This is a genomic window from Parapedobacter pyrenivorans, from assembly GCF_014636865.1.
GTDB lineage: Bacteria > Bacteroidota > Bacteroidia > Sphingobacteriales > Sphingobacteriaceae > Parapedobacter > Parapedobacter pyrenivorans.
The window spans coordinates 360,008-475,350 of sequence record NZ_BMER01000005.1; the positions used below are offsets into that span (position 1 = coordinate 360,008).

A 115,343-nucleotide genomic window follows, 5' to 3' on the forward strand; every position below is an offset into this window, starting at 1 on the left:
CCCGCCTGTGCTGCCGTCCAGCTGCCGCTAAACGGAACCCGGTTTAATGCGGGCTCATCTTGGGTTTCCAACCTGCTCAGCAGCCCGGCGAAGACGGCCTGTAACTCGATTGATAGGTTGTCCTTTTTCGTTGTACTCATCATACTACAAAATTAAGAACCGGCTGCCTGTTTCGTGATTGGCAAAACAGACAAAGTAAGGGGGTGAACACGACAAAAGATTAAAAAGATGGATGGGATGATTTGATTAGCTTTGCAGCCACTATGCAGCATGCCTCACAGTCGATTTATCGTTTGCCGTTTGTGCTTCTCTGTTTGAGCTCACTGCTCTTTTCGGCAAGTTTTAATATGCTGATCCCGGAGTTGCCGGCATACCTAAGTAGCATGGGTGGCGGAGAACATAAAGGCCTTATCATTGCGCTGTTTACGCTTACGGCGGGCATTTCAAGGCCGTTTAGCGGTAAGCTGACCGATACCGTAGGGCGGGTGCCGGTAATGGCCGTGGGCTCCTTTGTATGTTTTGTCTGCGGATTCCTCTACCCGGTACTTTCCAGTGTGGCGGGTTTCTTGTTTCTACGCCTTATCCATGGTTTTTCTACCGGCTTTAAGCCTACGGCAACGGCAGCGTATGTGGCTGATATCATACCGCGCGAGCGATGGGGCGAAGCGGCAGGTATGCATGGACTGAGCTTTAGCCTGGGAATGGCGATAGGCCCGGCAATAGGGAGTGCCATTAGCCAGGCCTACTCGATCGATGCGCTTTTTTATTGCTCTTCGGTATTCGCGCTGCTCTCTATCGTGATTTTGATGAACATGAAGGAGACACTGCCGGCAGCGCAGCGGCAACGGTTGCGGAGGGCTTCTTTTCGTATATCCCGCACCGACATTATCGACCCAAGGGCGATTCCGGCCGCAATTGTCACGCTGTTATCCTACGTGGCATATGGTGCAATCCTCACGCTCATTCCGGATTGGACAACACATCTGGGCATCGCTAACCGCGGCGTGTTTTTCGTGGCTTTCACGATTGCGTCGGTAGCCATCCGGTTTTTCTCGGGCAGGCTTTCGGATCAATACGGACGTGTACCGATAATCCGTTACGGGCTGGCTACGCTTATCTTATCGCTTGGTATCTTGGCATGGGGCAATAGCCCCGTTTGGCTGATTGTGGGTGCTGCGGTTTATGGTGTCGGTACGGGTATCCTCTCACCGGCCGTGAATGCATGGACCATAGACCTGAGCCATCCACAGCAACGTGGCAAGGCAATGGCTACGATGTACATCGCCCTGGAAGCAGGCATCGGACTGGGGGCTTTAATCACCGGGTGGGTGTACCACGATGCGATTGGCCGAATTCCGTACATCTTTTTAGGAACGATGGCAGTAGCCGCATTGGCTTGGGGCTACCTGTGGGCTTATAGGTCGGAAAGTGAAGGCAATGATGTGCCGGTGTAACGAGCGCGCTCCATCCGCTGAATAGAATAGCGAACATCTTCCAAGCCACACGGTAACGTTGTATTCGTAGACTGCATCTACGGCATTTTCGCCCTGCGTTTTACGATCCATCCAGCAGTTACTTTTTCCTTACTGGAATCCATACTTCGCTATACGCATGACCCATTTTTTGCCCGTCCATTTTCGTAAAAGAAAAAGAAGGGATATCAATCACCTCATAGTTGGACGAAGGCAGCCACTCGGCGTAAATGCTAGCCATGGTCTGCTGCAATGCCGTGGGAAACGGACCCTCGTTTGGAAACACAGCCCAGGAGCAGGCTTCAACGGATACCTTATTTAGTCGCTCGCTTACCTGGTTTTCAGTGGTCAACACGCCGATCATGTGGGTTAAGTCGCCCTCCTCCTTCAAAAACTTGGCATCGGCATCGTATGAAACGTTGACAATCTCATAGGGTGCGATGTTTTGAAGGGAGTGCATTTCTTTCTTTTGCTCATCTGTAATGCTTCGTGCAAGCTTGACAAGCTCGTTGTTGATTCCTTCAAATTGCATCGGTACGCGTTTACTTACGCCTACAAAGTGAAATGCGGATTTGTCTTCAATGCGAAATTCCATGGTAGTTCCTCCTGTGACAGTAATGATAAATGAGAGTTTGGGAAATGATTTGCTGACCTTTTTTTTGATGATGTCCGATGGCAACAGCCCGCTCCATTTTTTGAAAGCGCGGGTAAAACCGTCCATCGACTGATAGCCATATTTAAAGGCAACATCGGTGACCCGTTTTCCGGCCAGTAAATCCTTATTGGCTTCCGACAGTTTCCGGTTTTTGATGTATTCACTAAGCGTGAGCCCGGAAAGGTAAAAGAAGACCTTCCTGAAATGGAAGTCGCCAATTCCGGCGTATTCGGCAATCGATTCGAGTGATAACTCCTCGGTTATGTGATCTTCTATATATTCAATCACCCGGTTTAATTCGTGTAACATGCTGCTTTCCTTTGATGGAACAAAATTACCATTGCTTTTTTTGCGATGCTCGACTTCTGATTACAAAAAATATCGGATTGAGGGTGTTGTGCCGGGAAACTTGCAGTTACGGCGACTTGACTTCATAAACCAGCTGTTCGTAGCCAATCCGGCCATCATCCGTCATAGCTTCCACGATAACGACAGTTTGGCCGGCGACATCGGAGTGGTAAAATGAGGTGGAACACGTGCCTTGTTCGTCTGTGCCCAGGGAATCTACCCAATGGAGCAGCGTACGCAAGTCGGGCCGACGATCATCGTCGGCATCGGGTTTGTGGCTGACTGCCTGAAACGGGGTGACCGGCGAGTAAACGGGAACAGTGGCCTGCAACAGGCCAACCGGTTTGCGTGCCGCATACAGTCCTTTGCCCGCATGGGTGTAAATCGCCACGACACTCCCGGTCATGGGCGCAGACATCGGCGACGCTTCGGGGTAGGTCTCTAGGTATAACGTGCTGAATCCTCTGGCAAATTTGATTAACTCTACACTTTTGACTTCGCTAGGAGGGATGTTGGGGATGAGTTCATAGCTGTACCCCGGTACAGGTATGCCATCGATGACAACGAGCGTCGGTTCGTTGCCAACAACTTGTGCGCGTAGGTATCCGCCGTTACCGCCGACGCGCTGGATGCGGATTTCTTCTGGAAAATTGAACAACAGTACGCTATACAATCCGTAAGACCACTTTTCTTCTTTGTCTTGGATGGCTTTGCCAGCGATGACGACATCGGCTTCGCCATAACGGTCTTGCACCTGTTGCTGCTGCGGGCTTAAGGCTTTCCGGACAACCTCGACTTCTTCCAGGAGGATTTCACCGGATGCTAATTTGTATGACAACTCCCGTTGGGCACGCTCCTGCCGCTGCTTGGCCACATAGGCGACTACGCTGTCTACCTGGCTGATCAGCCGGTGTTGGTCAAACTCAACCTCTGGAGGTATGCGTTCATCCAGCGAAATCGTATAATTTTGGTTTTTGCCTTTTTTGTTGGTGCTTTGGAGTAGGATAGCCAAGGAATCGACATATTCTTCGCCCAAACCGAAGGCAAACCGGCCGAGGTTATCGGTATCCTGGGCATCCATGCCTTTGGTTTGACCGAAGGTTAATAACGTAATGCCGACGCCATCCCGCCCGCGTTTCGAAAACGCACCCGAGACGCGGCCGGTGATATAGGGTTGCGGCTCGTTGGCATAGTGAAACGTATCTTGTAGGGGTATAAGGTAACGATAGCGCGATGTGTGCGTAAGCAGGAGTGCATCGATATCGGCATACGGGGTTTCCCGCAGGAAATAGTAGCCCGGTTCATTCACACCGCCTTGCAACTCGGAATCCAATAAGATACGGCTCTGGAGCGTTTGCCGACCGGTAGGTAAGCGACCGAATTGGTCTTTGTTCATGACCCGGACAGTTAGGGCGGCCTTGACGGGTCGCCCGGCATCGTCTGACACGCGAACGGATAACAGGCCTTTTTCCCTTTTGTCGTAGCTTGGATTATCCATGGATGCCTGGACCTGCAGCCGGTTTTGGTTGGGACGATTGAAGAACAGACGCATGGCTACGGGCTGCAGCTGTTTATCCATTGCTTGGAACGCGATAATCCCCTCAGGCAAGCTGCTGTATGGAAGATCAGTGGCGAGCAAGCCGTTTTTGGCTACTCCCTTGATTTGATAATACGGTACGCCCCGGCTGCTGACTTCGACCTGTAGCGTGTCTGCCAGTGAACCATTGGTGCGCAATTCCAAATGGACGGCCGTATCGCGCGGTTCGACAGCCAATACCCAACCGGTGTCAGACACGGCAGGAAGTGGATAACGGTCTGTGCCCTTGCCCGCATTGCGGGGCGCTAGCACGGCGTTATAGGTAAGCCCGCGAAGTGGAGTCAACTTGACGCTGCCAATACCCAGGTGGTTTGTACGGAACGGTGCAACCGTATCGCCCCGACTATCCACAATGAACCCTGAGGTAGCGACGCCTTTTCCGGTAGCATTGCGAATGCGGATGCCTATGCGGCTTTGGATTCCGAGCACGAGTTGCCCGCTTTCAGCAAAAAACTGGACTTCGAGGCTGTCCGGTTTTGCCAAAACCGTCCGGGTATACCGGGCGCCGTTTTGTGTCTCAATCGTCAGCGTAGCCAGTGTGGCGTCAGCTGGCAACGGATAATCCAATAGGTAGTTGCCGCGCGCTCCTTTGACAACCAACGTATCCCGGTGCTGATCGACCGTCAAAAATGCGGTCAGGTCTTTTTTGTGCGTTTCATCAATCATCGTCGGGATCAACTGCGCGTATAGCCAAAAGTGATTTGGCTCTTTTTCACGGAGCTGGAAGGCGGTGATTGGTGTGCGTTCAATCTCGGCAGTACTCGGAAACAGGTTTACATAACACCGCGCGATAAAATCCGAGCCGAAATTTTTATTCCACTCCGTGTATGCCCGAATTTGGTATACGCCCTGGGGGTAGGTTTTTTCAAGCTGGAAGCTGCCTGCCCCCCTGCCTGCTGCCAATTGGATCCGTTTCCTTTGGATAACGCGCTCATCTGAAGCGATCAGTTCGACATGGAGCACTCCCGAAAGGATGCTGGGGTGAAGATCCTGGGAGGAGACGACGATTGCGGTAAACCAGATGGTCTGGTCGGCGGTATAGACTTCGGCATCGGTCTGTAAATAGATCTTTTCTGCATAGGCGGCTGCAGAGATAACCGGGATTTCCTGCGCATGGAGGTTTTTGGCTGACATCAAAACTGACACCAAGGAAAAAAGTAAGAGCCGGATAATATGCGCGTAGCCCATGTGATTTATAAGGTAAACGTTATACCAACAACGCCGCAGGATTTTCGGGTGCCTGTCCCTGCTCCAAACGCGAAAGGCTACTCAGCGTGGTACGGGCAATCTGTTCCAGCGCTTCTTCCGTGAAGAAGGCTTGATGGCCGGTGACCAATACGTTGGGAAAACTCATCAGCAGCTGGATGGTGTCGTCATTGAGTATCGTATGAGAGAGATCGCGGAAAAACAGCTTCTCTTCTTGTTCGTAAACATCGATACCCAGAGAACCGATGCGCTTGGTCCGTAAGCCTGCAATCACCGCCGGGGTGTCAATAAGGCCTCCGCGGCTGGTGTTGATGATCATCACCCCGGGTTTCATTTGTTGAAGTGATGCTTCATTGATCAGGTGCTTGGTGCTTTCCAGCAAAGGGCAGTGCAACGAAATGACGTCTGACTGTGCTAAGAGGTGTTGTAGCGGTACGTATCGGACACCAAGCGCCTTGAGCTCGTCGTTTTCGCGAATATCCGTAGCGAGCAACGTGCAGCCGAAGCCGCTCATGATGCGGGCGAAGGCCTGGCCGATGTTTCCCGTGCCTACGATGCCCACAGTTTTCCCATGTATGTTGAACCCCATAAGGCCGTTGAGCGCGAAATTTTGTTCGCGTACCCGGTTGTATGCCTTGTGGGTTTTGCGGTTGAGTGTAAGAATCATGGCTAGTGCGTGCTCGGCCACCGCCTCAGGCGAATAGGCGGGAACCCGGCATACCCGCATACCGTACTGTTTGGCTGCTTCCAGATCGAGGTTGTTAAACCCTGCGCATCGCAAAGCGATGTATTTTACCCCTTTTTCTGCCAGGACACGGAGCACGCCGGCATCTAGCTTGTCATTTACAAATGCACAGATGGCCGCCGAGTTTTCGACGGCATTGACAATATGCGGGCCGAGGTGGGTCTCGTAGTACATCAGCTCGAAGCCGACGTCCGCGTTAAGACGGTCAAAGAACTCCCTGTCGTACGGTTTGGCAGAAAAGAAAGTTACTCTCATGCCATAAAGATAGCAATATATCGATGTTGCGCTGTATTTTGCGCACCAGTTTATGTAACAAAAAAATAAGAGATAATTTGCAAATATGGAAATGACCCACTACCTTTAGTGTGAGTAATAAGTCCTAAAACTAACTAACATCTACCCCATGAAACATCTTTTTGTAGGCGCACAGGAATTCATTTTGATTTTCTTGCCATCGGTTCTTTTCTTATCCTTGATCGGGCTGTTTATCTATGTAGTTTATCGTATGGTAGACCGCTGGGTGGATAAGTCGGTCGCTGCACGCCATGAGCAGAATGTACTGCTGGCGAAATTGATTGAGCTGGTAGGCAAGAAACAGGACGGATAATAAAATGCCGCACACAATGTCTGGATACTGTAATTTAAATTGATATTTTTACGGCCGTATAATGAATACCATATGGCATCAGGTTTTTTTGCAGTTTTAGATGATATCGCGGCGTTGATGGATGACGTTGCGGTAACCAGTAAAATTGCGACTCGTAAAACAGCGGGAATATTGGGCGACGATTTGGCTGTCAACGCGGAAAAGGCAACAGGTTTCCTGGCTTCACGTGAATTGCCCGTACTATGGGCAATTACCAAAGGGTCGTTTCTTAATAAGCTGATCATTGTTCCTATTGCTTTGCTGCTGAATGTTTTTTTTCCGGTAGCCATAAAATTCATCTTGATTCTGGGCGGGCTTTATTTGGCCTATGAGGGCGTTGAAAAAATTGTAGAGTATCTTTTTCATCGTTCGAAAACGGGACATGAGGTCATTGAAGAAAAGGCAGTGGATGATGGGAGCCTGGAAAAAACTAAAATCCGATCCGCGATAACCACTGATTTCATCCTATCGGTAGAAATCGTAATCATTGCGCTGGGAACGGTGCTGACAGAGAGTTTGACTCTCCAGATCATAACGGTCTCGGTGGTGGCGTTGGTAGCAACAGTAGGCGTGTATGGCATTGTTGCCCTCATCGTCAGGATGGATGATACAGGCTATCGGCTGATCAAGTATTCGGAAGACAAAGGGTTGCTATCCAAATTGGGGCACTTACTGGTGAAGCTACTGCCGATTGTGATCAAGTCTTTGGGCGTAATCGGTACGGTTGCACTGATTTTGGTTGCTGGGGGTATTTTTGTACACAATATCGAATACCTGCACCATATTTTTCCGGAGCTACCGCCCATTGTGAAGGAAGTGGCCGCGGGGCTGATTGCTGGGTTGCTTGCAGTGGCAATCATAGCCGGGGGCAAGAAATTATTTAAACGCTAATCTGTTATCCATGAAGAAAACTTTTGGAATTTATCTGGCCATGTTGTTGCCAATCGTATACAGCTGTACCGGCAATCGATCGGCTGATGAGCAGCATGAGGAAACGACCATTGTAAATCCGGTATTGCCGGGCGACCACCCAGACCCGACGGTCATCAAAATCGGTGACACCTACTGGGCGTCCGCAACCTCGAATGAGTGGGCTCCCTTATTCCCGATCTATAAATCTACAGACCTCGAAAACTGGGAGCAGGTTTCCTACGCATTCGCCGATCTGCCTGAATGGGCAAGAAATAATTTTTGGGCTCCGGAATTGGCGTATGATGAACAACAGGGTAAGGTATACCTGTACTATACCGCCCGCGATAAGTCGACCGGACGCCTCGCTGTGGCGGTGGCCAGTGCTCCTTCACCCGAGGGTCCCTATACCGACCACGGGCCATTGGTAAGCCAGGAATTTGGTTCTATTGATGCGTATGAAGTGAAGGACGAAGACGGAAAAATTTACTTGATGTGGAAGGAAGATGGCAACAGCAAGGGCCAGCCTACTCCCATGTGGGCACAGGAAATAAATCCGGAAAGAACGGAACTGAAAGGGGAGATGCATCAGTTGTTTGTAAATGATAGCGAATGGGAGGGACAGCTGGTAGAAGGGATAAGTGTATTCAAACATAACGATTACTACTACGCTACCTATTCGGCGGGAGGATGCTGCGAAGTGACCTGTAATTACAAAACAGGCGTTGCGCGTGCCAAACACCTACTGGGACCCTGGGAGAAGTACGAAAACAATCCGGTATTGATAGACAATGACCACTGGAAGTGCGCCGGACATGGAACGGTGGTGAAGCGAGACGGCGACTTTTACTACCTTTATCATGCGTATAACCAGGCAGGTAGTGTGTATGTGGGTAGGGAAGGCGTGTTGGAGAAGATCAATTGGACTGCCGACGGTTGGCCGGTGTTTGCCAATGATGCGACGTATAACCGGGATCTGGCATCGGTGGATTATACCGATGATTTCAAAACGTTGAACCCTGTTTGGCGGTGGCGGGTAAACCAGCCTGCTAAATATACGGTGGGCGACAACGGGCTGTTCCTTACGGTATCGCAAGCGAATGATGGCATTGGCTCACTCCTGGTGCAGCCCATTACATCGATTGCTTATGAAGTATCTGCAGCTGTGGTGGCGAGCACAACGAGTGAGCAAGCAGGAGCGTCCGTAACAATGGTGGGAGGTGCCAACAATCGTTTCGGTGCACCGATTGCTGGTATCGGCATCGGCGTTTTCGGCAAGAAAGTGAAGGTGTGGCGAATTGCTAAGGATGATGTACAAAGCCTAAAAGAATTGGATATCGCTAGTACAGAAGAAACCGTAACGGTGAAAATGGCTGTCACTGAAGGCCATACCGTAAATTTTTCATGGAAGGAAGGCGATGCAGGCGAATGGAAAACGGCATTAGAAAACTACGATGCTGCACCGTTGGTGCCTTGGGGCATGGGATTCCGGGTTGGCGTCGCAGCCCAGGGAACAGGTGGAGAGCAACTCAATATCACCCAGTTTGAAATCAAGAACAGGTAAGGAAAATAACGGTCATTGTTTACGCGGTGTGTGAAGGCACCGCGCTAAACGGGCCAATCCATCTTGGAGCAAAGAACGGGGACAGGCGATATTGATGCGCAGGAATCCTTCACCGACTTCGCCATACATGGTGCCGGGGTTTAACCATAGTTTTTCCTGATGCTTCAGCTTGTCCGTGAAATCTGCCGTGGACGTTATCATGGAACGGCAATCTAACCAAACCAGATAAGTGGCCTGCAAGGGAATGACGGTAATCTGTGGGAGGTGCGTGGAACAGAAGTCGGTCAAATAAGCGAGATTGTCGACTAAATAATCTTTAAGGGCTTCTAACCAATCTTCCCCTTGACTGTAAGCGGCGACGAGTGCTTCGATAGCAAACGGGCTCAATAATACCGTATCCTGCGCATCTAGCACCTGCTGGATGCGCCTTCTAAAATCCGGATTTGCTGAAAATAGATAACCTACCTGCAACCCGGCAAGGTTGAAGGTTTTACTGGGTGAACTTACGGTAACGGATTGTAAGCTGATTTCTTCTCCCAACGAGGCAAATGGAATATGCTTATGGGGTTGATAAACGAGGTCGGAATGGATTTCGTCTGAGAGAATTATCACTTGATGCTTGGTGCATATGGCACCGATGCGGCGCAGCTCTTCATCGGTCCAGACTCGGCCCGCTGGATTGTGGGGATTGCATAACAGCATCAGTTTGACAGCGGGGTCCGCTGCCTTGGCCTCCAGATCTTCGAAATCGATGTGGTAATGTTTGCCGTCGAGACGCAGGTTGTTTTCAATGATCTGGCGGTCGCAATGTGCCGCGGCAATAAAAAAATGGTTATATACTGGGGGCTGGATTAAGATTTTATCCCCTTCGGCCGTCAGCGCACGAATCGTGGCGGATAAGGCGGGGATGACTCCTAATACCGGAAGTATCCAGTCGTTTTGCAACGCAAAGCCATGTCGTTTACTCCACCACTGTGCGATGGCATAGTAGAATCTGGGCGGCGTTTGCGTGTATCCGAAAATACCGTGTGCCACGCGTTCTTGCAACGCTTTCGTAATGGCGGGCGCCGCTTTGAAATCCATATCGGCAATCCACATGGGCAGCAGGTCTTGCTCGGAAGCGTTCCATTTTATGCAATCTGTATTTTTACGGTCAATCTGTTCGTCGAAATGATAGTCCATGTGCCTCGTTTTAGCTACGTCGACTAATATAGGATTTATCGCTTACTTCCAAAATATTCCTGTTGAATGCTGCGTTATGCTTTCCGCTATAAAAGTAATTTCCCGTCGGCAACCGAGCAGATCTTATAGTCCCTTTTATTTAACACGATTATAATTGCATACAAAAGCAACTTTATCTAAGTTTGAATGCAGTAACCAATAGAATAGACCGGCCGATTGAAAGCCGCAAACAGCTAAAAAGAGGATGAAGAACGTCAGCTTGTATAATAGGAGATCATTACTGAGAGGATGCGTTGCAACAATAGGTGTGTTTGCGATGGGTAACTTGGGGCTGCCAGTTATGTCAAGAAGTAAACGCGGGTACCGCATCGGCGCGTGCGACTGGTCGATCGGTAAGCAAAGTGATACAACGGCATTAGTGCTGGGCAAGACGCTCGGATTGGACGGCGTGCAGGTGAGCTTGGGTACGGTGGCTAACGATATGCATCTGCGCAATAAAACGGTGCAGGATACCTACCTGCGGATGGCTTCAACATACGGTATCCAGGTATCTAGCCTAGCCATCGGCGAGTTAAATAATGTCCCTTATAAATCGGAGCCAGAAACGGAGGAATGGGTCAGTGACAGCATCGATGTGGCCAAGGCAATGGGGTGCCGGGTTGTTTTACTTGCTTTTTTTGGCAAGGGTGATATCAAAGGAGATAAGGCGGGCATTGCAGAAGTGGTAAGTAGACTGAAGAAAATCGCACCAAAGGCGGAAAAAGAAGATATCATCTTGGGGATAGAATCTTGGCTTAGTGCCGATGAACTCTTGGCGATCATCGATGAAGTCGGGTCAAAACATGTGCAGGTGTATTATGATGTGGCAAACGCTAGCGACATGGGATACGATATTTATCAGGAAATGAGACGCCTTGGTAAGGAATATATCTGTGAGGTACATGCCAAGGAAAATGGCATGCTGCTTGGCCAGGGAAAGATCGATTTTGTAAAAGTGCAGAATACACTGGATGAGATCGGTTATGATGGATGGATTGTTTTGGAGGGAGGCGTGCCCGATGGGATGGATCTGACGGAAGCCTATATAGCCAATACACATTATATCCGGTCCGTATTCAGCTGAACGGTTAACCGCGGGTTCACCAATGGTTTTTTACAATCAAGAAAAACGTGTAACGATGATCAATAAGATTTTTTTTGGCTTGCTGTTGTTATCATTATTTGGGGTTTGGGCTGCTTGCCATTCGGAACAAGAAGCGCAAACCGGCGCCAAGTTGTTTGTTGCGAATGACCTCGAAGCTACCATATGGGCTGAGTCTCCGATGTTCTATAACCCTACGAATATTGATGTAGACATCAGGGGCCGGATTTGGGTAACCGAAGCGGTTAACTACCGGAACTTTAACAACGATTCGGCGAAACACCTATCGCATCCCGCTGGAGACCGTATCATCATCATGGAGGATACGGACGGAGATGGCGTAGCGGATAGCTCAAAGGTATTTGTTCAGGATAAGGATATGGTGTCTCCATTGGGTATATCGGTCATCGGCAACAAGGTGATCGTATCCTGCTCGCCTTCCGTCATTATCTATACCGATATCGACGGCGATGATAAGCCGGACAGCAAGGAAGTGTTTCTTACGGGATTTGGCGGTTTGGATCATGACCATGGTTTACACACGGGGATACCCGGTCCGGATGGAAAATGGTACTTCATCACCGGAAATGCCGGTTCCCATGTAGTTACTGATAAAAGCGGGTGGACACTTCGCTCAGGAAGCGTGTATAATGGCGGGTCGCCCTATAACACATCCAATACGCCCGCCCAGCAAAGTGATGATGGGAAGATATGGACCGGTGGGGTGGTATTCCGGATAAATCCGGATGGAACGGGGTTGGAGGTTTTGGGTCATAATTTTCGCAATTCATACGAAGTGGCGGTAGATTCTTATGGCAATATGTGGCAAAACGACAACGATGATGAAGTGGATGCCTGCCGGGTAAGCTGGATCATGGAAGGGGGAAATGCGGGCTTTTTCAGCGAAACCGGGACACGCACGTGGCGTGCTGATAGGAGGCCTGGGCAGTCTATACAGACGGCGCATTGGCATCAGGACGACCCCGGGGTCATGCCAGTCGGCAAAATCTACGGTGCCGGGGCTCCTACAGGTATGGTAGTGAACGAAAGCGATGCCCTTGGTGAGGCGTATCGGGGATTGCTGCTGAGTGCGGATGCTGGGAGAAACGCCATATTCGGCTTCCGCCCTAAACCGGATGGCGCAGGGTATGACTTGTCGGATGGTAGTCCGTTTATCGCATCGACACCCACGGACAATGAGTCCTACCGATGGAATGACGTCGTTGAAAATACGGAAAAATGGTTTCGGCCGAGCGATGTGGCCATAGGGACGGATGGAGCAATCTACGTAGCGGATTGGTACGATCCCATTGTAGGGGGCCACCAGATGATGGACTCCATTGGGTATGGCCGGATTTACAGAATCGCACCAAAAAGCAAGAAGCTTATTGCGCCAAAAATCGACCTGAGCCAGACTTCAGGTCAGCTTGACGCTTTTTTAAGCCCCGCGATCAATGTAAGAAACCAAGGATTTGAGCGATTGAAAACACAAGGGCCGGGAATCTTACCTTCGTTGACGAAGTTATTGGCATCAGAAAACCCGTATCACCGCGCCCGAACGGTTTGGCTAATGGCTCAACTGGGCGAAGAAGGGATTAATAAGACGGTCGATTTATTGCAAGATGATGATGCCGGGATCAGGCTGACCGCATTCAGAGCGTTGAGGCAGGCCGACCGGAGCCCCCTGATGGATTATGCCGGTAAAATGGCCGCCGATCCATCGCCGGCCGTAAGAAGGGAAGTAATCTTGGCACTTCGCGGTGTGCCCTTCGAACAAAGCAAAACCGTGATATTGAAACTAATCGACGGTTTCGATGGTGAGGATCCAGCCTACCTAAATGCATTGGGTATTGCATTGAAAGGGAAAGAACAGCAGGTCTATGCAGAATTGATACAACATGCTGGAAATCCCGAACCGGAAAACTGGTCCAAAGCGTTTGCGGCTATCGTGTGGGAATTGCATCCCGACCAAGCAGCGCCTGCATTGAAAAAAAGGGCGTTAGATGAAAAACTGGGCATTGCCGATAGGAAGAAGGCACTGGTAGCCTTGGGCTTTATCTCCACAAAAGAAGCTGCATTGTCCATGCTTGGGTTGTTGGCGTCAACTGATAAGGAAATTGGGGGTTCCGCGCAGTGGTGGTTGCAGTTCAGGAAAACCAACGATTGGAAGTCATACCTCAACAATTGGCAATCACCTACCGATAAGACCCTGGCGGCACAGCCTGAAGTGCTGAATTATTATGAACAATTCAAAGATGAGGATAATGGTTTGGATGCCAAAAGGCAGCTTGCAAAGCAACTTGCCGGAAGCAAAACGGGCAAACTTTACCTGATCGACCTCGCCGCCAGTGAATTGCTGCCCGAGGTTATGAAGGAGGAGCTGAAAGATCAGCTATTGACCGACGACGACCGGAATTTCAAGGCTTTGGCCGCTCATTATTTTGATGCAAATGATACCGTTTCTTACGATGTGGATGAAGTGGCTAAACTATCCACAGATGCAGACAAGGGAAAGACGTTGTTCATCGCGAATTGTGTGGTGTGCCACAAAATAGGTGCCGTAGGCCAAGAAATTGGACCTGATCTCACGCATATCCAAACCAAGTTTGACAAGAAAGCAATACTCGACGGGATTATCCACCCCGCCGCTGCGGTCGCATTCGGCTCCGAACCCTACCTCGTTTTGCTAAAGAACGGTGCTGCGATTTATGGATTGCTACTATCAGATGGGCCGGTTGTGACCGTGATGGATACGTATGGGAAGCAGTATGTTATGGACGCCTCCACCGTAGCTGGGAAGCGACATCTGAATACCAGTATCATGCCATCGCCCAGCCATATACCATTAACACCACAGGATGCAGCAGATATAAGCGCTTACTTATTATTGCATGACAAGGATCTGGGCAAGTAAGTTAAAATCTTCCGGTGGTTTGGGCTTTTTGAACGCGTGAGCTATTCCTCACAAAATATCCCTATATTCGCAACAGAGCCACTTGGAGGTAGCATTGCGGAAGAAGTCTAGCGGAAGGACCTACATGTTTTTTATTCCATTCATCACGCTGCTGGTGCTCTGCGTGGTACATGATAGTATTTGCTGTACTCAATTCGCTAAATTAACGGGTATTCGCAGTGGATTCAAACAGCAGGACACGGCAGTTGAAGACCTGCGATTGGATGTAGCAAGCCTGCTACGCCATAGCAATGTGAAAAAGGGGGATGTTCGGGCGCTGCAGCCCGGTTATGTCGTCTCTTGGATAACCGATTCCATTGATGGGGCCAGGAATTTTGCCTCATGGAGCTGGCCAAGGCACCCCATTTATGCCTTTCTTTTCAGGCTTACACCTTTCTGACAGCTCTTCTTTTCCAACCAACGATTCGTAAGACCCCAAGGCAGTATGCCTGTAGCGCATCAACCAATAGTTTTCTAAAACGACTTGGTGAGTTGAAGCGAATGGTTGTCATTAAAATTTCATTACCAGTAGTCAATATATTAGTGTTTATCTATTAAATAGAAGAAATCGATGAATTGTCCGAATTGCAATGTAACCTTGTTAATGACCGTTAGGAGTAATGTAGAAATAGACTATTGCCCCCAATGCCGGGGCATCTGGCTCGACAAAGGCGAGCTGGATAAACTATTGGAACAGGATGACAAAAGAGGGCAAAGTTCCCCCCAGCGTCAGGAATATCGCGGCCATGATGATGACTATCGTGATCGCGACTATCGGGGAGACCCCAGGTATCATAAGAAAAAGAAATCTTTTCTTGGCGATATCTTTGACTTCTGATCAAAGAAGGTCTTGATTTGCTACCAGGTTATTCGCCTATCGCGAATAACCTGGTAGTGATTGCAGTTGACCGTATAAAAGCATTTGTTTATTAGCGGTGGTTTGGGTAGGTTTGTATAGATGAAATATTCCTTAACCTTCATGTTTTTGTCAGTCGCCCTAGCGTCGAGCATCCCTGGGTTTTCCCAATCGGAAAGCTTGTTTAATGGTAAAGACTTAAGCGGCTGGCACATTGATGTGCCAGCAATGGATAATGGGGCTGATGTAACCAGCCCTTTTTTGGTGCGAAATGGTTTGCTGGTGAGCATGGGCGATCCGAATGGTCACCTCATCACCGACCGCTCATATAAGGATTATCGTTTGGAAGTCGAATACCGTTTTGCTGGTAAACCCGGCAACTGCGGGGTGCTGGTGCATGCTTCTACGCCGCGTATCCTGTACGATATGTTCCCGAAGTCTGTTGAAGTACAGATGATGCATGAAAATGCAGGCGATTTTTGGTGCATCCGGGAGGATATTCAAGTGCCTGATATGGAAGCACGTCGCGGACCGAAAGCCGACTGGGGGACTTCCGAAGGTAAAGAACGCCGGATCAAGAACCTTACCGATGGCTCCGAGGCTCCACTTGGCGAATGGAATCGCATGAAAATCGAGGTATTGGATAGGAGCATCCGCGTGTGGGTGAATGGTGATCTGGTAAACGACGGCTTTGACTGTACGGCCAATCGAGGACAAATCGCCCTGCAGGCCGAAGGTGCTGAGGTAGAATTCAGAAAAGTGATATTAACACCCATTGACCGTCTTTCCCCATAAATTTATTGATCGCGTATCATGGCTCAAGAAGTAGAGGATTTAAAATTTGCGGTGTTGATCGACGCGGATAACGTTTCGAGTTCCAAGATTGAAAGCATTTTGGATGAAGTGAAACGATACGGTATCCCATCCATCAAACGGATTTATGCGGATTGGACCAAATCACACGTGACGGGCTGGAAGGAACCGTTGCTAACCCATGCGATCACCCCCATACAGCAATATAGCTATACGGTTGGTAAGAATTCGTCCGATTCCGCACTGATCATCGACGCGATGGACATCCTGCACAGCCAGCAGGTGGATGGGTTTACGATCGTATCGAGCGATAGCGACTTTACCCGGCTGGCCATCCGTCTGAGAGAGTCTGGAAAAATGGTAATCGGCGTGGGCGAGAAGAAAACACCCAAGCCATTTATTGCTGCCTGCGATAAATTTATATACATTGAGATTTTAGATAAGGAAACAGCCACTAAACCTTTGCCGAAGGAAAAGATTCCTGTTGAAACAGTAGATACGATTGGTGGTAAACCAATCAAACCGGCGGGACAAGCCATGCAGGAATACGAACCGATCGGCCGGGAAATGATAGATTTACTCAAGGCTTCGGTAAATGATGTGGCGGATGAAGGTGGATGGGCCCCGCTGGCAGCCATTGGAGGCCTGCTGAATAAACGAAAGCCCGATTTCGACCCCCGTGTTTATGGCTTTTCCAAACTTACTCCCTTGTTTAAATCATTGGATCAGCATTTTGATGTAGAAGAAAAGAGCACGGAGAAGACCAAAATAAAACACGTGTATATCAAAATTAAAGAGAAACCGAAAGCGAGCAGAAAAAAGCCTAAGAACGCGAACATGCTGCACTGAGGTAAAAACACCTTCCAAAACCTTGCATGCGATTTTTTGTTATATGCCTAACGAATGTACATGAACCGATAGACGATGAACAAATTATTCAGAGCACTGCTAGCAGGGTGGGTGCCAAAAAGCTTGGCTTCGGGTGCTTCGGCACAATAGTCGTTTTTATTATCCTTTATTACCTGTTGGGATACGTCTTTAGATAAGCACAGCAATATCACGGGTTGCTTCTTTTTGTCCGGTTACGGACAGTCGAATGTTCGCTATCGAACAGTAACGAATCAGGGTTGTAATTTTATATGATTGAAAAACAGCGTTTTGTGTTTTTGGTATAGAAATGTAATGCATTGGTATCAACAACGGCAACAAGCCGATCTGGGGACGCCCAGTAGGGGATACGCCAATGTGTTACAAATTGAAGGAAAAGTATCAAGAAATTAAGAAATCATGAAAACGCTAGTATTAAGTGCCCTTTTCGCAGTAACAACCACTGCAAGTACCCTTGCAAACGTCAACACGGAAGCCCGCGTAGACCATGTAATGGGAAATGAGTTAACCGATCATGCAAAACGCATCGAGGCCTTCAAGTCACAGGTAGCCTTCCATCAACGTAATGTGGAAGTGTTGTGGTACCAATATGCCCAAGCGGCTGAACGCATCCGTAATGGGAGAGGAAACCATGGTGAATTGGAGCGTGACAAGGCCTATTTTATCAGTGTATACCAGGCGGATATCGATAAAAACCTTCGGGTTGAAGATAGCAAACGTGCTATTGCTGAAATCGAAGCGAGGTATGAGCAAGCCCATGCAGACAGGGAAGCTTATGAACTAAAGCAACTGACGGTATTGCAAGCGCAGTTGAAAACCGAACTGAATAAGGAAGCAAAGGGGTTTGAACGGGCCAAGCGGAAAAACGCGAAGCTGATAAATGCTGAAACGCAGCCGTTGTTACAAGAAGTGGAGCAGTATTTTGCACAGTCTATCGAACGGGCGGAAAATTTGGCAGTGACCATTAACCAACACACGATTGCGGCTTATTAATCAGCGGTTGCGGAAAACTAAAACAGAAGGGCGCTCCAATCAAGAGCGCCCTTCGCTATTGATTAGGGGGTCCGTAAATAGACATTTTTGTAAGTGGATTTGAGAATGAGGTCGATGCCGCCACCATTGATCGTGCCCTCGATGCTTTCCTGCTCACCGCTACGGTAGCTAAAGCCGGTAACCGTAATAGCCTCCAGCCCACCAAGGGATACTGCAGCCGGAGCCGATGGAGCCGAAGGTATGACCATGGCGGTACGGCCTTCGCCTACACTTATCGAGCGTGGCGGGGCTGCCTCAACGGCCGATGCTTCATCGCTTTTTTCTTCTACTTTTGGCGTCATGGCGATATTAAAATCCTCGGCGGCGTAGAGTTTCCCGTAGCTCGTGCCCAATGTCAGATTCGCTTTGGTCGCTTCCGGCAGCGCAACGTCTACGTGGCCATATACGGAAATGATGGATATCGGCCCTTTAACGTTATTTTCAAAAGTCGCCTCCACATCACGATAGACCGTCTTAATGTTCATCGGGCCACTATTGGTTTCCAAAACGACATTATTGTAGGAAGTGGATACCTCAATTTCACCCTGCATGTTTTTGATATGGAGCGTATCTGTAAATATGGATTTGTTGTTGTTGAAAACCAGGGCTACCTGCTTGGGTACGCGGATACGCAAAGCCTCGCCACGCTTATTGTTGCCTATCAGGTTTACTTCCACATCTTGCCCTTTTTCGGTAACGCTGATACCCATCCCGGTGTTGTCTATAAAGCCGGAGCTGCTGAGTGCCTGTAGCCCTTTAGCTCGTTCGTCTTCTTCTTCGGGTGCACGTTGGCTTGTAAAGATGATTTCATTGCCGTCATAGCCTTCGATGAGCGCCCCGTGAAGGTTGAGGATCAGCTTGCCCGCCGGTTTCATGATTTTGTATTCCTTTTGCGCCCATGCGGATAAGCATAGGGAAAGGAAGAGTGCGAGGGTGATGGTCTGCTTTTTCATGTTCATTTATTTTTTTGATGCATTAATTGACTGTTATAATTTTTCTTGATGCAGTAGGATGGCGTAGGCTTCGTCTTTGACCGCTGTGAACGTATAGGGATTGCGCGCGACGGCAAAAAGAGCCTCTTCGATGCCTACGTGATTGAGCTGAGCCGCTATTTTAACAATGCCGAGCTGCACTAAAGGGTCATCTTGACTGGTGAGGGACTCGGCCAGTAGGTCGGCCACTTGTGGATCTTGCAAGTGGCGACTGAGTACGTCCAATGCGGCTAGACGTACGTTGGTATTGTTGTCATGATTCATCGTTTTCGACAGCATCAATCGGAGTCGATCGTCCATCCGGCCTGACTGTTCGATTTCCAGGATAGCAGCCAATCGGATGCTTGCCGAGGTGCTATCGGCCAGTCGTGTGGCCAAGGGCTTAGGTTCGGCTTGCGGTTTCACATGGCGAGTCCTTTCCTGCGGCTCTTCAATCTTAGGTGCCAGCTGTGTTGCTACGGGTTTCTCGATAGGAACAATCTCGGTAATAGGCACTTTGGAAATTGGTCGTTGAGCCAGGTCTAGTTTTTCGAGATGCGGCGCATCATAGCGATGATTAAGCAGGACATATGTACAAGCCACACCGGCCAACAACGCGGCTGCGATCAACCAAGTCGTACGTGGGTATCGCTGAAAGATGTTTTTCTTTACCGGGCGAACGGGCGTAAGCTGGGTTTTCAGCCGTTGCAGTACTTCGGTGGGTGGTTCGAGGTGGTCGAACGCATCGCGATTTCGCTTTATATATTTCTTTATGGGATCATTCATGATGTCTTATTCTTTAATGATAGCATTACTTTTTTCTTGGCGCGATGGTACTGTGTGCGTACCGTACTGTGTGAGATACCAAGCATTTTTCCGATTTCTTCTTGAGGAATGTCTTCGAAGAGGTACAGGTTCAGGATCGTTTTGTACCCTTGCGGTAGCTGCTCGATGGCATTCCGCACATCGTCTACTTTGCAATCGAACAATTGATCCTCATCCTCGTCATAATCTTCGTCATCGGCAACATCGAACTCGTAGGTGGTGGTAAAGACGACTTTCTTTTTCCGCAAATAGGTGATGGAGCGATTGAGAGCAATCCGGTTTACCCAAGCCCCAAAACTGGTTGCGTTCTGCAGGTTGTTGATACCAGCAAAAGCGTGGTAAAACGACTCCTGCAAGATGTCTTCCGCTTCGGCCGTGTGCGAAATGATGCGGCAGATGGAGTTGTATACCGGTCTGGCGTATTTATTGTACAACTCCGTGAAGCCGATGTCATGCCCTTGCCGACATAAGGCAATCAAGTCAGTTTCGTCTTTTTTCACTGTAGGCTGCAAGTGATCTATCTTATGTGATTCATTGTTATGTCGTGAACTGCTCACAAATGTTGCATGGGAAACTGTTGTCAAGGTAAAAAATATTAGGAACGTTATGCCTATCTTAGCTCTCGTAATCGATTAGTATGCTGCACCGCATGAAATTACCATCCCTTGGAAACCTGTATAAGAATGCAATAATTGTATTCAAGCGCTTTCCGACGCTGTTTGTTACTGTCGTGTTTGCTACGGCATTGTGTTGTTTCCTATTGGATGAGCCCGCCATTGGTAATGCCACGAAAAACAAGCTTTGGCAATTACTAGCTACCTGTAATCTGCTGTTTACGCTAGGTCTTTCGGTGGATCTTTTTGCGGAATCGAAAACATATACGCCTATCCGCAAGTGGGTGCTGAGGGTAGCAGCTATGGTGCTCTGTTTATTATTGTATACCGTGTTGGACCCGTCTGAATACCATACGGACGTTGTCCGGTTTGGATTGTTTGCTTTTGCCTTTCACCAATTGGTGGCTTTTGCTCCATTTATTACGCACAACGGGAGCAATAACTTTTGGCATTTCAACAAAAGCATCTTCTTGCGCTTCCTCACCGCCGCCCTCTATTCATTGACGCTGTTTGTGGGGTTGGCCATTGCCATTTTTGCTGTGGAGGAGCTTTTTAACCTCGACCTGCCTTCAAAAATCTATAGCCAACTTTTTGCGGTGATTGCCATCGGCTTCAACACGCTGTTTTTCTTGGCGGGTGTACCGACGGCATTTGATAGGGAAACGCTAGGAGCGCAATATCCAAAAGGGCTGAAGATATTCACGCAATATGTGCTTATCCCGCTGATGACCATTTATCTGGGGATTTTATTGATATATGAGATCAAGATTCTGGCTGATTGGGAGCTGCCAAAAGGTATCGTGGCTACCCTGATCATGGGCTATGCCGTATTCGGTATCCTCTCGCTGCTACTGGTATGGCCCATCAAAAGCGATGCGGGGAATCGCTGGGTACGGTTATTTTCGCAGTTTTTTTACCTTACCTTAATTCCACTCCTTGCCTTATTGGCATTTGCCATCTATAAACGAGTTGCCAATTACGGGTTTACGGAAGAACGTCATATCCTTTTGGTATTGGGATTGTGGTTAGCAGGCATTAGTGGCTATTCGCTGCTCTTTCGAAAAGACAACATCAAGCTGATTCCGATGAGTTTGTTTGCAGTTGCGCTATTGAGTACATTCGGCCCACAGAGCGCCGCCAACATATCGCGCCAGTCCCAGCAGACGCGCTTAGCTGAAATGCAACGCGTTGAAACCACTGAAGACACCGACCAAGCAGCGAATATCGTTTCCTACCTGGTGGATACCCATGGGCTGCAATCGCTACAGGATTTTACGGAAACAGACCTTGGAGTCCTCGATAAGGAAATTACGGAGAAACATGCGGAGCTGTCCCGTTATAGCATCAATAGCCTGAAGCGTGATACCATCTTCACGTTGTTAAACATATCTCCAGGAGGAGCAGGGATGGGGCGTTATCTCTACATCACCCGTGATGACCACGGATTAATGCCCATCAGTGGGTACAATTATGGTTATAGAGTCGAATCGTATCAAGCCGCCTCAGCGGAAGTAAGGATCGGAAGTCATCGGTGTGAAGTTGTACTGGATCAAGAAACCAGGGAGGTAACGATAGAAATGGATAACGATAGTACGATCGTATTTAGTTTGGTGCCGTTGATCGATGAGATTTATCAGGCGTATAAAGACGGGAGATTGACAAAAAGGGCTGACGGTGGAGATCAGTTTTCCTACCCTTCAGACCGCATGCGTTTGCAAAAAGAGAACAGCCAATTTGCCGTGGCATTGATGCTGGAGCAGCTGAATGGGAACTTTCGCACAAACCGCAGCAGATCTGATTACGGTTTTAGTTTCAGTGGCTATTTGCTATTTAAGGAAAAATGATGGCATCCAAGTAACCATCTGGTATAGCATGCGGTCTTGAGCTGCTGTATTACTACTATTCCGCAAACGCTGCTAAACACCGCGCTGTGATGGGATGAAAATACCTATTTTTAGGTATTGATTTTAAACAAGTTACCACCGACCTTCATCTTGGTTTTTCAATCGGAATAAATTGATTCAATCGGGATGAGATTTGCCTGATATTTCTTTTTGAAAGTGGTAGTTCAAGCAGGTTTCATCACTAGTAGAAAGTATTGTTGGTTTGCGAGGCCCTCAGGGCTATTCCTACTGGTCGGTAAATGTACCGGCCAGTTTTTTTCAAAATGGCCTTAAAATACGATTACTGATGAGCACAAATAGACGCTATAACTTCTTGCTGAAACTTTATAGCACGGTCAAACTTAATATCTTTTACATCCTATTGTCGTTACTGGTTCCTGTGATTTTATGGAAAGTGCAGGTGGGCCGAGATATTGTTGTAAGCTTAGTCGAAAAAGGAACACCTAATTACCTAAACATTCCCTTACTTATTGCATCGTTTTCGCTATTGGCGTTGAGCAATTGGGTGATTCCGGTATTGGCTATCGATATCTGGAAGTTCGTTTTACGACGGAACGCCAAGTCACAGTTGTTATATGGCGGGCTAATTGGGCTCTACAATGGAGATCATGTAGCCGGAAAAGGGCAATTCCCGATACGGTATTTCGCAAGCTTGCCCTGGGTGATTTTTTTATACGTTGCCGTATATTCGCTTTTTCCCAACAGGCCTATAATCGCGATAATTACTATCATCACATTGGTAGCACTTGTGATCTTGCTGGATTGGGCGTATCGGGGGAAGCGCGTACCCGCCATATTTCAGGGTTTGTGGGACAATGTAGCCGAAACCAAAACGGGCAACCGGACGAAGGCGCTCCGGTATGTGATAGTCATGGGTATGGTATTCTTACTTTTCCTTGTGGCAATCGGTGTATTAGGAGCTTGGTTGCGCGACAGTACAGATGGGCTCTCCGTGCTGGTGATCGGAGCAAATTTTGTGGGTATCTTGGCGAATTATGCCTATATGAAATTCGCCGAAAATGTGGACGTGCGTGTTGTTAGCATATCGTATTTCGTAAGCAAGTACACCCATGTGCTGTCTTTGTCGTTTATGATTATCGTGGCAATACTGTTGCAAACCAGTAATGGACGTGCTTGGCCAGTGGAAATCGGGTTTTTCTCGCCCATTTTTGTGTTGATCATTGCCATCTCGCTTTACCTTTTTCTAGCCGATGTGTTGGTGACGGCGCAGTTGAATATCACGCGAATTTACAACGGAGATCCAGCAAAGTACGATCCGGTAAGCGATGGACATCCGGTGAAGGCAGCATGGATCTGGTATCGGCCTTTGATACGTTTTATTGCATTGGGTTTTGTGTTTCTGTTTTTTTTCAATTCCATTAATTCGCATCGGATCCGCAAGGATGCCGTGCAATCCGACAAAACCAATACAGCCACGATGAGACCCACGTTGACCGCCTATTTCGATAAATGGGCCGAAAGTCGTAAACCAGAAAGAGGTGATACACTGAATGTGTACCTGGTGTCTGGGCAGGGAGGTGGCTCGCGGGCTGCAGTTTGGTTCTTTATGGCGATGAACTATCTGGATAGTTTAGAAAGCACCCCGTCCACTCGATTCTCGGATCGGGTGTTCTCCATATCCACAGTATCGGGGTCTACCTCCGGAGCGGCCATGTATCTTGCAGACCGGTACCTGAAGGTAACTCCGCAAGCGGATGCGGTGGTACCTCGCATGAAGACGATTTATGCCAAAAACTATCTCAGCAGCTCGTTTTGGGGAGCATTGATAGGTGATGGTTTCGAAGGGTTCAGGCACGAAGTATTTGGCCGCCTGCTTGACTCCAGGCCGGCCTTTCCGAAGGACAGGAACTTTTACTTTCAACAAGAGGAGGTAAAAGGGTATACCGACGCTACCCCGATGCGGGAGGCCAACGAAATTGACGCGTTTTTCAAAGGGGATTACCTGGAACCCTATGTGGCCGAAGAGCTGGGGACTATCGGTACGGGAATGCCTCTTTTCTTTATCAATAGTGCAGTAGTGGAAACGGGAGAACGCGGTGTGTTTGCTCCTGTGGATTTGCCGAGTTTCAGTTTGGGCACTGATCTCTATGGGTTGTTTAAGCGGCATAATACAACCTACGGTATCCCATTGATTACCTGCGTAAACCAAAGCCAGGCTTTCCCCGTTATCAATGCATATAACTACCTGGATGGTGCAGGCCGATTGATCGATGGCGGTATCTATGAGAATTCAGGCACGGCTACCACGTTGGAAATCTATGAAACGTTGCGGCGGCATGTCGAAGCCAAACAGGATACATCCTATGCAGTTAGGTTTATATGCATCAATATCGTAAATACGAATATGGATGCGGCTAAAGATGCAATCCGCTATCGGCCAGCTTCGGTGCTCAATACGTTAACAGCGGCTTTTCAAAGCCCATTTGGCGGTCACGAGCAATTCAGCTATCGGAATATCCTGAGAAGGGTGCTGGCCCCGGATACAGCCTATTCGTTTCCCTTGAATAGGCCTGTGCCGCTGACGCGCATGCTACAGCCTGCGGCCATTGATACGATGTATGTAGCCCTACGTAGTATGGGTCACTAAAAGTAACATTTAATCCGGTCGAGCGGTCTTCCCAATGTAACGCCCAATGTCATTTCATGTGAGCCGTTTTGCAACCCATTTAGGCGGCTTAACATATAATCATACGAATATCCGATACGGAGCCGGTCGGTCGCGAAAATCTGCATGACGAAAGAAACCGCGTTCATGCCACTCAGTCGATCACCCGTAAAGCGCCGGTAGTCCCTGCGGAATGCGGAAACTCCGGTGCGGATTCCTCCCCCCAACCACAATCGATCGCTGAAGATGGCCATTACATTGATGTCTAGGCTGGAGGGGCCGAGGAAATCATCTTTGTATAATAAGCTGGGGCGTAGTTTCAGCGACTCGTTGACATCTACCAACATTCCGCCGATAAGATATAAGTGCCGTTTACGCCTGATGCGATCCACGGTGGTTTGGTCCCATCGGAAAAGATTGTCGGCGCTAGTTCCTGAGAGCAGATCCATGATGGAAGCGCCGGCATACCACCTGGCGTTGTGGTAATAGATTCCGAAACGGATATCCGGCACGAAATTACTGATCTTGCCTGTGGGAAGCACGTTGTCACCATCGTCGAGCACGGTAATCATTGTGCCATCCAAGCTATATTGTGTCAATCCAGCACCTACACCAAAGCTAAGCCGTTGGGTGTCCTCGCGGTCCAGACGGAGTCGGTAAGCATAGTTGAGGTAGGCTGAAGTGGCGGTCTGTGGGCCGAGTTGATCGGCCATAATCTGCACACCGCCGCCATGCCGCCGTGCACCATATAGGTCGAGCAACCCATCTATTGAAAGCAACCCCGTTTGAGGGGCACCCTCCAAATCCACCCATTGGCTCCGGAGGCCAAGCTGGGCAAACAACTCTTCCTTGTAGCCTGCATATGCGGGATTTACGCTCATCGAGTTAAATACATATTGCGTAAACTGGACGTTTTGCTGGGCCCGTGCACCACTCATCATACCCAAACAGAGCAACAGTACCAAGCTTTTGAATATTCTTTTCATGGTAGTCGTGTCTTTTTATTGGCGCTTTACCAGCACCCAGCCCTTACGGATGGTTTCCATCCCATCCTTTTTCAACAACAGTCTATAGTAGTACGTCCCATCACTTACCCCGGCACCGTCCCAATTTTGCTGGTAACTGCGGCTACGGTATACTTCATTGCCCCAGCGGTTGAAGATAGTCAGATCAGCATTATCATAATTTTCTAATCCCTGGATGACGAACAAGTCGTTTTTGCCGTCACTATTGGGTGTAACGGCATTCGGGATGAGCAGTTCGGCCAATCGCACAACCATGCGAACGGTAGCGAAATCTTTCGATCCATTTTCATCGATGATTTCATACACAAACGTATCGTCGCCAACGAATCCCGGGGTGGACCTGTAGGTGATGCTGCCGTCGCTATTGACGAAGACTGATCCATTTTTCGGTTGCACCACCACACGCACACGGCCCACAATAATCGGACTCTTGCCCGGCAAGTCATTTTCGAGTACCATTACGGTAAGCCGTCGACCGGACGGGCCCTCACCTTCATCATCTGTTGCCTGCGGTCCGCGACTGCCTGATATCAATTTCGTCAGCCAGCTGTCATTGGCGGATGCCGTAGCCGCCGTCACCCAATCCCGGGCATGTACACCTTGGGCAATTCGTTCTGTATTACCCCCCATCCAATTGCCGCTGCCCGCATATTGGACGATTTGCGCACGCTCGTCGACATAGGCGCTGCCATTGGTTACACTATTGTGTTGTAGGGTATAGGCCGTATACACGGCTTCATCCGCATAGATATGCCACATGCGATCCACGCCAGCTTCGGCCTCTCGCTCGGTGATCAGCGTATCGGATGCCACGTAATCCTGCACCCCTACGTAGAGCGTAACAGTGTTGGCCGGAGACAAGGTGGCCGGTGTATAATCGCCCTCGGCGATGCCGACCGGAAACGTAAAAGGAAGTGCGGTAGTGTAGGTTTTCGCAATATGGGCTGTTGTGCTATTGCCCGTCACCACCATGCGGTCGCGGCTGTAGCCGAGCAGACTTCCTTCGGGGCCGATATATAGATCATGGCCGTTGAGCAACAAATCACCGCTGTCTATGGCAAACTTAAATTCCCCGTTGAGGTGTAAGGCCGCTGCTTTTGGGGCGTGTGCAGGTAATTCGCTGTCATAACCTGGATCGACGAGATCGGCTAGTAAGAGGTTACCGGGGTTTCGTAATTCAATGGCGACACCAATGGGCTGGCCATTGTTGCCATCGATTTGCGTAGGACCTGATGGCGCATTTTCGTAAAACGGGTTAGTACCCGGATTGTGGATAATGATTTTGCCCGTACCCGTAAAAGTGGCCGTGGGCGCGATCCAGATGTTTCGGCTCCAGATTTCGAGCGTGCCGTTAATCTCCCAATGCGCATTCGGGCCGAAATAGCTGGTTTCGGCAAAGCGGAGTTCTACGGTTTCAGGCGCAATAATAACAGTTGAATTATCGGCAGTGGAGCTGCCGGCGCCGGTTTGGGCGTATAACATATCTTTTGTGAGGAAAGTCACCAAACAGCAAACGATATATCGATAGGCACGGCTCATTTTAGTATTCGGTTGCTACTGCGATTTTGTTGGCTGCTTCACTTTTGAAGGTAGCATGGGATTAGTTGTTGCAGGACCTAGTATATAAATGAAATGATCCTCCACTTCGCCGCCGGAAGCAACTGTTGTTGGGGATAGGATTTCATCTTCGTTGACGGCATAACGTAGCCGTACATAAGTGCTTTTTGCAATGCGGTCTTCGGGAATTATCCATGTGAGGGTTGCAGAGTTGGTGCCAGCTGACGCGACTGCTTTGGCGCGCTCGCTTTCCTCAAATTCCCCGTTCCAATTGAAATCGATCCATCCAACGATGTGCGCATCTGCTAAACCATTGTAAGGGATGTCGATGCTTAACATTTTTCCCGGTTTGTACGTGGCGTTATATGACCAACGTTTGTGCTCTACTGGCCAAGCGTCCTCCTCGGTTGATGGTCCGTCCGGATTATTGTCGTCGCCGAGTGCATCTTCGCTAAATTGGGGGCCATTGTCTGCATCGGGTCCCGTGGTGCCAAGGAAGTTGGATGGGGATTGTATCAAAGCACCTTCCTCATAATCTTCGGTGTTTAGATCGATAATGTCATCTACGTCAATCCCATCGTCAGTAAGAATTGTGCCCTCAAAAAGGTGTAAAGGCGCGCCATAACTTTCCGGGGCATCACCGCTATCTGCATTTATGGTTATCAGACCTAGCACAAGGGCAGTTATACCAGTGCCTTTTAATGTGACGTCGAAAGATACTTCGTAATTATCCGAAAATGTACCATAGGCTGTTCCGTCAAAAGTTAAGAATGATACTGCGGCTGTGTTTCTGTCGTTTCCTTTGACAAAGCGGATATTTTGTTTGATAATCCCGGCTTCATTAACGTTAGATTTGAGGATTTGGTAAGGTCCCTCATCTATATTTTTCTGTAATTCTACGATTGTCCATTTACCGTCAGCGGTCACATGAAAATATTCGCCATCGCCATCCAAGGATTCACCATCACCAAGAACCAAACCAGCAAGTCTTACCGGTTGACCATCTAATGTCGCCTCGCAAGTGACCTTAAAACTCACTGTTCCCCCGTAAACTCCGTTTTGGATTCCATTGACAAGCTGATTGTCGGTTCCTGTTCCACCAATATTGTACATGTCGTCCATTGAGTCGCCGCTGTAATTGCCTGGTGCGTAGCTGCTTATCGAACCCGATAAGTTGCTTATCATAGCTTGAATACATAAATATTTTCCCCCGCCAATATCGATTGAAGCATATGAAGCGTCCCCATTTTCCAATGGTATGTTATGTCGTCCGTATGGATAGTCGACATCGTTATTAGAGCCCCAGGTCAACCAAAGCACTTGATCTTTATAGGAACTTGTGCCCCCTTGGGCATAAGCAGCCGTGGTAATTTTTCCAGGGAAGCACGGTTGCGCCTTCAACCCCGGCAAGACGGTTAAAAAGCAGCAGAATCCGATGGAAATTCTAAGGTATAAATGCCACATTAATTTTTAAGGTTTTACAGCAAACACAATATTCATGAATGAACCAATGGTAACGTCGGCATTGGTTTTAACCGCATATGTCAATATACCAAGATCGCTTACGTTTACATTCTCAAAAACATTTTCGTCAAACCAAGTAACATGATAATCTAACTCGACGCGTGGTAGTACAGGAAGAGGTATTGTTGCTCCCGGATTCGAAACCCTAGGGGTGCCAAATTGACCTTGATACTGCTCATACAAATCTATCGTGCCAAAAGTTGCCGGATTTTCTAGTTGGTCCGGCGCTGTTGGGATAATGATGGAAGGCATGTAGAAGAATTTCGGCATCGTGGCCTTTAATGCTTTGAGCTCGCCGGTTGTGGCATCGGCCACGACGATTTTGTCGTCTGATGCTCTTGAATATTCCAAGCCGGTGATGGCGAGGGTATTTGTGAAATCAGTTTGAATGGCGGTAGGCTCGGTGAGTGTTCCGCCAAGTTTTACGTGTCCTTCTGTAGCTGGGTTTACTGTTTCAATATGTAATCCGTTTGAAGCTTCGGTCAGGTATGCGCTCAGGTCGACGCTCTGGGTGCCCCCGTCCTCCAGGGTGAGGGTCAGGGTGTTGCCGGTGATGGAGAAGTCTGTGACCTGCTGGTCGTCGGTGTTGTCAAGGTATGGACTCAGGTCGACCGTTCCGCCGTCTTCCAGGGTCAGGGTATTGCCAGCGAGGGATATCGCCTGGTCATCGGTATCGTCAAGGTATGCGCTCAGGTCGACGCTCTGGGTGCCCCCGTCCTCCAGGGTGAGGGTCAGGGTGTTGCCGGTGATGGAGAAGTCTGTGACCTGCTGGTCGTCGGTGTTGTCAAGGTATGGACTCAGGTCGACCGTTCCGCCGTCTTCCAGGGTCAGGGTATTGCCAGCGAGGGATATCGCCTGGTCATCGGTATCGTCAAGGTATGCGCTCAGGTCGACGCTCTGGGTGCCCCCGTCCTCGTCCTGGTAAGTGAGCAGGTGGGTAGTGACGTTGTAATCCATGACGGTCAGGGTCTCCTCCTCGGCCACGATGGCCGCAAGGTCAATCCGTTCCTCAAGTCCGAGGGTGTTTGTGTAGACCAGCTGGCTGTTGTCGGTGTCGTATTCCAGCCCCGTGTTGTTCAGTGGCAGGGGACTCGGTGTTCCCTCCTCGTCGGTGTAATTGAGCGTATTCGTCGCGTTATCGTATGCCAGCCGCCCAACATCAAGGTTGAAAGCGTGCGTAGCACTATTTTCATCGATATAAGTAAGTACGTGCGTATCGGAATTGTAGGACAGTGCGGTTACCGTCTCTAACTGATCGACAACATCTGAGAGATTGAATTCTTGAAGCTGACCTAATGTGTTGACGTATCTCAATATGCCTAGCGAAGGGTCGTACGAAAGTGAAGTATTATTCAGTGGGATATTCGTGGTAGTACCGTCCTCATTGGTGTAAGCAAGCACATTAGTTTGGTCATCAAAAGCTAAAGTTCCGACATTCAAATCCAAAACGTGCGTTAAACCACTCTCGTCTTGGTAGGTCAGCTGATGGCCAGACGCATCGTAACCCAGCACCGTCACTGTCTCCACCGCTTGCACTACTTCTTCCAAATTGATGACCTGTGTGTCGCCTTTTACGTCTATATAAGTCAGCTCATACGTATCTGGATTGTAGTTAATCGGTGTGACGCTTCCTCCGGCAACCAGTATCCAGCGGTTACCATTGTTGTAGTAGATGCCGGGCACCACATCGTTACCAGTGGCCGTATTGTATACCATCATGCCGGCACGATGCTGCGACAACGGAGCAGCATCATCCGTGCGGATTAATTGCACACGGGCATGCAGCAATCCTTTGTTTGTACTTTCCAACTCCAGCAATGCGTCTTTAGTGGGTAATACCGCGCCGCGGGATGTATGGTCTTTTATCTTCTGCTGGGCAAGGGCAGGAGTAAAATAGATGGAAATAAATACGGGTAATAGTAGTAATAGTTTGTTTTTCATAGGCAACGTTGACTCAGTTTTTGGGAGTAGATTTAGCCTTAGAGCAACCATATCCTTACCTCAAAAGGCGGATATTAGTATCTGTGTTGTAATCGTTAGGAATGTCGATGCTTCGTTAAGCTTCTGTGGTAGCTATTCTATGTTTCATAAGCAAATGGTAGATAAGTTGATAAAGATGCAAAGTTTTTAGAAATATGGCAATAAACAAAATGTTAATTTTTTTGGCCTCTGGTAAAACTTCGACCTCTTCACAGGAATCGATACCTGGATAGTGTTGGTTTCTCAAAATTTATCAAATGGGAAAGTTACATTGCCTACGTCCGAAAGTTTGGTTAACTTCGCAGGGGAATGCTGTATTACTGGTAAGGACATATACCTTGGTATAATTCAGTATCTTTTATCCAATGGTATACGCTTGAAGACAACGATAGCAAAATTCATCTCCACAATTGGTCATCCGTTTCTGACCGTTCCGCTGTTTGTTGTTTTTTTACTCTTTAGCGTTGAATCGACACAACAGGCCATTTACCTCTCCTTATTGATTATCGGTGGCATTTTCCTGCCGATCGGCGTGAGAACGATCTGGGGGGTGCGCAATGGTAAGTATACTAACCTGGATGTTTCTGACCAAGCCCAGCGGCAGAAATGGTTTGTCGCTACGACGATATTGCTGTTTGTAGTTACCATCATTATCTGGGCAACCAATCAAGATAGGACATTAAGACTTGCGGTTTTGTGTGCCTTGTTGTTGCTGTTGACAGCCCAGGTGGTAAATCGGCGAATAAAGGCGTCAATGCACCTCGCTTTTCATGCATTCCTGGGCTTTTTGATCCTCTATTTCAATTGGATGGGCGGGGTCCTTTTCTTGTTGTTTTCACCCTTATTAGCGTGGTCAAGGATACACCTCAAACGTCATGTATGGAAAGAGGTCGTGGTAGGCATGGTATTAGGCACAGTGCTGGGGCTGGCGTTTTGGCTGTTAAGCTACTATCCGTAACGCCGGTACCAACTCCCTTCGAACCTAAACTAGTCTGACTACCTCCGTATCTGGCGTAAGTGCTAATCCCTGGGTGTGCGTCAACAAGTTTAGCCCGGGAGACTTGCCTGTTTCAAGCGATCCATACTTATCGGCGATGCCAAGGAAACGTGCTCCATTGATGGTAGCCCATTTGATGGTTTCGGTAAGGGAGAGGTCCGGGAAATGCTGATGAACGGTTTTGAGTTCGGATAAAATACACAGTCGATCATTGGAGGCCAGGCTGTCCGTTCCCAAGGTGATGTCGTGACGATAATGAATAAAGTTTTTTAGTTTTGGCAGGATGCCCTCGATGTACAGGTTGGCGTTAGGGCAGAAGCACCAAGTGACATTTCTGCCTTGGCGCTCGATGAAGAAAATATCCTTGGACGATGTATAGGTATTATGCACAAGCAACACAGGGGTGTCAAGCGATAAGTAGGGCATGAACGTTTGCAGGGAATTTCTTGCCTGTGCTTTGAAATCGGTGATGTCCTTGCCTAAAGCCTTGTAAAAATCGAGGAATTGACCGGTCTTGTATCGGAACAATTGGTTTTCGGCTTCGCTTTCTTGATTATGTATGCTGAGTGGCTTTTTCCGCTGAAAGGATTCTTCGTTTAGTAGTTTAAAAAGCTCTTTTGAGACGGAATAAGGTGCATGTGCAGTGATGGACGGAGATTCGTTGCCAAATTCGTTAGCGATGCCGATGGCGGCAGTTAACTTTTGGCTGGCCAACTCAGGTTCGAATCCCAGAACCTCTACAAAAGTATGATAGTATATCTTGCTTGCTGCTTTCACGGCCGCTGATACGCTGGTGTTCGCATGGTCCCCTACCGCCACAATACCATTATCATAAAGCTGTTTGTCTGCTGCTTTCATGGCGTTTGTGATTTGCAGCTCGTCGGTAGTCCGCAGTGACATAACCTGTTGCAGAAACGGGATCAATCCTGTGTGTTTAGGAATGACACCTTTCATATGGGAAAGCTCAAGGTGGCAATGTGCGTTTACAAATCCGGGTGTGATAATGCCGTGATGTTTGGCGATGGCTTTGCCGGAAACCATCGGGTTATCGGGGGTGTAGATACCGCGAATGATGCCATCCTCTGAAATCTCAACAATTCCATCCTTGATGGCTTTTCCAGTACTCGGCAATACATAATCTGCCGAAAAAAAAGTATTCATAATCGTATTGGTTTCATGTTTGGTTGTTAATTAAAGGGAAGTATTGCTGTTCATAAGCAGCGCGACACATGGACGTAACGTTGATACCGGTAAATACATATAGCGTCATTCAGGCTAGGTTTAATTAGAAGAACACACAATTGCAAATATGTGTTTTTTTTGGTGTTTAACCAAATACTTAAGGAAAATACCTTTGAAAAAAAGGTGTATCTTTGTGGCGTGTTTGCAGTTAAGTCGAAAATTGACATTCGGAAGCTGACGCTTGAACAACTACGTGATCATATGGTCGCAATGGGTCAACAAGCGTTTCGGGCTAAGCAAATCTATGAGTGGATTTGGCAAAAATCGTGCACGGATTTTGATGAAATGAGTAATCTCAGCAAGCCTTTGCGGGATGCCCTTAAGCAAACTTTTGTCATCAATGCCGTGAAGGTGCGGCGGGCACAGCGTAGCGCGGATAACACCATAAAAAGCAGTTTTGTGCTCCATGATGATAACATCATTGAGGGGGTACTGATCCCGGCGCCCGATCGCATGACCGCTTGCGTGAGTTCGCAGGTGGGCTGCAGCCTTACCTGCAAGTTTTGCGCCACGGGTTATATGGATCGCAAACGGAACCTGCAGGCCGATGAGATATATGATCAGGTAGTGCTCATTGGAAAACAAGCTCAGGAAAATTATGGCGTGCCCCTTACGAATATCGTTTACATGGGAATGGGGGAACCGCTGCTTAATTATGCCAATGTATTGGCCTCGATAGCGCGTATTACGGCCGCCGATGGATTGAATATGGCATCTAAACGCATCACAGTGTCCACGGCAGGCATAGCCAAGATGATCAAAAAACTGGGCGATGATCAAGTCCGGTTTAACCTGGCATTGTCATTGCACGCGGCCAATGACCGCAAACGCAATGAAATCATGCCCATCAACGAGCAAAATTCACTGCGCGCGCTGGCTGATGCACTGAAATATTACTATGCAAAAACCAAAAACGCGGTTACCTATGAATACATCGTGTTCAATGGATTCAATGATGAGCTTACCGATGCGCAGGAGCTGGTCGCATTTTGCAAACATCTGCCCTGCAAGGTAAATATCATTGAGTACAACCCCATCGCTTTTGCTGATTTTGAGAACGCCCAGGAAGATAAAATTGAACAATTCGCCGATTTCCTCCGGCAAAAGGGAATCATTACCAATATCCGCAGAAGCCGGGGAAAAGATATTGATGCGGCATGCGGGCAGTTGGCCATTAAGGAAACAGTAGAATCGGCAACTTGATCCACTATGCTCGTCAAACGGTATCTAAACGATTTGGCCGCACTTTTTTTCCCGCAGACCTGTGTGGGGTGTGATACACCGCTGGTGTACGGCGAGCGACTAATCTGTACAACCTGTTGGTACCACTTGCCCTATACGCACGCGCACGAAGATGCACGGAACAGTGGTGCCAAGCACCTTTGGGGGCGGATTCACCTGGAAGCTGTTGCTTCTTACTGGTATTTTCGGGATTCTTCTCGCGTAAAACAGATTATCCATCATTTTAAGTATAAGGGACGGCCTGAAATAGGCGTGCTCATCGGCTCGAGGTATGGTGAGCTGCTCCGGAAGACAGCACCGTTCAATCAGGCAGCTGTTATTGTACCGGTTCCGCTTCATCCGAAAAGGCTACGGGAACGGGGTTACAACCAAAGCATTTTTTTTGCCGAGGGACTCTCTCATTCAATGGGATGCCCGGTAGCAGACCGGTGTATGGTGCGTACCAAAGCCACGGAAAGTCAAACGCATAAGAACCGCTATGAGCGGTATGAAAATATGCGGGAAACATTGGAAGTGCGGAATGCTGATGCCGTGGCTGGTAAACACGTTCTATTGGTGGATGATGTATTGACAACGGGCGCTACACTGGAAGCCTGTGCCAACGCATTAATGGTGGGCGGAGCGGCGAAGGTGAGTGCCGTCACCATTGCCAAAGCCTTGTAGTGCCGGACTATAGATCGGCGCTTTGGCGCTGCGATGGACTGGCGGGCATTTGCATCCCTTGCGGAAAATCCCGCAAGCGGATAGCGAAACGACAAGTACCAGGCTCATGATAAGCTGGATAATTCGATAGCTGATACCCTTCATTTTCTGATATGCTCGTTGGTGTTGGCATTGACACCGTAAGTGTTGTGCAAAAGAAGGTATGCAAACACGCCCATACCCGTGCCGACAGCGTCTGCGAAGAGATCCCATGCTTCGGCTGATCGGTAGGTGAATATTTTCCATTGCAAGTATTCGGTAAATAGCGCGAACAAAGAGGAAAACACGATGACTTTAATCGATATACCCCACGAAGGGGCTGATGTGCCAGACCTCCTGATTGCGCCATAGTAAAGCAATACCGTGAATACAAAGAAGAAACCAGCGTGTACCAGTTTATCAATCCCCGGAAATTTCGGGACGCTATCGGTAGCTGCTGAAGGCAGGCTGCATAGCACAAGTATGACTGCCGCCCATAGTAAAGCCCAAATGTAATGCTTCATAGTTCTTTGCTCGCTATTGAGCTATGCACCTACCTGTGCCTCGTAATCCGTTGCAGAAAGTAATCCTTCTACGTCTGCAGCGTTATTCAGTTTTACCCGCACTAACCATCCCTCGCCATACGGGTCTTGATTAACCAATTCCGGAGAGCTGTCTATTTTTTCGTTTACAGACAATACGGTGGCTGTTATAGGCATAAACAAGTCGGATACGGTTTTTACCGCTTCTACCGTGCCAAATACGTCGTCCTGCGAGACCTCGTCGCCGACAGTATTGATATCGATGAATACAATATCACCCAGCTCGCGCTGCGCAAAATCCGTGATGCCGATAATTGCTTCTTCGCCTTCTACACGGATCCATTCGTGATCTTTCGTGTACTTTAAATCTGCAGGGAATGTCATTTAAATCCGATTTACGTTACCTAATTCATTCATGTATACTTACCTGCCGGCATCCCATAACCAAACGCCATTGCAGGCCTGAAATTCTCCCCAAAAATAGGATTATAACCCGAAACGGCAAAATGCATATCTTTAGGGCATTATGAATGAATACGTTGAAAAACTGTATACCATTGCACGGCAGGATCATCGGTTGATTGTCGGTTTGATGTCCGGCACATCCTTAGACGGATTGGATATCGCACTCTGCCGCCTCGCGGGTAGTGGCCGCAATACGGTATTGGAGATGCTCCGGTTTGAAACGAGGGCCTATTCCCACACGTTCCGAAACAAAATCCGGAGTGTTTTCTCCAAGCGAACCATTGATCAGCAGCTACTTTGTGGGCTCCATGCACTGATTGGACAGGTTCATGGTACACTGGTCAATGAGACATTGGTTCAGTGGGGCGTATCCAATGCTGAAATTGACCTAATCGCCAGTCATGGGCAAACGGTTTTCCATGCTCCGCAATCACTGACGGGAAATTACGATTATCCGAATAGTACACTACAGATAGGCGATGGTGATCACCTGGCTGTTGCAACAGGCATTATCACCATCTCCGATTTCCGGCAAAAACACATTGCCGCAGGGGGGGAGGGTGCGCCATTGGCGGCTTATGGCGACTACTTGCTGTTTGCTAGTGAACAGGAAACGCGTGTACTGCTCAATATCGGTGGTATCGCCAACTTTACCTTCCTTCCGGCCATCGATAGTGGCCGTCCCTGTTTTGCAACGGATGTTGGACCAGGAAATACGCTGATGGACCAATACATGCAGGCAAAACTGGGGATGGAAATGGATCGCGATGCCCGTGTAGCGGCAACAGGCACGATTAGCGAGGTATTACTACGGGCGTTGCTTAACCATGATTTTTTTGCCTTACCTTTTCCCAAGACTACAGGACCGGAGCTGTTCAACCTGCAATACCTCGCTGATGCCCAGCAGGCTACCGGGACGGAAGGCTTAGCTGAAAATGATGTGATGGCTACGTTAAGTGCGTTTTCCGCATCGGCTATTGTTGCATCAATCCAGCGTGCTACGGGGCAATACGAAAACCTACAGGTTTATGTAAGCGGTGGCGGATTGCATAATCCCTTGCTGCTGGACAGGATAAGAGATGGCTTGGCCGGTGTCCGGGTATCTTCTTTTGATGAACTGGGTCTCTTACCCGATGCGAAGGAAGCAGCGCTCTTCGCGTTGTTGGCCAATGAAACCGTAGCTGGAAAAGCGGCCGATGCTTCGGCCGTTATGAATGCGCCAGCGGTATGCATGGGAAAAATTAGCTTTCCGAAATAGGGTTCAGTCCCCGCCAAGGGCTTCGTGTAGGAATAATTTAAAGCCGTACATCCTACGGAATGCATCGAGAACACGGTCTAATCCATCTGCATTCGACAGTTCGGCGTCTGACAACGGCTTAAAGACGGTGAAGCTTTTTAGTTTGAGCAATTCAATATAAGGATTGTCTTCGGTAAAGCCCGAAGAGGGCCTTTTCAACTTATCCTGCGTATCCAATTGACAATGTCCGCTGAATGCAGGATCATCCAAAAGTTCCAATAGACGGCCCCCGTTGTAGTCGATTTCTTGTCGGATGGCTGCCAGGTGTTCTTTTTCGGGGCGCCAATAGCCACCGGCTGCGAAGCTATTGCCCGGTTGGATATGTATGTAGTATTCCGGACCATTCAGCTTACGGCCGGCGGTGGAGATTCCGGCGCCCAGCCATGTTTTGTAGGGTGTTTTGTCTTTGCTGAAACGCGTATCCCGGTAGATTCGGAAAACACATTTTGATACCGGAATATCTTCGGAAATGTATCGATCGGATTGGGCAAGGCCCTTGATCAATCCTTCGGTAAAGTCTTTGATGTTTTGCCAGGCGCGGTCATATGCTTCCCGGTGTTCCTGAAACCAGTCTCTATCATTATTTTCCTTGATTGCTGTAAGGAAGCCAAAGGTGTCGGGATGTATGTTCAGCTGCATAGTTTGTGTTTGATAGTCAGTTAGAGTACGATTTTGAGAAAAGCCAGTACCGCCGGAGCGGCAAGTAATAACCCATCGAAGCGATCGAGCAACCCTCCATGGCCGGGTAATACCGCACCGGAATCCTTTACCTGCTGACTGCGCTTGAGCATGGATTCGACCAGGTCACCATACGTACCGAATATAGAGACAACTAATGCTACGCCGGCCCATTGCCAGTTGGTCAATACCGGGAAGTAGTGGGCTAATACCTGGGCCGTAATTACGGCAAGTAGCACGCCGCCTATCAGGCCTTCCCATGTTTTTTTTGGCGAAATACGCTCAAACAAGCGTCGCTTGCCAAAAAACCTCCCTATGAGGTAAGCACCCGTATCATTACCCCATAAGATGAGCATGAAGCCCAATGGGAAGCGGTAATCGTAAGTACCCGTTGTAAAGGATAATGCAAAAAAAGATACAAACGGTAAAATCACATACACGATGCCAAGCAAGGTATATGCAATACTGATAAATGGTTTGTTTTGTTTTTGGTAAAGTGGTGCTATAAATACCGCAGCTATGAAGGGTGTGGTAAACAGTAGATAATCTGAGGTGAGCAGCCCCAAGCTGTGCCCCACGAACAATCCGAACGCCAGAATCCCGAGTAGGAGTCCTAGAAGTCGGCTTGGCTGACCCGTCTCATCGGCGATGATCCGATAAAACTCGCTAAGACAAAAAGCGCTCAATAGGATAAAAAAAGCGGAAAATACGTAGACCCCCAATAACATGGAAGCTACCACAATAATGACAAAAAAGAGGGCTGTGATGGCTCGTACTCTCATGGTCGGCTAAGCTTCTTCATCACCGGTTTCCATTTCCGTTATCAAGCCTCGGGCAAAAACTGCCTCCGATTCATGGACATACAATTCCAGCTGCCCAAACCGGTAGGATGAATCTTGCTTATTGATGATTACCGAAACAACGCCGTGTTCTTCAAGCATTTGTTTACTGAGTTCCGCTTGTACAGGGTTGGCGGTGCTGAATATTTTAACCCAATGTTTTTCCATGGTGTCGTCTGTTTTCTGTCGCGGCTATCTTGTGGAACTGGTATAATAACATTGCCGTGAGCGCAAAACTAAGAAAATAAAGATAAGGAGGGATTTGATCCCCGAAGTCCATCTCATCCAACGATTTCCCCTGTCGTTGAAGATAGAAAGCGGATAGGGTAGCAGCGGCATTATTGACAAAGTGTGCCAATACGGGCAGCCAGATACTTTTGCCCCATAACAGGAGATAGCCGAATAGCGCGCCAAGCAACATGCGGGGTAAGAAGCCGTAAAATTGCAGGTGGATTGCACTGAAAATAAAAGCCGTGAGCCAAATGGCCACATGTGGATTTTTTAGCCAGCGGACTAAAATACCCTGCAGACAGCCCCGGAAAAGAAACTCCTCACCAATGGCGGGTATGACTGCAATCACCAGCAGGTTAACAAATAACCCCCAATAAGTAGCATCGGAAAGCAGTAAATTAGTCAATCTTTCGAGCTCTGCTTCCTTGGTTTTCATCCAAGCCTCCAAATTCGAAAGCGCTTCGGGGAGTACCAATTTTTCGTTGAGCTTGATGGCCTGTTCAAAAATAGGGGCTGCAAAAAACATGATGGCTACAACCATGAACCAGAGCAAAGGCGACGCGGGGGTACTGAAATCGAGATACGTATAACGCCGCTTTTCGATAATACCCAAAAGCAGGGCAGGCAAGACAAACATGCCGATGCTCGACCCCGCCTGAACGATTTTTATGAAATCGGTACTGGATGATGCGTTCCCCGCCAGCAGGCTTTCCAGGGCTCCGGTCTCTGAGAGATCTCCCGTCGCAACCAATCCAATGAATACGGAAATCATTCCGAACAAAATGGATCCAGCAAATACCAGAGCCAGCAAAAGGATTAAAGATGTAGCCGGATGGTTTGCCCCATGGCGTTGGAGGCCCTCCGGAAACGCATTGTGCTCGGTCATTGAATGCTTATTATTTCGGGGATGAAGATACGGATTGCCGCCGACACTCGGAAACGCACTCGGCGCTCATAGATGCAAAGTGGCCGGTTTTTTTAAGACGGCTCGTGTATCCAACAGAATAACCGTATATTTGATTAACACTAATTTAAAGGCGCTACCATGAAGGCCTTACCAATTATAATCGTGTTATCGGTGGCCGGCTTATTTTCGGCACAGCATGCAAATGCTCAGGAAGAGTATATTTCGCCTCCGTCCCAAACCCTTACCGTGGTACCCTTTTCACTTGCCGCAGAAAGCGTGGTACTCATAAAGGGTCTGCTTCTAGGCCATGCCGATACGCTCACGTTTATCTTGGATACTGGAAGTAGTGGCATTTCATTGGATTCAACTACTGCTAGCTTATTAAACCTAGAACCGGAAGAATCGGAAATTAATATCCGTGGGATCGCAGGTGTGCGGAAAGCCGAATTTCTATACAATAAAAAGTTAAAGCTGAACGAACTCGTCGTAGATAGCCTCAACTTTCACATCAATGATTATGAGTTTTTATCTTATGTCTATGGAACCCGGATTGATGGTGTGATTGGCTATTCACTGTTAAGTCGTTACATCCTGAAAGTAGATTATGATATAAATGAAATTGAGATTTGTTCGCAAGGACCCATCAAATACCCCCGGGGCGGGCACCTGCTTAGGCCGTTTATCCGCACGCTACCGGTGCACTCGGCAAGGATAAAAGACCATCGTAAGGTTACTTCCCGATTTCTTGTTGATATCGGAGCGGGGTTGTCACTGGTATTGTCGGAAGACTTTGAGCAAGATAGCTCGGTCGTGCGCAAGAAGCGTAAGCGATTTCCCGTAGAGGCCCACGGTGTGGGTGGAAAATTGAACATGGAAATGACATTGGTAAAGGATTTCCGATTGGGGCCCTACCGTTTCCGAAAGGTGCCGACGATGGTATTTGAGGATGAATTCAATGTGACCTCCTATCCCTATTTAGGGGGGATTATCGGCAATCAAATCCTGAAACGGTTCAACCTGATCATCAATTATGGAAGAAGAGAGATTTATATGAAGCCGAATTCGCTTTTTAGGGAACCGTTTGAATATTCGTATTCGGGGATGGAATTATATCACATTGACGGGTTGATTGTTATCGGTTCCGTCGTCGATGGGTCGCCTGCGGATACTGCTGGTCTCACGGCGGGCGATGTAGTGATTGCCATCGATAACAACGCCGGCCAGGATTTTACGCAGTATAAGAAAGCGTTGACATCTGCAAGGAAGCAGGTGAAGTTGATCATCCGGCGCGATGACGAATTGCTGGAAATCCGCCTGAAGCTGTTGAGCCTGTTATAGTGGAGCATTGCATGTCCGGATTATTGCTATCTTAGCCTTTGAAAAGCGCTTTTTGTGAAAAAACTAGACATTAGCAGGCAGGATAAAGAGGCATTGGATGACGCGATCAGTCATTGGCAGGAACAGGGCATGATCGACGAAGCGCTGGCCACGCGATTGGGCGAATCTTATGAGGTGAAGGGATTCGATTGGAAGCGGTTGGCACAATATGCATTCTGGATAGCACTTTCCTGTGTAATACTGGCGTTCCTTTCACTGTTTGCAGATGACATGGTACTTCGCTGGATTAAGCGGCTATACGACACGCCTGATACGGTGATCTGTATTTTTTGCCTGGTATTGGCCATCGTGTTTTATAGTTGGGGATTCCGGAACAAGCGCAATCATCCCGAAAAGACCTTCAGCAACGAAGCATTGATGACCTTGGGTGTTTTTGCGACAGCTGCGTTCATCGGTTACCTCGGCAAGATCATTGATAAGGGATCGGGGCACTTTTCGCTGCTGTTTCTTGCTTCCGTATTGATATACGGTATCTTGTCCGTGAAACTATCATCAAAGCTTATCTGGGTGTTCACGTTGGTTAGTTTTGGAATATGGTTCGCCACGGAGACGGCATATCACAGCAACTGGGGATTTCGTTTCTGGGGTATGAATTACCCATTACGGTTTACACTTTTCGGTGCGTTACTCACCGCCTTCGCACTGTTTTGGCAACATCACATTAAGCCAATCTCGCATTTCCGACAGCTCAGTTACCTGATCGGGCTCACTTACCTAATGGTTGCTTTGTGGCTGTTGTCCATTTTTGGCAATTACAGTGATATGGACAAATGGGCGCAGGTGCGCCAATGGCACATTTTCTATTGGGGATTATTATCCACTGCCGTGTCATTGGGATTTGCCTGGTATGGGCTAAAAAAGCATGACAATATAGCGAGGGAGTTCGGTATTGTCTTTTTGGTCATCAATATTTATACGCGATTTTTTGAATACCTGTGGGACAACGTCAATAGGGCCATTTTCTTCCTGTTACTGGCCGTGTCCTTTTGGTACATTGGTCGTTGGGCCGAACGGGTATGGCGTAAAAAGGATAAAATTAGGGGGTAATAACCCCCGTCAATTATTGTTTTACGAACTGAACGCTTGCCTGTAACTTCACGTCGTCGCTCACCACTACTGCCCCTGCTTCGGTAACCGCGCTCCACGTAAGGCCAAATTCCTTACGGCTTATTTTGCCTGTTACTTCGAAACCAGCTTTGAAATTGCCATAAGGGTCCGTAACCGTGCCGCCAAATTCCACATTAAACTTTACGGGTTTTGTGGTTTCGCCAATGGTCAAATCGCCAATTAATAGGAATTCATCATCTCCTTTTTCTTCAATGGATGTTGACTTAAACACGATTTGGGGATGTTGGGCGGCATTGAAGAAATCAGCCGATTTGAGGTGTTCATCGCGTTGCGACTGGTTGGTGTCGATGCTGGATGTATCAATGGTGAAATCGATTTTGCCGGTGCTGAAGTCATCTTCATTTTCCGTCACAACCGTTCCATCGAAGGAGCGAAAGTAACCGGTAACCGTAGTGATGACTAAATGTTTTACCTTGAATGCTACCTCTGAATGGGTAGGATCTAATTTCCATGTCGTTGCCATAATTTCTTTTCTATTTTGTTTGATGCAAAGATAGACACCGTTGTTTAAACACGCATTGAACTAGATTAAGTTCGTTACTTGGTAGAACAACTGAATGAAAGTCTGGTTTTATATGACGTCAGATTCCTTAATGATCTGGAAATATCAGCGGATCTGGATGTCGTAAGTGATGTCAATGCCCCCTGCGGCCAGCATGTCATGCACGGAGCAGTATTTCTTTACGGCAAGTTCCGCTGCCTTCTCGGCTTTCACCTGGTCTATAGCACCGCTGAGGGAGAACGAAATATGAATGGCCGTGAAAACCTGGGGAATATCCTCCCGTCGCTGGCCTTCCACATCGATTTTAATGTCATCGATTTGCTGGCGTTGTTTTTTGAGAATACTCACCAAGTCCAACGCACTGCACGAACCGAGCGCCATCAGTACCAATTCCATGGGGCGGGTACCCAGGCCCTCACCGCCGATGTTGGGGGAGCCATCAATGTGCACTTTTACATCCGTGGTATTGCTGGACCCTTCAAAATGGACGGCGTCGTTAACTCTGTTTAATGTTATTTTCATAATCTACCTAGCTGTTCGTTAATGCCTGTTCGAGGTCGCCGATGATATCGGTGATATCTTCGAGCCCTACGGATATCCTGATGCTACCTGGGCGTATACCCAGCTGTAGGCGTTCTTCCTCCGTCAGCTTGGAGTGGGTGGTGGAGGTAGGGTGTGTAGCGATACTACGGGAATCACCGAGGTTGGACGTAATACACATCATCTTCAGCGCATCGAGGAATCGCTTGGCTCGGTCATACCCCCCTTTAACGACAAACGTAACGACGCCGCCGCCTGCCTTCATCTGCTTTTTTGCAAGTGCGTATTGTGGATGCGAAGGAAGGAATGGATAGCGTACTTCCTCCACTTCTGGATGACGCTCCAGCACTTTAGCTACAGCCAATGCATTGCTGCAATGGCGATCCATCCTCAAACCCAGCGTTTCGAGGCTTTTGGAAAGTATCCATGCATTGAAGGGCGACAATGAAGGCCCCGTATGGCGGATAAAGAACATCAACTCGTCAATCAGCGCCTTCTTGCCCACAACGATTCCCCCCAGTACACGTCCTTGGCCATCCATGTACTTCGTTGCTGAGTGGCTGACGAGGTCAAACCCATATTCGATAGGCTTCTGCAGGTAGGGGGTTGCAAAACAATTATCAACATTGAGAATGATCTCGGGGTATTTTTCCTTGAATTTTCCCAACCATTCCAAATCCACCAATTCCAATCCGGGATTGGAGGGGGTTTCCAGAAAAATCATCCGTGTATTGGGTTGTATAGCACGTTCCCAGTCTTCAGGCTTGGAAGCGTCGACATAGGTGGTGGTGATGCCCCAGCGCGGCAACAACTTGGTGAAGAGCTGGTGGGTAGAGCCAAATACCGCTCGGCAAGAGACAATATGGTCTCCACTTTTGAGCAACGCCGCGAACGACGCAAAGACCGCTGCCATGCCTGAGGAAAAAGCTAATCCAGCCTCGGCGCCTTCCATGGCACAAACCTTATTGATGAATTCCGTGGTATTCGGATTAGAATATCGCGAGTACACATTTCCCTGCTCTTCTTCGGCAAATATGGCCCGGCTTTGTTCGGCATTGTCAAAAATAAAGCTGGATGTAAGGTAGAGGGGAGCCGCATGTTCCCGGTAGGAAGAGCGGTCGGCCTGTTCGCGGATGGCCTTTGTTTGTTCGTTCATGTCCAAAATAAGTCGAGCAAATTTAGCCAAAGTTGCGGGGAAATGCAAATGGGGAATGCCTTGTTTAGCCTTTCCTCGTGCGTAGCTGGTGATCCAGTGAATACGGCCCCGACCCCACAATAAAGAAAACCAGGAGCAAAATAAGCACCACAATGGATATCCATAACTCCGAATTGAGGACGGTAAGCCCCCGTGTGATGTTTACGAAAAAGACGGCGCCGAATAAAATGGGCAGTTGGAAGGCAACCGCCACACGGGTAACCAGGCCGATGGCAATGAGGATGCCGCCTACCAGATGAGAAAACGCAACATAGTGCACAGCCCCCCAAGTATAGATCCGGAGGTTACTTACTTCAATCAGCTGCCTCAGCGATTCCGTATCTGCGAGGAAGGTTCCTCCCTTGAGGAAAATGACAATACCTAAAACGATGCGAAGGAAATCTAACCAACGGGGATGGTGTGTGTCGCCCCAATACTCTATTTTTTCGATGAGATTCATAGAATTAACCTCCTTTCAGTTTACATTAGCAAACTTTACTAAGTCCGGAACAAATTCATAAACAAATAAGCCCACCCTTTGTTTGAAAGGCGGGCTTATTTGTTTATGAAAATTAACTATTTTGCCTGACTATTTCTTGACGTACATCACTTCCTTTACCGCTTTAACCACCCGTTCGACATTGGGTAACGCCACATTCAGGAGGGTAGGCGCATAGGGTAGGGGTACATCGGCGGCTGTGATGCGAACAACCGGTGCGTCTAGGTAATCAAAAGCGTCGCGTTGTACCTTATACGCAATCTCGGAAGAAATGGATGCCAATGGCCACGCTTCTTCCACGATTACTAACCGGTTTGTCTTTTTGACCGATTCGACAATCGCGTTGTAGTCGATCGGGCGTACCGTGCGTAGATTAATCAGTTCTACATCAATTCCTTCCTTAGTCAGTTCTTCCACAGCAGGCTGCACAACGCGGGGCAGCATTTTGCCGAATGTCACCACGGTAACATCGTTGCCCGTTTTCACGGTATGGGCCTTGCCCAGTTCGAGGTAATATTCTTCTTCGGGCACTTCGCCCTTATCGCCGTACATGACTTCAGACTCCATGAAAATCACCGGGTCCGGATCGATGATGGACTGCTTCAACAGGCCCTTCGCGTCATAAGGGTTGGCAGGAACCACCACCTTTAGCCCCGGTGTATTGGCATACCAATTCTCGAAGTTCTGGGAGTGCTGGGCGCCGAGCTGTCCCGCATTACCCGTAGGACCACGGAATACGATGGGGATGGGGAACTGACCGCCACTCATCGAATACATTTTGGCCGCGGAGTTAATAACCTGGTCGATGGCCACCAATGAAAAATTGAATGTCATGAACTCGATGATGGGTTTCAGCCCATTCATTGCAGCACCGATGCCAATACCGGCAAAACCAAGTTCGGCGATTGGGGTGTCAATGACCCGCTTTGGACCAAACTCATCCAGCATGCCCTGACTTACCTTGTATGCACCATTATACTCAGCAACTTCTTCACCCATCAAAAAGATCTTTTCGTCTTTGCGCATTTCCTCGCTAAGGGCTTCACGAAGCGCCTCTCTGAATTGTATTTCTCTCATCAGTTGTAAATCGTATCAAAAAATATTGCTCGCAAACCTACTATAAATAATTGATATTCTTGAGCTCGTGTCTGTCAAATTTTTGTGTTTTAACCATGTAAGGGCTATTCATTCAGGTGTAAAAGCCGCAAGCCAACGGTTCAGATTATCGATAGCCAATGGAAGTTGCCAATTTGCCTTGTTGCGTCGCTCCACATAATTCGAAATCGCACGCACTTGTATAACAGGTATCCCGAAATGATGGCCGGCATAGAAAACGGCCGCGCCTTCCATACTTTCCGTGTCGGGGTTCAGCCGTTTGACGACCTCATTAATGGTATCTTCATTGCCATGCACCGTGTTGACGGTAATCCCGCTACACTTGCGTAGACTATGAAGCATCGTATGCCGTTGATCACTGATGAAGGTACATTGGGCCAATCCCAATAGTTCGCTATTAACAAACTGATCTCCGTCTTCGACCCCCAGCTCCGAAAACGTGTCTTGAACCACACACACCACTTCACCCAGCGCGATTGATTTATCGAAGCTGCCGGCAATACCCACATTGAGCAGCAGGTCATAGCGAGCGGACGCCAGCCGTTGTCCTATCGCGAGGGCGGTCGCCACCATCCCTACGCCGGTAACCAGCGTGTCAATTCCTTGTCGCTGCTGCGGGGATAATCCAAGGAACGGTAGGATTTCTGCCTCGGTGGCTGCTACGACCAATATATCCATTTGCTTTTGGTGACGAATGTACGCAAAATGAATTACTTTTGCTGGGCATGGCTTACTTGAGGTTGCTGTTATTGCCGTTTTCGCTGGTATACGGTTTAGTTATATGGGTTCGTAATCGACTTTACGATTGGGGTTGGTTGCGGTCTACGGCATTTAACAAAGCGGTAATCGTCGTTGGCAACCTAGCGGTGGGCGGTACCGGAAAAAGCCCGATGACCGAATACCTTGTCCGGCTGCTTTCCGGGCATTATCAAGTGGCTACCTTGAGTCGTGGTTATGGGAGGAAGACACGGGGATTTTTGGTGGTAGGAAGCGATGATACAGCGGCCAAATGTGGTGACGAGCCGCTTCAGTTCAAACGCAAGTTTCCACAGATCACTGTGACGGTGGATGAAAACAGGGTTGAAGGCGTGGAGCGGCTGATTCAAGGTGGCCATGAGGCGATCGTGCTGGACGATGCCTACCAACATCGGGCGCTGCGTCCGGGATTTTCCATCCTGTTGTTTGACTTCAGTGCGATGAGTCGCCCAAAATGGCTGCTTCCGGCAGGCGATTACCGCGACGGCTTCGGTGAGCGTCGACGCGCCGACGTGATGGTGGTCACCAAAACGCCACATACGGCAACAGAAGCAGAAAAAGACGGTATCCGTCGAGCACTTTCCGTGGTGCATGGTGTGCCCATCTTTTTTTCGAGTATTGGTTATGGCTCGCTTGCACCCCTGCTGCAGCATGGCGGCACAGGTACGGCTTTGCTCGATAAGAGGTACTCCGTTTTGCTTTTGACGGGTATCGCCAATCCTAAACCGTTATATGATTATCTCCGTGCGCAAGTAGGTGAAGTCGTGCCACTTCGTTATGCCGACCACCATGCATATACCGTCGCTGATATTCGAAAAGTCATTAGCCGATTCAGCGAAATGAATAGTACCCATAAACTTATCGTCACTACCGAAAAAGACGCCCAGCGTTTATTGGCTCCAGCGCTTACGGAACTGTTGGTAGACCTACCGGTTTATATGTTGCCGATTCAAGCCGAATTTGATAGCCACGATGACGCTGCTTTGCGTGAGCTGATATTAAATTATTGTACCGGAGTTTTGGGGCATTAGTGTAAATGGTCATCCAGAGCATCAGGGTATGACGGATAAAAGTTATCTTTGCCAATATGATTAACAATGAAAAGCCGCGTCTGGCAATCGATATGGACGAGGTGCTGACAGATACCCTCCGCAAGTTTCTGACACTTTATAACCGCGACTATGGTATCGCTATGGATATTCATCAAGCCCCGGGCAAAGAGCTGCATGAGAACTTGCCAGAGGGAGTGAACGGACAATGGAAAATCTATGCAAACGAGAAGGGGTTCTTCAGGGATATCCCGCCGATGCCGGATGCCATCGAAACCGTAAAGGCGCTAAGCGCGCACTATAATGTCTATATTGTCTCCGCAGCCATGGAATTCAGGAACTCACTGGAGGATAAGTTCGATTGGTTGGGCGAGCATTTCCCTTTTATTCCTTGGACGAACATCCTGTTTACTGGCGATAAAATCATATCGGCGGACATCCTTATTGACGATCGGGTGAGAAACCTGGTACACTTCAATGGCCGGAAGCTGCTATTCACTTCACCCCATAATTTACTTGTCAATGAATACGAACGGGTAAACAACTGGAAGGAAGTAGCCGGATTGTTACTTTAAAAGACGTTAAACCCAAGCTGCTTTCTTTGGTCTTATTTGCGTATTGACTTAATTTTTAAGACCATGAAAAAAAACGTTTTAATGATGGCGGCGCTATTGCTAACAGTAGGGTTGTCTTTTGCACAGCAGCGGGGCCGGGGTTTCAGTAACCCGGAAGAAAATGCCAAACGGACGAGTGAACGATTGGAGAAGGAACTGGGGCTTTCCACAGCGCAAAAGGATTCGGTTTATGCCTATTCACTTGAGCAAAGCAAGGCGATGCGGCAGGTGTTTCAAGACAACGAGCATGGAGACCGGCAGCAGGTAATGGGCGAAATGCGCAAGCTCCGCGAGCAGACCGATCAAAAAATCCGATCGGTGCTGGATGATGGCCAAAAAGAGGCTTACGAAAAGTTGGTTGAAGAGCGGGCAAACCGCATGCGCCAAGGAGGTGGCCGCCGTGGCGGCGGTAGTGGCGGACAATAATGGGTTATCTCAGAACTAAAAAAGGCGGGACCATTTGTATAATGGTCCGCCTTTTTTAGTTCATATTGCTCTTGGCCTTAGCTTGCCTTTAGTTTTTTCTGTATATCTTGTACGTAGGCCTTAAATTTCTTGTCTGTTTCGATGAGATCCTCCACGGTTTGGCAGGCGTAAATAACCGTTGAGTGGTCTCTGCCACCAAAAAAAGCCCCAATGGATTTTAATGACGTTTTGGTGTGGTTCTTGGCCAGGTACATCGAAATCTGCCGGGCCTGCACGATTTCACGTTTTCTTAATTTCGATTTGACCATCTCCACCGGGACTTCGAAATAATCGCACACCAATTTCTGGATGTAATCCATGGAAATCTCCTTGTGTGTATTCTTGATGAAGTTCTTCAGCATGGACTTGGCCAGGTTGAGGTCGATTTCCTTTTTGTTGAGCGTAGCTTGTGCCAGCAAGGAAACCATTGCCCCTTCCAATTCGCGCACACTGTTATCTATTTGGTTGGCAACGTATTCGATGACATTATCCGGCAACTCGATGCCATCAGAATACATTTTCTTTTTGAGGATGGCCATGCGCGTCTCCAGATCAGGCACTTGCATATCTGCCGAAAGGCCCCATTTAAACCGGCTTAACAAACGTTCTTCCAATCCGGCCAAATCCTTGGGCGGTTTGTCTGAGGTGAGGATGATTTGCTTGCTGGATTGGTGCAGGTGATTGAAAATATGGAAAAAGATATCTTGTGTCCGTTCCTTCCCCGCAAAATTATGCACATCATCCATGATGATGACATCCATCGCCTGATAGAAATTGACAAAGTCGTTGATGGTGTTGTTTTTCAGGGAGTCCACAAATTGTTGGCAGAATTTCTCGCACGATACATAGATAACCAGTTTGTCTGGCAGGTTACGTTTGATTTCATTGCCTATCGCTTGCGCGAGGTGTGTTTTGCCAAGCCCAACACCGCCATAGATCATCAATGGATTGAACGAAGTGCCCCCGGGTTTGCTGGCAACCGCAAAGCCAGCCGAGCGTGCCAAACGATTACACTCCCCTTCGATGAAGTTATCAAATGTGTAATGCTGATTGAGCTGGGGGTCTACCTGCAATTTTTTAAGGCCGGGAATGACAAATGGGTTTTTGATGTCTTTATTCAACGCGACGGGAATGGGGATTGATTGTCTTTTTGCCTCCGCACCATTGCCGCTTGAAGGAATATTGGTCGTATATGGGTTACTCGTGGAAGATTTTTCGACGACGATATTGTATTCCAATCTACCGTTTTCTCCCAAGTGCTTTTTTATCGTTTTGCGCAGCAAGCCGACATAGTGTTCTTCCAGCCACTCGTAAAAAAACAAACTGGGTACCTGAATGGTCAAAACGTTACCTTCCAATCGTACGGCTTTAACGGGCTCGAACCAGGTCTTATAACTTTGTGCGGGAATATTATCTTTAATGATTTGCAGACAACTATTCCAGACACTCGTGCTCGTTTTTTCCATTCGTTAATTCTTAATAAGTTGATATCCAATAAATGACCGCGAAAATGTTGGTAACTTCTCCGTGAAACGAAGATGGCAAAAAAATATCAGCTAAAAAATTAAAAATCAAAATATCGAATACTCAGCTAATGGTCAATAACTTAAGTGAGTTTTCGTTTAAAATAAACCAGGTAGATATTGGGTCTCAAAAATTCTTAACATTGCGGCTCCTCACCGATTGATACCCCGCTTACGCCGCACCGCTACAAACCAGTCGACGGCCAATGCCGTAATCAATATCAACAGGCCTAACACCTCGCGGGTTTCCTCAATCCAGGGTTTGTCGGCTTTCATGGATTTTACCAGGTCTTTCGCTTCATGGTGAAGCGCCCAATCGAGCACGTTATGTTTGAAGACAAGGTAGTACACCACGAAGCCGAGGTAAACCACAATGCCCGATACATAGGCCCAAATGAGGTATCGACCGCGTGCGGCCATCAAACACGCCCAAGCGCCGTAGCCATACAATACGATCCAGAGAAGGGGGTCTACATCATTATATTGCAATGCGGCACTAATTACAAATAGGATAAAGAATACGATGTTAAATACTTTCATGGATGGTGGTATATAATAGGAGTCAAACTTAGATAAATTTGCTTTTATATGCAATATAACCACGTTGAATATAAAAGCGGATTTATCGATCTCTTCTCTGCCACTGAGAGGTAACTTTTATAGAGGAAATATATCATTTTTTTAAAACCATTCTTTGCCGCTGTTGTTTTTACTACTAAAGATGTGCCGGGAGTGCTTGAGTCTATCAGGCTGAGATTACATCCCCGAACCTGATCTGGATAATTCCAGCGAAGGAAAAGCACGATGTACGACGATGAGTTGTACAGTCCCCATTCCAGCTATGGCCGGAATGGGGTTTTTTCTGCAATGGCCTGCCGATTAGGCCTCTATTTCTTCATACGCACTTAGCGGCGGACATGCACAGATGAGTGTGCGGTCCCCTTGGGAATCATTAACCCGACCCACTGCCGGCCAGAATTTGTGGCTACGGACAAAAGGCAAGGGAAATGCGGCTTGGGACCGTGTGTAAGGTTTTTCCCATGTATCAGCGCTTACCATGGCTACGGTATGTGGTGCAGTTTTCAACAGATTGTCTGCCCGATCGGATAGCCCCTGTTCAATAGCGGCGATCTCTTCGCGAATAGCGATCATCGCGTCGCAAAAGCGATCCAATTCCGCTTTTGATTCCGATTCCGTAGGTTCTACCATCAAGGTGCCTGCTACCGGAAACGAAACGGTAGGCGCATGAAAACCATAATCCATAAGCCGTTTGGCGATGTCGCTTACTTCGATGCCAACAGATTTGAACGTGCGGCAATCCAAAATCAGCTCATGCGCACAGCGGCCATTCGCGCCAGCATACAATATAGGGTAATGGTTTTCCAGCCGTGTTTTGATGTAGTTGGCGTTCAGAATGGCGTATTTTGTAGCATTGGTAAGCCCTTCGGCACCCATCATGGCAATGTAGGCATGTGATATCAACAGGATCGACGCCGATCCCCAGGGAGCGGCCGACACAGCGTTGATCCCCTGCGGGCCGCTTACACTCACGATTTGATGGTTAGGTAGGAAAGGTACCAAATGCTTAGCAACACCAATCGGACCCATGCCTGGTCCTCCTCCGCCATGCGGGATACAGAATGTCTTATGGAGGTTGAGGTGACATACATCCGCGCCGATAAGTCCCGGACTGGTAAGGCCTACCTGTGCATTCATATTGGCCCCGTCCATATAAACCTGCCCACCATATTGATGGATGGTGCGACATATGTCAACGATGGGCTCTTCAAAGACACCGTGAGTAGACGGGTAGGTGACCATCAGCGCGGAAAGGTTCGCTGCATGGGTTTCTGCTTTTTCGTGGAGATCTGCCACATCGATATTGCCGCGTTCATCACATTTCACGACCACCACTTTCATGCCCGCCATACTGGCGGATGCCGGGTTGGTGCCGTGTGCGGACGCCGGTATAAGCACCACATCCCGATGCGTATCGCCCCGGCTTTCGTGGTAAGCGCGGATAACCATCAGCCCCGCATATTCGCCCTGCGCACCCGAATTGGGTTGGAAACTTACTTTGGTAAATCCCGTAATCTCACTCAACCAGCTGTCCAGTTCATTGATGACCTGCATATAACCACCCACCTGATCAATTGGCGCGAACGGATGCAGCCCCCCAAATTCGGGCCACGTCACCGGAATCATTTCCGTCGTTGCATTAAGTTTCATCGTACACGAACCCAGTGGAATCATGGAATGGCACAAAGAAAGGTCTTTGGCTTCCAACGATTTGATATACCGGAGCATTTCATGCTCGGAATGGTGGCTGTTGAATACCGGATGGGTTAGATAGGCCGATGTGCGCTGCAGGGCTTGTGGTACACAGGTAGCTATGGTGTCTGCAAGGGCTGCTAAATCCACATCATTGACCGTTTTGGCTTTAAGTTTCGCAAAGATACGAACTAGGGTCTCGATATCCTGGTAAGTGGTCGTTTCATCTATCGCGATAGCAGCGATCGTACCCTGATAATAAAGGTTCACATCGTTATTGAGCGCTTCGGCATGTAGTGGGCCAGCCAGTTCACCAAGCTCTACCCGCAGCGTATCGAAGTAGGTATCGTTGAGCTGGGCATAACCCAGTTGTTGTAATGCACGGTCCAGCAGCACAGTTAGGCCATGTATGCGCTCGCCGATTTGCCGTAAGCCCTTCGGTCCATGATATGCGGCATAAAACCCGGCCATGATGGCGAGGAGTGCCTGTGCAGTACAGATATTGGAAGAAGCCTTGTCACGGCGGATGTGCTGTTCGCGCGTCTGCAAGGCCATGCGTAGCGCATAGTCGCCATTTGAATCAATGGTGACGCCAATAATTCGGCCGGGGATGTTGCGTTTGTAGGCATCCTTAGTGGCAAAATACGCTGCGTGGGGGCCACCGAATCCCATGGGGACGCCAAAGCGTTGCGTGCTACCGACCACTACGTCAGCACCCCATTCGCCCGGAGCAGATAGCATAACCAAGCTCAATAAGTCGGCTACCGCACATACGGAGATATCGCGGGCATGTAGCTGCTCCACTAAGCTTTTATAATCAGCTATCGTACCATCTCCAGCGGGGTATTGCACCAATACGCCAAAAATGTCATCCGTGCTCGGGATATCGTGCAGGTCACCGATCAACAACTCGATACCATAAGACTGGGCCCTGGTGTGCAATACGTCCAACGTCTGCGGAAAAACGTTATCCGATACGAAATAGGTGTTGGCGGCTTTGTTCTTACGGAGCCCATATTGCATAAACATGGCTTCGGCGGCGGCTGTGGCTTCATCCAGCAGCGAGGCATTGGCGATTTCCATGCCGGTAAGGTCTATAACCATCGTCTGGAAGTTCAGCAATGCCTGCAATCGCCCTTGGGCGATCTCTGCCTGATAAGGCGTATATTGGGTATACCAGCCCGGATTTTCAAAAACATTGCGCTGGATAACGCCGGGAAGGATGACGTCGTAATACCCTTGTCCGATATACGATTTGAAGACCCGGTTTTTGTCGGCCACGGCTCGCATCCGTCGCAGATAAGCAGTTTCTCCCAAGGCTTGGGGCAGGCGCAAAGTACCCGCTGTCCTGATTTGTGCAGGCACTGTTTCATCGATCAACTGATCTAGGTTTTGGACACCGAGGGCGTCCAGCATTTCAGCAGCTTCATCCGCGCTTGGGCCGATGTGTCGCTCCTCGAATTTTTCTTGGAAATGTATTGTATTCATTCGGATATCTTACTACCGTGGTGCAGCCATGCTGCTTTGCAAGCAGCCGGTAAATTTTTCGGTGCAAAGGTACGGATTTTAACGTGCGAAATAAAGTGTGCAATACTTTTTGGAAACCGGTGATAAGTAGGGGTTTTGAAGCAAAATATTGATTATCTTTCTGCCCAATTGCGGCCACTACGGTTGCCGATTGTGATAACTGCTATAAACGATAATGAAATGAAACCTACATGTTGCCTTTTACTGCTGTTAGCGGCGCTTTCGATGCCGGGCTATGGGCAGGAACCCCTATCGGCTTATCTTTTTGACGACTACCACGACGCCGTCGTATATTTTAGGGATGGACGAAAATCGGCTGAAAAAGTAAACTATAACCTGGTAGAAAGCGCACTTTATTTCATTGACAAGCGAGATGGACAGGTAAAGGTGGTATCCAACTATCAGGCCATCGACTCGCTCGTCATCGCCAGGCGGATATTTCTTTTAGACGGAAACACTGCGTTGGAAAAAGTCTCGCCTGCACCTATCGTATACATCCGATTCAATGCAAGCAGTAAGTACAAACCACAAACGATAGGTTATGGACTCTCCAGCGAGCTTGCCTCAGTCGATGCCTATTCATCGGCTTCCTTTCAGGGTATGCGGACAGATCTACAAGGCAAGGAACGCGAGGTATCCAAGATTTCACACGACTATATCATCGAGAAAGCCGGAAAGCGGAGCAGGTTTTCCAATTTCAAACAGTTGTACCGGATATACCCGGCGCATCGAGCAACATTGGAGCAATTCGTGGCCCAGCACGAGCTGGATTTCAATGACGTGGCTGGCATGATTGCACTGTGCCGTTATGCTGAAAGCTTGTGACGCACTAAGCGCCTAGCAAGCGTTGCCTTGCTGATAATGACCTTCCTAATTATTATTTCCATCGCGACTTTTTGGTGTCGGCCCGATTGTCAATGAAGGTAATCAGCTCGATGACTTTTTTACGCGGCTTAACGCGGTATACGACAGAGACTTGCTTCACGATCAGTCCAATGTTCCTGCAAATAGTCAATGTTTTTCTGGAATGTCCTGAGTGCTGTGGGGGTCCAGACTATTTCATGCCCCATTTACCGAAACGTTTGACAACATCTTTATGCGGAATAGTTTCGCCTCGGTCAGCCTCAGCAATTCCTTCCAATACGTCCTCTTGTTGAGATGGCAACAATTGATCAAACCAATCCGCTTCCCGGCTCTTCAGGAACTGCTGAAGTTCGGTCAGTAGACCGGCATCCGTACTGTTCACGATGGCCTGCACAATATCCAGCTTAATTGCTTCGACGTTCATAATCTTGTAATATACAGCAAATTTAAGGAAAAAGATTCCTAAAAGCAATGAATTTTAATCCCTAATTCGGCAACGTACCGTCCTGCCTGCTCCACATACAACCAGTCGAATTAAGATAATTAATTTTGTTTTAGGTTATTTGTAGCTGTCGCTAAATCGGTTGAAAAATGCGCCGAAGTCACTTTTCAAAGTCTCCGAAGTGGATTTTAAAACGACTACGGTCACTTCAAAGACCCTCCGAAGTCGGTTTTAGAAGCGACCAAGCGTCACTTTTGGCGATTTTAAACAAAAAAAACCGCCCCGAAATACATCGGGGCGGCGGAACAATGGGGTAATGAAGACCGGTTTTACCGGATTTTCTCAAAAGTTAAACCGTCGATGGCGGTCTTGACGTACTTGCCCGGATGGAACAGCAAGCGTTTGCGGAAGATGTTGGCCGCCGTTACGTCCTCTTCGGTGTCGCCACCAGTGCTGTTGCTGCCCAGGCGGAACGCACCGAGGTTACCCAGGCGCACGATGTATCCACGCGAAATGTTGCGCGGAATCTCGCGCACCAGGCTCTGCAGTACGGCGTATACGTCAGACTCAGTGAGGGAAGATGCGTGGGAGATATCCGCCGAGAGGTCTTCCAGGGTGATTTCGCCGGTGTGAACCGGCCGTGCGTAAAATTTCTTCGGCGCAGTCAGGTCTCCCGGTTTGCCGATTTCTAAAACATTGAATTTAATTGCCATGTTACTTCTTTTTAAAACGTTAAACAAAAAATAGTGCTCCGTGCCGCGGGTGGTACCTATCCCTTGGCATTACAAAGTTGCGTAACATGTCAAGAAGGCTTGTCGGATTTGGCGGCTTTGGCGATTTTGTCGGAATTGTCGGACGGGGTGAGTATAAAAAAACCGCGGTAGCTAGTCGCCACCGCGGTTATCCCATAAAATCTTTTTGCTGCTCCGGCAAACCCTTTGCCGGTTGTTTGGGTCAGGATCGGCGCATGAAATGGGAAATTTCCGCTACCGGAATGCCCAGATAATCTGAGGCCTGATAAACCGTCACATGCTGGTGCTTATCCAGCCCAAACACATCCCGGATCTTGTTGAGGAGCCGCTGGCAGGTACGTTCGCTCTGGCCAGTGATCCGTTGCAGATCCGCAGGATAAACAGCTAATCTTGGTAAAAATGTTTCCATGTCTGCCAAATAGCATACGCAAAATTACGAAATACGCAAAACTTGCAGAAATATTTCGTTGATTTTCTGCTATTTAGGAGTGATTTTTATGATTTTTATAATTGTCATTGCATGGCGATTTCTATATTTTCAACGCTGGTAGAACGAGGATTATGAAAATGGCAATTCACTAATTACCAGATTTGCTTATCATCGCTATACTCCCCTTGAGTCCTCGCCAAACAATTCAATTTCATGCACAATTCGCTTATTTTTGGAATAAAATCTATAATAGCGATACTTGTGGAAAGTGTTTACGTAGATAATACAACTATTCACGAATCAAATCGTTAACTTTAACAAAGATGAAGTAATAAAGGCCTCAATTATTGATCACGAACTGATTACTGTGTTTTCAATATTGTATAAGTTGGACAAAGAGATTGTTGCATTTGATGTCGATTGGGATGGACGAGTATTATAAGGGATATCACATAACGGGGATGAGAACCTAATTAAGTTTAATTTTTAACGTTTTGTACGATTCCTCCTCCTGCTTTTTTGTTATCAAATTTAGATAGAATGGCGAGATACCTACTGTGTTTGATAATGTTAGCTTTGGCAGCATGCAGGCAACAGGATAAGGCTTTCACTGTCATACGCGGCGAAAATATCCATGTACCGGACGATAAGGTCTATTTAACGACGGGCGAGCGAAATGCGCTGGTGCTGGATTCGGCAAAAGTAGTACGGGGCACATTCCGCATTGTTATTCCCCTTGAAGCTTTGCATTTCAGGGCCTGTCTCGCTTATCGGGATGATGTTGGCAAGTTTGATGTTTTTCGCTTTCTTGATTCTGACTCGGCAGATTCCGCACGTCACGACCGGTATCATTCTGACTATCTCGCGATAGAGGCTGGCGTGATTTCCATAGCGGGATTGACTGACTTCGGAGGTGGCCAACGGTATGCCTTTCTAAAAGGGCATCAGGAAAATTCATTGTTATTCAATCCTGGTTTTCGCATTTTTAACGTACTTGAGGATAGTCTAGCTGAAGACTACGACAAAACAGTCCAGAAAATGGATGTGTTAATGCGCACTGATCTGTTCTCAAGGTCCATGTTGGTTTTGGAGCGCATCTGGGCTTGCCGGTACCTATTTTCAAAGCGTGATTTACAAGCTATTGTTTCCAGTATTGACCCCAAGCTAAATTTGTCGATTTATACCGAGTATCTCGGTCGATACCTCGCTCAGCTTCCGGATAATTTTGATCCGAATGAAACAATTTTACTCGATAATGGAAAAGGGGGCAAGGTAAACATCTACGATCGAAGAAAGGCACTTAATATGCTGATTTTTAGTGCTACTTGGTCTCATCCCTCTGCACTTTTACTTCATTACTTGAAAGGCGAGCAACAAGCCTTTTCTCATCCGGATCTATACTGCGTAGACATCGGTTTGGATGAAGATAAATCTTGGTGGGAATCAAAATTGATTAATGGTCACGAAAAGAACTGGGATCAATTGCACGTGCCGAGGGCGCATAGATCGGATATATTGTTTAAATATCGGATTTTCGGTTATCCGGTTATCATTTTCACAAATCAAGTAGGGCGGGAACTATATCGAATAGAAAAATACGACGAACAAACAATAGTCCGCAGCCGAGCGTTCGTTGAGCAATTTTTTGCAGGCAGGGAATCTGAAAGCATATTATAAATATAGTGGGTATAGAGAAAATCCGTACAATATGGGGGTAATTTCGCTACGGGCACAAAGACCTAGCATACACACAATAAAAAGGACAACTGGTTTTCTCATCACGGGCTTCGGTCATTGCAGCGCCTCTAACAACTCCTGTACAGCCCGCTCCAATTGCGGGTCTTTACCTTCCAGTCGATCCATGAAGGTGTTTTTCACGTAGATATCGGGCGACACGCCGGTCAGTTCCAAGTCGTCACCATCCAGTGTATAGCACCCCCAAGCGGGCACGCGGTACATCGATCCGTCTACCAGGCTTTTCGCCGAGGTGAAAATAATCCAGCGGTAAGTTTCGGTACCGATGATCTTTCCCAGCTTCAGTGCCTTGAAGCCGGCGGCGGTCATCTCGGCATCACTGAGGGACTGCTCGTTTACAAGCAATACGATAGGCTTCCCCGATGGGGCGAAATTACTTTGGGGTGACCGCTTGCCACCGCGGTATTGCCATTGGAGGTAAGGACGCTGGGAGAGGAATCGCAGCACCTCATCGTGTACGTTGCCCCCGGTGTTATACCGAAGGTCGAGGATGATGGCGTCTTTATGCGCCTCCTGTTCTACCATGTCCAACAGGAAGCGCTCCAATTCACCCCCGCCCATGTTTTTCATATAGGTGTAGGCAACGCGGTTGTGGCCCAAAGAATCCACCTTTTGGCGATTAGCGGTTATCCACTCGTCATACCGTTGATCGCGAAGGGCACCGCTGCTTTGTGGGCGTACCTTAGCCGTCACTTCCGTGTTTCCACGGCGGAAGGTGAGGACCATCTCGTCGGCAATCGAAGGCCGGGTGAAATAACGGTCGCGGTCCAATAGCGTGTCTACACGCTGCCCGTCTACGGCTACCAGCACATCGCCGGACCGGATATCGACGCCCTTGCGCGCAGCATGGCTCCTATCCACGATGCGATGTACACGGTAGGGATGTTCGTTGTCGAAAGTAATGCCGGTTTCATTGGTTACAAATGAAAAATCCTTACGCTCCTCATCGCCACCCGAGCTGAAGCCTAGGTGTGAAGAGTTGAGCTCGCCCAGCATATCGTTGAGCAGTACGCGGAGGTCCGCCCTGCTATTGAGGTGGGGCAGGTATGCCGCGTATCGGTTTTTCACCGTTGCCCAATCGATTCCGTGGAAATCGCCATCATAGAAGTTTTCTTCGATACCCGCCCAGGTTTCGTAGAATAGCTGGTTGAACTCATCCTGCAGGTTGCGCCGGAATGCGAAGGAAATATCCACTTTTTCTACTTTATTGCCCTCGATGTTATATTGCTGCACGGCTCCTTTTGATAGCGCGTAAAATTTTCCGTCCACTTCGACAATATTTCCCAAATTGCCGTCTGAAACCTTTTCGGTTTTGTCATCTTCAAACGGTTGGAATACGGTACGGAACAAGGCACCTCGCCCGCCTTCGTGATTTGAGAAATAGAAGACATAGGTCTTTTCGCCTTTCTTGAATGCCTTGGGGTTGCTTTGCGTGCCGAATGCCGGGCTTATCCGTGTAATTCGGTCAAGTAGCTCCTGTGTATTGATGACGATCGGCTCGATGGGTTGTTTCTCTTTGGATGTACTGTCGGTTTTGGCGTCTTTATCCTTGCTCTCCTTCTTGCTGTCGTCATTGCCCTTGTCATCTTTCTTTTTATCCTCAAAAAGTTCATCGAACTTATCGATGCGGTACGGCTCGTCGAAGTCATCCAACGCCAGTCGGTAAATGCTGGCATCGCGCATGCCGGTGGGGTATGAGGGCTTGGTACGGTTACTTGCAAAGTAAATGGATTTGCCATCGGGTGACCATGCAGGCGAGGTTTCCGATACGCCGGTATTGGTGAGGTTGATGGTCTGCTTTCTAGCGATGTGGTGCACGAAGATATCCTGTTCAAAATTGCGGTACGCCGTGAAAAGGATGTATTCACCATTGGGCGAAAAGGAGGGCTCGGAATTTTGGAAAGCCCATATTTCATCCGTCACCACGGCCGTGCTTTTTAGGCTTTTGAGATCGAGCAACCGGACCTCATCGCGGCCGCTGAGGTACACGGCTTGCGTACGTTCTGCGTTGAAGGTGATATCGCGGTTGCTGCGCAGATCGGACGTATGCTGCTTGGCATTGCCCTTGCCATCGGCGGCTATCGTATACCAATTGGGATATCCGGCGTAGGTTTGGTTGAACAGCAGCGTTTTATTGTCCGCTAGCCATTTGACTTCCATCGCCCGCTCGCCGGAGCTGGGCATCTGGCGGATGAATTTGCCTTCGATATCACTCACGAATACCTCCCCACGTGAGATGAACGCCAGTTTCTTGCCATCAGGCGATACATCGAAATAGGTGATGTGGTCCTTCACGTCATGCTCCTGATGTGCAGCTAGAATGGCGTTTCGGCTGACCGAAATATCGGGTTTTGACGTTTTTTTGGTGGTTACATCATAGATATAAAGCTGATAATCCTTTTCGAAGACGACCTTCTCGCCATTGGCCGAGACGGATGGCCGCTTAATGGACGTCTCGAAGCGCGTGAGGGCTGTTTTTTTTCCGTCGGCAAATGTGTAAAGGTTGTACTCGCCGTTGGCTTCGTCAGACGCAAAGAAGACGTTGCCCTGCCGGTCCACGCTGGTCCAGAAGTCTTTACCCGCATAGTCGGTATATTGGGTGAAGCTACGGGTAACGGGGTGATAACCGAGTATATCGGGATTGAACTCCCCCTTATAGCGTTTGCGGTTTGCCGCGAAGTAGCTCTCCCAGGTATTATTGAAAAGCAGCTCGCCGTCGGGCTTTTCCACCACGCCGTGTATGGTATTGAAATAATGGGGGAAGAGGCGATTTGCGGTACCACCATCGGCACTTACGGAATAGCTGGTAAAGCGGTTGTAACGCCCGGATGTGAAATAGATGCGCTGGCTATCCCAACTCCAACTATCCACCTCATCGGAAGCATCGTGATGGGTGAGCTGCCGGATGTCGCCCCCAGCCAAAGGCATGATATAAACGTCGAAATTGCCGAATTGGTTGGCTGAAAATGCCAACCAATTGCCATCGGGCGAAATCCGCGGCGCGATTTCTTCGCCGCGCATCGCAGTGAGGCGGAGTGCCTGACCACCTGCTACCGGTGCTTTCCACAGGTCGCCGGCATAGCTGAATACGACCAGCTGCCCATCGGGGCTCAGGGTGGGGTGCGAAATAAAAGTCGGTGAGGCGAGCTGAGCATGCGCAACAGGCGATGTAAAAGCCAAGGTTGCCGTCAATAGGCAAATGCTGATGGTATTCATGTTATAAAGATGATGTGCTACCGGCAATATTACGTAAAATTTAGTAACATATTTTAACAACAACATACGATAACCTTTGCTAAGTTTGGGCATGTTTATGCGGAGATTGTCCCTAACGCTTGTCTTCATAGGTATCGTCACGACGCTTACCTATGCCCAATCCCATCAGTTAACCGGCCGGGTAATCGATGAAAAAGGTGATCCGGTGCCGTTTGCCAGCATATACGGTAGGAAAGCGGGCGGCGGGGGTACCTCGGCCAACAACGAGGGGATATTCAAAATGCAATTGCCCGTGGGTGAACACGAGCTGCTGATCCGGTCCGTTGGTTATAAGCAAGCTACCAAACGGGTGACCATGGATGCGGATAGGGATATCCAGGTTATTCTCCTCGCTGAATCCTACCTGTTGGATGAAGTGGTGATCGGAAACGGGGAAGACCCCGCTTATGCCATTATCCGGCGCGCTATCCGGCAACGTAAGGCTCACCTCCTTGAGGCTGCTCCTTACACCGCAAAAGTTTACATCAAAGGCGTGCAACGGCTCTTGCAGGCTCCCAAAAAATTCTTGGGCGTTGATATCGACGAAATTGGGCGCGAAATCGGCTTGGACGCTAACAGGACTGGTATCGTGTATCTTTCCGAATCAGAATCCCGCATTACGGTACGACCTCCTGATGACTTCCACGAGGAAATGATCAGTTCCAAGTTTTCAGGAAACAACCGCGCATTTAGTTTTAACCGCGCCGCTGATCTGAAGCTCAACTTCTATGAAAATCACCAGCCCATCTTTGATGGGCTAAGCGCCCGGCCGTTCGTTTCGCCTATCGCGGACAATGCATTGGCCTATTATCGGTACCGCCTGTTGGGTACTACGGAGGAAAATGGCCTCACGATCAATAAAATCGAGGTAATTCCTCGTCGTAAGGGCGAACCTCTTTACGAGGGTGATATCTACATCGTGGATGATACTTGGCGGATATATGGGGTAAACCTGCAACTCACCAAGGCATCCAGCATCAACGTACTGGATACCCTCGATGTACAGCAGGAGTTTATCCCACTGGAAAATGGTCAATGGCAACCGTCGAGCATCCGGTTTGATTTCGTTGGCGGGTTGTTGGGATTCCGTGTCGGTGGTTATTTTGCTGCAGTATACAGCGAGTACGCGGCCAATCCCGAAATTAAGAAGGGCGCGTTCAATGAAGTGCTACGCATTGCGGAAGGAATCAATGAACGCGATTCGGCCTATTGGGCGGAAAACCGGCCCCTATTGCTTACGGACGAGGAACAGCGGGATTATGTCCGCAAAGACAGTCTGCAGCGAAGACGAGAGACCAAGGAATACCGGGATTCATTAGACCGGGTAACCAACCGGTTCAAGCCATTGGGCATACTAACCACCGGCTATACACACCGCAACCGTGCAAACCGCTCTTTCTTTGCTTTCGATGGGCTTGCTACTTCACTGCTTTTCAACAGTGTGGAAGGCTTGGCGCTTAATTATGGAATTCGGTATACCAAGCAAATCGATACCTTACGCAATCGCAACTTTACGGTTTACGGCAATGCACGTTATGGTTTTGCAAATAAGCGGTTTAATGGATATTTGGGAACTTATCTTCCGATTGGAAAAAGCACGTTGCACCTCTACGGGGGAAGCAACGTGCAAGATCTCAACAATAGGGGGGCGCTGCAACCGCTCTTCAATACCATCAGCACAACCCTGTTTGGCCGTAATTACCTCAAATTGTATGAACGGACGTTTGGCGGGCTGGAATGGCGATATACCCTGCCCGCCAATGTGACTGCAACGGCATCCGCTGTTTGGGAAAACCGACTTTGGCTTCCCAATAGTACCGACTATACGTTTTGGGAAAGAAATAAACAACACCTTACCTCCAACAACCCCTTGGTGCCGGGGGAGGACATCCCTTTGTTTGCGGAAAATCAGGCGTTCAAAATCACGATGGGGCTTAGCTACGACTTCGGTACTCGATACGAGACTTACCCGCATCGGCGGGTGTACCTGCCGTCGAAATGGCCGACACTCGCTGTAACCTATACCAAAGGCCTTCCCCGTATTTTCGGTAGCGACGTGGACTACGATTTGCTAATGGCGCGACTGTATAAAACGGGGATTGGGTTAGGGCTGTACGGACAGGTATCATTCGATGTACGGGCGGGTACATTTTTGAACGATAGGCAGCTTCGCTATACCGACTACCAGCATTTCAAAGGTACGAAGACACTGATCAGCGACCAGCAACTGACGACGTTTTTGTTGCTGGATTACTACCGATACAGCACGGCTGGCAATTTTGTGGAGGCACATGGCGAGTATAATCTTTCCACATTGCTCACCAGCAAAGTACCATTACTCCGCCGGCTCAAACTTCAGGAAATCATCGGATTTCATTATATGCATACCGGTGAACTGGGGCACTATGGGGAGTGGCACGTCGGATTGGAGTGGCAACGGCTGCGGGTGATCTATGCACGGTCGCTGGGGTCAGCGGCGGATTTGCGCGGACAGCAAGCCATAAGGATCGGGGTACGATTGTTCTAACGCACTCTTTAGCTCAATGATGCGGTAATAAGCCTTAGAAACTCATTGCGGGTGCGCTCATGGGCAAACTCGCCGGTAAATGCAGAAGTGGTTGTCACGGAGTTTTGCTTTTGTACGCCGCGCATGCACATGCAAAGGTGTTTGCACTCGATTACCACGGCTACACCAATCGGATTCAAGGTCTCTTGTATGCAATCCCGGATTTCATTGGTCATCCGTTCTTGTACCTGAAGACGACGGGCGAAAATATCGACGACCCGGGGAATCTTGCTCAACCCTACAATATGGCCATTGGGGATATAAGCAACATGAGCTTTACCGAAAAAGGGGAGCATGTGATGTTCACACAGCGAATAGACTTCGATGTCTTTGACGACCACCATTTGGCTGTACTCTTCCTCAAACATGGCACCGCGCAGGATATCGGCTGCATTCAGATCATAACCATGGGTAAGGTATTGCAGGGCCTTGGCTACCCGCTCGGGTGTTTTCAGCAAGCCCTGGCGGGTTGGGTCTTCACCCAATAGTTCAAGGATGTCGGCATAGTGCGCCGCTATACGGGCTACCTTTTCAGGATTGTAACGATCTATTTTCACGTACCCGTCTATTTCTTCCTCATTGAGCGGAAAATCATTGTCCATAGTTGCAGTTATTAATTTCCGGCATGATCATCGCCGAAATATTCCACGGAATTGTTTTCGGTTTCAACCAATTTTACCGAATGCAGCATGGCTTGGTGTGCCTCGATATGGCTTTTCAACTGATTGAAGATTTCGATTGCCAGCACCTCAGTAGAAGCTATTTTGCCTTGCATGAAATCTACATCAAGGTTAATATTGCGGTGATCCAGTTTGTTAACGACATGGGCCTTGATGATGTTTTTCAGTTCTTTCAAATCGATTACAAATCCCGTCTGCGGATTCACTTCACCTTTCACGGTGACAAAAAGTTCGTAGTTATGGCCATGCCAATTCGGGTTGGAACACTTGCCGAATACGGCTTCATTTTCTTCCTGACTCCACTCCTCGCGGAATAATTTATGCGCCGCGTTAAACCGTTCGCGCCGTGTAAGGTATATCATAGCGTGCAAAGATAAGTTAATTTGCTGATTTGCTGAAAGACAAAATCCATACCTTTGTGCCTGTGGAACAAACATGCAGTCGGTATTTCATTGAAATGGCCTTCGTAGGCAGCGCCTATCACGGTTGGCAAATCCAGCCGAATGCGGTGACCGTACAAGAACTGCTTGATAAGGCATTGAGTACCTTATTGCGCCGACCCGTGGCAACGGTGGGGTGTGGGCGCACGGATACCGGTGTGCACGCCAAACAATTATTCGCCCATTTCGATCTGGAAATCGGTATGTTTCCGATAGGCGAGGACGATTTTCTGTATAAATTAAATGCGTTGCTACCCGTTGATATTGCTGCGAAAAGGCTGCTTCCGGTGGCATCAAATGCCCATGCGCGGTTTGACGCCGTGAGCCGCTCCTATGAATATCATATCCATTTGGGGAAAAACCCGTTTCTGCACGGTCGCTCCTGGCAGGTGCGCGACATGCCCGATGTATTGGCGATGAATGAAGCTGCCACTATTTTGCAACAGTATGAAGATTTTTCCTGCTTTAGCAAATCGAATACCCAAGTGTATACCAATATCTGCAATATCACGCGGGCAGAATGGCATTGGACAAATGACAGGCAGTTGGTTTTCCGTATATCGGCTAACCGTTTTTTGCGTAACATGGTGCGGGCGATTGTCGGCACGCTGATTGAAATCGGACGCAGCGAGCGAACTCCCGAATATATGCACACCGTGATCCGAAGCAAGGACCGTTCCGTTGCGGGCACCTCGGTTCCAGCATGCGGCTTATACCTCACTAGCGTGGAATATCCGTATATCTAACGGCTCTTTGACAAATCAATGAACCAAGATATTCCACAAAGTTGTACTTTTGCACCTACCCATGAGCGAACCCCAGGTATCCGGAAAAACATACGATGCACAGCTGCTCCGCAGAATGATGCGTTATGTAAGGCCCTATCGGGGTATCTTTGTCATTTCCGTATTGCTTACGATTATCATGGCAGGTGTGGCTCCGGCACTGCCGATGGTTGTGGAATATACGCTTGACCGGTTTATTCTCCACAACGATATCGATGGCCTTCAGCTGATGTTGCTCTTGATGTTGGGGCTTTTACTCCTGCAAACGGTCATCCGTTATTTCCATACGCTGATGACCAATACGTTGGGCCAATCGGTCATCCGGGATCTCCGCATCAATGTGTTTAACCACATAACGAGCCTTCGTCTCAAATATTTTGATCATACGCCGATAGGCAGGCTCATTACCCGTACCATTTCGGACCTGGAAACCATTGCCAACATTTTTTCGGAAGGGCTTATCCAGATTATTGGGGATATTCTCCAGCTGGTGGTGATACTGGTGGTGATGTTTTATACCGATTGGAAGCTAACGCTTATCGTGTTGATTCCGATGCCTTTTATGGTTGGAGCAACCTATGTCTTTAAGGAGGCGATGAAATCCGCCTTCCAGGATGTGCGTAAATGGGTGTCTAATCTGAATACGTTTTTGCAGGAACACATTTCGGGCATCAGCATCATTCAGTACTTTGCTCGCGAGGACCAGGAGATGCGCAAATTTAAAACGGCCAATGCGGAGCACCGGAATGCCCACATCCGGGCGAACTGGTATTTTTCGATTTTTTTTCCGGTATTGGAAATTATCATGGCCATTTCGCTGGGTTTACTGGTTTGGTATGGTTCCAAGCAGGTGCTCGCCGATGAGCTGTCGCCCGGCGTGATCGTGGCCTTCATCATGTACATCAATATGATCTTCCGGCCCATCCGGGAGTTGGTGGATAAGTTCAATACGCTGCAAATGGGCATGGTGAGTGCCGAACGGATTTTTGCGGTGCTGGACACCGACGAGCGGACACCCAATGAAGGCATCAAGCAACCTCCACACATCCGTGGGGAGATTGTTTTTGATCGGGTATGGTTTGCTTACGATGAGGAGAAATGGGTGTTAAAGGATATCGACTTCAAGGTCGAGCCCGGAGAAACGCTGGCTTTGGTAGGTGCGACGGGGGCGGGAAAGTCTTCCACAATCAATATTCTCAGCCGCTTTTATGAGGTCAATAAGGGATCTATATTGTTGGATGGTGTAGCTATCCGGGAATATGAACTCAATTACCTGCGCCGTACGATTGCTACCGTGCTACAGGATGTCTTCCTGTTTTCAGATTCGGTGGCCGGCAACATCAGCCTAAACGATCCTTCCATCACCCGTGAGCAGATTGTGGCGGCCGCCAAACAGGTGGGCGCTCATGAGTTTATTATGCGTTTACCGGGAGGCTATGATTATAAGGTGCAGGAACGTGGGGCCACACTTTCTTCGGGGCAAGCGCAGTTGATTTCATTCATCCGTGCGCTGGTGCATGATCCGAGAATATTGGTGCTGGATGAGGCGACTTCTTCTGTCGATACCGAAACGGAGGAACTTATCCAGCAAGCCATTGATAAACTGATGGAAGGCCGCACATCCATCGTGATTGCCCATCGCCTTTCTACCATCCAAAAGGCAGATAAGATCATTGTGCTGGATAAGGGCGAGATGAAAGAAATGGGCTCACACCAGGAGCTGTTACGAATGGATGGGTATTACAAGCGCCTGTATGATCTGCAGTTTCATTCGGCTGGGATATGATATAAAAGTGCCCGTCCGTAATCCCTACAGACGGGCAATCTATCTGGGTATTCGACTTGCTTAATCCAGGCCTCTTTTCTTCATTAAATAGATCGGGTTGGGGTCCGCTCCGCGGAATTTCCGGTACAGTTCTGCCGGTTTTACGGTGCCGCCTTTTTCTAAGACGTTTTTTCGGAACGCACTGGCAGTGGCCTGGTCGTAAAGGCTGGTTTCCTTGAATGCGGCGAAAGCATCAGCATCAAGCACCTCCGCCCAAATGTAGCTGTAGTAACCAGCGGAGTAGCCACCAGAAAAGATATGCTGGAAATAGGTGCTGCTGTGACGTGGAATGATTTCGTCGATCAGCCCGGCTTTTGCCATGGAGGTTTTCTCGAATTCCTGGGCACTTACGGTGATGGGGCTGGTGATGGTGTGGTAGTCGAAATCCAATATGGAAGATGCCAAATACTCCACGGTGGCAAAACCTTGCCCGAATGTGCCGGCGCTTTCCAGTTTGGCAATAAGCTCATCGGGAATTGCGGCACCTGTTTGATAATGCTTAGCATAGGCCTTCAGCACGGTGGGATCCTCGGCCCAATTTTCCATCACCTGTGACGGCAGCTCCACGAAATCCCGCGATACTGAGGTGCCAGAGAGGCCGCTATAGGTAACGTTGGATAGGAGGCCGTGAAGTGCGTGGCCAAACTCGTGAAACAAGGTATTGGCTTCATCAAAGGTAAGTAATGCCGGCTGGTCACCCACGGGCTTGGTAAAGTTGCAGACGTTGACAATCACCGGGGCCTTGCGGTCGCCATTTTCCGTGTACTGTCTGCGGAATGAGCTCATCCAGGCACCGGGACGCTTGGACTCACGAGGGAAGTAATCCACATAAAATATGCCGATGTGGCTGCCATCCGCCTCCAGCACTTCGTAGACCTCTACCTCTGGATGGTAGGTGGGTATGCTGTCCAGCTTTTTGAACGTGATGCCATATAATTTGTTGGCTACATCAAAAGCCCCCTGCCTAACACCCGCTAAGCTGAAATAAGGCTTCAGCTCTTCCTCGCTCAACGAAAAGCGCTTTTGCCGAATCTTTTCCGAATAATACCGCCAATCATAAGGTGCCGCCTGAAAATTTTTGCCCGATGCTTCGATTTCCTTTTGGATGTCATACGCCTCCGCTTTTGCCTTTGCAATAGCGGGTTTCCACAGGTCGTCCAGCAATTTCTTAACGTTGGCGGGGTTTTCGGCCATTGCTTCTTCCAACACATAATGTGCATGGGTAGGATATCCCAACAGGTTGGCTTTCTGCAACCGAAGGTTGGCGATCTCAACAAGCACCTCGCTGTTATCCTGGGCATTGCCGTTACCGGCTCGGCTTCTGTAGGCATCCCAAAGCTGTTTGCGCAACTCGCGGTTAGCTGCATATTGCAAAAACGGCATCACACTGGAGTTGGAAAGCGTGAATACCCACTTGCCGTCATGGCCCTTGGCTTTGGCGGTTTCCGCGGCAGCCGCTTTCAGATCGTCCGAAAGGCCGGCAAGGCTGTCATCGCTAGCTACGATGAGTTCAAACGCATTGGTTTCGGTTAATACATTCTGGCCAAATTGCGTGGTCAACGCTGCCAGTTGGGCATTGATATCGCGCAAGGTTGCCTGATCAGCGTCGCTCAGATTAGCCCCGTTGCGCACAAAGCTCTTGTAACTACGTTCGAGCAGCATCAGCTGTTCGCTGGATAACCCTAAACTTTCGCGTTTGTCCCATATCCTGTTGACGCGGCTGAAAAGCTGCGCATTCAGTGAAATGTTATCGCGATGAGCGGCGAGCTTGGGCGCTAGCTCTTTGTCCAAAGCTTGAATCGCCGGGTTGGTTGTCGATGAATTGAGATTGGAAAACACATAGGATACGCGGGTAAGCAGACTGCCCGCATTTTCGAGCGCCAGGATGGTATTCTCAAAGGTAGGGTCTTCCGTTATCCCTGCAATCGAATCAACTTCGGCGGTATGTTGCCGAAGGGCCTCTTCGTATGCGGGCTTAAAGTGTTCGTCTTTAATCTGGTCAAACGGCGGCACACCGAAAGGCGTATCATACGTCGTTAAAAATGGATTTTGGATAGCCTGCTTGGTCTCGTCGCAGGACACGATGAATGCAGTTGAAATCATCAATACAGGTAAAATTTGTTTGTTATTCATGTTGTGCGTATGGATTAGTGCTGCGGCCAAAGTTACACATAAGTTTCGTTTTGGCGATAATCCTGCCGTCGACTCAACTGATAGCCTTTCCAAAGGGAGTGAAGGCCAGCCCCATCAACTTAAAGTGCTGCATGCCGAAAGGAATGCCCACGATGGTGATGCAAAGCAATACGCCAAAGAAAAAATGGGTGAGCGCCACCCATATTCCACCAAATATAATCCAGAGTATATTCATGAGGGTATACAGGCATCCTGTACTGGTTGGCGTAGGGATAACCTTGGTTCCAAAGGGGACCAAGGACGCTACGGCCAGCTTGAATAATTGTAAGCCGAAGGGTATGCCGACAATCGTCAGGCACAGGACCAATCCGCCGAAGAGGTACTGCAGAAAGATGAAAAATCCACCGAAAATAATCCAGATCACATTACCGATGAAACTCATGCATTAGGGGCTAAAAAGGAGAGTACTTCTGTTTCACCGAGCATCCGTTGTTCGCCGGTCAGCATGTCTTTTAGTGAAAACAGGCCACTTGCTATTTCTTCTTCACCGATGAGGATCACATAGGGGATTTTTTTTGCGTCGGCATATGAGAGTTGCTTTTTCAGCTTGGCAGTGGCCGGATAGAGTTCGGAAGCTACACCTGCAGCTCGTAATTTTCGTAGCAACGGCAGTGCATACAGCTCGGCTAGTTTATCAAAGTTGCTGATCAATACCTGGGTAGTTAATACCGCTGTGTTGGGAAAAAGACCCAGTTCTTCCAATACATCGTATATTCGATCGGCACCGAATGAAATTCCTACACCGGTGAGTCCGTTCAAGCCGAACATCCCGGTAAGATCATCATAGCGGCCGCCGCCGCCGATGCTTCCCATTGTCGCCTCATTGGTTTTTACCTCAAAAATACAACCCGTATAGTAATTGAGGCCCCGCGCCAGTGTGATGTCCAATTCGACAAAACGGTTAACCACAGCGGTGTCACCGACAAGTTTTTCAACATATCCCAATACGGTTTCGATCTCGTCGATACCCTTTAATCCGATTGGCGAAGATGCCAGTACTTGCCTCAACTGTTCGGCCTTTTCGGTGTTGGTACCCTGTAATTGAATGATGGGTTGCAGCTTTTCCAAATCACCAGCAGTGAAGCCGCGGTTTAGCAGTTCGTTATTTACCCCTTCCAGTCCAATTTTATCCAGCTTATCAATGGCTACAGTCATATCAACAATCAGCTCCGGCTTGCCCAATACTTCAGCAATACCCGTCAATATTTTACGATTGTTGAGCTTAATGGTAAAATCGCGCAGGCCCAATCCGGACAATGCTTCATGATAGATGAGTACAAACTCGGCTTCGTTGAGTAGGCTGTCGGAGCCGACGACATCCACATCGCATTGGTAAAACTCCCGATAGCGCCCGCGCTGAGGTCTATCGGCACGCCATACCGGCTGGATCTGGAACCGCTTGAAGGGCAGGGTCAACTCATGCTGATGCATCACCACGTAGCGTGCAAAAGGAACCGTAAGGTCGTATCGCAAGGCTTTTTCGGCGATATGTGGAGCGAGCTGCGCGGAGGCCTTTTCTTCCATCAGGTTGCCGGGCGCCTTGGCTAGGTAATCGCCCGAGTTGAGTATCTTGAAAATCAATTTATCACCCTCATCGCCGTATTTACCTGTCAGTGTCTGTAGGTTTTCAAAGGTGGGGGTCTGAATCTCACGATATCCATATTTCGCGAAGACCGCCTTAATTATATCGAAAATATAATTGCGTTTCTCCATTTCTGTGGGCGAAAAATCGCGCGTGCCCTTTGCCAATGAGGGTTTGATTGCTGCCATGCGGCAAAGGTAAGAGATAGAATTGAGATATGCTAAAGCACGTTCAGTACTTCGCAGGCTTTTTCGGCGGCAATTTTCTCGGCACTTTTCTTATTGTAATCTCGGCCGGTGCCGCATACTTCGCCATCGACCACGGCGTCTATCGTGAAAATCTTGATGCTATCGCCCTCGGCATTTTCAGCTTGGACAAAACTTATTTCCTTACCGGCTTGCTGACACCACTCGATAAGCCTGCTTTTGAAATTGGTTTCGGTTTGCTCCAGTGTTTGGATATCGACGTGAGGTTTGATGATCCGGCTTATCAGGAAATTTTTGGCGAATACGTATCCTTTATCCAGGTAGATGGCGCCTATCAACGCTTCAAAAGCATCACCCAGCAACGAGCCCTGTTTATTGGGATAATTAATCATGCGGGCATCGTATTGGATAAGTTCATTGAGGCCCAGTTTTTTGGATAGTTGATTAAGGTGGGCGCGGCTTACGATTTTTGAGCGCATTTCGGTGAGGAATCCCTCGCCTTTGTACGGATATTTCTTAAAAAGAAGCTCTGCTACTACTGAGCCCAATACCGCATCGCCAAGAAACTCCAGCCGTTCATTGCTATTCTTGGTGCCATCTTTTATGGGTACGGCTACAGACTTGTGGCGGAAAGCCAGCTGATAGAGGTGTAGGTTTCCCGGAACAAAGCCCAGCATGTTCTTCAACGCCCTTACATAGCCGCGATTGGATGATAAGTACAGTTTGTAAATCTTTGAAATAGGCATCTAATTACTAACTGAATAACAAGCATGCAGCGGGGAAATCACCTGTTGCAAAAAAATGCCTCCAAAATTAGGCTTCGAACTTCTTGAAAATAACGGTGGCGTTGTGCCCGCCAAAACCAAAGGTATTGCTCATCGCTGCACTTACCGTCCGTTTCTGCGCTTTATTGAAAGTGAAGTTCAGTTCCGGATCAAGGTTTGGATCGTCCGTGAAATGATTGATGGTTGGAGGCACCACATCATTTTTCACCGCAAGAATGGATGCGATGGATTCCACGGCTCCGGCGGCACCCAATAGATGGCCGGTCATTGATTTCGTAGAGCTGATATTGAGCTTGTACGCATGCTGTCCAAACAATTCGAGGATGGCCATAATTTCACTGGGATCACCTACGGGTGTGGACGTGCCATGTACATTGATGTAATCGATATCGTTTTGGGTGAGCCGGGCATCCGTTAGCGCGTTTGTCATAGCCAGCCGTGCTCCCAGGCCCTCGGGGTGCGATGCAGTAATGTGATAGGCGTCGGCACTCATTCCTGCCCCGATGAGTTCGGCATAGATCTTGGCACCGCGCGCTTGAGCATGTTCCAGGCTTTCAAGCACGATAGCTCCCGCGCCTTCGCCGGCCACAAAGCCATCCCGGTCCTTATCAAATGGTCTGGAGGCCGTTTGCGGGTCGTCATTACGTGTAGACAGTGCGTGCATGGCATTAAACCCACCGATACCCGCTTCATTGATAATTGCTTCTGAACCACCGCTGATGATGATATCAGCCTGTCCCGTACGAATATAGTTAAGCGAATCAATGAGCGCGTGTGTGGATGATGCGCAAGCAGAAACAGTAGAAAAGTTGGGTCCGTGTAGTCCGTAGCGCATGGATATATGTCCAGGCGCAATGTCCAAAATCATCTTCGGGATAAAGAAAGGGTTGAAGCGGGGCGTTCCATCGCCTGCATAAAAATTGCTTACTTCATCCAAAAATGTCTTCAGGCCACCAATACCAGACCCCCATATCACACCGATACGATTGGTATTTAGATTGTCGAACTTAAGCGAGGCATCCGCCACCGCTTCGTCCGTAGCTGCCAATGCGTAGTGTACAAATGGATCTAATTTTCGGGCTTCCTTACGCTCCATAAAGTCTTCAGCGTTGAATCCCTTCACTTCACAAGCAAAACGGGTTTTGAATTTCGATGCGTCAAACTTAGTGATAGGAGCAGCGCCGCTTACTCCTTTAATCAGGTTGTCCCAAAATTCTGGAACAGTATTCCCGATAGGAGTAAGCGCACCTAACCCTGTTACTACTACTCTTTTAAGCTCCATTTATTACGATTGGCCTAATGAATTTAGCTAGTTAACGTTTTTTTCTAAATAAGCGATTGCTTGTCCTACCGTGCTGATGGTTTCAGCTTGGTCATCGGGGATAGCGACGTTGAATTCTTTTTCGAATTCCATAATCAACTCCACGGTGTCGAGTGAGTCGGCGCCCAAATCGTTGGTGAATGAAGCTTCTGGGGTAACTTCATTTTCGTCTACACCTAGCTTTTCAACGATGATTGCTTTAACTCTTGATGCGATATCAGACATGATTTTATAGTTTAATTGTTTAATAAATCTGTGCAAAGAAAAATAAATTTCGGCAAATAGTAAAACATATTTGATTTTAGAACATTATTCAAGTTCTGTTAGCAAACCAAATTACGGTTTTTATATCAATGATTTAGCGTCAAATTTTCTAAAGTCTGTTTAATTGATCAGTTATGAAATGCAGGTTATCCTTTTTTCCGCCATCGTAATTATATTAATGCCAAATCAGTCATTTTGTTTTTGTAATTTTTGCTGTATTATATATTTTACTGGCAGCAAAGAAACCGATCAATTTGCTTTGATGCAAGCAAATTTATCTAAGTTTGCGCTGAATATAGATAAATACTTTGAATAAAGTCACATTAAAATACGAATTAGACCTGGATTTTGTCCTAATAGCCATCACGTCTTCGCTCAAAGACTATCGATTGTGTTATTTTGTCAACAAGGTTACCGGTTTGAAGCTGCATAAAGTTGACGACTATGAGATTTGGATGCCTGCTCCAATAGGTCGGACACATTTCAGTCGGTACGCCGATTTTTCGACAACGACCGACACGGAATATTACCTGTTGGCAAACAAAGGGATCGATGGTGGCTTTTTGATTCCCGAGATGCGCCATTCCGATTTCTTTTTGCTGATCAGAAACTTTATCGATGAGGAGGATCTTACGACCATGCAGGAGCGCATTGCTGACATCCCAGAAGTGGTCGTTGCCAGCGAAATCTCCCCACAAAAATTGAAATCCAAAGAAAATCTAATATTTTAGTGCCGAGATCGATAAGTTGCTTTTCAATCCTATATCTATATTATAGATTTGTATATCGAAGCAACTTTATCTAAGTTTGCCAAAGTGTATCAATCACACCAATAGTTTAGGGATATAAGAACAAACCGGCTTCATGCCCAGGTAGAACAAAGCGACAGACAAAACAACGTTAACAAATACTATTCAATGGAAAAGGTTCAAAAGCGAACTAAAATCGTGGCCACCTTAGGGCCAGCATCAGCAAAGAAAGAAATACTAACCAGTATGATTTCCAAAGGCGTGGACGTATGCCGCCTAAATTTTTCGCATGGCAGCCAGGAAGATCACCTCGAAGTTATCAACGTTATACGGGAAATCAACAAGGAGTACAACACGAATATCAGTATTTTGGCCGACCTGCAAGGTCCCAAGATCCGGATTGGTAAGATGAAAGAAGGGGGGGCGGTGCTGCTCAATGGCGCGCAAGTTGAAATCACTACGCATGAGCTTATCGGCGATGAGGCCCGGATCTACATTACTTACCCGGATTTTCCAAAGGATGTAAAGGAAGATGAGATCATCCTGCTCGACGACGGAAAAATACAACTGCGGGTGATCCGTACGAATCTTGCGGATACGGTATTGTGCGAAGTCGTACACGGTGGTGTGCTTACCTCACGAAAGGGCGTAAATCTGCCAAACACCAAGGTTTCTATCCCCAGTCTTACAGAAGAAGACCTCGATAACCTGAATTTCGTCCTTCAATACGATGTTGAATGGATCGGGATGTCATTTGTGAGAAAGGCAGAAGATATCGTGAAATTGAAGAAGGTCATTGCAGAAAAGGGCAAATCTTCCAGAGTTATTGCCAAAATCGAGAAGCCTGAGGCCATCGATAATATTGATGCCATCATTGCCGAAACAGACGGAATTATGGTAGCCCGGGGTGACCTGGGTGTGGAGATGCCGATGGAAGATGTTCCGGTACTCCAAAAGATGATCGTCAAGAAATGCCGCGATGCGGCTAAGCCGGTGATCATTGCCACGCAGATGTTGGAAAGTATGATTACTACGCCCCGCCCGACGCGTGCGGAGGTAAATGACGTAGCCAATTCGGTGTTGGACGGAGCTGACGCCGTGATGCTTAGCGGTGAAACATCAGTAGGAGAGTTTCCCGAAATTGTCATCGAGACCATGAGTAAGATCATCGTGCATGTGGAGCGGACTTCCTATCCTTATTATATTTCTAAAAAGACACAGCATGATGCGGATTCGGTTATCCCTGATGCCATCTGCGGTTCGTCTGTCTATTTAGCCGAGACAACCAATGCATCCGCTATTGTGGCGATGACGTATTCGGGCTATACCGCTTTCGAAATATCGAGCTACCGCCCCAATGCTGATATCTACATCTTCACCGGAAACAAAACACTGCTCAATACGCTAACCCTATTATGGGGGGTAAAAACGTTCTATTACGATAAGTTCGAAAGTACCGATGGCAGTATCCACGATGTAAACTCGCTGCTGAAAGCGAAGAATTTGGTTCAACCGGGACAGATTGTCATCAATACGGCATCTACCCCCCTTCATAAAAAAGGAAAAACCAATACCATTAAGGTAACAGAGATGGAGTGATGATGCGGATGTACGAGGTTAAGGACCGTCTGGTTACCAGTGCCCTGTTTTGGTGGTATCGCATCACCAACAGGGAAGAAGCTGCTATACTGCAAATCAAGACGGATCAGTTGACCTACTTAGCAACTCCTGATTTGCTCAATCTTTATCGTGCTGCTAAACAGGTTGAACAAGCGCAGGTTGCAGGAATGTTTATCGAAGCGGGTTGTGCACTCGGTGGGTCTGCTATTGCCATTGGCAAGGCAAAGGCAAAACAACGAGCATTCCGCATCTACGATGCATTTGGGATGATCCCGGCACCCTCTGATAAGGATGAAGCGGATGTGCACGCTCGATACGATGAAATCAAAGCGGGCAAATCGAAAGGGTTGGGGGGCAATACCTATTACGGATATACCGAAAACCTTCAGGATGTTGTGACCTCCAATTTGGCGAAGTACGGCATACCGATCCAAGACAATAATATCAGGCTTATTAAGGGGTATTTCGAAGATACCCTTTACATTACCGAACCTGTTGCCTTGGCGCACATCGACTGTGATTGGTATGCTTCGGTGATGAGTTGCTTGATTCAAATTGAGCCGAACCTATCACCGGGGGGCAAAATCATTTTTGATGATTATGTCGAATGGTCGGGATGCCGCAACGCGGTGGATGAGTACTTCAGCGATAAGGACGGCTATGTCTTTACTCGCGTTGGTCGCAAGCTACATGTCAGTAAAACGCTTCGTTAGGGTCATTCAGCCTTTGGGCGCTGCTCAAGCTCATCCATCCGTACGCTATCGGGTGTGCTAATGTTGGCGCTGTCTGCTTTAATAATAAAGCGGGTGGGTTTCCCTCGGTAAAGGTTCGGCATGGGCACACAGTTATCACCGCGGTATGCATTCGGCATCGCTACGGCGTAATCCCTACGGTATAAATTAGGCATCGGATAGGTGTCGAACACTTGGTCATTGGTGCGCTTCAGCTTCGGCCCTGACAAGACGGAATCGATAATAATCCGGTTTTCGGGCTTGATTGCACGTAAGCCATTCTTGTCACCGTCGTCTTGGGCAATCCCAAACACAGGCGAACAAACGGCAGCGATTAAAGAAACATAGAGCCTATTCATAATCAAGGCGAGTTGGTGTATTCAAAAATAAATAAAAATAGTGGCACGCGATGCGATAGCCGGTGTTAAAATTTGTTAAAAGCTGTATTTTGCTTCAAAGCTTATGTATTTTTGTAAGGGATGAAGCACAAAAGCATAGCATTAATTATCGGGTTGATGACAGTGGCCCTGTTGGGCGTAGTGGCTATGCAGTATTTCTTTATCAGGCAATCCTATGTCCTGAAAGCACAGCTCTTTGACGAATCGGTGAAGGCCGCGCTGAACGCTGTGGCCGCCAAGGCCGAAAAGCGGGAGGTGATGGAGCTGGCTAATGCTCAACGTAAAAACAAGGAGAAATTAGAGCGCGAGCAACGCAAATTGGAAGAGCAGCTACGCATAAAAACGGAAGTTGAGCAACTTCGTGAGAAACAGGCCAAATTATTTCTCGCATTCAAACGACAGGAAGATGAGCTGATGGCTCAGTATCCATTTGTATTGCCGATCGAAAATAATCAGTTTTACGAGACCTACTTCAACGATCCCCGATATCAGTCGCTGGTGCGAATCGACTTCCAGTCAAATGATATTGTTGACGGGGGATTTCGCCGCAATGACAACTCCATAGGGCTCTACGCTGTTCAGCAAGTGCCTTTACTTAGGGCGAAAGACGACAGTATACGCTACTTCATCCCGCTGGGACCTATCGCCTTCGGCTCCACCGCGCTAAAATATCTGAACTATACGATACGGGCACTGCCTCCGCGGGAAAATCCAAGGTTGCGTAACGAAATTGCCCGTAAGGAGCGGCAGTTACAGTTGCTGCAAGCTAATACATTGATGGATACCGTAGCCATACTGAGTGGTAAAAACCCACAGCTTGTTCAGGATTTTGAGGCGGAGATGGAGTTATACAAGCGACCATTCAGCGAACGTATCAATGTCTCCTACATTAAGGCTGAGTTAGACAAGGAACTATTGAGTAGGGATATCAATTCCCCGTTTAATCTGGAGATAAGAGACCGGAATACCATCCTATATACGTTTGCCAACTTTTCGGAAGCGAAGCCCAGCTCGCAAAACCTCTATTCTACTGATTTATTTCGGGCAGACAATGAGAGCACCTCGGGCCGGCTCTCGGTATATTTCCCCAATAAAGGCTATATCCTGATGGGTAATATGACCGTGATGTTGTTTTCTTCTGTGGCGCTTCTATTGGTGTTGATCGGCAGTTTTGCCTATACGATCTTTACCATGCTCCGGCAGAAGAAAATATCGGAGATGAAGACGGATTTCATCAATAATATGACCCACGAGTTCAAAACGCCGGTGGCGACAATCATGATTGCCAGCGAATCGTTGAAAGACGCGGAAATAGCGGCCGACCAGCAACGTGCCGCCCGTTTGGCCAATATCATCTACGATGAAAACGTGCGTTTGGGCAACCACATCGAACGGGTGCTCAATATCGCTCGCCTGGAGAAAGATAATTTGAATCTGGAACACCGATCTGTAGACGTGAATGACCTGGTACAGGCCGTGGTAGATAGCATGGAATTGCAACTGCTTAAACATGGTGCCAATGTAGGCATGCACCTTGATGCTACCGATGCCGTGGTATCGGGCGATGAGCTGCACTTATCCAACGTATTGTTCAATCTGTTGGATAATGCGATAAAATACAGCAATGAAAATCCAGACATTACCATCAAAACGAAAAGCGGAGGCAAGCAAATCCACATCACAGTGGCCGATAGGGGTATCGGGATGAGCCGCGATCAGCTGTCGAAGATTTTCGACCAATTTTATCGCATTCCTACCGGAAATCGCCACGATGTGAAAGGCTTTGGCCTCGGGCTTAGCTACGTAAATGACATCGTGAAACGGCTGGGTGGGAAAGTGCATGTACGAAGCGAGAAGGATAAAGGAACGACATTTGAAATCATACTACCGCTCAAACGATAGGGAGACCATTATGCAAAAAATTCTGTTGGCAGAAGACGACCCCAATTTGGGCGATATCTTGAAAGATTATTTGGAACTAAAGGGTAAATTTGATGTCACACTCTGCAAAGACGGTGACGAGGCACTGCGTCAATTCGGTAAGGAACGGTTTGACCTTTGCATACTCGACGTGATGATGCCGCGTAAAGACGGTTTTACCCTTGGCAAGGAGATCCGGAAGGTTAACTCGGAGGTTCCGATTATTTTCGCTACCGCCAAGGGGATGATGGAAGATAAGACTGAAGCGTTTGAGCTCGGCGGCGATGATTACATTACCAAGCCCTTTCGCGTAGAAGAATTGCTGTTGCGTATCCACGCTCTGCTTAAAAGGGCTTCACGTGAAAAGCCAGGGGAAGAAGAATATCCCGAAAAGTTTGAGATCGGGGAATACCATTTCGACTATGTTGCCCAACAGATTAGTTACGATGGCGAACAGCAGAAGCTGTCGACCAAGGAGGCCGAATTGCTGAGACTGCTTTGCATCAAGAAGAACGATGTGCTGACACGTGAAGAGGCGTTGTTGAAAATCTGGCATGATGACAACTATTTTAATGGTCGTAGCATGGACGTATTCCTGAGCAAGCTGCGCAAGTACCTGCGCGACGATCCGAAGGTAGAAATTGTGAATGTACATGGCAAGGGGTATAAACTCCTAGTGAGTTAGTAGGCAATTCACAAAAATATTTGCAGTTTACATAATTTATATCGACCTTAGCAGCCGCTTATGGAGAAAGGCAGAGGGAATGGACCCTGTGAAGCCTTAGCAACCTGTCGGCAGACAAGGTGCTAAATTCTACTCCCGCCCGTGGTGGGGGAAAAATAAGCAGACACAGCTTAGCCTTGTGCCCTCTCCCCAAAGCATCCAGAAAAGACTTCTCATTTCCCTCGTGGATGGGCGTCGATGTGTTGTACTTTAATTTATTCACAATATTATGTTAAAAACCAACAATTTGGGCTACCCGCGTATCGGTGCCCTTCGGGAGCTAAAAAAAGCTAACGAAGCCTACTGGGCAAAAAAGATCAGCCAGCAAGAGCTCTTGGAGGCCGCTCGCACGATTCGCGAAGGAAATTGGAAAACCCAACAGGAGGCTGGCATAGCGCTGATCCCCTCCAACGATTTTTCCTTCTATGACCAGGTGCTGGACCTCACCCTTACGGTAGGTGCTATCCCGGCGCGCTACCAAGGGTTTGCATTGGAGCGTGCATCTTCTTATAACCTCGAGTTGTATTTTGCAATGGCCCGTGGTTTTCAACAGGATGGACATGATGTAACCGCCATGGAAATGACGAAATGGTTCGATACAAACTATCACTACATCGTTCCTGAGTTTGTCAAAAATCAGCAGTTCAAACTTACATCGGAGAAAGTAATCAATGAATTCAACGAGGCGAAGCAGTTGGGGATTGATACGAAGCCGGTATTGATTGGCCCCATCACATACCTGTTGTTGGGTAAGGAAAAAGAAGCCGGTTTCGATCGGTTAGACCTGATCGACGGCCTGTTGCCCGTTTACGAAGCAATCTTGGGCAAGCTCGCAGAAGCCGGTGCCGAGTGGGTACAGTTTGACGAGCCTTTCCTGGCGTTGGATATCGACGACAAGACCCGTACGCTTTACCAAACGGTTTATACCCGTCTTGCGGCTGCCGCAAAGGGCACCAACATTGTTGTTGCGACGTACTTTGAGTCACTGCGCGAAAATGCACAGATTGCGCTGAGCTTACCCATACAGGCATTGCACATCGATTTGGTGCGTGGTGAAAACCAGCTCGACGAACTGCTGGGCAGCATACCTGCCGGCCTCACACTTTCGCTTGGGGTAGTGGATGGCCGCAATATCTGGAAAAACGATTATGAAGCATCCCTCAACAAGATAAAACGGGCCGTTGACGCATTGGGTGCCGACCGTGTGTGGGTAGCTCCGTCGAGCTCGCTCCTACATGTTCCGTTCGACCTTGATCTGGAAGACAACGAACAGTCGCTACCCGCTGAGATTAAAAACTGGCTTGCTTTCGCCAAGCAAAAGCTCACGGAAGTAACCGATTTGGCCACATTGGCTACAGGCGATGCCGACAGCACGATCACAGCCCGGTTCGAGGCCAACCAAGCCGCGCAGCAAAGCCGTCGTACCTCTTCACTCATCCACCGTGACGACGTGAAAACCCGTGTAAAGAACATTACGGATGCCGACGCCAAGCGTACTAGTCAGTTTACCGATCGTAAAACTAAGCAGCAAGCTAAATTTAATTTGCCAGCATTTGCCACGACGACCATCGGCTCTTTTCCACAGACCAGGGATGTGCGCAAATGGCGTGCGGACCTCAAGAAGGGTGCGATTACACAGGAGGAATACGACAAGCTTATCGCTGAGGAAACAGAGCGGACGATCCGCCTGCAGGAAGAGCTAGATATCGACGTGTTGGTGCACGGTGAGTTTGAACGTAACGACATGGTGGAATATTTCGGTGAACAGCTTTCCGGCTACGCATTTACCAAAAACGGTTGGGTGCAGTCTTACGGCTCACGCTGTGTAAAACCGCCGGTCATTTACGGTGATGTTTCTCGGCCGAATGATATGACCGTCTATTGGTCAGCTTATGCACAAACGTTAACGGATCGCCCCGTAAAAGGGATGCTTACCGGTCCGGTTACCATTTTGCAATGGTCATTCGTTCGCAATGACCAGCCACGTTCGGAAACCACCTATCAAATCGCATTGGCCATCCTCGATGAGGTGCAGGCATTGGAAAAAGCCGGTATCAAAATCATTCAGATCGACGAGCCGGCCATCCGCGAGGGGCTTCCACTGCGTAAGGCAGATCATAAAGCCTATTTGGATTGGGCGGTGCGGGCATTCCGTGTGTCTTCATCCAATGTGGAAGATGATACACAGATCCATACGCACATGTGCTACTCCGAGTTCAATGATATCATCGAACACATTGCTGCGATGGATGCGGACGTTATCACTATCGAAACTTCGCGTTCGCAGATGGAATTGCTGGATGCCTTTGCAAACTTCAACTATCCAAATGACATCGGGCCTGGTGTGTACGATATCCATTCACCACGCGTGCCCAGTAAGGATGAGATGGTGAAATTGCTTGAAAAGGCAAAAGCCGTAATCCCCGCCGGGCAGCTGTGGGTCAATCCCGACTGCGGTTTGAAAACCCGTGCATGGCCGGAAACGAAGGCTGCGCTAGAGGCGATGGTCGAAGCCGCTAAGACACTGCGTGGTGTAACAGCAGCTGTATAGCCGCAAGGTAACTTCATTTTAAGCCCCGTTGCCGTCAGGTGATGGGGCTTTTTGTGCTCACAAAATCCTATCTTTGTGCCATGCGGTTTGACATCATTACGGTATTACCAGGTTTGTTGGAGAGTCCTTTTGCGCATTCCATCCTGCAACGCGCCCAAAAAAAGAGGGTGTGCGAAATCGTGGTACATAACCTGCGCGATTATACGCATAACAAACATCGGAGCGTTGATGACTATCCCTACGGGGGTGGCAGCGGAATGGTGATGCAAGTCGAGCCATTTGCTGCCTGTATCGAAAAGCTGCAAGCGGAACGGGTATACGACGAAATCATCTTTATGACTCCCGATGGTGAAACACTCAACCAATCCATTGCGAACCACCTTTCAACCAAGGGAAATATCATCGTACTTTGCGGGCATTACAAGGGTATCGATCAACGCATCCGCGATATCTACGTAACCCGCGAGCTTTCCATCGGTGACTATGTGCTTTCGGGCGGGGAGTTGCCCGCTGCGGTATTGGTGGATGCGGTGGTGCGCCTGATACCCGGGGTACTTTCTGACGAAACTTCGGCACTCTCCGATTCGTTTCAGGGTGGACTGCTGGATGCGCCCATATATACACGCCCCGCGGAATGGCGTGGCTATAAAGTGCCGGAGGTGCTGCTAAATGGTAATGAGGCAGCAATCAACCAATGGCGGGATGAGCAAGCCTTTGCAAGGACCAAAGCCCGGCGACCGGACTTACTGGATGACTGATCCATTTTTATCCATTTTCGCAATTAAAAATTTGTTTCGTTAAATTTTTTCATACTTTTGTGTCGTATGGCGATAAAAAGGTTCCACATCGGATTATGGTGGTGGCTCGACAGCGATAACGTCGGGTCAGTAGGAACAAGTATATATTCCTAATCAACCAAGGCTTTGGAATATTTGGCCCGACGTTTTTGAAAAATCCGTCGGGTTTTTTGTGTGATTTAGTTTAACGAAACATGGTGTATAAATTTAAAACCATTTATAAGCAGCTACTGGCAGATACGACAACGCCGGTGAGCACATACCTGAGGCTCCGCGATGTGTTTCCAAACAGTCTGCTGCTGGAAAGCTCGGATTATCATAGCCGCGAAAACAACATGAGCTACATTTGCTGCCAACCGGTTGCAGGTATACGACTCGATAAGGACACCCTTGAAATCCAGTATCCGGGGTGCGCGGCCGAACGGAAACCAGCCGCGGAGATAAACCTTCGTGAAGAAGTATCTGCATTCAGGGGGGCATTCAGCGAAGACGGTGCATCCGGCTTTAACTTTATTTCCAATGGCCTGTTTGGTTTTTTTACGTTCGACACAGTAGCCCATTTCGAGGATATCCGGCTTGAGAGCTCACCGGATCCCCAACGGGACATCCCATACATGCAATATCATGTTTACCGGTATGTGATCGCCATTGATCATTTCCGTAATCAGCTGTATATTTTCGAACACCAGTTGGAGGGCGACGAAACTCCTTCGGGATTGGAGAAAATCCAGTACCTGATCCAGAATAAAAATTTTCCCGAGTATAATTTTTCCCTGAATGGTGAAGAGACTTCAAACATGGCCGATGAAGGATTCAAGGCGTTGGTGGAGAAAATGAAGACTCATATTTTCCGCGGCGATGTTTTCCAGATCGTGCCATCGCGGGCCTTCTCCCGACCTTTCCTCGGTGATGAGTTCAATGTATACCGTACCCTGCGCTCGGTAAACCCGTCTCCTTATCTATTTTACTTCGATTACGGTGATTTCAAGCTTTTTGGCTCCTCACCCGAGGCACAATTGACCATCCGAAACAAGGAAGCCACGATTTATCCGATAGCGGGGACGTTCAAGCGAAGCGGTAACCAGGAGCAGGATGAGAAGATCGCCGAAGCACTCAAAGAGGATCCCAAGGAAAGTGCCGAACACGTGATGCTGGTGGATCTGGCCCGCAATGACCTGAGCCGGCATTGTGAACAGGTGCACGTAAAATCCTATAAAGAAGCACAGTATTATTCACACATCATCCACTTAGTATCCAAAGTATGCGGTACATTAAAAGCGGGGGTAAACTTTTTCGACGTAGTGGGCGATACGTTTCCGGCGGGCACACTGAGTGGTGCGCCTAAACACATGGCTATGCAGCTTATAGACCGGTACGAGGGCCAACAACGGAGTTTCTACAGTGGTGCTATAGGTTATATGGGTTTCAACGGTGATTTCAACCATGCCATCATGATCCGCTCATTTTTGAGTCGGAACAACACCTTGCATTATCAAGCGGGCGCCGGTATCGTGGCTGACTCCGACCCCGAAAAGGAACTTCAGGAAGTAAACAACAAAATTGCTGCATTGCGCAAGGCACTGGAATTGGCACAAGATATTTGAAATAGAAAAATGAGTAGTTTGCAACAACAATCACCACGGATATTGGTGATAGACAATTACGATTCCTTCACGTTTAATCTGGTGCATCTCCTGCATGAATGCGGGCATCATGCTACGGTATGGCGAAATGATAAGTTTGCGTTGGAAGACGTGGCCCATTTTGACAAAATCCTGCTGTCACCAGGCCCCGGTATCCCCAACGAGGCGGGCCTGCTGCTGGATGTCATCCGGAAATATGGGTCTTCAAAAAGTATTCTGGGTATCTGCCTAGGGCAACAGGCCATTGCTGAGGTATACGGCGGAGTGCTGTATAACCTGAGTAAACCGGTACACGGTACGGCAACGCCATTGTTCATTACGGTTCCTGAAGAGCCAATTTTCAACGGCCTGCCGCAGTCATTTCCTGTAGGGCGTTATCACTCTTGGGCGGTGGCCCGCGAGGGTTTTCCGGACGTACTCCGCATCACCGCCGAAGATGAACATGGGGTAATCATGGCGCTTTCACATCGAACATTGGACGTAAAAGGACTGCAATTCCATCCGGAATCGGTGCTTACGGAGTACGGTAAGGAAATGATTGCGAATTGGTTGGGAATGACATCAATCACCGACCGCCCATCACTGATCACTGACCACCAATCAATGACTACAGAAAAATGACCATTCTGGATAAAATCATCACCAAAAAGCGATTGGAAGTTGAACAGGCAAAGGCATTGGTTGCCGTTGCTGATTTAGAAAGCACCCCCCTGTTTGAAAGGGCGTGTTTCTCATTGAGTGACTCCGTACGCAACCAAGGGAAAAATGGCATTATTGCCGAATTCAAAAGGGCTTCGCCTTCCAAGGGCATCATCAATAATCACTCATCCGTGGCCGAAGTCGTGACCGGCTATCAGGAAGCGGGTGTTTCGGCTGTTTCGGTCCTTACGGACCCGGATTTTTTCAAAGGAAGCTTGGCCGACTTGGTCGCCGCCCGTGAGGCACTGCAAATACCACTGCTCCGTAAAGAGTTTATCATTGACGAATACCAGATCGTGGAGGCAAAAGCCCATGGTGCAGATATCATCCTGCTGATTGCAGCGGTGCTCGATCCCGCTGAGGTAAAGGCGCTTTCGGAATTTGCCAAATCACTCGGTTTGAATGTGCTTTTGGAAGTGCATAATCAAGAAGAATTAGGCTGTAGCATGGTAGATAGTGTGGATGCCATCGGTGTAAACAACCGTAACTTGAATGACTTCAAGGTCTCCTTGGATCATTCGCTGGAATTGGTAGATTTGATTCCAAGCCGGTTTATTAAGGTTTCGGAAAGCGGCATCAGTGATCCGAACACGATTCGTCAATTGCGTAATGCTGGGTTCCAGGGGTTTCTCATCGGTGAGAATTTTATGAAAACCACAGCCCCGTCAAAGGCCATAAAAGAGTTTGTAAGCCAATTATAATAAGGGCGTTGCGGTTACACTTTAAGGAACCATCTGTTTTTATAAAGTATGTACATGAAGCACCATTGCACAGCGATATAAGAAATCACCTCTCCCAGCTTGGCGGCCGCCGGTCCGAGGAGTGCCAGCAGTCCGCCAAACAAGGCGTTCGCCGTGTGCCCGATATCGACAAAGTGACTGAGCATGTAAATAACGATGGAATTCGTGCCGATGACTACAAAAAACAAGGTCCATCGCCGTAGGCCTTTTACATCAATAATCCAATAAAATAGTGCCAGCAGGAGGAAGCTGATGCCACCCACAACGAGGACGAATGATCCGGTCCATAAATTCTTGTTGAGCGGCCAGAAGTACGACCAAGTAATGCCAAGTACGAGGGCTATAATTCCATATAGGGCTAGCGAGTGAGCTTTCTTTTCACCGGATTGGTTCGTGTGATTTCTTATCCTTAAACCGGCGAATATCCCCAGCAAACCCGTCATCACAGCCGGCACCGTAGACATGATGCCTTCTGGATCATGAATACCGAGATAAGGTTTTCCAGGCAGGATAAGTCGGTCGATGTAACTCGCGGGGTTGCACTCCATGGTCATTGTGCCCAATGGGCAGCCTGGAACCGGGAACCAGCTTAAGAAGGCCCAATAGATCAAGAGCAAGATGCATCCCTGTACCATGAGCTTTAACGCGGAAGGGTTGTAGATGTAAAGTAATTGTGCGAACATACCCGCCAAGCCAATCCGTCCCAACACGCTTGCATAACGCATTTCGGAAAACGACTTAACCAATATCCCGTTGTTATAAATAATGCCCAACAGCACAAGAATAACGCCCCGCTGCACGGCTTTTTTTGCCAACTTACTTTTAGGTACCCCTTTTTCCAATCGGCTGCCCAGCGAAAAGGGCACCGATACCCCGGCCATGAAAATGAAAAGTGGGAATATACAGTCGTATGCAGAAAGTCCATTCCATTGCGGGTGATGGAACTGCTGCGAAAGGACGGCCAGCCATCCCCATCCCAATACTTTTGCCCCGATATGGATGAGGTCATCTCCGCCGGTAATCCAGAACATATCGAACCCACGGAGTGCATCCAATGATAGAAGCCGTTTGTTTTCCTGTAACATGTTACTCGTATGGTATTGATTTAATTGATCGGTCTTTACTGTAAAAGTAAGGAAAAAATATTCGAGTAAGAAAAAAATACTCGGAAACCACCTGACGTCCGGATATAAATTGCGGAATGAAAGCGATAAAGGATTGTTAGCCGATTATAAACGTTTATAAACGTTTAATATCCGGCTATTTGTTCGACATCATCTCACCTTTGTGACGTCAATGGCTAGGAAATGCCGTTGTTCGATAATCACTTGTTTTACCATTTAAATTTTATGCATCATGGCAGCATTAAAAAACAGCGTACGACTAACTGGATTTTTAGGCAACAACCCTGAAATGAAAACCTTTAATGAGAACCGTAACCTGGCGCGCGTATCGCTAGCAACCAATGACCGGTATCGCAATAGCCAAGGAGAATGGGTAGCCGATACGCAGTGGCATCAACTCGTTTTCTGGGGTAGGCAGGCGACTTTCGCACAAAAAGCACTGACCAAAGGTTCCGAGATTTCCATTGAGGGTAAGTTGGTGAACCGTCAATATGTAGATAAGGAAGGCGCAACTCGGTATGTTACGGAAGTAAATGTGAAGGAAGTATTGCAGCTCAACCGTAAGCCGGAATGAAATGACTTTTTGGACGTCCTCTTTTTTCAGTAACTTTGCGCCAAAATAGCAATATCTGGCATTATGGTAAAAAACACCGCCCTTACTGATGTACATATAGCCTTGGGGGCCAAGATGGTCCCCTTTGCCGGTTTTAATATGCCTGTACAGTATTCGGGTATCAATGATGAACACGAGACTGTCCGGAAAGGGGTCGGTGTTTTCGACGTGAGCCATATGGGCGAATTTATCCTGAAGGGCGACAGGGCGCTGGACCTCGTGCAGAAAATCAGCGCGAACGATGCGTCGAAGCTCTATGATGGAAAAGTGCAGTATGCTTATATGCCAAATGAAACCGGAGGTGTGGTAGATGATTTTCTTATCTATCGTATTGACGAAAAGACCTATTTCCTTGTCGTCAATGCATCGAACATCCAAAAAGATTGGGATTGGATTTCCAAATACAATACCTATGGGGTAACCATGAAGAATATTTCTGACGAAACCTCATTATTTGCCGTTCAGGGGCCTAAAGCGGCCGAGACGTTGAGCGACCTTACCGACATCGACCTCGCTACCATGGCGTATTACACCTTTGCGAAGGGCTCGTTTGCAGGTGTAGACAACGTATTGATTTCGGCAACAGGCTATACCGGGGCTGGCGGGTTTGAGATTTATGTTGCTAATAAGGATGCAAGAAAAGTATGGGACGCTGTTTTTGAAGCCGGGGCTCCTTATGGCATCAAACCGATCGGATTGGGTGCGCGTGATACGCTTCGTCTTGAAATGGGTTTCTGTTTGTATGGCCATGATATCGATGACGTGACCTCACCGCTGGAAGCCGGTTTGGGATGGGTTACCAAGTTTACGAACGATTTTGTCAATGCTGATGGGTTGAAAAAACAAAAGGAAGCTGGATTGCAACGTAAATTGGTGGGGTTTGAAATGATTGACCGGGGGATACCCCGTCAGGGATACGATATTGTGGATGGATCTGGCGATGTCATCGGCCGGGTCACGTCCGGCACACAATCGCCCACGCTCAAGAAATCCATCGGGTTGGGGTATGTGACGATTGCCCATGGCAAAGAAGGAAGCGAACTTTACGTCGATATCCGAAATAACCGGGTGAAAGCCGTCGTTGTAAAACCTCCCTTTGTAAAATAGTAGCGAGCGATGAATCCCAAAAGAATTCAAGTATGCCTAAGCCCAGCATTGCTGCCATTTTATGATTTGAATGGTACCGTTGCGGTCGTTATCGACATTTTCAGGGCATCGTCTTCCATGTGTTATGGATTGGCCAACGGTGCACGCGCCATTATCCCGGTTGCGGAACTGGACGAATGCTTAGCTTATCAAGATAAGGGTTACCTGTTGGCGGCCGAACGCGAGGGTGCGGTAGTGGAAGGGTTTGATTTTGGTAACTCGCCTTTTTCGTATACGCGGGAGAAAGTGGAGGGTAAAACCATTGTATTGACCACAACGAATGGCACGCGGGCTATCCGGCTGTGCGCAGGAGCAGAAGCCGTGGTTATTGGGTCATTCCTGAACATCAGTGCGCTTTCCAATTGGTTGAGGGACCAGGATCAGCACGTATTATTGGTGTGCGCGGGATGGAAAAACCATGTCAGCCTGGAAGATTCTGTATTTGCGGGCGCTGTGGTGGACCGGCTGATTGGCAGCGGCATCGAATTGGATGATGCAGCCCGAGCAGCACAGACCCTTTACCTCGAAGCAAAAGGTGACTTGGCGGCATTCCTCGACAAAGCATCCCATAGCAAACGTATGCGACACCTCCATATCAAACAAGATATCGCGTTCTGCTTGCAAATAGATCAGGTATCGACAATACCCATTCTGAAAGACGGTGCACTCGGTTGTTTACTAGGGGATGTACAGACCGCTCCATAGGGTCACTTACCCTTCGTTATCTGCTTGATCTGTTTCAATAATCGGTATTTCAAATAACCCAATATAAAGATAATAGCTATCGAGATAGCCAATATCGGGTACTGCTCGCTGTTAAATGCTGCAATCGCACTCAGCACCATCAATATCAATCCAATATTCAATAGTACATTATAAATGAAGTGTCTCTTCATAGTGGGCAACAACCTCGAAAATCAATACACTTGCATGTCGGGATCGAAAGCATCACGCCACGCCAATATCCCACCCTGTAAGTTGAGGAGGTTGTCGAAGCCTTGCTGTTCCAGTAACATGATGGCTTGAGCGCTTCGCTTGCCGCTCCGGCAATGGATTACAACGGGCTTTTCACGTGAAATTTTATTTTGCTCAAGGATGATTTCGGCCAACGGGATGTGCTCTCCGCTGATATTGGATGTCTCATATTCAAACTCTTCACGAACATCGATCAATTGGAAATCTTCTTGATTATCCATTTTTTCCTTGAGTTCTTCGACTGTGATCTCTTTCATAACTTGCTTTTTTATCAGTACCCAAAGATAACGGTTATCCGATAAAGCAAAGCAAGAATTGCGGAAAATTGCCTACATTTGACTATACATAACTGATGAACGATGCTTAAACTATTCAGTCGGGTTATATGGTTATTCTGTCTGTTGGCGGCATGTTCCGTCCGTCACTCGCCGGAACAGTTAGTTGATACCAAAGAGGTGGCGCGGATATTGAATACGCTGGCCGCAGACGATATGGAAGGTAGAGCTGCTTTCACTCCGGGACTGGCACGAGCTGCCGATTTTATTGCTACGGAGTTTAAGAAAATAGGATTGCAGCCTTACACGGACGAGCCTGACTTTCGGCAGACCTTTCAGGTGACGCGCGTTAGCCCCGCCACTTGGGACGTGACTTTTGACGGGTCGGAAATACCGCTGGAGCACGTCATCGTATCAAGCAATAGCCCAGGCGTGAATTGGAATACGGATCCCGGTGTAGCCGTTATTCAAATAAAGGCTGGTGACGACTTCGCGCAGCGTTTCAGGGAAGCCGCGACGGGCGGTAAAGATGCTGTCGTGGTTATCGATACCAGTTTTGCCGGGATGTTTGAGCGATATCGGGGATTCTTAATGCAGGGCCGAATCAATCAGACGGCAGGAGCGGCCGGTAAGACCCCGTCTGTCGTATACGTGATAGCTAGTGAGCCTCCCAAATCGTTTCGTATCAGTTTCACGAATAACATCGAAGAGCTACCTCTGTTTAACGTTGTAGGGATGTTGCCCGGCAAGTCAAAACCGGATGAATATGTGATTTTCTCTGCGCATTACGACCATATTGGAATCCTTAAAGCTGACGGCCAGGATTCCATCGCCAATGGCGCTGACGACGACGCTTCGGGTGTGTCGGCGGTAATTACCCTGGCAAATTATTATAAGAAACGCAATGACAACGCCCGTACCCTGGTTTTTGTGGCCTTTACCGCAGAGGAAATCGGACTGGTAGGCTCTCAATACTTTTCCCAGCAGGTCAACGCCGATGAGGTGGTGGCTATGATCAACATTGAGATGATAGGCAAAGATTCACGATTTGGTCCTAACTCCCTATATGTCACTGGATATAACCAGTCCAATCTTGCCCAAATTATGCAGCAGAATGTGAAGGGTACCGATTTTACATTCCACCCGGACCCTTATCCCACACAAAATCTCTTCTATCGCAGTGATAATGCATCACTAGCGGCATTAGGTGTGCCTGCTCATACGTTTGCCACTGTACAGATCGACAAGGATCAGTATTACCATACCGTGAACGATGAAGTGGAGACCTTAGCAATTGAAAATATCGTCTCTTCCATCAAGGCGATTGCATTAGGTGCAAGGAGCATTATTGCTGGTGAAGATACTCCGGATAGGGTTCCTAAACTTGAGCGGTAGTATACCAAACTTTTGATAGTTCGCGGGGTTATCACTATATTCGTGAACATTGAATCGTACCGGCACGCTCGCATTATGCGATAATACCCACCCCTAACTCTTAGTGGGTGCTCGGAGTATGCCCATAAACATCAAGTGACGTGAGTAAAACCATCATTGTATCTAATCGTTTGCCGATCAAAATCATTGAAGAGGGAGATGGCTACGCGTTGCAGCCTAGCGAAGGGGGATTGGCTACTGGACTCGCTTCCATACACGCGCAGGGAAAGAATAACTGGATCGGCTGGCCCGGTGTCTTCCTTAATGACCCAAAGCAAACAACATATTTTACATCGGCTTTGAGAGAAAGGCGGCTGATTCCTATTTTTTTGGATGACGAAGAGATCAAAGGATTCTATGAGGGATTTTCCAATGAGGTATTGTGGCCGATTTTCCATTACATGCCCAACTACGCGGTTTACGACCTACACAATTGGGAGACATATGTCAAGGTAAATGAGCGATTCCGCGATCTCATTTTAGCACAGGCGGAACCGGATGATACCATTTGGATTCACGACTATCAATTGTTGCTGCTTCCTGGATTGATCAGGAGCGCGCTGCCTGATGCATCCATCGGTTTTTTCCAACACATTCCCTTTCCGTCCCAAGAACTTTTTCGGCTTATTCCTTGGCGGAAGGAGTTATTGGAAGGTATGCTGGGAGCTGACCTGCTAGGCTTCCATACATTTGATGATGTCCGCCATTTTATCAGTTCGGCTACTCGTCTTACGGCGACTAACAACAATTCCAATAAGCTGGAAGTAGATGGACGGACCGTTTTCGTAGAGCCCTTCCCGATGGGTATAGATAGCAACCGGTTTGCAGCATTGTCATCAGATGAGCACGTATTGAAAAGGGTAGCGGAGCTGAAGTTGAATTTCGGGGAGCAAAAAATCATTCTTTCCATCGACCGGCTGGATTATAGTAAAGGTATCCTCCAACGGTTGGAAGCATTTGCGCTTTTTCTGTTGGAGAATCCGGCGTTTCATAAGCAGGTGACACTATATATGGTTGTGGTACCCTCTCGCGATACGGTGCCGCAATACCGTGAACTTAAGGACCAGATCGACCGGTTGGTTGGTAACATCAATGCGCAGTATGGTTCGTACGATTGGTATCCAGTGGCTTATTTCTACCACGGGTATCCGGTAGCTGAGATAGCCGCGCTATATAATATGGCGGATGTATGCTTGGTGACGCCCATGCGTGACGGGATGAACCTGGTAAGCAAGGAATATATTGCTAGCCGGAACGACGAAACGGGTGTACTTATCCTGAGTGAGATGGCTGGGGCTGCCAATGAGCTTATCGATGCGCTCATCGTGAACCCAAACAATGTCCATGATATTCGTGATGCGTTGTTATTTGCTCTGAATATGCCAATACCCGAGATGAAAAGGCGTATGAAATCCATGCGTGCCATCGTATTCAAGTTTAATGTACAGCATTGGGCAACTTTATTTATGAACAGGTTAGAAGAGATAAAAACAGTACAATCCACCACCAAGGCAAGGTTGGTCGGCACAACTATCGAAACGCAAATTATCGACCAGTATAAGCATGCAGCCAGTAGGCTGCTGCTGCTTGACTATGATGGCACTTTGGTGGGTTTTCAGGATGATATTGACAAGGCCTCGCCCGATGATCAGCTCTATCGATTACTTGATACGTTGGAAGCCGATATCAATAATCATTTGGTGATCATCAGTGGTAGGAAACACAGCACCCTTGAACAATGGTTTCATAACAAGCCTTACAGCTTGATAGCTGAGCACGGTGTTTGGACAAAGGAGCCCGGTGGGGAGTGGCGACTTAAGAGTGGGTTGTCTAATGCCTGGAAAGGGGAAGTGAGTGCGCTCATGGAATCGTTTGCAGATCGTACACCAGGAGCCTTTGTTGAGGAGAAAAGTTTTTCCCTGGCATGGCACTATCGCAAGGTTCAGCGTGATTTGGGGCCCTTAAGGGCACATGAACTGATTGACAGCCTCCGGGATTATTCCGCAGCTTACGGCTTGCAACTGCTGGATGGTGACAAAGTGGTGGAAATACGGAGCGCGGAAGTGAATAAAGGACGGGCTACGCTGGATATCCTCCACGAAAACCGCTATGATTTCATATTATCGATAGGTGATGATCGTACAGATGAAGATACCTTCCAAGCGTTACCAGCTACCGCGTGTACCATCAAGGTAGGAACGGAAGTGTCTGCGGCGAGGTTCTACCTGAAGCAGCAGCGGGATGTAAGAATACTTCTCCAAAAACTGGCCACCTAAGCCGAAGCCCGTTAGCCCACAAAAATTGGGCGGTCGAGTTTCATCGAAATGCGATAGGCGGCATTCATAAGCCCCACGTGGCTATAGGCTTGTGGAAAGTTACCCCACTGACTTCCGTTGGATTCATCCACATCTTCGCTAAACAGCATGAGGTGATTGGCATAGGCCAGTAATTTCTCGAAAGTCGCGACGGCTTCATCCAGGCGGCCTACGCATGCTAACGCCTCTACGTGCCAAAATGCACAAATGAGGAACGTTGATTTGGGCTTGCCAAAGTCATCGGAATGCAAGTAGCGGTAAAAGAGCCCCTGTGGAGTTTTTAGTTCGCGTTCCAATGCCTTAAGGTGGTTTCGGGCCTTTTCGGACGAAGGGTCCAGGTAGTGCATCATAATCAATTGCAAGGTGCTCGCATCCAAATGCGGACTTCCCACCGCATTGGTATAGACCCCACGCTCCGCATCGTAACAAGCCTCGATGTGGTATGACGCACGCTTCATTAATGCATCGGCCCGGTCGATTAGCTTTTGGTCTCCGATGACCGTGCCGATTTTATGCGCTGCCGAGCTTCCAGCCCATTGAAAAAGATTGGAATAACAGTGATGGTTGGCGAAATTTCGGAATTCCCAGATTCCCGCGTCTTTCTCATCGATGGTCTTTTCGATTTTTTGGAGAATATAGTCTACCCAGCGTCCGGCGTCGGAACGTTCTTTAAAAACGAAGCGATAGTCGGTGTATAATGGTAGCAACGCGATCATGGCCTGCCCATACACATCATTCTGTATATGCTCGTACGCTTGATTGCCAATTCTGACGGGCTTGTTTCCTTGATATCCAGCCAATTCATCTAAGATGTGCTCCGTCAATTCGGATTGGCCATTTATTCCGTAAAGCGGCTGGAGCCGTCCAACATCCGCATGGGTAATGTTGGTGATATAGTTCGCGTACAACTCCATTTCTTCAAACTGGCCGATGTGGTTCAATGCCGTGATCACATAATAACTATCTCGCAACCAGCAATAGCGATAATCCCAATTACGCCCGCTTCCGGGATATTCCGGAAGGCTGGTGGTGCCGGCTGCAATGATAGCACCCGTATCTTCATACTGGTGGATTTTTAGGACGAGGGCCGAACGGATGACCGCCTCTTGGTAAAATGCCGATATTGTAGCGTGTTTTATCCAAGTTCGCCAATAGTTAACGGTCTCACGGAGGAAATGCTCAGCGGTTCGTTCAAGCGGTGCTTCCAATGGTTGCCCATAAGTGAGCACTAAGTACTTGGTTTCGCCCAATACGAATGGTTCATCGCCAAAGAAATGACTTACCGGAACATCCGTCGTTAGCCGCATTTGCTCTATGCCATTACTGAATTCGACGTGGTTACTCCCCCGAAATTTGTTGAAAGACCCTTGACCATACGCACTCACCGGATCGCAGATGATGCGGATGCGCGGCCGACCTACTAGCGGTTCGATTTTTCTGACGAGCATGAGGGGTTTGAAATAGCGCTCGTATTGCCTGTAACGGGGAGCGAAATCAGTGATCCGATAACTGCCATCAGCCGTGGTAATCTCTGTACGGAGCACGTTTGTATTTTCGATATAGTATTGCTTACTGGTAAACTCACCTATGGGTTGTATCGAAAATCGTCCACCTCTTTTACTATCCAGAAGCCCCCCGAAAATGAAAGAGCTATCAAAAGAAGGCCAGCATAACCAAGAAATATTGCTGTCTTTTTGAACGTGGGCGAGATAGGCGCAATTGCCGATGATTCCACTTTGATATACATGTCGATTTTCCATACATAAACGATTTTGGGTATTTCAAAAAGGGGAAATACCGATGAGCAGTACCTCAAAAATAACAAAACAACGGGCAATAGCGAGAAAAGATTAGGGTTTGTTTTTCGGTAGCAGGGTGGTGACTTGAGATATGGTGATCGTTATAGCTGTTTTTGCAATACGAAGTCATTCAATATATAACCATGATAGGGGATATCCAATGTGTCTACGATAATGAAGCCCATCCGTTCATAAAACGTTCTTGCAGGGTTGTGACGGTTTACATTTAGCTCCAAACACGAGTCGTTTGCTGCTCGTGCAATTTGCGCCACATGATTGATGAGCTGCTTCCCCGTGCCTTTCCCTTGTTCAGCTGGGAGGACATATAGCTTCTCGATGCGCATGATATGGGCTGTTGAGGATTTTGGCTGGAAGCCTACGAAGCCTACCGGATTGTCATGCCGCATTGCAAATGAAAAACGTTGGCCTGCTTTCAACTGCTCGGCCAAAGCCGTTGTCGAATAAATTTTTTCCAACATGAAACTAATCTGGTCGTGTGTCAGGTAGTCTTCATAGGTGGGCCACCAAATTTCATGGGCCAACCAATGAATGATCGCCAAATCTGCATAGCCAGCCGCTCGGAAGGTTAGTTCATCCATTGCCTCAAAGTTGTTGCGTGGTAACGGGATTAGTTACCCAATCGGCGCAATGCAATGTAGGCCATCAAGCCGGTACTCAGCGCCAGTGCACTTTCGTCGATATCAAAGGTAGGGGTATGTACGGCAGATGTAATGCCTTTGGCCTCATTGCCTGTACCCAGCCGATAAAAGCATGCATCGGCGACCTGTGAATAATAAGCAAAGTCTTCGGCCGCAAGCCATAAGTCGAGGTCTACGACATTTTCTTTACCGAGGAACTCCGCTGCATATCCGCGAACTTCTGCGGTCAATTTTTCTTCGTTGACCAGAAAAGGGTATCCATTACGGACTTCAAAATCGCATGATCCGCCCATGCTTTCGGCGATACCAATAGCCATTTTTTTCATCCGGACGTGGGCTTCATTACGCCATGTTTCGTCGAACGTTCGAAATGTGCCTTCCAGGTATACCGCATCCGGTATTACGTTAGTAGCGCCATTGGCAATCACTTTGCCAAAAGATAACACGCTTGGTGTTTTCGGGTCTGCGATGCGGCTTACCACTTGCTGCAATGCGGTGATGATGTGCGCTGTAATGACTACAGGGTCTATGTTTTGCTGAGGTTGCGCACCGTGGCCTCCTTTTCCTTTTACGGTTACATACAATTCATCAGTTGATGCCATGTATTTGCCTGCACGAAAACCCACTTTACCGGCAGGAATCAACGGCATTACATGCTGACCGATGACGGCCTGAGGTGTAGGGTTTTGCAACGCGCCTGCCTTGATCATAAGACTTGCCCCTCCGGGCAGCCGTTCTTCCCCAGGTTGGAAAAGGAGTTTTATTGTGCCGCCAAAGTCCGCCTTCAACGATTGGAGAATGTGAGCAGTGCCTAACAATGACGCGGTATGTGCGTCGTGCCCGCAAGCATGCATTACGCCGGGATTGTTCGACCCATAAGCTCGTCCGGATATTTCCGTGATGGGCAATGCGTCCATGTCAGCACGGAGAGCGATTACGTTGTTGGAAGGCCGCTCGCCTTGAATGTGAGCTACTAACCCTGTATTAGCCATTGGCGTATACGGAATCCCCAAGTTGTCCAATTCTGCTTTGATAAAAGCCGCAGTGTTGTATTCTTCAAAAGATAATTCTGGATTTTGATGCAAATATCTCCGCTGATCTACGGTTTTTCCATGGATTTGCGTGGCAAGCATGCTGACTTTATCTTTCATCACTGTTCTTTGATCCTATTGATAGATGTATATTTCTTCCGTGAAGACAAACACATTATGGAATTGCCTCCGTAAACCTTGCATAAGGTCCTGGGCTTCACTTCGGCTTCTGAAGTCACCGACTTTCACACGGTAATTGGGTTCCTCGTAGCTTAAATAGGTGTCGATATCCTTGTAAAGTTTCTTGAAACGGGCCTGTTCAGCATACGCTTCTGTACGGTCGGATCCGGAATAAATTTGAACCCGGAATCCCATGGCTGTTGTGCGCGTGGCCGTCTTTTTGTCGATCACGCGATTAGGTGTAGCGGTCGCTGTAATATTGGTCCCTTTGCGATTTCGCTGCATGAGACTGATCAGCGGATCGGCCACAACCTCTACTTCACCCGGTTGCTGGGCGAAACTAGCGATGCAGGAGAAACAAACCAATAGGGCTATGAAAACAGAACCTTTTTTAACCATAATATTTGTTTATTATATTCCGTGACAATTTTTGTATTTCTTACCACTACCACAAGGGCAGGGGTCGTTTCTGCCTACTTTTGGCTCGTTGCGGACAGGCTGTGTACGCTGCACTTCGCGGGTATCTTCTGCGGGAGCACTGCCACCGGCCGTCGCTAGTTCGGGCTTCGATGTTTTTACACGCGCTTCCTGCCGCGGCATCGGTCTCGCTTCGCGCACGTCTTGGGGCTGTTGCTGCGGGATTTCACCCTTGAAAAGAAAGCCCACTACGTCTTTGTTCATTTCGACCAACATTGCTCTGAACAAGTTGAAAGCCTCCATTTTATAAATGATGATCGGATCTTTCTGCTCGTATACGGCGTTTTGGACAGATTGTTTCAATTCATCCATATCTCGAAGGTGTTCTTTCCAGGCTTCGTCGATCAAGGCGAGGACAACACCCTTTTCAAAGGATTTGAACACTTCTTTACCTCCCGATTCCACAGCCTTCTTCAAGTTGGTTGCTACCTGTATACCCCGGAGGCCATCCGAAAAGGGAACGACAATATTCTCAATCTGCCCGCCTCTTGTAGCAAATACATCCGTCAGCACGGGTAGTGTCTGTTTGGCGATTTTATCTGCTTTTTCTTGATAATAGGCAACGATCTGGGCGGACAGCCGATCCGTAAGCGTTGCGATATTGCTATTGGCAAACTCGGCGGCATCTATATCGGTTTCCAGTGAAAATATACGGATAACTTCCAGTTTGAAATCGTCATACGTGCCTGATTCCTTATAGGTGGCCACCGTATCTTCCGCCACATCAAAAACGGTGTTGTTCAAATCGACATCCAAGCGTTCGCCAAACAACGCATTCTTGCGTTTGGCATAGATGACACTACGTTGGGAATTCATTACGTCATCGTATTCCAGCAGGCGCTTGCGTATGCCAAAATTGTTTTCCTCTACTTTTTTCTGAGCTCGTTCGATGGATTTGGTAAGCATGCTATGCTGCATCACTTCGCCTTCTTGCACGCCCATGCGTACCATAATATTGGAAATCCGCTCAGATGCAAATAGGCGCATTAATGGGTCTTCCAGTGATACAAAGAATTGGGATGATCCCGGGTCGCCCTGGCGGCCCGCGCGTCCACGTAACTGCCGATCTACCCGCCGCGACTCGTGCCGTTCGGTACCGATGATGGCTAACCCTCCCGCTTCTTTGACACCTGGTCCGAGCTTGATATCCGTACCCCGCCCAGCCATATTGGTGGCGATGGTTACCATGCCGGCTTGCCCGGCCTCCGCAACGATGTCAGCTTCACGTTGATGCAACTTGGCATTCAGTACATTGTGTTTCACTCCCCGGAGTTTCAGCATGCGACCGAGCAGTTCTGATATTTCCACGGAAGTCGTGCCCACTAAGACCGGGCGACCTTGTTGTGTAAGCTGATGGATCTCCTCGGCAACGGCATTATATTTTTCACGGGCCGTCCGGTATATCAAATCGTGCTTGTCTTCACGCTGTGTAGCGACATTGGTTGGTATTTCTACTACATCCAGTTTGTAGATTTGCCAAAGTTCGCCTGCTTCGGTAACTGCAGTTCCCGTCATACCGGCCAGCTTGTGGTACATGCGGAAATAGTTTTGCAGCGTAATTGTGGCGTAGGTTTGCGTGGCATCTTCCACTTTAACGTTTTCCTTGGCTTCAATCGCTTGGTGCAAACCGTCAGAGTAACGGCGGCCATCCATAATCCGTCCGGTTTGTTCATCCACGATCTTCACCTTACCCTCATCGATAATATATTCATCATCTCGTTCAAACAGGGTATAAGCCTTAAGCAGTTGGTTGACGGAGTGGATGCGCTCGGATTTGACCGAGAAATCACGCATCAATTCCTCTTTTTTAGACAGCTTCTCTTCCGGACTGAGCGCCGATTTCTCAATTTCCGCTACATCAGTGCCCACATCAGGCATGATAAAGAAACTTGGATCTTCGCCCGCAGCCGTAATTAGCTCGATGCCTTTCTCGGAGAGCTCTACCTGATTGTTTTTCTCGTCGATAATGAAGTAAAGCTCAGCATCTACCTTATGCATGTTCTTGCTTTGCTCCTGTAGGTAGTAGTTTTCGGTTTTCTGGAGAATCTGCCGATTGCTGCCGTCGCTGAGAAATTTGATTAGCGCCTTATTTTTTGGTAGTCCCCGATGGGCGCGGAAAAGGGCTAATCCACCGCTTTCCACTCCCGTGTCACCAGCAGCAATCGCCTTTTTGGCTTCATTCAAAACCCCGTTTATAAATGCTTTTTGGGTATTGACGAGCCGTTCGATACGAGGTTTAAGTTCATAAAACTCGTGTTGATCGCCCCTCGGTATTGGACCCGAGATGATCAAAGGTGTCCGTGCGTCGTCTATCAGTACAGAGTCCACCTCATCCACCATCGCGAAATGCAATTTCCGCTGCACCAAAGCTTCGGGTGACTGCGCCATATTGTCACGCAGGTAATCGAAGCCAAATTCGTTGTTGGTGCCAAATACGATGTCCGCTAGATAAGCGTTGCGTCTAGCAGGTGAATTGGGCTGGTGTTTGTCTATACAGTCTACACGCAGGCCATGGAATTCAAATAAAGGGCCGTTCCATTCAGAGTCACGCCGTGCGAGGTAATCATTCACGGTTACGATATGGACACCCTGCCCCGAAAGCGCATTTAAATAAGCAGGCAATGTACCCACCAACGTTTTACCCTCGCCCGTGGCCATTTCGGCAATTTTTCCTTCATGGAGTACAATACCACCAATGAGTTGAACATCGTAATGTACCATGTTCCAGGTCACTTCGGTGCCAGCAGCTACCCATGTATTCTTCCAAACGGCTTTATTGTCCGAAATGTAGACATGCGATTTTGAGGCAGCTAGTTCCCGGTCGAAATCTGAGGCAGTGACCTCTACCTCACTGTTTTCGGTAAAACGGCGTGCAGTTTCCTTAACCACAGCAAACGCTTCCGGAAGTAGTTGCATCAACACTTCTTCTAGCTTTTGGTCGCGTTCTTTTATCAACTTATCAACTTTATCGTAGATGGCCGTCTTTTCGGTCATTTCAATGCCGTCCTGTTCTGCTTCGCTTTTTAAGTCGGCTATCTCTTTGTCAATGTCGGAGAGGTATTCCGAAATGCGTTGTTTGAAGTTGGCTGTTTTTGCCCGGAGTTCATCGTGTGTAAGACTATCCAGTTTGGCGTATTCTTCCTTAATCTTTGTTACTAGGGGCTGAATATGTTTGATATCTCGGTCAGACTTACTGCCGAATATCTTGCTTAAAAATGTTAACATGGTCTACTGTTTACTAATGAATTGCCACATATTCAATAATAACACCAAAATGCGGTGACCGTCAATATGGCATATTGGGCAAAGTTAGTTATTAGATTTGAGATTTGGGGCATCGGACTTGAGACAATGGACATTACAGAAACAGTGGCTTTGATGTCTTGGGCACCACACCCAATGCCCATGCGCGTTCGAATAAGGTATGTATTGCCGAACGGCCTTCATCGCCGAGGGATACGGAGAATCGATTCACGTATAATTCGATATGGTTGTACATGACGGTTTCACTCATTTCTTGCGCATGGGACCGAATAAAGTCGACGCCAGATTTGGGATTTTTGAGTGCAAACTCGACGCTTCTGCGGATGACCCTGTCAATTTTGTGTTTCGTCTCTTCTGATAAATCTCGTTTGGCAACAATCCCGCCCAATGGAATGGGCGAGTGGGTCGCCTTTTCCCAATAGTCGCCTAGATCGACTATTTTATGCAGCCCTTTACTTTCGTAAGTAAACCGGTTTTCGTGAATAATTAGTCCAAGATCAATGGTGCCATCCAGCAAGGCTTGTTCGATAGCTGAGAATACCATTTCTTGCTTATTCTCCAGTTCTGGAAATGCCAAGCCTAATAGGAAGTTAGCGGTAGTATACTTGCCCGGTATTCCAATTTTGAGGCCGGCAACCGTCGGCGACTGGGCATCGGTTGATAGCTGTGCTGCCAGCTCCGGATCTTTGCAAATCAGAAGTGGACCTACTCCGAATCCAAGTGCACTTCCAGCATTGAGCAATACATAGTCTTCAACAGCGTAAGCGTAGGCATGATAGCTCAACTTGGTAATCGCTAACTCGCCAAGGAATGCCCTTTGATTAAGCGTTTCTACATCCTCGTAAAGCACGTCGAATTCCAAGCCTTCGGTATCAACTTTATGATGGATGAGCGCATCGAAAATAAAGGTATCATTGGGACAAGGGGAAAATCCGAGGGAGAGTTTCATGCTAGTGATAGCTTCTCAGTAAAAATCAACAATAAGGATGCAACAAATGTAATCAAAATCACGCCGCGTGCAGGCTGTTCTAGCATGCTTCGATAGAAGAAACGGATAAATAGGAGGTTAATTAACGCTGCAATGACATACAGGCTCAACGGTTGGATGCCGATACTAAACAACGACGAAATAAGCAGCGCAGACATGGGTGATATTAGCCCTACGATGCAGCCAAATAGAAACGAGTCTCTTTTCACTTGTTATGTATTACTCGGCGTTAAAATTCCAGGAATTTAGCTCGGGTATGGCATGATGAGCGGTCATATCAAACTGTACCGGCACAATGGAGGTATAGCCGTTTTGCAGCGCCCAAACATCTGTGTCTTCCCCGCGGTCTCGCAATTGAAATACACCGGTAAGCCAATAATAGCTGCGGTTACTGGGGTCTGTCCGCTCATCAAACTCTTCTGCCCACTTTGCATCGGCCTGTCGGCAAATCTTTATTCCTTTAATTTCGTCTACCTTTGGAAAGTTTACATTGAGCAGCGTTCCTTTGGCTAGGCCGTTTGCCAACACCTGTTGAGTTATGCTTCGAATATAGGGCCTGCATTTCGAGAAGTCAGCGTCATACTCCAAGTCGTCATAAGAAAATCCAATTGATGGAATTTCTTCAATGGCACCCTCTACGGCTGCCGACATCGTGCCGGAATAGAGTACGTTAATTGAATTATTAAGCCCATGATTAATCCCTGATACGCAAATGTCAGGTTTCCTACCCTTAAACACTTTGTTTACGGCAAGCTTTACACAATCAACCGGGGTGCCGGAGCACTTGTACATTTCTACATCGGGATAAATATAGATACGGTCGATACGAAGGGGTTTACCAATGGTTATGGCATGTCCTGTGCCAGACTGCGGCCCCTCAGGCGCAACCACCGTTACTTCACCGATTTTTTGCATTTCTTCGATCAATACTTTGATGCCGGGGGCGGTAATGCCATCATCATTGACGACCAGTATGGTCGGCTGTTTCTTTGCCATGGGGCTAAGTTAAAAAGAAAAGCGTTACGGGCAGTGATACCCGTAACGCTTTCTCTGATTTTTTATTCGTGGTTATAGCCTGTTTAGCCAGTCGACTACTTCGTCGCGTGCCTTGCCCGTTTTTTTTTGAATGCGGCCGATTAATTCGTCTTCTTTGCCTTCTTCGTACAACAGATCATCATCGGTCAAATCAGCATACTGTTGTTTGGCCTTTCCCTTCAACTCATTCCAAGTTCCTTTTAACTTTAAATTGCTCATTATGTTCTTTTTTTAGCGTTATTACTAAATATTAAACAATGGGATGTCATAAAAGTTTGCAGCGGTGTGGGGGAAAGACTAAAAAAAATGGCCACCCAATTTGGGTGGCCATTTTATCAGCAACCGTTTTAACGGATTTGCTTAGTTTTTGATTTCAACACGACGGTTGATTACACGGCCTTCTTCGGTTGCGTTAGAAGCAATCGGAGCAGATTCGCCGAGCGCTTGAACGTTTACCTTAGCAGCGTCTACGCCAGAGTTAACCAAGTATTGTTTTACTGAGTTTGCACGGTCTCTAGACAAGTTCAGGTTGTAAGCTTCAGAACCTTCTGCAGAAGCATGGCCGTCTAATGTAACGGTTGCACCGCTTTCACGCAGTTCGGAAGATAACCGATCAAGGATAGAATAAGATTCTGTCTTTAATACAGAGCTATCAAATTCAAACTGGATATTCTGGTAGTTACCTGTTGCTTGCTTTACTTCAGGCTCAGGGAACTTGATTGGGCATCCTGCGCCATCAACTTGAGTGCCTGCAGGTGTGCCTGGGCATTTGTCGAATTTGTCAGATACACCGTCACCATCTTCGTCACGGCTCAACTCGTCAACAAGGCCTTCCAAAGTAGAAACACGTTGTTTCAAAGCTTCAAGCTCGTTGCGCAATGAAGGATCTTTCAACTCATCATACAAAGTAGACACTGGGTTGTGCCAAGTCAAATCTGGTTTTGAAGAAGAACCCAAAGAGAATTCTAAACCAGCATAAGTGTACGAGAATTTGTCATTGGCAGCACGGTTAGCAACTGGGCCAAACAAGGCTTTGTCATCAACAAAATTCATGGTGTAACCCAAATTCAATGCTACGCGATCAGATAATTTGAACTTCACGCCAACGCCTACAGGGATGTAGGTTTCACGTTTGAAATCACGGTCGCCTGTCAAATTACGCTCACCAGGATATTCTTCACCCCAACCACCTTTGTTATCCCAAGCACCGGCTGAACCGTCTGCATCAGTATAAGCAACTGGGTTGAACGCAATCACGCCGTAACCTACGCTTGCATAGAAATTAACGGCATTTTCACGACGCAGGAAGTCGATGGTAGCCAATTGGAATACACCATTCAAGCTAGCTGCATATTGTACTGACGTCTCCGCAGATTGGTAAGAGGCACCTGCAGCACCGCCGTTTGCAGCATCGAACAACATGTTGTGTCCTACACCATTGTTATTGTAGGTGAAAATCCGTCCACGGTTACCAGCCGCTTCCAAACCAAACCAGCTTGATAGTTGCTTACGAACGGTGATACCGTAGTATTCGCGAAGCTTGTACTCGCCAAAACCAACTTTTTGGTTAAAGGCATTGGATCCACCGATAATGACTGAAGGCGTGGTAAAACCACCATTGACACCGATAGACCATGTCCTGTATTGGGATCTTCCTCCAAATACAGTCGGCTCCTGTGCCTGTGCCGTATCAGTCAGCCCGAGGGCCGCTACAAGCGAGCAAGCAACTGCCGTTTTGATTGTAGAATAATTCATACTCTTGTTTTTTTTAAGGTTAAAAATTTTTAATTGTCTAATTTTTCGCAAAAATAACCAATAGTTTGATTCACGCAATATTTGCAAATACTATTCCAGTTTTTTCCTTTTCTATGATTTTATAAAAAAAATCATAGAAAACCTACTTTAAGACTGGTTGTGAAAGAACCTATTCTCTTGTTGTTCAATTATTTATGCTGATGCCTGTGGTTTGTGATGAAACTACAGGAATGCATAAAACTGTTTTATTTACTACCCAAAAAGCCCTTGACGTATTCTGAAACTTCGTCGGCCATATCCCTTTCAAAATGTCCATTTTAATGGTCAGTCGGGTAGAAACGGTGTAAATCTAGGGATTAATCGTGTCGATTCCTAAAAAAACAAAAAGATTTTGTTTTTTTAGGAATCGGACGGCAAAGCGTATTAAGTGATCAAAATAAGTAATGGATGACTACGTATGTTGTGCCTGCTAATACGGCCGATACCGGGATGGTCAGTACCCATGCCCAAAGTAGGCTGATGGTGACTCCCCATCTAACAGCGGATACGCGTTTCACTACCCCAACTCCGATGATTGAACCTGTAATGGTATGTGTGGTGGATACCGGAATCCCAAAGTGTTCGGTGATACCCAAAGTTACCGCAGCGGCGGTTTCAGCACCGACTCCTTCCAGTGCATTCACTTTGGTGATCTTGGTGCCCATCGTCTTTACGATCTTCCAACCGCCACTCATTGTACCTAGCGCAATAGCAGCATAGCATGTAAGTGGAATCCACTCGGGCATCGGGTCTCCCGTTTGGAGGTAACCGCCAGCAACCATGGCCACAAAAATAATCCCCATTACTTTTTGGGCATCATTGCCTCCATGTGCAAAGCTTAATGCCGCTGAGGAGACCAGCTGAAGTTTTTTGAACCACCACTCTGCCGTGGAAGGTTTGGCTCGTTTGGATATGTTAATAATGAGTAGGGTGATGACAACCGCAATGAACATCCCGATCAAAGGCGCCAGTACAATAAAAGAGATGATCTGCAGCGTTGCCCCCACGTTGATTGCACCGATGGTACTGTCACCCAAGATGAAGGCGTGTGTCATCCCGGCGCCTGCGAAGCCGCCAATCAGTGTATGGGAAGAGCTGGACGGTACGCCATAATACCACGTGAATAAGTTCCAACCAATCGCGGCGATTAATCCAGCAAAAATTACTTCCAGTGTAATGTATTCTTCCAGTACCGTCTTCGCGATGGTATTGGCCACTTTATGGTCCGTAAAATAAAAGTATGCGGCAAAATTGAACGTCGCAGCCCAGAGTACCGCCTGAAAAGGAGACAATACCTTTGTCGATACAATGGTGGCAATGGAATTGGCAGCATCGTGAAAACCGTTAATGTAATCAAATGCGATGGCTAAAATGATAACGATAACCAATAAGGTGGTAACCATATACGCTATGAGTTTTAAATTTAAGCGTTCTTCACTAAAATGCTTTCCAGTACGTTGGCCACGTCCTCGCATTTATCGGTAGCGGTTTCCATGGCAGATAGCACCTCTTTGTATTTGATGAGCACAATAGCATCTTTTTCGAATTCGAATAATTCACCCACTGCTTTATCGAAAATATAATCGGCTTTATTTTCAATGCTATTTATACGTACGCAGGAATCAGTGATGTTCCGAATATTCTTTAAGTTGCGTAGTTCATGCACTGCTTTTGCCACATCTTCCGTTGCTTCCAAAATCAAATCAGCCATTTCAATAATCGGGTCCGTGATTTTTTCCACTTTATACAGGTCGATTCGATTAGAAGCACCATGTATGAAATCCGCAACGTCGTCTAATGAACTGGTCAATGTATGGATGTCTTCACGGTCAAAAGGCGTGATGAAATTTTTGCCCAATTCCAAATGGATTTGGTGGGAAATATCATCCCCCCGATGTTCCAAATCTTCTATCTTTCTGCATAACTCTTTCCGTTTGCTGGAATCAGGGAGATTCACCAGCTCCTTAAGTAGCTTCGCCATATCAATGAGATTGCTACTGGCCTGTTCAAACAAAGGGAAAAATTTCTTGTCTTTAGGGACGAAATACTGGAATATGCTATTGAGCGACATAAGGCAAAATATTTATGCAAAAATATAACGTTAATGTTAACTTAATGTTAAGTAAAAACTCACTTCATGTTAAGTTAACCGTTCGCTTTTTCCAATGTAAACGCGAAAGTGGATCCGACGCCCTCGGTGCTTCTGACATTGATGGTTTGTTCATGTGCCTCGATGATATGCTTTACGATGGAAAGCCCTAATCCAGATCCGCCGATCTTTCGCGATCGACTTCTGTCTGTACGGTAAAACCGCTCAAAAACCCGAGGCAGATTTTTTTCCTCAATGCCGATACCGTCATCCGTCACTTCGACCAAGACGGTTTCAAATAGTTCATATATTTTTATATCGGTATGTCCCTTTGGTTTTCCATACTTGATGGAGTTACTGATCAGGTTGACAAATACTTGCCTCATTTTCTCGCGGTCTGCTCGCACCATCATCGGATACTGGTATTTCTCTTTAAACACCAGCGTGATTTGATGCCCAGCTGCTTTGTCTTCCATTGACTCCAGTACTTCTTTGATCAGTGGGCTTAGATCAAATTTCTGATAATTGATGGGTACTTGTCCACTTTCCAGCTTCGATATTTCGTCCAGGTCCTTGATGAGAAATGTAAGCCGATCAAGATTCCGTGACGCTTTCATCAGAAACTGGGTGGCCATCTCAGGGTCATCCTGCATCATGCCATCTTGTAGCGCATCTACGTAACCTTGGATAGCAAATAATGGTGTTTTAAATTCATGGGAGATATTGGAAAGAAATTCACGACGGAACTTTTCTTGCTCTTTAAGCGTGTCGATTTCTTTTTTTTTCTCCTTTGCCCAATCTCTTACCTGCTGCTCCACATCGTTGATTGGATCGTCGCTCATCTTTTCGCCTAAAGCGTCTTTCAGATCTTTCCCGAGTTTGAGATTATGGATAAGTTTGTAAATGAGCTTGATTTTACTATATATATAGCGTTGAAATAGGTAGTAGAATGCGAAAAAGCTAACGGCAAACGATATAGCAAATGTAATGATGAAATGTTGCCAGCTGTGTTGAAAATAGAAATTCACACAGGCAATGGAGAGCCCCACTGCACACGCGTTGATGAAAACAAGCAGGATGAACCTCATGATAACAGCTAGTCACTAGTCGAATCGCCCCAAGGTAGTAAGTCCCCCGGAGACTCGATCCCCGATTTTCACGTCTATTTTGGTGCCTAGCGGAAGGAAAACATCTACCCGCGATCCAAATTTGATGAATCCGAATTCTTTTCCCTGTTCTACTGCTATGCCTTCTTGCACATACCAAACGATGCGCCGGGCCATTGCACCCGCTATTTGACGAAAAAGTACTTCCTTTCCGGCTTCGGTACGAACCGCGATGCTGGTCCGTTCATTAAGCGTCGAAGACTTTGGATGCCATGCAACCAAATATTTTCCCGGATGATACCGGAAGAAAGTCACTTTTCCGCTTACCGGATTACGATTGATATGTACATTAATAGGAGACATGAAAATGGATACCTGTATGCGTTTATCTCGGAAATATTCCGTTTCTTCCGTCTCTTCAATCACCACGACCTTGCCGTCTGCAGGACACAGAATCGTATTCCCGTCGGTTACGACGCGCCTAGTAGGGCTCCTGAAAAACTGTAAGACCGTGACAAATAACAGGAATGAAAGAACATATACCGTCCAAACCAAAAACGTATTATCGGAGGCGAAATAATGAACCAAGGCGTTGGCCACAAAAATCACCAGTACTACGATTGCGATGCTGGTATATCCTTCTTTATGGATGGTCATTTTTAAAAATTAATGGGACAAATATACAGATAAGAAACATTACATGCCTTTTTCACGTTGGATAGTTACGTCAAAAAATCGCAATTTGTGTGCGATGACGTCGGGGAACACTTCGGCGGTCACGGTGAGTTTGTCTTCGATGTATTCACCATTTGCATACGACGGGAACCAGAATGCTAGCAAACTAAGACCCTCCAGTAGTAAGTCCGCGTATCTTTTGGTGCCAAACGTGGTTTTTGGCTCGATGCTGCCCGGCTCACCGTTTTTCTTAACCGTTACCGTGAATTCAATGGTCAATGGGTCGGGTATTTCGCTTACCTCACCCTCAAACCAATTTTCTAAATATTCCGACAGGTACCCGGTGAACCCTGTATTTTCATCTATCGTACAGCCTTTAGCAATCATTGCCTCCGCCCTGATGAAAACTTCCAGGGGCAATATGTCATATCTCGGCGCATCGGCAAACTCTTCATCGGAGTATATTTCATAACCCTGCACAAATTTTCCGTGCTGGTAGAACTCGTACCCAGCATTCTGCTTTTTGCCATCGGCAAATACGTAGTCGATGCCCCAATTACCATGTGCACGGCCGTCCACTATTTTCCCCTTGCGGTTGTATCGGACGTAGCCAAACTCGTTGTAGCCATCGGCAGCGACCCCAAACTCGTACCTTCCGTTGCCATTGGTAACCCGCTGCCTGCCGTGCTGATCCCAAAAATTAAGAATACGCCTTTCCCCGTTGTCGTAGATCACTTCAAGCAATGGCATCCCATCAGGATAGTAGAATTTCCAAAGACCGTGAGGCGCATCCTGAACATAAGAAACCTCCCACTTCAGTTGCCCGTTAGGATGATAGGCCTTAAAATCGCCTTCTTTTCTGCCATCTCGGAAGTTCCCCTTAAGAATCGCCCTTCCTCGACTATCAAAATCGGTAAATTCACCGATGAACTGCTGTTGTTGAAAATTGTATTGACCAACACGCTCGATCGTTTTGAATTGGCAGTGTTTGTCTACCAAGTAATAGTGATCGTCATAGAAAAAGCGTGTGATGTCATCGGAGACTTTCTCATAAAACACGGCCTTCCGAACCATCGAGTCTAAATCATTAGCAAGCGCTAACGATGGTATAATCAGCAGCAAGCTTATTAATAGCCGTAATTTCATAGTACGTTTCGTGTTAATGCGCTTCGAGCCAGTTACGACCTTCGCCAAGTTCTACCACAATGGGAACGGACATATTTAATGCGCTTTTCATGTGTTTCTCAGCGAGAGCCCTAAAGAGGGCTACCTCTTCTTTCGGTACATCAAACACCAATTCGTCATGTACCTGCATGGTCATTTTTCCGTTTAATCCTTGCTTTTTGATGGCTTCATGAATAGCAATCATCGCCACTTTAATCATATCGGCCGCCGAACCCTGGATGGGTGCATTGATCGCGTTTCGCTCGGCAAACCCCCGTACCGTCTGATTGGCCGAATTGATATCACGTAGGTAGCGGCGTCGTTTCAGTAGCGTTTCGACATAGCCGTGTTCTTTGGCAAAATTGATGGTCTCATTCATATATCGCTTGATGCCCGGATATTGTGCAAAATACTGTTCAATAATCTGTGCTGCTTCGGTACGTGGAATTCCCAAATTTTGCGAGAGGCCAAATGCCGACTGGCCGTAGATGATACCAAAATTGACAGCTTTGGCATTTCGTCGCTGTGCCGCAGTTACTTCTTCCAATGGTACGCCATATACTTTTGCCGCTGTGGCTCGGTGTATATCCAAGCCTTTTTCAAAAGCGTCCAACATGCCCTTATCATCACTCATATGTGCTACCAGCCTCAATTCGATCTGTGAATAATCGGCAGATAATATCACATGGTTTTCATCCCTTGGGATGAATGCTTTGCGTACCTCACGTCCGCGGGCCGTACGGATGGGGATATTCTGAAGGTTAGGGTTAGTCGAGCTCAGTCTACCGGTTGCAGCCACCGCTTGGTTGTATGATGTATGCACGCGACCCGTCAGCGGGTTGATCATCATGGGCAATGCATCCACATAGGTGGATTTGAGCTTCTGGAGTTGTCTAAACTCCAAAATGTCTTTTACGATGTCGCTCTTTGACGCGAGCGTAAGCAATACGTCTTCTCCGGTTTTGTATTGCCCTGTTTTCGTCTTTTTAGCTTTTGGGTCAAGTTGCAGTTTTTCGAAAAGGATTTCTCCCAGTTGTTTTGGTGACGCGATATTGAACCGGACACCTGCTTTTTGAAAAATGGTCTTTTCAAGCTCAACGATATCGGTGGCCAAGGTCTCCGATAGTTGCTGCAGAACGGGCACATCGATATTGACCCCACTCTGCTCCATGTCCGCGAGGACATGAACCAATGGAAACTCGACTTTTTGAGCCAGTTCGACGGCCTCTGCCTTTTCTAACAACGGTTCAAAGGTGGCTTTCAACTGAAGGGTAATATCAGCATCTTCTGCCGCATATTCCTTGATAGCCTCCATATCCACATCCTGCATATTGCCCTGTTTCTTGCCTCTAGGGCCAATTAAATCGGTAATCGGGATGGGGGTATAACCGAGATAATTTTCCGCCAGCACATCCATTCCATGACGGGTATCGGGGTCTATGAGGTAATGGGCCAGCATGGTGTCAAATAGCGGACCCTTGACATTTATACCGTAGCGGGCCAATAACAAGATGTCATACTTGGTGTTCTGGCCAACCTTTTCGATTGTTTCGTCTTCAAATATGGGCTTGAAATAAGCCAAGACCTGCATGCTTTCCGCTCGATCCGGAGGGGCGGGTACATACCATGCCGTGCCCGGTTCGATTGAAAAAGAAAGCCCCACCAAGTCTGCAACATTGGCATCGGTTCCGGTGGTTTCTGTGTCGAAACAGAAACTGCGCTGCTTGGATAATAAGGAGGCTAATTCTTGCTTTAAGACCGGGGTGTCGGCCAGAAAGTACGTATGCGGAGTATTGTGGACATTTTTTCCGGCTACAGGTGGTACATATTCAGTTGTGGTATTGGTTGCCTCGGTACTGGCTGCATTACCGAATAGATCCATCTGTGTGCCCGAAGTTGGCGGAGTGGTCAAGACATTGAATTCTTCGCCGAAGACGCGCTTGCCCAATGTACGGAATTCCAACTCGGCAAACAGAGGCTCCAAGGCTTCCTGGTCCGGCTGACCAAGTATGAGGCGCTCTTCGTCTAACTCGATGGGTACATCCAATTGAATGGTCGCTAATTTCTTTGAGATCAGCCCTTGCTCGGCAAATGTTTCCAAATTTTCCCGTTGTTTTCCCTTAAGCTGATTCGTGTTGGCTAATATAGCCTCCATTGAACCGAAACGTTTGATCAGGTCCTTCGCAGTCTTTTCTCCAATGCCAGGAATACCGGGGATGTTGTCTACCGAATCGCCCCAGAGACCGAGTATATCAATCACCTGTTTCACGTCCGACACCTCCCATTTCTCCAATATTTCTTTGATGCCCAATGTTTCAGCCCCATTACCCAATCGTGCTGGTTTATAGACAAAGATACTTTCAGTTACCAGTTGGCCGAAGTCCTTATCGGGCGTCATGCAGTAGACGGTGTAGCCCTTTGCTTCGGCCTGTTTCGCCAAAGTACCGATGATGTCATCAGCCTCGTAGCCATCTAAGGTAATGAGGGGAATGTTAAACCCTTCCACCAGCTTATACACATACGGGATGGCAGCAGCCAAATCTTCCGGAATAGCTTGGCGGTTGGCCTTGTAGGATTCGAACTCGATATGCCGGTTGGTAGGCGCCATGGTATCGAACACGACTGCAATATGAGTTGGCTGCTGTGTTCTCAATAGTTCAAGCAATGTATTTGCAAATCCAAATATCGCTGATGTATTAAACCCCGTGGATGTAATTCTTGGGTTTTTACTCAAAGCAAAATAAGCCCTGTAAATCAAGGCCATCCCATCTAAAAGAAAGAGCTTTTTCACGCAAAAAGAATATTGGTGTCGACGCAAAGATAGGGATATTGTGGGGTTTTTTTCCGACTTTTGCCAACATGACAAGAAGCATGTCTGCGCACAATAGGATAAGGGGATGAGGGGCCTTGTTACCAAATCGACAGGAAGTTGGTATGGGGTTCTGGCCGACGATGGCAATGTTTATCAATGTCGTATAAAGGGCAAATTCCGAACCAAGGATATTAAGACAACCAATCCCATTGCCGTGGGTGACTGGGTAGATATCATGGTTGAGATGGAAGCTGAACCTTACACCGCTATTATTGTGCACCTGCATGAAAGACAGAACTATATCATCCGTAAGTCCATAAACTTATCTAAACAAGCGCAGATTATCGCCGCCAATCTCGACCAAGCTTTCCTGGTGGTTACACTGGCATCGCCCTTTACATCATTGGGGTTCATCGATCGATTCCTGGTTACTGCCGAGGCCTATGATGTGCCTGCTGGATTAATATTCAATAAGTTAGATTTATTTTCCGAAGAAGGGTTGAATATACTACATGAGTATACAGCCATTTACCAAACCAACGGTTATCCTTGTTATGAGGTTTCTGCACTTAAAGGCATGAATATCGACGCGATTAACGACTTGCTTCGAAACAAGACCACATTGATCTCTGGGCATTCCGGCGTGGGGAAATCGACATTGATTAACGCCATTCATCCGGCCGCAGAAATGCGTACCGCCGATATCTCCGATTGGTCAGACAAAGGCAGGCACACCACTACCTTTGCTGAAATGATTATTCTTCCGCACGGCGGGCGATTGATCGACACACCCGGTATTCGCGAATTGGGTGTCATTGACATCGAACAGCGGGAGCTGGGGCATTTTTTTCCTGAGATGCGGGCGTTGATGAATAACTGTAGATTTAACGACTGCCGGCACATCAATGAACCTGGTTGTGCTGTGTTGGCAGCC

At 47.9% G+C, this 115,343-nt stretch carries 102 protein-coding genes and 2 riboswitches (2 of these 104 running past the window's edge); of the genes, 43 read left to right on the top strand and 59 right to left on the bottom strand.

Annotated elements, in window-relative coordinates; translation table 11 throughout:
• Window positions 1-143, bottom strand: partial view of a DinB family protein gene (locus tag IEV98_RS20675; RefSeq protein WP_188507933.1) — the 5' end (the start) only. Its footprint begins 412 nt before the window's first position; 143 of the gene's 555 nt are visible here — the first part of the coding sequence; the start codon lies at window positions 141-143; its stop codon lies off the left edge, out of view.
• Between the two features lie 120 nt (window positions 144-263).
• On the opposite strand from IEV98_RS20675, the gene IEV98_RS20680 reads away from it, so the two are divergent.
• A complete protein-coding gene (locus IEV98_RS20680; protein WP_188507934.1) occupies window positions 264-1,454 on the top strand; it encodes an MFS transporter in 1,191 nt (396 codons plus the stop codon).
• 118 nt (window positions 1,455-1,572) lie between these two features.
• Here IEV98_RS20680 and IEV98_RS20685 read toward each other — a convergent pair whose 3' ends face one another.
• The 3 genes from IEV98_RS20685 to IEV98_RS20695 all read right to left on the bottom strand — a co-directional run bounded on the left by IEV98_RS20685 (window position 1,573) and on the right by IEV98_RS20695 (window position 6,278).
• Window positions 1,573-2,436 (bottom strand): AraC family transcriptional regulator, encoded by an 864-nt coding sequence (locus IEV98_RS20685; protein WP_188507935.1) that lies wholly within the window; start codon window positions 2,434-2,436, stop codon window positions 1,573-1,575.
• Between the two features lie 106 nt (window positions 2,437-2,542).
• On the bottom strand, window positions 2,543-5,206 hold the full coding sequence (locus tag IEV98_RS20690) for an MG2 domain-containing protein (protein ID WP_188507936.1): 2,664 nt from the start codon (window positions 5,204-5,206) through the stop codon (window positions 2,543-2,545).
• Window positions 5,207-5,279: 73 nt separating this feature from the next.
• Window positions 5,280-6,278, bottom strand: coding sequence for a 2-hydroxyacid dehydrogenase (locus IEV98_RS20695; RefSeq protein WP_188507937.1), 999 nt, complete (start codon window positions 6,276-6,278; stop codon window positions 5,280-5,282).
• A gap of 148 nt (window positions 6,279-6,426) precedes the next feature.
• On the opposite strand from IEV98_RS20695, the gene IEV98_RS20700 reads away from it, so the two are divergent.
• The 3 genes from IEV98_RS20700 (at window position 6,427) to IEV98_RS20710 (ending at window position 9,142) form a co-directional block, all read left to right on the top strand.
• Window positions 6,427-6,630 (top strand): hypothetical protein, encoded by a 204-nt coding sequence (locus IEV98_RS20700; protein ID WP_188507938.1) that lies wholly within the window; start codon window positions 6,427-6,429, stop codon window positions 6,628-6,630.
• Window positions 6,631-6,702: 72 nt separating this feature from the next.
• Window positions 6,703-7,560: a DUF808 domain-containing protein gene (locus IEV98_RS20705; protein ID WP_188507939.1), complete on the top strand. Its 858-nt coding sequence runs from the start codon at window positions 6,703-6,705 to the stop codon at window positions 7,558-7,560.
• A gap of 10 nt (window positions 7,561-7,570) precedes the next feature.
• Complete coding sequence (locus IEV98_RS20710) at window positions 7,571-9,142, top strand: glycoside hydrolase family 43 protein (protein ID WP_188507940.1); 1,572 nt, start codon at window positions 7,571-7,573, stop codon at window positions 9,140-9,142.
• Window positions 9,143-9,154: 12 nt separating this feature from the next.
• On the opposite strand, the gene IEV98_RS20715 is transcribed toward IEV98_RS20710, so the two are convergent.
• Window positions 9,155-10,324 (bottom strand): MalY/PatB family protein, encoded by a 1,170-nt coding sequence (locus IEV98_RS20715; protein ID WP_188507941.1) that lies wholly within the window; start codon window positions 10,322-10,324, stop codon window positions 9,155-9,157.
• Between the two features lie 340 nt (window positions 10,325-10,664).
• Here IEV98_RS20715 and IEV98_RS20720 point away from each other — a divergent pair, with 340 nt between their 5' ends.
• From IEV98_RS20720 to IEV98_RS20750, 7 genes are all read left to right on the top strand, one after another.
• A complete protein-coding gene (locus IEV98_RS20720; protein WP_229738883.1) occupies window positions 10,665-11,447 on the top strand; it encodes a sugar phosphate isomerase/epimerase family protein in 783 nt (260 codons plus the stop codon).
• Between the two features lie 55 nt (window positions 11,448-11,502).
• Window positions 11,503-14,379 (top strand): PVC-type heme-binding CxxCH protein, encoded by a 2,877-nt coding sequence (locus IEV98_RS20725; protein WP_188507943.1) that lies wholly within the window; start codon window positions 11,503-11,505, stop codon window positions 14,377-14,379.
• Between the two features lie 124 nt (window positions 14,380-14,503).
• Window positions 14,504-14,818, top strand: coding sequence for a hypothetical protein (locus IEV98_RS20730; protein ID WP_229738884.1), 315 nt, complete (start codon window positions 14,504-14,506; stop codon window positions 14,816-14,818).
• 204 nt (window positions 14,819-15,022) lie between these two features.
• Window positions 15,023-15,256 (top strand): TFIIB-type zinc ribbon-containing protein, encoded by a 234-nt coding sequence (locus IEV98_RS20735; protein ID WP_229738885.1) that lies wholly within the window; start codon window positions 15,023-15,025, stop codon window positions 15,254-15,256.
• Window positions 15,257-15,376: 120 nt separating this feature from the next.
• A complete protein-coding gene (locus tag IEV98_RS20740) occupies window positions 15,377-16,069 on the top strand; it encodes a 3-keto-disaccharide hydrolase (protein ID WP_188507946.1) in 693 nt (230 codons plus the stop codon).
• A gap of 18 nt (window positions 16,070-16,087) precedes the next feature.
• Entirely contained in the window at window positions 16,088-16,936 is an 849-nt protein-coding gene (locus IEV98_RS20745; protein WP_188507947.1) for an NYN domain-containing protein, read from the top strand.
• A gap of 438 nt (window positions 16,937-17,374) precedes the next feature.
• A complete protein-coding gene (locus IEV98_RS20750; protein WP_188507948.1) occupies window positions 17,375-17,968 on the top strand; it encodes a hypothetical protein in 594 nt (197 codons plus the stop codon).
• A gap of 62 nt (window positions 17,969-18,030) precedes the next feature.
• Here IEV98_RS20750 and IEV98_RS20755 read toward each other — a convergent pair whose 3' ends face one another.
• Genes IEV98_RS20755 through IEV98_RS20765 form a run of 3 tightly spaced genes read right to left on the bottom strand, consistent with a single transcriptional unit; the run spans window position 18,031 to window position 20,303 of the window.
• The gene (locus tag IEV98_RS20755) at window positions 18,031-18,960 is read right to left on the bottom strand and encodes a DUF4097 family beta strand repeat-containing protein (RefSeq protein WP_188507949.1); all 930 of its coding nucleotides are present in this window, start codon (window positions 18,958-18,960) and stop codon (window positions 18,031-18,033) included.
• Between the two features lie 33 nt (window positions 18,961-18,993).
• Complete coding sequence (locus IEV98_RS20760) at window positions 18,994-19,764, bottom strand: HEAT repeat domain-containing protein (RefSeq protein ID WP_188507950.1); 771 nt, start codon at window positions 19,762-19,764, stop codon at window positions 18,994-18,996.
• On the bottom strand, window positions 19,761-20,303 hold the full coding sequence (locus IEV98_RS20765; RefSeq protein ID WP_188507951.1) for an RNA polymerase sigma factor: 543 nt from the start codon (window positions 20,301-20,303) through the stop codon (window positions 19,761-19,763). Before IEV98_RS20765 ends, IEV98_RS20760 begins: the two co-directional genes overlap by 4 nt.
• Before the next feature lie 149 nt (window positions 20,304-20,452).
• Between IEV98_RS20765 and IEV98_RS20770 the strand changes: the two genes are divergently transcribed.
• Together IEV98_RS20770 and IEV98_RS20775 are read left to right on the top strand one after the other, a co-directional pair.
• Entirely contained in the window at window positions 20,453-22,261 is a 1,809-nt protein-coding gene (locus tag IEV98_RS20770) for a DUF4153 domain-containing protein (protein ID WP_188507952.1), read from the top strand.
• A gap of 346 nt (window positions 22,262-22,607) precedes the next feature.
• A complete protein-coding gene (locus IEV98_RS20775; protein ID WP_188507953.1) occupies window positions 22,608-24,929 on the top strand; it encodes a hypothetical protein in 2,322 nt (773 codons plus the stop codon).
• Here IEV98_RS20775 and IEV98_RS20780 read toward each other — a convergent pair.
• The 4 genes from IEV98_RS20780 to IEV98_RS20795 all read right to left on the bottom strand — a co-directional run bounded on the left by IEV98_RS20780 (window position 24,926) and on the right by IEV98_RS20795 (window position 30,994).
• The gene (locus IEV98_RS20780; RefSeq protein WP_188507954.1) at window positions 24,926-25,933 is read right to left on the bottom strand and encodes a PorP/SprF family type IX secretion system membrane protein; all 1,008 of its coding nucleotides are present in this window, start codon (window positions 25,931-25,933) and stop codon (window positions 24,926-24,928) included. The two genes, IEV98_RS20775 and IEV98_RS20780, sit on opposite strands and share 4 nt — an antisense overlap.
• 15 nt (window positions 25,934-25,948) lie before the next feature.
• Window positions 25,949-27,454 (bottom strand): T9SS type B sorting domain-containing protein, encoded by a 1,506-nt coding sequence (locus IEV98_RS20785; protein WP_188507955.1) that lies wholly within the window; start codon window positions 27,452-27,454, stop codon window positions 25,949-25,951.
• A gap of 72 nt (window positions 27,455-27,526) precedes the next feature.
• On the bottom strand, window positions 27,527-28,993 hold the full coding sequence (locus IEV98_RS20790) for a CshA/CshB family fibrillar adhesin-related protein (RefSeq protein ID WP_188507956.1): 1,467 nt from the start codon (window positions 28,991-28,993) through the stop codon (window positions 27,527-27,529).
• A gap of 6 nt (window positions 28,994-28,999) precedes the next feature.
• A complete protein-coding gene (locus IEV98_RS20795) occupies window positions 29,000-30,994 on the bottom strand; it encodes a phage tail-like protein (protein ID WP_188507957.1) in 1,995 nt (664 codons plus the stop codon).
• A 415-nt stretch (window positions 30,995-31,409) separates the two neighbouring features.
• Here IEV98_RS20795 and IEV98_RS20800 point away from each other — a divergent pair, with 415 nt between their 5' ends.
• Window positions 31,410-31,991 (top strand): phosphatase PAP2 family protein, encoded by a 582-nt coding sequence (locus IEV98_RS20800; RefSeq protein ID WP_188507958.1) that lies wholly within the window; start codon window positions 31,410-31,412, stop codon window positions 31,989-31,991.
• Window positions 31,992-32,015: 24 nt separating this feature from the next.
• Here the strand turns inward: IEV98_RS20800 and IEV98_RS20805 are convergent, their stop codons facing one another.
• Window positions 32,016-33,191 (bottom strand): amidohydrolase family protein, encoded by a 1,176-nt coding sequence (locus tag IEV98_RS20805; protein ID WP_188507959.1) that lies wholly within the window; start codon window positions 33,189-33,191, stop codon window positions 32,016-32,018.
• 219 nt (window positions 33,192-33,410) lie between these two features.
• On the opposite strand from IEV98_RS20805, the gene rlmN reads away from it, so the two are divergent.
• Entirely contained in the window at window positions 33,411-34,475 is a 1,065-nt protein-coding gene (gene rlmN / locus IEV98_RS20810) for a dual-specificity RNA methyltransferase RlmN (RefSeq protein WP_188508054.1), read from the top strand.
• Between the two features lie 6 nt (window positions 34,476-34,481).
• The gene (locus tag IEV98_RS20815; RefSeq protein WP_188507960.1) at window positions 34,482-35,177 is read left to right on the top strand and encodes a ComF family protein; all 696 of its coding nucleotides are present in this window, start codon (window positions 34,482-34,484) and stop codon (window positions 35,175-35,177) included.
• A gap of 140 nt (window positions 35,178-35,317) precedes the next feature.
• Here IEV98_RS20815 and IEV98_RS20820 read toward each other — a convergent pair whose 3' ends face one another.
• On the bottom strand, window positions 35,318-35,719 hold the full coding sequence (locus IEV98_RS20820) for a VanZ family protein (RefSeq protein ID WP_188507961.1): 402 nt from the start codon (window positions 35,717-35,719) through the stop codon (window positions 35,318-35,320).
• A gap of 21 nt (window positions 35,720-35,740) precedes the next feature.
• Window positions 35,741-36,121 carry a glycine cleavage system protein GcvH gene (gene gcvH / locus IEV98_RS20825; RefSeq protein WP_188507962.1) on the bottom strand — a complete coding sequence of 127 codons (381 nt, stop codon included), beginning with the start codon at window positions 36,119-36,121 and terminating at the stop codon, window positions 35,741-35,743.
• A gap of 142 nt (window positions 36,122-36,263) precedes the next feature.
• Here gcvH and IEV98_RS20830 point away from each other — a divergent pair, with 142 nt between their 5' ends.
• The gene (locus tag IEV98_RS20830) at window positions 36,264-37,460 is read left to right on the top strand and encodes an anhydro-N-acetylmuramic acid kinase (RefSeq protein ID WP_188507963.1); all 1,197 of its coding nucleotides are present in this window, start codon (window positions 36,264-36,266) and stop codon (window positions 37,458-37,460) included.
• A gap of 3 nt (window positions 37,461-37,463) precedes the next feature.
• Here the strand turns inward: IEV98_RS20830 and IEV98_RS20835 are convergent, their stop codons facing one another.
• The 4 genes from IEV98_RS20835 to IEV98_RS20850 are packed head-to-tail and all read right to left on the bottom strand — an operon-like array spanning window position 37,464 to window position 40,133.
• A complete protein-coding gene (locus IEV98_RS20835) occupies window positions 37,464-38,138 on the bottom strand; it encodes a DUF2461 domain-containing protein (RefSeq protein WP_229738887.1) in 675 nt (224 codons plus the stop codon).
• A 20-nt stretch (window positions 38,139-38,158) separates the two neighbouring features.
• Complete coding sequence (locus tag IEV98_RS20840) at window positions 38,159-38,959, bottom strand: phosphatidate cytidylyltransferase (protein WP_188507964.1); 801 nt, start codon at window positions 38,957-38,959, stop codon at window positions 38,159-38,161.
• A gap of 6 nt (window positions 38,960-38,965) precedes the next feature.
• Entirely contained in the window at window positions 38,966-39,184 is a 219-nt protein-coding gene (locus tag IEV98_RS20845) for a putative signal transducing protein (RefSeq protein ID WP_188507965.1), read from the bottom strand.
• Window positions 39,165-40,133, bottom strand: coding sequence for a CPBP family intramembrane glutamic endopeptidase (locus IEV98_RS20850; RefSeq protein ID WP_188507966.1), 969 nt, complete (start codon window positions 40,131-40,133; stop codon window positions 39,165-39,167). The genes IEV98_RS20845 and IEV98_RS20850 overlap by 20 nt, the downstream gene beginning before the upstream one ends.
• A gap of 159 nt (window positions 40,134-40,292) precedes the next feature.
• Between IEV98_RS20850 and IEV98_RS20855 the strand changes: the two genes are divergently transcribed.
• On the top strand, window positions 40,293-41,492 hold the full coding sequence (locus IEV98_RS20855; RefSeq protein ID WP_188507967.1) for a pepsin/retropepsin-like aspartic protease family protein: 1,200 nt from the start codon (window positions 40,293-40,295) through the stop codon (window positions 41,490-41,492).
• Between the two features lie 54 nt (window positions 41,493-41,546).
• Window positions 41,547-42,599 (top strand): DUF2157 domain-containing protein, encoded by a 1,053-nt coding sequence (locus IEV98_RS20860; protein ID WP_188507968.1) that lies wholly within the window; start codon window positions 41,547-41,549, stop codon window positions 42,597-42,599.
• 13 nt (window positions 42,600-42,612) lie between these two features.
• On the opposite strand, the gene IEV98_RS20865 is transcribed toward IEV98_RS20860, so the two are convergent.
• The 6 genes from IEV98_RS20865 to mqnB all read right to left on the bottom strand — a co-directional run bounded on the left by IEV98_RS20865 (window position 42,613) and on the right by mqnB (window position 47,210).
• A complete protein-coding gene (locus IEV98_RS20865) occupies window positions 42,613-43,143 on the bottom strand; it encodes a YceI family protein (RefSeq protein WP_188507969.1) in 531 nt (176 codons plus the stop codon).
• A 144-nt stretch (window positions 43,144-43,287) separates the two neighbouring features.
• Window positions 43,288-43,704: an OsmC family protein gene (locus IEV98_RS20870; protein ID WP_188507970.1), complete on the bottom strand. Its 417-nt coding sequence runs from the start codon at window positions 43,702-43,704 to the stop codon at window positions 43,288-43,290.
• Window positions 43,705-43,711: 7 nt separating this feature from the next.
• Window positions 43,712-44,878 carry a trans-sulfuration enzyme family protein gene (locus IEV98_RS20875; protein WP_188507971.1) on the bottom strand — a complete coding sequence of 389 codons (1,167 nt, stop codon included), beginning with the start codon at window positions 44,876-44,878 and terminating at the stop codon, window positions 43,712-43,714.
• Between the two features lie 64 nt (window positions 44,879-44,942).
• Complete coding sequence (locus IEV98_RS20880; RefSeq protein WP_188507972.1) at window positions 44,943-45,377, bottom strand: DoxX family protein; 435 nt, start codon at window positions 45,375-45,377, stop codon at window positions 44,943-44,945.
• 129 nt (window positions 45,378-45,506) lie between these two features.
• Window positions 45,507-46,493 (bottom strand): pyruvate dehydrogenase complex E1 component subunit beta, encoded by a 987-nt coding sequence (locus tag IEV98_RS20885; RefSeq protein ID WP_188507973.1) that lies wholly within the window; start codon window positions 46,491-46,493, stop codon window positions 45,507-45,509.
• A gap of 108 nt (window positions 46,494-46,601) precedes the next feature.
• Entirely contained in the window at window positions 46,602-47,210 is a 609-nt protein-coding gene (mqnB, locus tag IEV98_RS20890; RefSeq protein ID WP_188507974.1) for a futalosine hydrolase, read from the bottom strand.
• Between the two features lie 47 nt (window positions 47,211-47,257).
• Here mqnB and lpxK point away from each other — a divergent pair, with 47 nt between their 5' ends.
• From lpxK to IEV98_RS20905, 3 genes are all read left to right on the top strand, one after another.
• Window positions 47,258-48,319 carry a tetraacyldisaccharide 4'-kinase gene (lpxK, locus tag IEV98_RS20895; protein WP_188507975.1) on the top strand — a complete coding sequence of 354 codons (1,062 nt, stop codon included), beginning with the start codon at window positions 47,258-47,260 and terminating at the stop codon, window positions 48,317-48,319.
• 56 nt (window positions 48,320-48,375) lie between these two features.
• Window positions 48,376-48,912, top strand: coding sequence for a 5' nucleotidase, NT5C type (locus tag IEV98_RS20900; protein WP_229738888.1), 537 nt, complete (start codon window positions 48,376-48,378; stop codon window positions 48,910-48,912).
• A gap of 63 nt (window positions 48,913-48,975) precedes the next feature.
• Complete coding sequence (locus tag IEV98_RS20905) at window positions 48,976-49,377, top strand: DUF4890 domain-containing protein (protein WP_188507976.1); 402 nt, start codon at window positions 48,976-48,978, stop codon at window positions 49,375-49,377.
• A 77-nt stretch (window positions 49,378-49,454) separates the two neighbouring features.
• Here the strand turns inward: IEV98_RS20905 and dnaA are convergent, their stop codons facing one another.
• The 3 genes from dnaA to gcvP form a co-directional block, all read right to left on the bottom strand.
• Window positions 49,455-50,882, bottom strand: a complete 1,428-nt coding sequence (gene dnaA / locus IEV98_RS20910; protein WP_188507977.1) for a chromosomal replication initiator protein DnaA — start codon at window positions 50,880-50,882, stop codon at window positions 49,455-49,457.
• Window positions 50,883-51,092: 210 nt separating this feature from the next.
• On the bottom strand, window positions 51,093-51,479 hold the full coding sequence (locus IEV98_RS20915) for a transmembrane 220 family protein (RefSeq protein ID WP_188507978.1): 387 nt from the start codon (window positions 51,477-51,479) through the stop codon (window positions 51,093-51,095).
• Between the two features lie 178 nt (window positions 51,480-51,657).
• Window positions 51,658-51,754, top strand: a riboswitch (TPP riboswitch).
• 64 nt (window positions 51,755-51,818) lie between these two features.
• Complete coding sequence (gene gcvP, locus IEV98_RS20920) at window positions 51,819-54,698, bottom strand: aminomethyl-transferring glycine dehydrogenase (RefSeq protein ID WP_188507979.1); 2,880 nt, start codon at window positions 54,696-54,698, stop codon at window positions 51,819-51,821.
• 219 nt (window positions 54,699-54,917) lie between these two features.
• On the opposite strand from gcvP, the gene IEV98_RS20925 reads away from it, so the two are divergent.
• Complete coding sequence (locus IEV98_RS20925; protein ID WP_188507980.1) at window positions 54,918-55,562, top strand: hypothetical protein; 645 nt, start codon at window positions 54,918-54,920, stop codon at window positions 55,560-55,562.
• Between the two features lie 229 nt (window positions 55,563-55,791).
• On the opposite strand, the gene IEV98_RS20930 is transcribed toward IEV98_RS20925, so the two are convergent.
• From IEV98_RS20930 to IEV98_RS20940, 3 genes are all read right to left on the bottom strand, one after another.
• Complete coding sequence (locus IEV98_RS20930; protein ID WP_188507981.1) at window positions 55,792-56,025, bottom strand: hypothetical protein; 234 nt, start codon at window positions 56,023-56,025, stop codon at window positions 55,792-55,794.
• 347 nt (window positions 56,026-56,372) lie between these two features.
• Window positions 56,373-56,756, bottom strand: a complete 384-nt coding sequence (locus IEV98_RS20935) for an HU family DNA-binding protein (protein WP_188507982.1) — start codon at window positions 56,754-56,756, stop codon at window positions 56,373-56,375.
• A 241-nt stretch (window positions 56,757-56,997) separates the two neighbouring features.
• Window positions 56,998-57,204: a hypothetical protein gene (locus IEV98_RS20940; RefSeq protein WP_188507983.1), complete on the bottom strand. Its 207-nt coding sequence runs from the start codon at window positions 57,202-57,204 to the stop codon at window positions 56,998-57,000.
• A gap of 588 nt (window positions 57,205-57,792) precedes the next feature.
• Here IEV98_RS20940 and IEV98_RS20945 point away from each other — a divergent pair.
• Window positions 57,793-58,902: a hypothetical protein gene (locus tag IEV98_RS20945; RefSeq protein ID WP_188507984.1), complete on the top strand. Its 1,110-nt coding sequence runs from the start codon at window positions 57,793-57,795 to the stop codon at window positions 58,900-58,902.
• Between the two features lie 114 nt (window positions 58,903-59,016).
• Here IEV98_RS20945 and IEV98_RS20950 read toward each other — a convergent pair whose 3' ends face one another.
• On the bottom strand, window positions 59,017-62,196 hold the full coding sequence (locus IEV98_RS20950; RefSeq protein ID WP_188507985.1) for a S41 family peptidase: 3,180 nt from the start codon (window positions 62,194-62,196) through the stop codon (window positions 59,017-59,019).
• A 97-nt stretch (window positions 62,197-62,293) separates the two neighbouring features.
• On the opposite strand from IEV98_RS20950, the gene IEV98_RS20955 reads away from it, so the two are divergent.
• Window positions 62,294-64,762 carry a DUF5686 and carboxypeptidase regulatory-like domain-containing protein gene (locus tag IEV98_RS20955; RefSeq protein WP_188507986.1) on the top strand — a complete coding sequence of 823 codons (2,469 nt, stop codon included), beginning with the start codon at window positions 62,294-62,296 and terminating at the stop codon, window positions 64,760-64,762.
• Window positions 64,763-64,770: 8 nt separating this feature from the next.
• Here IEV98_RS20955 and folE read toward each other — a convergent pair whose 3' ends face one another.
• Window positions 64,771-65,403: a GTP cyclohydrolase I FolE gene (gene folE, locus IEV98_RS20960; protein ID WP_188507987.1), complete on the bottom strand. Its 633-nt coding sequence runs from the start codon at window positions 65,401-65,403 to the stop codon at window positions 64,771-64,773.
• Window positions 65,404-65,414: 11 nt separating this feature from the next.
• Window positions 65,415-65,843 (bottom strand): 6-pyruvoyl trahydropterin synthase family protein, encoded by a 429-nt coding sequence (locus tag IEV98_RS20965; RefSeq protein ID WP_188507988.1) that lies wholly within the window; start codon window positions 65,841-65,843, stop codon window positions 65,415-65,417.
• 29 nt (window positions 65,844-65,872) lie between these two features.
• On the opposite strand from IEV98_RS20965, the gene truA reads away from it, so the two are divergent.
• Together truA and IEV98_RS20975 are read left to right on the top strand one after the other, a co-directional pair.
• Window positions 65,873-66,667, top strand: a complete 795-nt coding sequence (gene truA / locus IEV98_RS20970) for a tRNA pseudouridine(38-40) synthase TruA (protein WP_371870689.1) — start codon at window positions 65,873-65,875, stop codon at window positions 66,665-66,667.
• Between the two features lie 61 nt (window positions 66,668-66,728).
• Window positions 66,729-68,492, top strand: a complete 1,764-nt coding sequence (locus tag IEV98_RS20975) for an ABC transporter ATP-binding protein (RefSeq protein ID WP_188507989.1) — start codon at window positions 66,729-66,731, stop codon at window positions 68,490-68,492.
• Between the two features lie 60 nt (window positions 68,493-68,552).
• On the opposite strand, the gene IEV98_RS20980 is transcribed toward IEV98_RS20975, so the two are convergent.
• From IEV98_RS20980 to IEV98_RS21005, 6 genes are all read right to left on the bottom strand, one after another.
• Complete coding sequence (locus IEV98_RS20980; RefSeq protein ID WP_188507990.1) at window positions 68,553-70,664, bottom strand: M3 family metallopeptidase; 2,112 nt, start codon at window positions 70,662-70,664, stop codon at window positions 68,553-68,555.
• A 73-nt stretch (window positions 70,665-70,737) separates the two neighbouring features.
• Window positions 70,738-71,106 carry a YccF domain-containing protein gene (locus IEV98_RS20985; protein ID WP_188507991.1) on the bottom strand — a complete coding sequence of 123 codons (369 nt, stop codon included), beginning with the start codon at window positions 71,104-71,106 and terminating at the stop codon, window positions 70,738-70,740.
• On the bottom strand, window positions 71,103-72,494 hold the full coding sequence (hisS, locus tag IEV98_RS20990) for a histidine--tRNA ligase (protein WP_188507992.1): 1,392 nt from the start codon (window positions 72,492-72,494) through the stop codon (window positions 71,103-71,105). Before hisS ends, IEV98_RS20985 begins: the two co-directional genes overlap by 4 nt.
• A 32-nt stretch (window positions 72,495-72,526) precedes the next feature.
• Window positions 72,527-73,258, bottom strand: coding sequence for a ribonuclease III (gene rnc, locus IEV98_RS20995; protein WP_188507993.1), 732 nt, complete (start codon window positions 73,256-73,258; stop codon window positions 72,527-72,529).
• Window positions 73,259-73,325: 67 nt separating this feature from the next.
• A complete protein-coding gene (gene fabF / locus IEV98_RS21000; RefSeq protein ID WP_188507994.1) occupies window positions 73,326-74,579 on the bottom strand; it encodes a beta-ketoacyl-ACP synthase II in 1,254 nt (417 codons plus the stop codon).
• Between the two features lie 27 nt (window positions 74,580-74,606).
• Entirely contained in the window at window positions 74,607-74,843 is a 237-nt protein-coding gene (locus IEV98_RS21005) for an acyl carrier protein (protein WP_079717265.1), read from the bottom strand.
• Window positions 74,844-75,190: 347 nt separating this feature from the next.
• Between IEV98_RS21005 and IEV98_RS21010 the strand changes: the two genes are divergently transcribed.
• The 3 genes from IEV98_RS21010 (at window position 75,191) to IEV98_RS21020 (ending at window position 77,964) form a co-directional block, all read left to right on the top strand.
• Window positions 75,191-75,613, top strand: a complete 423-nt coding sequence (locus tag IEV98_RS21010) for an IPExxxVDY family protein (protein ID WP_188507995.1) — start codon at window positions 75,191-75,193, stop codon at window positions 75,611-75,613.
• 186 nt (window positions 75,614-75,799) lie between these two features.
• Window positions 75,800-77,230 (top strand): pyruvate kinase, encoded by a 1,431-nt coding sequence (pyk, locus tag IEV98_RS21015; protein WP_188507996.1) that lies wholly within the window; start codon window positions 75,800-75,802, stop codon window positions 77,228-77,230.
• Window positions 77,230-77,964 (top strand): TylF/MycF/NovP-related O-methyltransferase, encoded by a 735-nt coding sequence (locus tag IEV98_RS21020; RefSeq protein WP_229738889.1) that lies wholly within the window; start codon window positions 77,230-77,232, stop codon window positions 77,962-77,964. The genes pyk and IEV98_RS21020 overlap by 1 nt, the downstream gene beginning before the upstream one ends.
• Window positions 77,965-77,966: 2 nt before the next feature.
• Here the strand turns inward: IEV98_RS21020 and IEV98_RS21025 are convergent, their stop codons facing one another.
• Entirely contained in the window at window positions 77,967-78,341 is a 375-nt protein-coding gene (locus IEV98_RS21025) for a hypothetical protein (protein WP_188507997.1), read from the bottom strand.
• A gap of 120 nt (window positions 78,342-78,461) precedes the next feature.
• Here IEV98_RS21025 and IEV98_RS21030 point away from each other — a divergent pair, with 120 nt between their 5' ends.
• The 7 genes from IEV98_RS21030 to trpC all read left to right on the top strand — a co-directional run bounded on the left by IEV98_RS21030 (window position 78,462) and on the right by trpC (window position 87,415).
• Complete coding sequence (locus IEV98_RS21030) at window positions 78,462-80,282, top strand: sensor histidine kinase (RefSeq protein ID WP_188507998.1); 1,821 nt, start codon at window positions 78,462-78,464, stop codon at window positions 80,280-80,282.
• A gap of 10 nt (window positions 80,283-80,292) precedes the next feature.
• Entirely contained in the window at window positions 80,293-80,985 is a 693-nt protein-coding gene (locus IEV98_RS21035; protein ID WP_188507999.1) for a response regulator transcription factor, read from the top strand.
• A 55-nt stretch (window positions 80,986-81,040) separates the two neighbouring features.
• A riboswitch (SAM riboswitch) is annotated at window positions 81,041-81,147 on the top strand.
• A 106-nt stretch (window positions 81,148-81,253) separates the two neighbouring features.
• On the top strand, window positions 81,254-83,575 hold the full coding sequence (gene metE / locus IEV98_RS21040) for a 5-methyltetrahydropteroyltriglutamate--homocysteine S-methyltransferase (protein ID WP_188508000.1): 2,322 nt from the start codon (window positions 81,254-81,256) through the stop codon (window positions 83,573-83,575).
• Between the two features lie 80 nt (window positions 83,576-83,655).
• Entirely contained in the window at window positions 83,656-84,333 is a 678-nt protein-coding gene (trmD, locus tag IEV98_RS21045; protein ID WP_188508001.1) for a tRNA (guanosine(37)-N1)-methyltransferase TrmD, read from the top strand.
• Window positions 84,334-84,566: 233 nt separating this feature from the next.
• On the top strand, window positions 84,567-85,976 hold the full coding sequence (locus IEV98_RS21050) for an anthranilate synthase component I family protein (RefSeq protein ID WP_188508002.1): 1,410 nt from the start codon (window positions 84,567-84,569) through the stop codon (window positions 85,974-85,976).
• Between the two features lie 9 nt (window positions 85,977-85,985).
• Window positions 85,986-86,636 (top strand): anthranilate synthase component II, encoded by a 651-nt coding sequence (locus tag IEV98_RS21055; RefSeq protein ID WP_188508003.1) that lies wholly within the window; start codon window positions 85,986-85,988, stop codon window positions 86,634-86,636.
• A complete protein-coding gene (gene trpC, locus IEV98_RS21060; RefSeq protein WP_188508004.1) occupies window positions 86,633-87,415 on the top strand; it encodes an indole-3-glycerol phosphate synthase TrpC in 783 nt (260 codons plus the stop codon). The genes IEV98_RS21055 and trpC overlap by 4 nt, the downstream gene beginning before the upstream one ends.
• Before the next feature lie 14 nt (window positions 87,416-87,429).
• Here the strand turns inward: trpC and IEV98_RS21065 are convergent, their stop codons facing one another.
• Complete coding sequence (locus IEV98_RS21065) at window positions 87,430-88,539, bottom strand: acyltransferase family protein (RefSeq protein ID WP_188508005.1); 1,110 nt, start codon at window positions 88,537-88,539, stop codon at window positions 87,430-87,432.
• Window positions 88,540-88,810: 271 nt separating this feature from the next.
• Between IEV98_RS21065 and IEV98_RS21070 the strand changes: the two genes are divergently transcribed.
• The 3 genes from IEV98_RS21070 (at window position 88,811) to IEV98_RS21080 (ending at window position 91,042) form a co-directional block, all read left to right on the top strand.
• Window positions 88,811-89,152: a single-stranded DNA-binding protein gene (locus IEV98_RS21070; protein ID WP_188508006.1), complete on the top strand. Its 342-nt coding sequence runs from the start codon at window positions 88,811-88,813 to the stop codon at window positions 89,150-89,152.
• Window positions 89,153-89,215: 63 nt separating this feature from the next.
• On the top strand, window positions 89,216-90,298 hold the full coding sequence (gcvT, locus tag IEV98_RS21075) for a glycine cleavage system aminomethyltransferase GcvT (RefSeq protein ID WP_188508007.1): 1,083 nt from the start codon (window positions 89,216-89,218) through the stop codon (window positions 90,296-90,298).
• A 9-nt stretch (window positions 90,299-90,307) separates the two neighbouring features.
• Window positions 90,308-91,042: a 2-phosphosulfolactate phosphatase gene (locus IEV98_RS21080; RefSeq protein ID WP_188508008.1), complete on the top strand. Its 735-nt coding sequence runs from the start codon at window positions 90,308-90,310 to the stop codon at window positions 91,040-91,042.
• Between the two features lie 2 nt (window positions 91,043-91,044).
• On the opposite strand, the gene IEV98_RS21085 is transcribed toward IEV98_RS21080, so the two are convergent.
• Together IEV98_RS21085 and IEV98_RS21090 are read right to left on the bottom strand one after the other, a co-directional pair.
• Complete coding sequence (locus tag IEV98_RS21085; protein ID WP_188508009.1) at window positions 91,045-91,233, bottom strand: DUF6358 family protein; 189 nt, start codon at window positions 91,231-91,233, stop codon at window positions 91,045-91,047.
• Window positions 91,234-91,254: 21 nt separating this feature from the next.
• Complete coding sequence (locus IEV98_RS21090) at window positions 91,255-91,569, bottom strand: rhodanese-like domain-containing protein (protein WP_188508010.1); 315 nt, start codon at window positions 91,567-91,569, stop codon at window positions 91,255-91,257.
• 102 nt (window positions 91,570-91,671) lie between these two features.
• Here IEV98_RS21090 and IEV98_RS21095 point away from each other — a divergent pair, with 102 nt between their 5' ends.
• Window positions 91,672-92,982 carry a M20/M25/M40 family metallo-hydrolase gene (locus tag IEV98_RS21095; protein WP_188508011.1) on the top strand — a complete coding sequence of 437 codons (1,311 nt, stop codon included), beginning with the start codon at window positions 91,672-91,674 and terminating at the stop codon, window positions 92,980-92,982.
• 140 nt (window positions 92,983-93,122) lie between these two features.
• Complete coding sequence (locus IEV98_RS21100) at window positions 93,123-95,297, top strand: bifunctional alpha,alpha-trehalose-phosphate synthase (UDP-forming)/trehalose-phosphatase (RefSeq protein ID WP_188508012.1); 2,175 nt, start codon at window positions 93,123-93,125, stop codon at window positions 95,295-95,297.
• A gap of 11 nt (window positions 95,298-95,308) precedes the next feature.
• Here the strand turns inward: IEV98_RS21100 and IEV98_RS21105 are convergent, their stop codons facing one another.
• The 15 genes from IEV98_RS21105 to polA all read right to left on the bottom strand — a co-directional run bounded on the left by IEV98_RS21105 (window position 95,309) and on the right by polA (window position 114,388).
• Window positions 95,309-97,096, bottom strand: coding sequence for a glycoside hydrolase family 15 protein (locus tag IEV98_RS21105; RefSeq protein WP_188508013.1), 1,788 nt, complete (start codon window positions 97,094-97,096; stop codon window positions 95,309-95,311).
• A gap of 140 nt (window positions 97,097-97,236) precedes the next feature.
• A complete protein-coding gene (locus IEV98_RS21110; protein ID WP_188508014.1) occupies window positions 97,237-97,734 on the bottom strand; it encodes a GNAT family N-acetyltransferase in 498 nt (165 codons plus the stop codon).
• A gap of 29 nt (window positions 97,735-97,763) precedes the next feature.
• Complete coding sequence (locus IEV98_RS21115) at window positions 97,764-98,945, bottom strand: M20 metallopeptidase family protein (protein WP_371870690.1); 1,182 nt, start codon at window positions 98,943-98,945, stop codon at window positions 97,764-97,766.
• 15 nt (window positions 98,946-98,960) lie between these two features.
• Window positions 98,961-99,404 (bottom strand): SPOR domain-containing protein, encoded by a 444-nt coding sequence (locus IEV98_RS21120; RefSeq protein ID WP_188508016.1) that lies wholly within the window; start codon window positions 99,402-99,404, stop codon window positions 98,961-98,963.
• Between the two features lie 12 nt (window positions 99,405-99,416).
• Window positions 99,417-102,707 (bottom strand): preprotein translocase subunit SecA, encoded by a 3,291-nt coding sequence (secA, locus tag IEV98_RS21125; RefSeq protein WP_188508017.1) that lies wholly within the window; start codon window positions 102,705-102,707, stop codon window positions 99,417-99,419.
• Between the two features lie 133 nt (window positions 102,708-102,840).
• Entirely contained in the window at window positions 102,841-103,695 is an 855-nt protein-coding gene (locus IEV98_RS21130) for a 1,4-dihydroxy-6-naphtoate synthase (protein WP_188508018.1), read from the bottom strand.
• Window positions 103,696-103,953: 258 nt separating this feature from the next.
• The gene (surE, locus tag IEV98_RS21135; RefSeq protein ID WP_188508019.1) at window positions 103,954-104,730 is read right to left on the bottom strand and encodes a 5'/3'-nucleotidase SurE; all 777 of its coding nucleotides are present in this window, start codon (window positions 104,728-104,730) and stop codon (window positions 103,954-103,956) included.
• Between the two features lie 72 nt (window positions 104,731-104,802).
• Complete coding sequence (locus IEV98_RS21140) at window positions 104,803-104,988, bottom strand: CsbD family protein (protein WP_188508020.1); 186 nt, start codon at window positions 104,986-104,988, stop codon at window positions 104,803-104,805.
• A 141-nt stretch (window positions 104,989-105,129) separates the two neighbouring features.
• Window positions 105,130-106,611, bottom strand: coding sequence for an OmpA family protein (locus IEV98_RS21145; protein WP_371870691.1), 1,482 nt, complete (start codon window positions 106,609-106,611; stop codon window positions 105,130-105,132).
• Between the two features lie 344 nt (window positions 106,612-106,955).
• Window positions 106,956-107,966 (bottom strand): inorganic phosphate transporter, encoded by a 1,011-nt coding sequence (locus IEV98_RS21150; protein ID WP_188508021.1) that lies wholly within the window; start codon window positions 107,964-107,966, stop codon window positions 106,956-106,958.
• A gap of 20 nt (window positions 107,967-107,986) precedes the next feature.
• Window positions 107,987-108,634 carry a DUF47 domain-containing protein gene (locus IEV98_RS21155; RefSeq protein ID WP_188508022.1) on the bottom strand — a complete coding sequence of 216 codons (648 nt, stop codon included), beginning with the start codon at window positions 108,632-108,634 and terminating at the stop codon, window positions 107,987-107,989.
• Between the two features lie 74 nt (window positions 108,635-108,708).
• A complete protein-coding gene (locus IEV98_RS21160; protein ID WP_188508023.1) occupies window positions 108,709-109,740 on the bottom strand; it encodes a sensor histidine kinase in 1,032 nt (343 codons plus the stop codon).
• Window positions 109,741-109,755: 15 nt separating this feature from the next.
• Window positions 109,756-110,415: a phosphatidylserine decarboxylase family protein gene (locus tag IEV98_RS21165; protein WP_188508024.1), complete on the bottom strand. Its 660-nt coding sequence runs from the start codon at window positions 110,413-110,415 to the stop codon at window positions 109,756-109,758.
• Between the two features lie 39 nt (window positions 110,416-110,454).
• Entirely contained in the window at window positions 110,455-111,579 is a 1,125-nt protein-coding gene (locus IEV98_RS21170) for a toxin-antitoxin system YwqK family antitoxin (RefSeq protein WP_188508025.1), read from the bottom strand.
• Between the two features lie 13 nt (window positions 111,580-111,592).
• Complete coding sequence (gene polA, locus IEV98_RS21175; protein ID WP_188508026.1) at window positions 111,593-114,388, bottom strand: DNA polymerase I; 2,796 nt, start codon at window positions 114,386-114,388, stop codon at window positions 111,593-111,595.
• 106 nt (window positions 114,389-114,494) lie between these two features.
• On the opposite strand from polA, the gene rsgA reads away from it, so the two are divergent.
• Window positions 114,495-115,343, top strand: the 5' portion of a protein-coding gene (gene rsgA / locus IEV98_RS21180) for a ribosome small subunit-dependent GTPase A (RefSeq protein WP_188508027.1). The gene runs 78 nt beyond the window's last position; 849 of the gene's 927 nt are visible here — the first part of the coding sequence; the start codon lies at window positions 114,495-114,497; its stop codon lies off the right edge, out of view.

Coding starts and splice junctions, on each gene's coding strand:
- IEV98_RS20680 (WP_188507934.1), top strand. CDS start 264: ATGCAGCATGCCTCACAGTCGATTTATCGTTTGCCGTTTGTGCTTCTC.
- IEV98_RS20685 (WP_188507935.1), bottom strand. CDS start 2,436: ATGTTACACGAATTAAACCGGGTGATTGAATATATAGAAGATCACATA.
- IEV98_RS20690 (WP_188507936.1), bottom strand. CDS start 5,206: ATGTCAGCCAAAAACCTCCATGCGCAGGAAATCCCGGTTATCTCTGCA.
- IEV98_RS20695 (WP_188507937.1), bottom strand. CDS start 6,278: ATGAGAGTAACTTTCTTTTCTGCCAAACCGTACGACAGGGAGTTCTTT.
- IEV98_RS20700 (WP_188507938.1), top strand. CDS start 6,427: ATGAAACATCTTTTTGTAGGCGCACAGGAATTCATTTTGATTTTCTTG.
- IEV98_RS20705 (WP_188507939.1), top strand. CDS start 6,703: ATGGCATCAGGTTTTTTTGCAGTTTTAGATGATATCGCGGCGTTGATG.
- IEV98_RS20710 (WP_188507940.1), top strand. CDS start 7,571: ATGAAGAAAACTTTTGGAATTTATCTGGCCATGTTGTTGCCAATCGTA.
- IEV98_RS20715 (WP_188507941.1), bottom strand. CDS start 10,324: ATGGACTATCATTTCGACGAACAGATTGACCGTAAAAATACAGATTGC.
- IEV98_RS20720 (WP_229738883.1), top strand. CDS start 10,665: ATGTCAAGAAGTAAACGCGGGTACCGCATCGGCGCGTGCGACTGGTCG.
- IEV98_RS20725 (WP_188507943.1), top strand. CDS start 11,503: ATGATCAATAAGATTTTTTTTGGCTTGCTGTTGTTATCATTATTTGGG.
- IEV98_RS20730 (WP_229738884.1), top strand. CDS start 14,504: ATGTTTTTTATTCCATTCATCACGCTGCTGGTGCTCTGCGTGGTACAT.
- IEV98_RS20735 (WP_229738885.1), top strand. CDS start 15,023: ATGACCGTTAGGAGTAATGTAGAAATAGACTATTGCCCCCAATGCCGG.
- IEV98_RS20740 (WP_188507946.1), top strand. CDS start 15,377: ATGAAATATTCCTTAACCTTCATGTTTTTGTCAGTCGCCCTAGCGTCG.
- IEV98_RS20745 (WP_188507947.1), top strand. CDS start 16,088: ATGGCTCAAGAAGTAGAGGATTTAAAATTTGCGGTGTTGATCGACGCG.
- IEV98_RS20750 (WP_188507948.1), top strand. CDS start 17,375: ATGAAAACGCTAGTATTAAGTGCCCTTTTCGCAGTAACAACCACTGCA.
- IEV98_RS20755 (WP_188507949.1), bottom strand. CDS start 18,960: ATGAAAAAGCAGACCATCACCCTCGCACTCTTCCTTTCCCTATGCTTA.
- IEV98_RS20760 (WP_188507950.1), bottom strand. CDS start 19,764: ATGAATGATCCCATAAAGAAATATATAAAGCGAAATCGCGATGCGTTC.
- IEV98_RS20770 (WP_188507952.1), top strand. CDS start 20,453: ATGAAATTACCATCCCTTGGAAACCTGTATAAGAATGCAATAATTGTA.
- IEV98_RS20775 (WP_188507953.1), top strand. CDS start 22,608: ATGAGCACAAATAGACGCTATAACTTCTTGCTGAAACTTTATAGCACG.
- IEV98_RS20780 (WP_188507954.1), bottom strand. CDS start 25,933: ATGAAAAGAATATTCAAAAGCTTGGTACTGTTGCTCTGTTTGGGTATG.
- IEV98_RS20785 (WP_188507955.1), bottom strand. CDS start 27,454: ATGTTATACGCCCAAACCGGCGCCGGCAGCTCCACTGCCGATAATTCA.
- IEV98_RS20790 (WP_188507956.1), bottom strand. CDS start 28,993: ATGTGGCATTTATACCTTAGAATTTCCATCGGATTCTGCTGCTTTTTA.
- IEV98_RS20795 (WP_188507957.1), bottom strand. CDS start 30,994: ATGAAAAACAAACTATTACTACTATTACCCGTATTTATTTCCATCTAT.
- IEV98_RS20805 (WP_188507959.1), bottom strand. CDS start 33,191: ATGAATACTTTTTTTTCGGCAGATTATGTATTGCCGAGTACTGGAAAA.
- IEV98_RS20815 (WP_188507960.1), top strand. CDS start 34,482: ATGCTCGTCAAACGGTATCTAAACGATTTGGCCGCACTTTTTTTCCCG.
- IEV98_RS20820 (WP_188507961.1), bottom strand. CDS start 35,719: ATGAAGCATTACATTTGGGCTTTACTATGGGCGGCAGTCATACTTGTG.
- gcvH (WP_188507962.1), bottom strand. CDS start 36,121: ATGACATTCCCTGCAGATTTAAAGTACACGAAAGATCACGAATGGATC.
- IEV98_RS20830 (WP_188507963.1), top strand. CDS start 36,264: ATGAATGAATACGTTGAAAAACTGTATACCATTGCACGGCAGGATCAT.
- IEV98_RS20835 (WP_229738887.1), bottom strand. CDS start 38,138: ATGCAGCTGAACATACATCCCGACACCTTTGGCTTCCTTACAGCAATC.
- IEV98_RS20840 (WP_188507964.1), bottom strand. CDS start 38,959: ATGAGAGTACGAGCCATCACAGCCCTCTTTTTTGTCATTATTGTGGTA.
- IEV98_RS20845 (WP_188507965.1), bottom strand. CDS start 39,184: ATGGAAAAACATTGGGTTAAAATATTCAGCACCGCCAACCCTGTACAA.
- IEV98_RS20850 (WP_188507966.1), bottom strand. CDS start 40,133: ATGACCGAGCACAATGCGTTTCCGGAGGGCCTCCAACGCCATGGGGCA.
- IEV98_RS20855 (WP_188507967.1), top strand. CDS start 40,293: ATGAAGGCCTTACCAATTATAATCGTGTTATCGGTGGCCGGCTTATTT.
- IEV98_RS20865 (WP_188507969.1), bottom strand. CDS start 43,143: ATGGCAACGACATGGAAATTAGATCCTACCCATTCAGAGGTAGCATTC.
- IEV98_RS20870 (WP_188507970.1), bottom strand. CDS start 43,704: ATGAAAATAACATTAAACAGAGTTAACGACGCCGTCCATTTTGAAGGG.
- IEV98_RS20875 (WP_188507971.1), bottom strand. CDS start 44,878: ATGAACGAACAAACAAAGGCCATCCGCGAACAGGCCGACCGCTCTTCC.
- IEV98_RS20880 (WP_188507972.1), bottom strand. CDS start 45,377: ATGAATCTCATCGAAAAAATAGAGTATTGGGGCGACACACACCATCCC.
- IEV98_RS20885 (WP_188507973.1), bottom strand. CDS start 46,493: ATGAGAGAAATACAATTCAGAGAGGCGCTTCGTGAAGCCCTTAGCGAG.
- mqnB (WP_188507974.1), bottom strand. CDS start 47,210: ATGGATATATTGGTCGTAGCAGCCACCGAGGCAGAAATCCTACCGTTC.
- lpxK (WP_188507975.1), top strand. CDS start 47,258: ATGGCTTACTTGAGGTTGCTGTTATTGCCGTTTTCGCTGGTATACGGT.
- IEV98_RS20900 (WP_229738888.1), top strand. CDS start 48,376: ATGATTAACAATGAAAAGCCGCGTCTGGCAATCGATATGGACGAGGTG.
- IEV98_RS20905 (WP_188507976.1), top strand. CDS start 48,976: ATGAAAAAAAACGTTTTAATGATGGCGGCGCTATTGCTAACAGTAGGG.
- dnaA (WP_188507977.1), bottom strand. CDS start 50,882: ATGGAAAAAACGAGCACGAGTGTCTGGAATAGTTGTCTGCAAATCATT.
- IEV98_RS20915 (WP_188507978.1), bottom strand. CDS start 51,479: ATGAAAGTATTTAACATCGTATTCTTTATCCTATTTGTAATTAGTGCC.
- gcvP (WP_188507979.1), bottom strand. CDS start 54,698: ATGAATACAATACATTTCCAAGAAAAATTCGAGGAGCGACACATCGGC.
- IEV98_RS20925 (WP_188507980.1), top strand. CDS start 54,918: ATGAAACCTACATGTTGCCTTTTACTGCTGTTAGCGGCGCTTTCGATG.
- IEV98_RS20930 (WP_188507981.1), bottom strand. CDS start 56,025: ATGAACGTCGAAGCAATTAAGCTGGATATTGTGCAGGCCATCGTGAAC.
- IEV98_RS20935 (WP_188507982.1), bottom strand. CDS start 56,756: ATGGCAATTAAATTCAATGTTTTAGAAATCGGCAAACCGGGAGACCTG.
- IEV98_RS20940 (WP_188507983.1), bottom strand. CDS start 57,204: ATGGAAACATTTTTACCAAGATTAGCTGTTTATCCTGCGGATCTGCAA.
- IEV98_RS20945 (WP_188507984.1), top strand. CDS start 57,793: ATGTTAGCTTTGGCAGCATGCAGGCAACAGGATAAGGCTTTCACTGTC.
- IEV98_RS20950 (WP_188507985.1), bottom strand. CDS start 62,196: ATGAATACCATCAGCATTTGCCTATTGACGGCAACCTTGGCTTTTACA.
- IEV98_RS20955 (WP_188507986.1), top strand. CDS start 62,294: ATGCGGAGATTGTCCCTAACGCTTGTCTTCATAGGTATCGTCACGACG.
- folE (WP_188507987.1), bottom strand. CDS start 65,403: ATGGACAATGATTTTCCGCTCAATGAGGAAGAAATAGACGGGTACGTG.
- IEV98_RS20965 (WP_188507988.1), bottom strand. CDS start 65,843: ATGATATACCTTACACGGCGCGAACGGTTTAACGCGGCGCATAAATTA.
- IEV98_RS20975 (WP_188507989.1), top strand. CDS start 66,729: ATGAGCGAACCCCAGGTATCCGGAAAAACATACGATGCACAGCTGCTC.
- IEV98_RS20980 (WP_188507990.1), bottom strand. CDS start 70,664: ATGAATAACAAACAAATTTTACCTGTATTGATGATTTCAACTGCATTC.
- IEV98_RS20985 (WP_188507991.1), bottom strand. CDS start 71,106: ATGAGTTTCATCGGTAATGTGATCTGGATTATTTTCGGTGGATTTTTC.
- hisS (WP_188507992.1), bottom strand. CDS start 72,494: ATGGCAGCAATCAAACCCTCATTGGCAAAGGGCACGCGCGATTTTTCG.
- rnc (WP_188507993.1), bottom strand. CDS start 73,258: ATGCCTATTTCAAAGATTTACAAACTGTACTTATCATCCAATCGCGGC.
- fabF (WP_188507994.1), bottom strand. CDS start 74,579: ATGGAGCTTAAAAGAGTAGTAGTAACAGGGTTAGGTGCGCTTACTCCT.
- IEV98_RS21005 (WP_079717265.1), bottom strand. CDS start 74,843: ATGTCTGATATCGCATCAAGAGTTAAAGCAATCATCGTTGAAAAGCTA.
- pyk (WP_188507996.1), top strand. CDS start 75,800: ATGGAAAAGGTTCAAAAGCGAACTAAAATCGTGGCCACCTTAGGGCCA.
- IEV98_RS21020 (WP_229738889.1), top strand. CDS start 77,230: ATGATGCGGATGTACGAGGTTAAGGACCGTCTGGTTACCAGTGCCCTG.
- IEV98_RS21025 (WP_188507997.1), bottom strand. CDS start 78,341: ATGAATAGGCTCTATGTTTCTTTAATCGCTGCCGTTTGTTCGCCTGTG.
- IEV98_RS21030 (WP_188507998.1), top strand. CDS start 78,462: ATGAAGCACAAAAGCATAGCATTAATTATCGGGTTGATGACAGTGGCC.
- IEV98_RS21035 (WP_188507999.1), top strand. CDS start 80,293: ATGCAAAAAATTCTGTTGGCAGAAGACGACCCCAATTTGGGCGATATC.
- metE (WP_188508000.1), top strand. CDS start 81,254: ATGTTAAAAACCAACAATTTGGGCTACCCGCGTATCGGTGCCCTTCGG.
- trmD (WP_188508001.1), top strand. CDS start 83,656: ATGCGGTTTGACATCATTACGGTATTACCAGGTTTGTTGGAGAGTCCT.
- IEV98_RS21050 (WP_188508002.1), top strand. CDS start 84,567: ATGGTGTATAAATTTAAAACCATTTATAAGCAGCTACTGGCAGATACG.
- IEV98_RS21055 (WP_188508003.1), top strand. CDS start 85,986: ATGAGTAGTTTGCAACAACAATCACCACGGATATTGGTGATAGACAAT.
- trpC (WP_188508004.1), top strand. CDS start 86,633: ATGACCATTCTGGATAAAATCATCACCAAAAAGCGATTGGAAGTTGAA.
- IEV98_RS21065 (WP_188508005.1), bottom strand. CDS start 88,539: ATGTTACAGGAAAACAAACGGCTTCTATCATTGGATGCACTCCGTGGG.
- IEV98_RS21070 (WP_188508006.1), top strand. CDS start 88,811: ATGGCAGCATTAAAAAACAGCGTACGACTAACTGGATTTTTAGGCAAC.
- gcvT (WP_188508007.1), top strand. CDS start 89,216: ATGGTAAAAAACACCGCCCTTACTGATGTACATATAGCCTTGGGGGCC.
- IEV98_RS21080 (WP_188508008.1), top strand. CDS start 90,308: ATGAATCCCAAAAGAATTCAAGTATGCCTAAGCCCAGCATTGCTGCCA.
- IEV98_RS21085 (WP_188508009.1), bottom strand. CDS start 91,233: ATGAAGAGACACTTCATTTATAATGTACTATTGAATATTGGATTGATA.
- IEV98_RS21090 (WP_188508010.1), bottom strand. CDS start 91,569: ATGAAAGAGATCACAGTCGAAGAACTCAAGGAAAAAATGGATAATCAA.
- IEV98_RS21095 (WP_188508011.1), top strand. CDS start 91,672: ATGCTTAAACTATTCAGTCGGGTTATATGGTTATTCTGTCTGTTGGCG.
- IEV98_RS21105 (WP_188508013.1), bottom strand. CDS start 97,096: ATGGAAAATCGACATGTATATCAAAGTGGAATCATCGGCAATTGCGCC.
- IEV98_RS21110 (WP_188508014.1), bottom strand. CDS start 97,734: ATGGATGAACTAACCTTCCGAGCGGCTGGCTATGCAGATTTGGCGATC.
- IEV98_RS21115 (WP_371870690.1), bottom strand. CDS start 98,945: ATGAAAGATAAAGTCAGCATGCTTGCCACGCAAATCCATGGAAAAACC.
- IEV98_RS21120 (WP_188508016.1), bottom strand. CDS start 99,404: ATGGTTAAAAAAGGTTCTGTTTTCATAGCCCTATTGGTTTGTTTCTCC.
- secA (WP_188508017.1), bottom strand. CDS start 102,707: ATGTTAACATTTTTAAGCAAGATATTCGGCAGTAAGTCTGACCGAGAT.
- IEV98_RS21130 (WP_188508018.1), bottom strand. CDS start 103,695: ATGAAACTCTCCCTCGGATTTTCCCCTTGTCCCAATGATACCTTTATT.
- surE (WP_188508019.1), bottom strand. CDS start 104,730: ATGGCAAAGAAACAGCCGACCATACTGGTCGTCAATGATGATGGCATT.
- IEV98_RS21140 (WP_188508020.1), bottom strand. CDS start 104,988: ATGAGCAATTTAAAGTTAAAAGGAACTTGGAATGAGTTGAAGGGAAAG.
- IEV98_RS21150 (WP_188508021.1), bottom strand. CDS start 107,966: ATGGTTACCACCTTATTGGTTATCGTTATCATTTTAGCCATCGCATTT.
- IEV98_RS21155 (WP_188508022.1), bottom strand. CDS start 108,634: ATGTCGCTCAATAGCATATTCCAGTATTTCGTCCCTAAAGACAAGAAA.
- IEV98_RS21160 (WP_188508023.1), bottom strand. CDS start 109,740: ATGAGGTTCATCCTGCTTGTTTTCATCAACGCGTGTGCAGTGGGGCTC.
- IEV98_RS21165 (WP_188508024.1), bottom strand. CDS start 110,415: ATGACCATCCATAAAGAAGGATATACCAGCATCGCAATCGTAGTACTG.
- IEV98_RS21170 (WP_188508025.1), bottom strand. CDS start 111,579: ATGAAATTACGGCTATTAATAAGCTTGCTGCTGATTATACCATCGTTA.